Source organism: Streptomyces cavernicola (assembly GCF_029968035.1).
Lineage (GTDB): Bacteria > Actinomycetota > Actinomycetes > Streptomycetales > Streptomycetaceae > Streptomyces > Streptomyces cavernicola.
The window spans coordinates 1-113,193 of record NZ_JASCIQ010000022.1 but is presented as its reverse complement, the minus strand read 5'-3'; the positions used below and the strand labels follow the sequence as shown (position 1 = coordinate 113,193).

Genomic DNA, 113,193 nt, shown 5'->3' with positions numbered 1-113,193 from the left:
GGAGACGCTAACCCCGCCCGCGCGGGGCTGCGCGGCCTCGCCGCCCCCACCCTTGCCGCGGGCGTACCCCACGGCCGTACACTGGGCCGGTGAAATGCTGGCACTCTGCTGTGCTGAGTGCCAGACAGATGAGACAGGCAGTGAAGCGGGCGACCGCGGACGAGTGCAGGGAGGTGTGCGCGCATGCTGAGTGAACGCAGACTTGAGGTGCTGCGCGCCATCGTCCAGGACTACGTCGGCACCGAGGAGCCCGTCGGCTCCAAGGCGCTCACCGAGCGGCACCGCCTCGGCGTCTCCCCGGCCACCGTGCGCAACGACATGGCGGCCCTGGAGGAAGAGGGCTTCATCGCCCAGCCGCACACCAGCGCCGGGCGCATCCCCACCGACAAGGGGTACCGCCTCTTCGTCGACAAGCTCGCGGGCGTCAAGCCGCTCTCCGGCGCCGAGCGCCGCGCCATCCAGAACTTCCTCGACGGCGCCGTCGACCTCGACGACGTCGTGGGCCGTACGGTGCGGCTGCTCGCGCAGCTGACCCGGCAGGTCGCCGTCGTGCAGTACCCGTCGCTCACCCGGTCCACGGTGCGCCACGTCGAGTTGCTCTCGCTCGCGCCCGCGCGGCTGATGCTCGTCGTGATCACCGACACCGGCCGGGTCGAGCAGCGGCACGTGGACTGCCCGGCGCCGTTCGGCGAGACCGCGCTCGCGGATCTGCGGGCCCGGCTCAACAGCAGGGTCGCGGGACGTCGCTTCTCGGACGTGCCGCAGCTGGTGCAGGACCTTCCCGAGTCCTTCGAGACGGACGACCGCGGCACCGTCTCGACGGTCCTCGCGACCCTCCTCGAAACGCTCGTGGAGGAGACCGAGGAGCGGCTGATGATCGGCGGCACCGCCAATCTCACCCGCTTCGGACATGATTTCCCGCTCGTGATCCGGCCGGTGCTCGAAGCACTCGAGGAGCAGGTCGTGCTCCTCAAGCTGCTCGGCGAGGCCAAGGATTCGGGCATGACCGTACGCATCGGGCACGAGAACGCCCACGAGGGCCTCAACTCCACGTCCGTGGTGTCGGTCGGCTACGGTTCGGGCGGCGAAGCAGTCGCCAAACTCGGCGTGGTCGGACCGACCCGCATGGACTACCCCGGAACGATGGGAGCAGTACGCGCAGTGGCACGTTACGTCGGACAGATCCTGGCGGAGTCGTAAGTGGCCACGGACTACTACGCCACTCTTGGCGTGCGCCGCGACGCTTCCCAGGACGAGATCAAGAAGGCCTTCCGGAGGCTGGCGAGGGAACTTCACCCCGATGTGAACCCCGACCCGAAGACCCAGGAGCGGTTCAAGGAGATCAACGCCGCTTACGAGGTGCTCTCCGACCCGCAGAAGAAGCAGGTCTACGACCTCGGCGGCGACCCCCTGTCGCAGAGCGGCGGAGGCGGCGCGGGCGGCTTCGGCCAAGGCGGGTTCGGGAACTTCTCGGACATCATGGACGCGTTCTTCGGTACGGCGTCCCAGCGCGGACCCCGTTCGCGTACGCGCCGTGGCCAGGACGCCATGATCCGGCTCGAGATCGAGCTGGACGAGGCGGCCTTCGGCACGACGAAGGACATCCAGGTCGACACGGCCGTCGTCTGTACGACGTGCTCCGGCGAGGGCGCCGCACCCGGCACCTCGGCGCAGACCTGCGACATGTGCCGCGGCCGCGGTGAGGTCTCGCAGGTCACCCGGTCCTTCCTCGGCCAGGTCATGACCTCGCGCCCCTGCCCGCAGTGCCAGGGCTTCGGCACCGTCGTCCCGACCCCGTGCCCGGAGTGCGCGGGCGACGGCCGGATCCGCTCCCGTCGCACCCTGACGGTGAAGATCCCGGCCGGTGTGGACAACGGCACCCGCATCCAGCTCGCGGGCGAGGGCGAGGTCGGCCCCGGCGGCGGCCCCGCCGGCGACCTCTACGTAGAGATCCACGAGCTGCCGCACCCGGTGTTCCAGCGGCGCGGGGACGACCTGCACTGCACGGTCACCATCCCGATGACGGCGGCGGCGCTCGGCACGAAGGTGCCGTTGGAGACGCTCGACGGCATGGAGGAGGTCGACATCAGGCCCGGCACCCAGTCCGGCCAGTCGATCCCGCTGCACGGCCGCGGCATCACGCACCTGCGCGGCGGCGGCCGCGGTGACCTCATCGTGCACGTCGAGGTCACCACGCCCACCAAGCTCGACCCGGAGCAGGAGCGGATCCTGCGGGAGCTCGCCAAGGCTCGCGGCGAGGAGCGGCCCACGGGGCAGTTCCAGCCGGGGCAGCAGGGGCTGTTCCATCGGTTGAAGGATGCGTTCAACGGGCGTTGAGAGAGGCACCGGCGCCGGGGGCTGAGCAGGGCTTGTCGTTCAGCGCACTCGGCGCCGGGGCGCTGTGCCCACCCGTTCCGCCCCAGCGGAACAGCTGCCCACAGCGAGGCGGGGCTCCGTTTCAGCGGGCGACCGGGACGTGAAAGCATGCGCTCATGTCCACCGCACTGACCGATCTCAGCCCGTACCCGATCGTGCAGGCCCCCATGGCCGGTGGCGCGTCCTGCCCCGCTCTGGCCGCGGCCGTGTCCGAAGCCGGCGGCCTCGGATTCCTGGCCGCCGGGTACAAGACCGCCGACGGCATGTACCAGGAGATCAAGCAGCTGCGCGGGCTGACCGACCGGCCCTTCGGCGTCAACCTGTTCATGCCGCAGCCCGACTGCGCCGACCAGAGCGCCGTCGCCGTCTACGCCCACCAGCTCGCGGGCGAGTCCGCCTGGTACGACGCCCCCCTCGGCGACCCGGACTCCGGGCGTGACGACGGCTACGAGGCGAAGCTGGCCGTCCTCTTCGACGACCCCGTCCCCGTCGTCTCCTTCACCTTCGGCTGCCCCACGCGCGATGTGCTCGACGCGTTCTCGCGGGTCGGCACCACCACCGTCGTCACCGTCACCAGCGCCGAGGAGGCGCAGACCGCGCAGTGGTCGGGTGCGGACGCGGTGTGCGTGCAGGGCATCGAGGCCGGCGGCCACCAGGGCACGCACCGCGACGACCCGGAGCGGGACGGCAGTGGCGTCGGACTGCTCGCGCTGATCGCCCAGGTGCGCGAGACCGTGCAGCTGCCGATCATCGCGGCCGGCGGTCTGATGCGCGGCAGCCAGATCGCGGCGGTGCTCGCGGCCGGCGCGGACGCGGCGCAGCTCGGCACGGCGTTCCTGGTCTGCCCCGAGTCGGGCGCGAACCCGCTGCACAAGCAGGCCATGACCAACCCCCTGTTCGTACGCACCGAACTCACCCGCGCGTTCTCCGGCCGCCCCGCCCGTGGCCTCGTCAACCGCTTCATGCGTGAGCACGGCCGGTACGCGCCCGCCGCGTACCCCCAGGTCCACTACCTCACGGGCGGCATCCGCAAGGCCGCGGCCAAGGCCGGGGACGCGCAGGCCATGAGCCTGTGGGCGGGCCAGGGCCACCGGCTGAGCCGTGGCCTGCCGGCCGGTCAGCTGGTCGAGGTGCTCGCGGCCGAGCTGGACACGGCGCGGACCGCGCTCACGCGGCGGGGCGACGCGCGATGACCGCGCCGGTCTTCGTCGTGGACGAAGTCCCCTCCGGCGGCGGCGAGTTCCTGCTCGACGGGCCCGAGGGCCGGCACGCGGTATCCGTACGGCGGCTGCGCGCGGGGGAGCAGGTGGTCCTCACGGACGGGCGCGGGCGCGGGGCGTCCGGTGTGGTGCTCGCGGCGGAGGGCAAGGACCGGCTGACGGTCGAGCTGACCGGGTCGCTCACGGACCCCGAGCCCGCGCCGCGGATCACCGTCGTGCAGGCCCTGCCCAAGGGCGACCGGGGCGAGCTGGCCGTGGAGACGATGACGGAGACCGGGGTCGACGCGATCGTGCCGTGGGCGGCGTCCCGCTGCATCACGCAGTGGCGCGGGGAGCGGGGGCTGAAGTCGCTCGGCAAGTGGCGGGCGACGGCGCGCGAGGCGGGCAAGCAGGCGCGGCGGCTGCGGTTCCCCGAGGTTTCCGAGCTGGCCTCCACGAAGGAGGTGGCGGCGCTGCTTTCCGGGGCGGCGTTTGCGGCCGTTCTGCATGAGGAGGGCAGTTTGCCGTTGGCCTCGGCGGAGCTTCCCTCGAGCGGGGACGTTGTTCTGGTCGTCGGGCCTGAAGGGGGCGTGTCGCCCGAGGAGTTGGCCGCCTTCGCGGCGGCCGGGGCGCAGCCGTACCGGCTCGGGCCTTCCGTGCTTCGTACGTCCACTGCGGGGACGGCTGCGGGGGCGTTGCTGCTGGGGCGGAGCGGGCGCTGGGGCTAGGGGGAGACGCCCCCTAGGGCTTATTCCTTCCCCTCCCCGCCCCTTCCCGAAAGCTTGCAGCAGCTTCGGGGCTGCGCCCCGGACCCCGCTGTCTTTCGGCTGCCCCGCCGTCGTGGCTGGTCGCGCAGTTCCCCGCGCCCCTGAAAAACCAGCCCCTCCGGCGTTTGAGGGTGTGGGGGATCAGGCCTCGGTCCCAGCGACCGCCTCGTACACCGGCCAGCCGTCTGTCTCACCGGTGCCCGGGAGCAGGCCGGCGGCGTGGGCTGCGTCGATCAGCTTGCGTACCGTGCCCGGTTCCCGCAGGTTCAGCGGTCGGCCCCCGGTCGTCGAGACGTAGCCCGTGGCCATGTGGGCCTCCCCCACGAACCGGCCCTCGCCCTCCTGGAACATCAGGCGGAGCGGGACCTTGGAGCCCTCCGCGTACAGGCTGAGGACCTCCGCGCAGGGGCCCGTACGGGAGTGGTGGTGGCGGACCGTCCAGAGGTGGGTCGCTTCCTCGGTGGTCAGCCGGCGGAGGCGGTGGTTGTTGGTCATCGGGTCACCGTAGGGCGGCAAGTGGGCCTCGTGCACCGGGATTTGGACACGGGCGCGCGCCTCGGCCAAGTGATCCAAAGCCGTCACCTCCCCGGCTCGGCCTGCATAGGCTGGCGGGGTGACGCAGCCTTCCTACCTCCGGTTCCCGCACATTCAGGGCGACTTGGTCGCCTTCATCGCTGAGGACGACGTCTGGGTCGCTCCGCTCGACGGCGGTCGCGCCTGGCGGGTCAGCGCCGACAACATGCCGGTCGACCATCCCTGCATCTCGCCCGACGGGGCCCTGGTCGCCTGGACCTCCACCCGGGACGGCGCGCCCGAGGTGCATGTCGCGCCGGTCGACGGCGGACCCGCCAAACGCCTGACGCACTGGGGGAGTTGGAAGACCTCCGTGCGCGGCTGGACCCCGGACGGCCAGGTCCTCGCGGTCACCACCGAGGGCCAGGCCTCGCTGCGCCGCAGCTGGGCCCGCGCCGTCCCGCTCGACGGCGGACCCGCGCCGGTGCTGCCGTACGGGCCGGTCGGCGACCTCGCCTTCGGGCCCGACGGCCAGGTGCTGCTGCAGACCGTGACGATGGGCCGCGAGGCCGCGTACTGGAAGCGGTACCGGGGCGGCACGGCCGGGAAGCTGTGGATCGATCGAGCCGAAGGCGGGACGGCCGGGGAGTTCGTTCGCGTACACGAAGAGCTCGACGGGAACATCGAGTACGCGATGTGGGTGGGGATTGGGGACTCCCCTGCTCGAGCGGAGCCGAGAGCTTGGGGAAGGATCGCTTTCCTGTCCGATCACGAGGGGGTCGGGGCCGTCTACTCGTCCCTGCCGGACGGGAGCGATCTGCGGCGGCACACGCCGCTCGGCGCCGAAGGAAGCGGCTTCTACGCCCGGCACGCCGCCACCGACGGACGTCGCGTCGTCTATACGTCGGCCGGTGAACTCTGGCTCCTCGACAGCCTGGACGACCCCGCTGCCGCCGAGCCGCGCCGGCTCGACATCAGCCTCGGCGGGCAGCGCACCGACCTGCAGCCGCACCCCGTACGGCCCGAGCGGCACCTCGGGCCGGCCGTCCCCGACCACACCGGGCGCGGCAGCGCCGTCTCCGTGCGCGGCGCCGTGCACTGGGTGACCCACCGCGACGGCCCCGCCCGCACCCTCACCGCCGAACCCGGCGTACGCGCCCGGCTGCCCCGCACCTTCCGCGTGGAGGGCGAGGAGCACGTGGTGTGGGTGACGGACGCGGAGGGCGACGACGCCCTGGAGTTCTCGCCCGCCACCGGCGTCGCGCCCGGAGGGTCCGTACGCCGGGTCGCCGCAGGGCAGTTGGGGCGGGTGCTCGCGCTCGCCATGGCGCCCGACGGCAGCCGGGCCGCCGTCGCCTCGCACGACGGGCGGATCCTGCTCGTCGAGCGCGCCTCCGGCGAGGTCAGGGAGGTCGACCGCAGCGAGCACGGCGAAGCCTCCGGCCTCGTCTTCTCGCCCGACTCCGGCTGGCTCGCCTGGTCCCACCCCGGCCCCGCGCCGCTCTGCCAGATCAAGCTCGCCAACACCGCCGACCTCGCCGTCTCCGAGGCGACCCCGCTGCGCTTCCGCGACTACGCGCCCGCGTTCACCCTCGACGGCCGGCACCTCGCGTTCCTCTCCGAGCGCTCCTTCGACCCGGTCTACGACGTGCACGTCTTCGACCTGGCCTTCGTCGGCGCCTGCCGCCCGCACCTCATCACGCTGTCCGCGACGACGCCCTCGCCGTTCGGGCCGCAGCGGCACGGCCGGCCCTTCGAGAGCGCCGAGAAGTCCGGCGAGGTCCAGGGCGGCGACGACGCCCCCACCACCCGTATCGACCTCGAAGGCCTCGCCGACCGGATCGTGCCCTTCCCCGTCGAGGCCGCCCGCTACTCCACGCTGCGCGCCGCCAAGGACGGCCTGCTCTGGCTGCGCCACCCGGTCAGCGGCGCCCTCGGCGCGAACCGGGCGGGCCTCGACGACCCGGGCCCGCAGACCGCGCTCGAACGGTACGACCTGGCCCAGCGCCGGATCGAGGAACTCAGCTCCGACGCCGACCAGTTCAGCGTCAGTGGCGACGGCAAGCGCGTCCTGCTGCGCAGCGGCGACCAGCTGAAGGTCGTCCCCAGCGACCGGCGCGCCCCCTCCGACGACGACGGCGACAGCCACATCACCGTCGACCTGTCCCGCATCCGCCAGACCGTCGACCCGGTCGCCGAGTGGCGGCAGATGTTCGACGAGGCCGGCCGCCTCATGCGCGACCACTTCTGGCGCGCGGACATGGGCGGCGTCGACTGGGACGCCGTCCGCGACCGGTACCGGCCCGTCGTCGACCGCCTCGCCACCCACGACGACCTCGTCGACCTGATCTACGAACTCAACGGCGAGCTCGGCACCTCGCACGCCTACGTCAGCGGACCCGGCGGGTACGGCGGCTCCGACACCCGGCAGGGCCTGCTCGGCGCGGACATCTCCCGGCACGAGGACGGCAGTTGGCGCGTCGACCGCGTCCTCGCCTCCGAGACCTCCGACCCGCACGCCCGCTCGCCGCTCGCCGCGCCCGGCGTCGCGGTGCGTCCCGGGGACGCGCTGCTCGCGGTCGACGGCCGGCCCGTCGACCCGGTCACCGGGCCCGGACCGCTGCTCGTGGGCGCCGCGGGCCGGCCCGTCGAGCTGACCGTCTCGCCGTCCGGCGGCGGCGATCCGCGGCACGCCGTGGTCGTGCCGATCGACGACGAGGAGCCGCTGCGGTACCACGCGTGGGTCGCCGACCGGCGGGCGTACGTGCACGAGCTCTCCGACGGCCGCCTCGGCTACCTGCACGTGCCCGACATGCAGGCGCCCGGCTGGGCTCAGATCCACCGCGACCTGCGGGTGGAGGTGGCCAAGGAGGGACTGATCGTCGACGTACGGGAGAACCGCGGCGGCCACACCTCGCAGCTCGTCGTGGAGAAGCTCGCCCGGCGCATCGTGGGCTGGGACCTGCCGCGCGGGGAGGCCGCCACCAGCTACCCGCTGGACGCGCCGCGCGGCCCGGTCGTCGCCGTCGCCAACGAGTTCTCCGGCTCCGACGGCGACATCGTCAACGCGGCGATCAAGGCGCTCGGCATCGGGCCCGTGGTGGGTACGCGGACGTGGGGCGGCGTCATCGGCATCGACAGCCGCTACCGGCTGGTCGACGGGACGCTCGTCACGCAGCCCAAGTACGCGATCTGGCTCGAGGGTTACGGGTGGGACGTGGAGAACCACGGCGTCGATCCGGACGTCGAGGTCGTGATGGCGCCGCAGGACTATGCGGGTGGGCGGGATCCGCAGTTGGGGGAGGCCGTGCGGATGGCGCTGGCCGCGCTGTCGGAGAACCCGGCGAAGGTTCCCCCGGAGCTGCCGCCCCTCTAAACCCCGAGGCCTCCGCCCCGGCCCCCGCTCCCCGAGGCCTCCGCCCCGGCCCCCGCTCCCCGGGGGCTGTCGCCCCCGGACCCCGGCTCGTCTTTCGGCTGCCGCGCCGCTGTGGCTGGTCGCGCAGTTCCCCGCGCCCCTATTTCGGGGCTCCGCCCCGGACCCCTCCCCCAAGCTCTCGGCTGCGCTCGAGCAGGGGGACCCCCATCTCAAACGCCGGAGGGGCTGAATTTGCGGGCTGGGGGCGGGATTTAGCCCCGGCAGGGGCTGGCTTTCAGGGGCGCGGGGAACTGCGCGACCGGCCACGACGGCGCGGCAGTCGAAAGGTTGCCGGGGCCCGGGGCTGCGCCCCGGTTCGGGAAGGGGCGGGGTGGGGAAAAGATGGCCGGATACCATGCCGTACGTACACGATCGAACGGACCGAGGAGGCCCGCCCCATGGCCGGTGAGGCACAAGCAGACTGCCTGTTCTGCAAAATCATCGCTGGGGAGGTGCCCGCGACCGTCGTACGCGAGACCGACACCACGTACGCCTTCCGCGACATCAACCCCCAGGCCCCGACTCACGTCCTGGTCATCCCCAAGGTCCACTACGCGGACGCCGCCACCCTCGCCGCCGCCGAACCGCAGATCACCGCCGACCTGCTGCGCGAGGCCGGAGAGGTCGCCGCGGAGGAAAAGCTGGAGAGCTACCGCCTGGTGTTCAACACCGGCAGCGGCGCAGGCCAGACCGTGTTCCACGCGCACGCCCACATCCTCGGCGGCCGCGGCATGCAGTGGCCCCCCGGGTAGGCGACCGACCAGACAGCCGAAGAAGCCGAAGAACCGGTAACTCACCTTGTCCGTACGTGAATTCGTCGTCCTCGGCACCGCCAGCCAGGTGCCGACGCGGCACCGCAACCACAACGGCTACCTGCTGCGCTGGGACGGCCAGGGCATTCTCTTCGACCCCGGCGAGGGCACCCAGCGGCAGATGCTGCGCGCCGGTGTCGCCGCGCACGACATCGACCGGATCTGCGTCACGCACTTCCACGGCGACCACTCACTCGGCCTCGCCGGAGTGATCCAGCGCATCAACCTCGACCGCGTGCCGCACGCGGTCACCGCCCACTACCCGCGCTCCGGCCAGCATTTCTTCGAGCGGCTCCGGTACGCCACCGCGTACCGCGAGACCGTGCAGCTCACCGAAGCCCCGGTCGCCGCCGACGGCGTGCTCGCCGCCACGCCCGCGTACACGCTCGAAGCGCGCAGGCTCTCGCACCCCGTCGAGTCCTTCGGCTACCGGCTCGTCGAGCCCGACGGGCGGCGGATGGTGCCCGAACTCCTCGCCGAGCGCGGCATCGCGGGCCCGGACGTGGGCCGGCTGCAACGCGAGGGCGAGCTGCGCGGCGTGCGCCTCGACGACGTCAGCGAGGTGCGGTACGGGCAGCGGTTCGCGTTCGTCATGGACACCCGCCTCTGCGACGGCGTGCACGCGCTCGCCGAGGGCTGCGACCTGCTCGTCATCGAGTCGACCTTCCTCGACGAGGACGAGCAACTCGCCCGCGACCACGGCCACTTGACGTCCGGCGAGGCAGGCGCGGTGGCCCGCGACGCCGGGGTGCGGCACCTCGTCCTCACACACTTCTCCCAGCGGTACGCCGACCCGCAGGAGTTCGCCCGGCAGGCCCGCGCCGCCGGGTTCACGGGGGAACTGACCGTGGCGGCCGACCTGTCGACCGTCCCCGTGCCCAAGCGGCGCACCTGAACCGTCTCGCGAAAGTACGTACGCCCATGCACTCCACGCTCCTCCCCAAGGCCGAACTCCACCTGCACATCGAAGGCACCCTCGAACCCGAGCTGGCCTTCGCGCTCGCCGCCCGCAACGGCGTCGAACTCCCTTACGCGGACACCGAGGAGCTGCGCCGCGCGTACCTCTTCGAGGACCTGCAGTCCTTCCTCGACCTGTACTACGGCCTGATGGCCGTCCTGCACACCGAGGCCGACTTCGAGGAACTCGCCGACGCCTATCTGGCGCGCGCCGCCGAACAGGGCGTACGGCACGCGGAGATCTTCTTCGACCCGCAGGCGCACACCGCGCGCGGCGTCGACATCGGCACGGTGATCGAGGGCCTCGGCCGCGCGCTCGACCGCAGCCAGGAGCGGTACGGCGTCTCCACCCGCCTCATCATGTGCTTCCTGCGCGACGAGTCCGCCGAGTCGGCCCTCGCGACCCTTGACGCCGCGAAGCCGTATCTGCACCGGATCACCGGCGTCGGCCTCGACTCGGCGGAGGTCGGCCACCCGCCGGCGAAGTTCCGCGAGGTGTACGAGGCCGCTGCCGCGCTCGGCCTGCGCCGGGTCGCGCACGCGGGGGAGGAGGGGCCCGCGGCGTACATCACGGAGGCCCTGGACGTCCTCGGCGTCGAGCGGATCGACCACGGGCTGCGGTGCATGGAGGACGCCTCGCTGGTCGAGCGCCTGGTGCGGGACCGGATCCCGCTGACCCTGTGCCCGCTGTCCAATGTGCGGCTGCGGGCGGTCGACGTGCTCGAGTCCCACCCGCTGCCGCAGATGATGGCGGCGGGGTTGCTGTGCACGGTCAACTCCGATGATCCGTCGTACTTCGGGGGGTACGTGGGGGACACGTTCCACGCGGTCCACGAGGCGCTCGCCCTCGACCACGGTCAGCTCCGCGAACTGGCCCGGAACTCCTTCCTCGCCTCCTTCCTGGAGGACGACGAGGCGCTGCGCGAGCGGTACTTGGCGGAAGTCGCGGCGTACGAGTTCGACTGATTCCTCCCCACCCCGCCCCTTCCCGAAAGCCTGCGGCGCTGGTTGCGCAGTTCCCCGCGCCCCTGAAGAACGGGGCTCCGCCCCGCCAAAACCAGCCCCTCCGGCGTTTGAGGAGCGGGGTCCGGGGCGGAGCACCGAAGCTGTCCGCAGGACTTTCGGGAAGGGGCGGGGTGGGGAAGGATCAAGCGTCGGCCGACGCCGCCGCCAGGATTCGGCTCGCCACCGCAGGGGAGTCCACCAGCGGGTGCAGGGCGAGAGCCCTGAGTGCTGCCTCGCGGTCCTTGAAGAGGGCGGCCTCCACCGTGGCCCGTTCCACCGCCTTCAGCTGCAGCATGAGCCCCAACTCCGCCTCCCCGAGCGGAGCGCACGGCAGCGGGCGGGCCCCCCGCGCATCCACCTCGCACACCGTCTCCACGATCGCGTCGTCCGGCAGCGCAGGCACCGTACCGGCGTTCCTGACGTTCAGAATCAGCCGCGCACCCTCGCCGGAGGCGATCGCCCGCATCAGGGTGAGCGCGACCCGGTCGTAGCCGCCGCCGTCCAGGTCGCAGGAGTCGCGCTGCCAGCCGCCGGTCGCCGCGCGGCTGTCCGCCATGTACGTCTCCTCGCGCTCCAGGCGCGTCGCCTCCCACAACTCGTGGGCGCGGTCCGGGTGTTCGGCCGCGCGGGCGAAGAACTCGCCCTGCTGGTGGTCGAGGAACTCGCCGCGTGTCTCCTCGGCGGTGCGCACCGCGTCGAGGGTCTCGCGGCGGAAGTAGTAGTAGTGCAGGTACTCGTTGGGGAGCGCGCCGAGCGCCCGCAGCCACTCCGTACCGAAGAGCTTGCCCTCCTCGAAGGAGGCGAGGGCCGTGGCGTCCGCGAGCAGCCCGGGGAGCAGGTCGCGGCCGTCCGGGGCCGTCAACGACCGCAGCCAGCCGAGGTGGTTGAGGCCCACGTAGTCGTACGACACCGTGTCCGGGTCGGCGCCCGCGGCGCGCGCCGCGCGGCGTACCAGGCCGACGGGGGAGTCGCAGATGCCGATGACGCGGTCGCCGAGGACGGAGGCCATGGCCTCGGTCACCGTGCCCGCGGGGTTGGTGAAGTTGATGACCCACGCGTCGGGGGCCACCGCCGCCACCCGCTCCGCGATGTGCAGGGCCACGGGCACCGTGCGAAGCCCGTACAGGACGCCGCCCGCGCCGACCGTCTCCTGCCCGAGCACGCCCTCCGCCAGCGGCACCCGCTCGTCGTGGACGCGGCCCGCGGTGCCGCCGACGCGGATCGCGGAGAACACGAAGTCCGCGCCGCGCAGCGCGTCGTCGAGCCCCTCGGCGACCCGCACGCGCGGGCCCGCGGGCAGTCCCGCGAGGACCGAGCGGATCACGCCGAGCCGCACCGGATCCGTGTCGTACAGGGTGAGTTCCGTGATCTCGCTGCCCACCAGGGCGCCGTACACGAGTGGCACCCGGAATCCGCCGCCACCGAGAATCGTCAGCCTCATGCGGCGGAAGCTACCTCATGCGCCCGCGCCGCTGTGCCGCTGTGCCGCTGTACCTCGACCCGACAGAGTCACCGCGCGTGCACCGGCGTTCCGGTCCCGTCGGGCGGCGGTGATGCACACTGGCCTGACCTGCACGCACCATGTACGGGGAGCGCGCGAAGGACGCGGGAGCGCACGGTGAGTCTCGACGAACAGACGGTGAACGGCGGTCGCGAGGACGGCAGTCGCGAGGACGGCGGTCGCAAGGACGGCGCCCGGCTCGACCACAGGGCCTGCCTCGACCCGCTCGCGGCGGTGCGCAGGCCGGGCGACCCGGCGTGCGACGTGTTCCTCACCGGCACCGTCTTCCTCGACATCATCTTCACCGGCCTCGACTCGGCGCCCGTGCGCGGCACCGAGTCCTGGGCCAGGGGCATGGGCTCCAGCCCCGGCGGCGTCGCCAACATGGCCACCGCCCTGTCCCGCCTCGGCCTGCGCACCTCGCTCGCCGCGGCCTTCGGCGACGACCACTACGGCGAGTACTGCTGGGACGCCCTGGAGAAGGGCGAGGGCATCGACCTCGCGCCGTCGCGCACCGTGCCCGGCTGGCACTCCCCGGTGACCGTGTCCCTCGCGTACGAGGGCGAGCGGACGATGATCTCGCACGGGCACGAGGCGCCACCGCCGCAGGAGCCCGCCCCGGAGACGCCGCCACGCGCGCGTGCCGCCGTCGCATCCCTGGCGCCGGGCGCGAGTGAGGAGTGGGTCGCGAAGGCGGCGGCGCGCGGCACCCGGGTCTTCGCGGACGTCGGCTGGGACGAGACCGGCCGCTGGGACCTGGCCGCCCTGCCCGACCTGCGGCACTGCGAGGCGTTCCTGCCGAACGCCGAGGAGGCCATGCGCTACACGGGCACGTCCTGCCCGCGCGCCGCCGCCCGCGCGCTCACCGAGCACGTGCCGGTCGCCGTCGTCACCCTCGGTGCCGAGGGCGCGTACGCGGTGGACGGGCGCACGGGCGAGACCGCCGAGGTGCCCGCGATCGAGGTGGAGGCGCTCGACCCGACCGGTGCGGGCGACGTGTTCGTGGCGGGCTTCGTCACCGGCACCCTGGCCGGCTGGCCGCTCGCCGACCGGCTCGCCTTCGCCGGGCTCACGGCGGCCCTGTCGGTGCAGGAGTTCGGCGGCTCCCTCTCGGCCCCCGGCTGGGTCGAGGTGTCGGCGTGGTGGCGGCATGTGCAGTCGTACGACGACCAGGAGCCTGCGGCGCTCAGGCGGTACGCGTTCCTCGACGGGATGCTGCCCGAGGTGGTCCGGCCGTGGCCGCTGCGGCGTGCGGTGCCGACGATCGGGTTCGGGGCGCGGTAGACGACCGGGTTCGCGGCGCGTCGGCGGGCGTTCGCCGCGTCCGCCGGGGAACGGGCGGTCGAAAAACTTCTCGGTGTTGTCGGTGCACGGACGTACTCTTGTAGCACCAGAAGCAGTCGCGCGGCGTCAGCCCCGCATCGAGGAGGACGAGCAGGCCACAGAGCCGGCCCATGACTCAGACACCGACAGCTCAGACCCCCGCGCAGGGGCAGGCACGAGCCCACTTCTCCGTACCGGCGAAGCACCCGATGGTGACCGTTCTGGGTTCGGGAGACGCCCTCCTGCGCGTGATCGAGAAGGCATTCCCGGCGGCCGACATCCACGTCCGGGGCAACGAGATCAGCGCCGTGGGCGACAGCGCCGAAGTCGCCCTGATCCAGCGCCTGTTCGACGAGATGATGCTGGTGCTCCGCACCGGACAGCCGATGACGGAGGACGCAGTGGAACGCTCGATCGCCATGCTCAGGGCGGGCGAGAACGGCGAAGGGCCGGAGGAGACCCCGGCCGAGGTGCTCACGCAGAACATCCTCTCGTCGCGCGGCCGCACGATCCGCCCCAAGACGCTCAACCAGAAGCGGTACGTCGACGCGATCGACAAGCACACGATCGTGTTCGGCATCGGCCCCGCCGGCACCGGCAAGACGTACCTGGCGATGGCCAAGGCCGTGCAGGCGCTGCAGTCGAAGCAGGTCAACCGCATCATCCTGACCCGCCCCGCCGTCGAGGCCGGTGAGCGCCTCGGCTTCCTGCCCGGCACGCTCTACGAGAAGATCGACCCGTATCTCCGCCCGCTCTACGACGCGCTGCACGACATGCTCGACCCCGACTCCATCCCGCGCCTCATGGCGGCCGGGACGATCGAGGTCGCGCCGCTCGCGTACATGCGCGGACGCACGCTCAACGACGCGTTCATCATTCTCGACGAGGCGCAGAACACCAGCCCCGAGCAGATGAAGATGTTCCTTACCCGGCTCGGCTTCGACTCGAAGATCGTCATCACCGGTGACGTCACGCAGGTCGACCTGCCCGGCGGCACCAAGTCCGGTCTCCGCCAGGTCCAGGACATCCTGGACGGCGTCGACGACGTCCACTTCTCCCGTCTCACGTCGCACGACGTCGTCCGGCACAAGTTGGTGGGCCGTATCGTCGACGCGTACGAGAAGTACGACAGCGAGAACGGCACGGAGAACGGGACGAACAAGCCGCCCCGTCGCCGCCACGGGAAGTAGCGAGAAAACAGGCACATGTCGATCGACGTCAACAACGAGTCCGGCACCGAGGTCGACGAGCAGGCGATCCTCGACATCGCCCGCTACGCGCTCGCGCGGATGCGCATCCACCCGCTCTCCGAACTCTCGGTGATCGTCGTGGACACCGAGGCGATGGAGCAGCTGCACATCCAGTGGATGGACCTGCATGGTCCGACGGACGTCATGTCCTTCCCGATGGACGAGCTGCGCCCGCCGGGCCGGGACGACGAGGCCGCGGAGCCCCCGCAGGGACTCCTCGGCGACATCGTGCTCTGCCCCGAGGTCGCCAAGCGGCAGGGCGAGGAGGCCGAGACGGGGCACTCCATGGACGAGGAGCTGCAGCTCCTCACCGTCCACGGCGTGCTCCACCTCCTCGGGTACGACCACGAGGAGCCGGACGAGAAGGCCGAGATGTTCGGCCTGCAGTCCGCGATCGTCGACGGCTGGCGCGCGGAGAAGGGCCTCACAGGTCCCTCCCCGGCGCCCACCGTGTCGTGAGCGCCTCACTGGTCCTCGGCGCCGTCCTGCTGGTCGTCGTCGCGTGGCTCGCCTCCTGCGCGGAGGCGGGCCTCGCGCGTATGTCCAGCTTCCGTGCCGAGGAGGCCGTGCGCTCCGGGCGGCGCGGCAGCGCCAAGCTCGCCCAGGTCACGGCGGACCCGACGCGCTATCTGAACGTCGCGCTGCTCGTCCGCGTGGCCTGCGAGATGGCCGCCGCGGCCCTCGTCACGTACGCCTGCCTGCAGGAGTTCACCGAGACGTGGGAGGCGCTCGCCGTCGCCATCGGCGTGATGGTGCTCGTCTCGTACGTAGCGGTGGGCGTCTCGCCGCGCACGATCGGCCGCCAGCACCCGCTCAACACGGCGACGGCCGCGGCGTACGTCCTGCTGCCGCTCGCCCGGATCATGGGCCCGATCCCGCCGCTCCTGATCCTCCTCGGCAACGCGCTCACGCCCGGAAAGGGCTTCAGGCGCGGCCCGTTCGCCTCCGAGGCGGAGCTGCGCGCGATGGTCGACCTGGCCGAGAAGGAGTCCCTGATCGAGGACGAGGAGCGCCGCATGGTGCACTCCGTCTTCGAGCTCGGCGACACCCTCGTACGCGAGGTGATGGTGCCGCGCACGGACCTGATCGTGATCGAGCGGTTCAAGACGATCCGGCAGGCCCTCACGCTCGCCCTGCGCTCTGGTTTCTCGCGCATCCCGGTCACCGGGGAGAGCGAGGACGACGTCGTCGGGATCGTGTACCTGAAGGACCTCGCGCGCAAGACGCACATCAGCAGGGACGCCGAGTCGGAGCTGGTGTCCACGGCGATGCGGCCCGCGTCGTTCGTGCCCGACACCAAGAACGCCGGTGACCTGCTGCGCGAGATGCAGCAGGAGCGCAACCACGTCGCGGTCGTCATCGACGAGTACGGCGGCACGGCCGGCATCGTCACGATCGAGGACATCCTGGAGGAGATCGTCGGCGAGATCACCGACGAGTACGACCGGGAGCTCCCGCCCGTCGAACCCCTCGGCGAGGACACCTACCGGGTCACGGCCCGGCTCGACATCGGCGACCTCGGCGAGCTGTACGGCATCGAGGAGTTCGACGACGAGGACGTGGAGACGGTCGGCGGGCTGCTCGCGAAGGCGCTCGGGCGCGTGCCGATCGCGGGGGCGACGACGGTGGTGGAGCTGCCGGACGGGCGCGGACTGCGGCTCACCGCGGAGGCCGCGGCGGGGCGGCGGAACCGGATCGCGACGGTCCTTGTGGAGCCTTCGGCTCCGTCGGGCGAGGTGGAGTGAGGTGGAGTGAGGTGGAGTGAGCCAGTGACTCCGGCTGAACTCCGGGCGTTCTGCCTGTCGTTCAACGCGGCGACGGAGGAGTTTCCGTTTCCGCGCAATCCTGAGCTGTCCACGTTCAAGGTGCTCGGGAAGATCTTCGCGTTCAGCGCGCTGGAGGAGCGGCCGTTGAAAGTCGCGCTCAAGGCTGAGCCGGAGATCGCGGTGCGGTTGCGGGAGGAGTATCCCGGGGTGATCGTGCCGGGGTACCACCTGAACAAGCGGCACTGGAACACCGTGACGGTGGGCGAGTTGTCCGCTCGCGCGGTGCGGGAGCTGGTGGAGGATTCGTACGACCTGGTGGTGGCGGGGTTGCCGAAGGCGGAGCGCTTGCGGCTCGACCGGGGTTAGGTCTCATTTCCGGCTGCGGCACCGTCGTGGCTGGTCGCGCAGTTCCCCGCGCCCCTTTCGGGGCTCGTATGCTCACTGCATGAGCGAAAATGCCCTCGGTCCCGAGGACCGCAAGATCGTCACCCTCGCCCGCTCCGCCCGTGCCCGCAACGGAGTGCCGGAGGGCGCGGCCGTACGGGACGAGACGGGCCGTACGTACGTCGCCGGCAGCGTCGCCCTCGACTCGCTGCAGCTGAGCGCGCTGCGCACCGCCGTCGCCATGGCCGTGGCCAGCGGCGCCAAGTCGCTCGAAGCGGCGGCCGTCGTCAGCGAGGCCGGGGCCGTCTCCGACGAGGACCGCGCCGCTGTGCGGGACCTGGGCGGCGCCGAGACGCCGGTGCTCCTGGCCGGGCTCGACGGCGAGGTCGTCGCCACGGTCAGCGCGGGCTGAAGCAGGCTGCAGCAGGCTGAAAACGTACGCACACGGAGGGCGGCCGGTTTCCGGCCGCCCTCCGCCGCGTTCTCGCCAAAGCTGAACAGTTTTCCCAAGTCGCTTAAGAATCAATGGACTTGGCCTTGCCTTCACCGGTCTCTCGCGCCTCAATGGACCCAGCTCTTCGACGGTCCGTCAGTAAGCGCGCGCACAGCACCTGACCAGCTCACCCCCACGAGCTCCCCACGAACGGGAAGGTGAACGATGAAGCGCAGCAGCAACCGCAGCACGAGCAGAGCCCTCGGCGTCGCACTCGCCACGGGCTCCCTGGCCCTCGCCGGGTTCGTCCTGGCGCCCGGCGCCGCCGCCGTCGCCCCCGGCACCGCCACCTCCAAGGCCGACTGCGGCATCTACGGCGGCGGTTCGGTCACCCTGACCGCCACCCAGAGCGGGACCAGCGCCACCATCACCGTCACCTCGTCGGAGATCACCACGCCGATCGCCGTCGAGGCCAACTCCGTCCAGTCGACGCTCACCCTCACCAAGGCGGGCGGCGGCACGACGACGTTCAGCGGCAAGAGCAACCCGGCCATGGAGGCCGGCGGCGGGGTCGACTCCGGGCCCCTCACCGGCACCGTCGCCTCCGGCGACTCCCTCGACCACCCGGGCTCGCTCAAGCTCGTGGTCTCGGGCATCACCGTGACCTGCAACTCCACCGAGGGACTCGCACCCGGACCGTTCGTCTTCGACTGACCGGAGACAGCTGAAGGTAGCGGGCGGACTTCCCCCGCCGGCCGGGTCGTGAGGCCCGGTCGGCGTCCGTTCCCGCATCGGGGACAATGGTCGCCATGAGTGCACCTTCCCCGGCCGAGTCCGAGCCCCAGGCCACCGACCACCGCGCAGGCTTCGCCTGCTTCGTCGGACGGCCGAACGCGGGCAAGTCGACCCTGACCAACGCCCTCGTCGGTACGAAGGTCGCCATCACCTCCAACCGTCCGCAGACCACTCGGCACACGGTCCGCGGCATCGTGCACCGCCCCGACGCCCAGCTGATCCTGGTCGACACCCCCGGCCTGCACAAGCCGCGCACCCTGCTCGGCGAGCGGCTCAACGACGTGGTGCGGACCACCTGGGCCGAGGTCGACGTGATCGGCTTCTGCCTGCCGGCCAACGAGAAGCTGGGCCCCGGCGACCGTTTCATCGCCAAGGAACTCGCGTCGATCAAGAAGACGCCGAAGATCGCCATCGTGACCAAGACCGACCTGGTCGACTCCAAGCAGCTCGCCGAGCAGCTCATCGCGATCGACCAGCTCGGCAAGGAGCTCGGCATCGAGTGGGCCGAGATCGTGCCGGTCTCCGCGGTGGGTGAGAAGCAGGTCGACCTGCTCGCCGAGCTGATCACGCCGCTGCTCCCGAAGAGCCCGCCGCTCTACCCGGAGGGCGACCTCACGGACGAGCCGGAGCAGGTCATGGTCGCCGAGCTGATCCGTGAGGCCGCGCTCGAAGGAGTACGGGACGAGCTGCCGCACTCCATCGCCGTGGTCGTCGAGGAGATGCTGCCCCGCGAGGACCGCCCGGCGGACAAGCCGCTGCTCGACATCCACGCGTTCGTCTACATCGAGCGGCCCAGCCAGAAGGGGATCATCATCGGCCCCAAGGGCAAGCGGCTGAAGGAGGTCGGCATGAAGTCCCGCAAGCACATCGAGGCGCTGCTCGGCACGCCGGTCTTCCTCGACCTGCACGTCAAGGTCGCCAAGGACTGGCAGCGCGACCCCAAGCAGCTCAGGAAGCTCGGGTTCTGAGGTCGACCGCTCCTTGCCCGGCAACGGGGCTCGCTCGATCGCCCTCCGGGCTCGTCCTCAATCGCCGGACGGGCTGAGTTGGGCCCGCAGTCTCAATCGCCGGACGGGCTGAATTTCTGGTCCCGCAGTGCCTGGCGCAGCCATGCGTACGACGCCTTCGGGGTGCGCTCAAGCGTGTCGTAGTCCACGTGCACCAGGCCGAAGCGCCGGCGGTAGCCCTCGGCCCACTCGAAGTTGTCGAGCAGCGACCAGACGAAGTAGCCGCGTACGTCGACGCCCGCCGCCAACGCCCGGTGCAGGGCGCGCAGATGGCCGTCCAGGAAGGCGATGCGCTCCTGGTCGTCCAGTCCCTCGTACGAGCAGCCGTTCTCGGTGATCAGCAGGGGCGGGAGCCGGTCGCCGTAGCGGGCGCGGAAGTCCAGGAGGAGTTCGGCGAAGGCATCCGGGACCACCGGCCAGCCGAAGTCGGTGCGCGGGAAGCCCTCGATCTCCCTCGGCGCGAAGGGGAGTTCGGGCGGGAAGGGCACGCCGGAGAACTCCCCGGGGCCGGTGCCGGGCGCGCCCACCATGGTCGGCTGGTAGTAGTTCACGCCGTACCGGTCGAGGGGCGCGGAGATCACCTTCAGGTCCGCGTCCAGGCCGGGGGAGTCGAGGAGCTCGGCGATGCCGTCGGGGTAGCGGCCGAGCAGCAGCGGGTCGGCGAAGAGCCGGTTGAGGAGCAGGTCGTAGAAGTCGGCGGCCTCGCGGTCGGCGGGCTCGTCGGAGGCGGCCCAGGTGGGGCCGTGCGAGTTGGCGATGCCGATGTCGGCGGCGCCGGCCGCGCGCAGCGCCTGCACGGCGAGGCCGTGGGCGAGCAGCTGGTGGTGGGCGACGGGCAGCGCGTCGAAGAGCATCCGGTGTCCGGGGGCGTGCTCGCCGAGCGCGTGTCCGAGCAGGGTGTGCTCGGCGGGTTCGTTGAGGGTGATCCAGGTCGGCACCCGGTCCCCGATCCGCTCCGCCACGACGGCCGCGTACTGTGCGAACCGCTCGGCCATGTCGCGCCGCCGCCAGCCGCCCGCCTCCTCCAGGACGAGCGGGGTGTCCCAGTGGAACAGGGTCGGCACGGGGCGCACGCCCGCGGCGCACAGCTCGTCGACGAGCCGGTCGTAGAAGTCCAGGCCGCGCTCGCTGACCTGGCCCGCGCCGGTGGGCTGCACCCGGGGCCAGGAGACGGAGAAGCGGTACGCGCCGACGCCGAGGTCGCGGATCAGGGCGACGTCCTCGCGGTAGCGGTGGTAGTGGTCGCAGGCCACGTCGGCGGTCGAGCCGTCCTTCACGCGTCCCGGCGTGGCCGAGAAGGAGTCCCACACGGAGCGGCCGCGCAGGTCTACGGCGCCTTCGATCTGGTGGGCGGAGGTCGAGACGCCCCAGAGGAAGTCCTCGGGGAAGCGGGGGAGTGCGGTGCCGGGGCCGTTGCTGCTCGGGCCGGTGTGCGTGCCGGTGCTCGCGCTGACTGCCATGCGCGGGATCATGCGTACCCGCGAGTACGGTGTCAACGGGTAGAGGCGGGTGGGTTGTTGGATCTCTCCACCCGCCTCCCCCGTACGGGTCCGGCAGCGGCGACTAGGAGCCTTCCTTGAGCACCCGGGAGATCAGCTTGCGCTGGTCGTCCGTGAGCCGCGGGTCGGAGCAGTGGACGGTGTGGCCGTCGACGGTGATCTGGTAGCAGAACCCGTCCGGCACCCCCACCGGAGGGGTGTCCCTGCCCTCGGCCACGGCGTGCTCGGCCAGGGCCCGCCAGTCCTCGGCGTCGGGCAGGTCGGACGTGTCGATCGTGGCGTTCCGCTCGATGCCGCCGAAGCCGCCGGTGCGCTTGACGTGAATACGCATGGTCCCTGTCTACTCCCTCGGAGCCGGTCCGGAAACCGGAGTCAGGCGGTCGGCACGCCGACCTGGGACCAGGCCTTGAGGACCGCCTCGTGCTCGTCGCCCTCGCCGTAGAGCTCCGCGGTCTTGTCGACCGTGGCCTTGGCGAAGTCGGCGAAGGTGCAGTCGGTGGCGAGGTCGCCGCCGGTCAGCACGTCGTACCAGATCTGCCCGGCGCGCTCCCAGGCGTTGCCGCCGAGGCGGGTGGCGAGCAGGTAGAAGGCGCGGTTGGGGATGCCGGAGTTGATGTGCACGCCGCCGTTGTCCTGCTCGGTGTCGACGTAGTCGTCCATGTGGCCGGGCTGCGGGTCCTTGCCGAGGACGTCGTCGTCGTACGCCGTGCCGGGTTCCTTCATGGAGCGCAGGGCCACGCCCTGGACGTTCTCGTGCAGCAGGCCCGCGCCGATCAGCCAGTCGGCCTGGTCGGCGGTCTGGCCGAGCGTGTACTGCTTGACCAGCGAGCCGAAGACGTCGGAGACGGACTCGTTGAGCGCGCCGGACTGGCCGGAGTACGTGAGGTTCGCGGTGTACTGCGTGACGCCGTGGGTGAGCTCGTGGGCCATGACGTCGACCGGGATCGTGAAGTCGAGGAAGACCTCGCCGTCGCCGTCCCCGAACACCATCTGGTTGCCGTCCCAGAAGGCGTTTCCGTAGTTCTGGTCGTAGTGGACGGTCGCGATCAGCGGGAGGCCGTTGCCGTCGATGGAGTTGCGCTTGAAGCTCTTCAAGAACAGCTCGAACGTCGCGCCGAGCCCTGCGTAGGCGCGGTTGACGGTGGCGTCCTGGCCCGGCTCCTCGCCCTCCGAGCGGACCTTCGTGCCGGGCAGTTCCGTGCCGTTCTCGGCGTCGTGGATCGTGCGGTTCGGCTTCTCTTCGGCGGTCCCGGCGATGGTGGGGCGGGTGGTGCCGGCGGCCGTGGTCAGACGCCTGGCGCGGTTCGCCTCGTCCTGGACGAGGGTGCGGCGGGCCGCTCCGGCGACGGCCTGGTTCTCGGCCTGCGAGAGCCGGTCGAGGAGGTGCGGCGGGACGATGGTGCAGAAGACGGGCTCGTGGCCCGAACGCGTGATGTCCATGCCTCCCACCGTGGCATTGAGTGATCGTCCTGTCACCACCCGCTAGCAGGATTGGCGAATTCGAGGTAATCGTCACGTTCGAGCCGTTACCTCACCTCGGTCCCGCATACTGATACGGGTCGACGCACACCGGCCGGGCTCGGCTACTCTCCCTCACATCATGCGTTTCGGGCTGCTTCTCCTTAGCTGCCGCGGCGAGGGCCTGTAGTCGTAGGCCGACCCCCTCCCCGCGGAGTCTGGTGGTGCACGAACGACCGTCGGCCGTCCCCCGCGGACCCCACGAGGAGCCCTACGCAATGCCGAACTTCCAGCAGCCCTCCGCCATGCCGATCCACAAGTACAGCGGCTACGACGCGGTGGACATCGCGGACCGCACCTGGCCGAACAAGCGGATCACCGAGGCCCCCCGCTGGCTCTCCACGGACCTGCGCGACGGCAACCAGGCCCTGATCGACCCGATGTCGCCCGAGCGCAAGCGCCGGATGTTCGACCAGCTGGTCAAGATGGGCTACAAGGAGATCGAGGTCGGCTTCCCCGCCTCCGGCCAGACCGACTTCGACTTCGTACGTTCGATCATCGAAGAGCCAGGCGCCATCCCGGACGACGTGACGATCTCCGTCCTGACCCAGGCCCGCGAGGACCTGATCGAGCGCACGGTGGAGTCCCTGAAGGGCGCCAAGCGCGCCACGGTCCACCTGTACAACGCCACCGCGCCGGTCTTCCGCCGCGTCGTCTTCCGCGGCTCCAAGGAGCAGATCAAGCAGATCGCCGTCGACGGCACCCGCCTGGTGATGGAGTACGCGGAGAAGCTGCTGGGCCCGGAGACCACCTTCGGCTACCAGTACAGCCCCGAGATCTTCACGGACACCGAGCTGGACTTCGCCCTGGAGGTCTGCGAGGCCGTCATGGACGTCTACCAGCCGGGTCCGGGCCGCGAGATCATCCTCAACCTGCCCGCCACGGTGGAGCGTTCGACCCCGTCCACGCACGCCGACCGCTTCGAGTGGATGGGCCGCAACCTGTCCCGCCGTGAGCACGTCGTCCTGTCGGTCCACCCGCACAACGACCGCGGCACCGCCGTCGCCGCCGCCGAGCTGGCCGTGATGGCCGGCGCCGACCGCGTCGAGGGCTGCCTGTTCGGCCAGGGCGAGCGCACCGGCAACGTCGACCTGGTCACCCTGGGCATGAACCTGTTCTCGCAGGGCGTCGACCCGCAGATCGACTTCTCCGACATCGACGAGATCCGTCGCACGTGGGAGTACTGCAACCAGATGGAGGTCCACCCGCGCCACCCGTACGTGGGCGACCTGGTCTACACGTCCTTCTCCGGCTCCCACCAGGACGCCATCAAGAAGGGCTTCGACGCGATGGAGGCCGACGCCAAGACCAAGGGCGTCACCGTCGACGACATCGAGTGGGCCGTCCCGTACCTGCCGATCGACCCGAAGGACGTCGGCCGCTCCTACGAGGCCGTGATCCGCGTCAACTCGCAGTCCGGCAAGGGCGGCATCGCGTACGTCCTGAAGAACGACCACAAGCTGGACCTGCCGCGCCGTATGCAGGTCGAGTTCTCCAAGGTCATCCAGGCCAAGACCGACGCCGAGGGCGGCGAGGTCACGCCGAAGGACATCTGGAACGTCTTCCAGGACGAGTACCTGCCCAACGAGACCGACGCCGCGGCCCGTTGGGGACGCATCCAGCTGCGTTCCGGCCAGACCACGACCGACAACGACGGTGTGGACACCCTGACCGTCGACGCGGTCGTGGACGGCCAGGAGACCGCCCTGACCGGCACCGGCAACGGCCCGATCTCGGCCTTCTTCAGCGCCCTGCAGGGCATCGGCATCGACGTACGCCTGCTGGACTACCAGGAGCACACGATGAGCGAGGGCGCCTCCGCGCAGGCCGCCTCGTACATCGAGTGCGCCATCGACGACAAGGTCATGTGGGGCATCGGCATCGACGCCAACACCACGCGCGCCTCCCTGAAGGCGGTCATCTCCGCCGTCAACCGCGCGGGCCGCTAAAGGATTTACGGGCCCAGGTCGTTTCCTTCGGGTTAGGCCGGATCTGGTCGGCGGTGACTGCTGGTCGAGTTGAGCGGGGTCTGGTGCGTGCAGCTGCAAGGCGGAGGAGGGCGTCAACGCGGAGCGTTGGCAACCGACGACAACGCCGCAGATGTGCGTGCCAGGGCCCGCGCCCCCGGCAGGATCCGAAGGAGACGGCCTAGGCGTCCGGGCCCCGTCCATCTGTCCGATGGGCGGGGCCTTTTCCGTTCCGTGCGTGTTCGCCCCCGACCGGTCTTGGCCATGTGCGGTGCAAGGTGCTGACGGCACAACACCGGTGTGGCTAACATCACGTCAATACGGCGACGTTGCCGGAGTGTTACGGAGGTGCGGCGTGCTGCCAGGCCCGGGACGACGTGTCGGTGAACCACGTATCTGGGGGATCCGCACCGCGTGGACCACCGTCGGCGACGGGGAGTTCTTCTGCCCCGGCTGCGGCGGCGACCGCAACTACCGGCGGCGCACCGGCCGTCGGCGCTTCATCGTGCTCGGCCTCCCGTTGCTCGCCCGCGGCGCGGCCGGGCCCGTCGTGGAGTGCATGTCCTGCGCGCGGCACTTCGGCACGGACTGCCTGGACCATCCGACCACCGTGCGATTCTCGGCCATGCTCAGGGACGCCGTGCACACCGTCGCCCTCGCCGTCCTCACCGCGGGCGGCACCGCATCGCGCACGGCGCTCGACATCGCTGTCGGAGCGGTGCGCTCCGCCGGGTACGTCGACTGCACCGGCGACCAGTTGAGCACCCTCGTCGCCGCCCTCGCCGCGGACACCGGCCGCGTCACCACCGGCGACAGCCCCGTGGACGACGCGGGCGTCACCCTCGCCATAGAGCTCCACGAGGCCCTCGACCCGCTCGCCCCCCACCTCGCCCTCGCGGGGCGCGAGTCCATCCTCCTCCAGGCCGCCCACATCGCCCTCGCGGACGGCCCGTACACGCCCGCGGAGCGGGAGGTGCTCGTGGCGGTGGGGGGTGCGCTGACGATCTGCCCCGACGGGGTGGCCCAGGTACTGGAGTCGGCTCGTACGGCTTCGTAGTACGGCTTCGTAGTACGGCTTCGTAGTGCGGCTTCGTAGTACGGCGGCGGTAGGGCTGCGGCATACCGACTCGGTGAAGGGCGTGAAAACCTCCTGTCGGCGGGGTGGTGGCACGGCAACCTTGATCCCGTGAGTCGACTTCCGCAGCACATTCGACGGCGCCGGGCGCGCCTGCTCCTCTTCGGCCTGCTGAGCCTGGCCTCGCTGGCCCTCGCCTGGTGGCTGCTGCGGCTCGACGGGGACCAGGCGTTCGACCAACTCGTCGGCCTGGCAGGCCTGTTGACGGCCCTCGTCGCCCTGGCCGTGTCGCTGGCCCAGTTGCTGCCGCCGCAACCCGAACCCCGCGACCCCGAGGCCCTCGCGGACGACCTGGCCGCCACCGTGCGTGCGCAGTGGCGGGAAGAGGTGCGGGCGCGGGAGTTGCGCAGCCCCCGGGTGATTCCGCTGAGTTGGGCCGCCACCGCCCGCCCGGTCGCCGAGGCGCCGGAGGCCCTTGCCGGTCCGCAGGTCGGCGGGCGGGTGCTGCGGCTCGCCCTCGACGGGCGGCTCGACGGGTCCTTCGACGACGCGGCGGCCCGGCTGGCCGACGGCTACCGGGGGATCCCCAGCGGCCGCCTGGTCGTCCTCGGCGAGCCCGGCGCGGGCAAGACGGTCCTCGCCGTGATGCTCACCCTCGGCCTGCTCGCCGGCAGCCGTGAACAGCGGCAGCCCGTACCGGTCCTGCTGCCCGTCTCCACCTGGGACCCGGTCAGCGAGTCCTTCAACGACTGGGCGGTACGCACGCTGGCCACCGCCTACTACGGCGGTCAGCCGGAGCTGCCCCGGCGGCTCCTCGACGAACGGATGCTGCTGCCCGTGCTCGACGGGCTCGACGAGATGCCCGAGGCCAGTCGCCGCAGCGCGGTCCGCGCCCTCAACTCGGCCCTCGGGGACGGCCTCGGCGTGGTCCTGACCTGCCGGTCCGCCGAGTACCAGGACGTCATCGAGGGCGGCTCGCCCGTGCTGCGGCGCGCCCCCGTCGTCGAGGTCGCGCCGGTGGCCGCGGCGGACGCCATCGCGTATCTGGACGAGGTGAGCTGGCCGGAGGGCGTCGACTGGCAGCCCGTCCATGACGCGCTGCGCGACCGCCCCGGCAGCCCGGCCGCCGTGGCCCTCTCGACCCCGTTGGCCCTGTCCCTGGCCCGCACGGTCTACCTGCACCGGACGGCCGGGCCCGCCGAACTCCTCGACCTGGACAGCCCGCACGCGGTCGAGGATCACCTGGTCGATCACGTCGTCACTGCTGCGTATGCGGCTGGGCCCGCGGCGGGCGAGCGGGGGGAGTGGTGGGGGCGGGCCGAGGAGGCCGAGCGGTATCTGACGTTCCTGGCGACGTATCTGCACCAGCACGGGGAGCGGGACCTGTCGTGGTGGCAGATGAGCCGACGGCTGCTGTCCAGCTGGGCGGGGATCATCGTGGGGCTGGTGGTGGGGGTGCTCGGCATGATCGGCGTCTCGCTGACCTTGCCGCTCGTGGACGAGGACGACGGGAGCCCACTGGACTTGGCGGTGCTACTGGGCGTCGTTGCCGCGGTTCTGACGATGCTGACCTGGTACGCGGTACCGGACCGGGCACCGAGCGCGCTCTCCTTCGCCCTGCGCGGCTCCCTCGACCGGCTGCGCCAGGGAGTTCGTACGGGTGTCACGCTCACCGGCATCCTGGCGATGACGGTCCTCGGCTCTTCCCTCGTGGTCACCACCCTCACCGACTCGTGGGACACCAATGCTGCCTACCTGTACGTCGGGAACCTCGCGAGCGCTGCGGGGATCGCCGCCGCGATCAGCCTGGCGTTCGCCGTGCACTTCTGGATCGCCGCCTCCACCGAGGTGTCCAGCGGCTCCGGACCCCTCGATCTACTGCGGCGGGACCGTACGGCGTCCCTGGTCGGAGCCCTGGTCTTCGGGGTCGTTCTCGGGGTGACGGCCGTTCCGCTGCTGATCCTCGGGCGGACCGGCGGGGAGGTGCTGTTCGCCGCGCTCACGGGCTGGGAGCACGAGCCTCCGCCGCTCGACCTGCTCGCCAGGGCCGCTGACGGCACCAACGTCTTCGAGGAAGCACCCCTGGCCTTGGCGACGACCCTGCTGCCCGCGCTGGTCTGCACCGTCCTCGTGCTCGTGACCCGGGCCTGGCTGCGGTTCCGGCTGGTCCATGCGGTGCTCGCCGTACGCGGCCAACTGCCGTGGCGGCTCAGCGGATTCCTCGTCGAGGCGCGGGACCGGCAGCTGCTCCGCCAGTCCGCGGGCGCCTACCAGTTCCGCCATGTCCGGCTGCAGGAGCGGCTCGCCAACCGGAAGTTGGCCGAGGACCGGACTCCGCGGCCCCGCGCGGAGGTGACGCGGCGCCGCCGCACCCGTGCCGCTCTCGCCGCCGCGGTGCTGCTGGTCTGTTTTCTCCTCGTACGCGCGACGTTGCCGCCGGACACCTCGCACGCCGCGATGGCCACGGGCGATGTCGACGCCATGGTCTTCAGTCCGCCCGAGCACCACACGCTCCTGACCCTGAGGAACGGCACGTTGCGGAGCTGGGACACCCTTACGGGAGCGGAGACCTGGAGTGCCCGCCTCCCGGGCGTGGACTCGATGTCCTCCGATGTCCAGCTGGTGGCGCGGCGGGATGCCGCGCTGCTCGTCGGCATCGTGCGATCGGCGGGCGAGATGGGCCGCGAATCGTTCGTGGTGCCCTGGAAGGGGAAGCCGCGCCCGGACTCCTCCTTCCAGGAACCGGTCCGGAAGCTGGAGAGGGGTACCCGCTTCGGTCCTGGGGGCGTGCTCTTGGGCGCCGGCGGCAGGTACATGATCGCCGGCATGGTCGTGGTGGACGGGCGCACCGGGAACACGAGGGGGATCCCCGAAGACTGGCCGAGCACCTACGGGTGGTGGTGGGGCCTGAGCGACGACGGCACCCTCCTCGTCATGCTCGACGACACGGGCGAGCTGTCGGTGCTCGACGTGCGGAAAAAGCGGCTGGTGTGCACGGCGGAGGGAGTGAGGCCCTGGGCCATGAACGCCGACGGCACCCAGTTCGCCACCGCCAGGGGCGGCAACGTCAGAACCCTTGACGCGCGCTGCCGGGCGACCGGCGAGCAGGTCACCGTGCCCTCGGCCGTCGACACCCTCGCCCTCGACGAGAGCGGCCGCCGCCTCGCCGTGACCGCCGACGGCATCACCCGCCTCTACGACCTCCCCGCCCCCGGCGTCGAGGCCGCCAACTCCCGCTAGCCGCAGGGGTATTGCCCCGGCCCGCGCAGCCCAGTACCGTCACCGGACGGTGAGACATCCTACGTTCTACGTCCGTTACGCGCGCAGGGAGTGCTCATGGCCGGATTGCGTACCAGTCGACTGCTCGCTCTCGTCCTCACCTTCGCCGCCGCCGCCAGCGCGCACGCTCCCGCTGTCGCCGGGCCCGCGCGCGGGTGCGAGGTGTCCGTGCCGTACCGGGCCGGGGAGGACGGGTACGACACGTTCCGGATCCCGGCCGCGCTGCGCACCCCGGGCGGGACCCTGCTCGCCTTCGCCGAGGGGCGGGTCGGGGGCGCGGGGGACAGCGGGAACATCGACGTCGTCGTGAAGCGGTCCACGGACGGGGGCTGTACGTGGGGTCCGCTGAGCGTGGTCGCCGCCGGGGAAGGGGACACGCGGGGCAACCCGGCGCCCGTCGTCGACCCGCGGACCGGGCGGGTCGTACTGCTGACCTCGTACAACAGCGGGCAGGTGACCGAGGCGCAGATCATGCGCGGGGAGGCCACCGCCGAGCAGAGCCGGCGGGTGTTCGTGCAGACCAGCGGGGACGACGGGCGGACCTTCTCGCGGCCCAGGGACATCACGGCCGACGTGAAGCCCGCGCACTGGCGCTGGTACGCGACCGGCCCAGGGCACGCCGTCGCGCTGACGCGCGGGCCGCACGCGGGGCGGCTCGTCGTGCCGTCCAACCACTCGTCGGCGCCGCCCGCCGGCTCGGCCGACACCGGGCAGGAGCCCAAGTACTACGGCGCGCACGCGATCTACAGCGACGACGGGGGCCGCAGCTGGCAGCTGGGCTTCGTGGACGACGCGTACGAGGGCGTGGACAACGCGAACGAGTCGATCGCGGCCGAACTCCCGGACGGGAGGCTGTACTTCAACGCCCGGGATCAGCACGGGGTGAGCGTGGGGAACCGGCTCGATTCCTTTTCCAGTGACGGTGGGGAGTCCCTGGACCGGCCGTACCAGGTGCAGCCGACGCTGAACGATGTGCCTGTGGTGCAGGCGAGTGTGCTTCAACTCGCCGGGCAGCGTGGTGGGTTGCTGTTCTCCGGTCCTTCCGTGCCGACCGCTCGGCAGGCGATGGCGCTGTGGCGCAGCGACGACGCGGGGCGGACCTTCCGGAAGGTCCTGACCGTCTCCGAGCTTCGGGCGGCTTACTCGGATCTGGTGCGGGTGGATGGGGGGAGGGTGGGGTTGCTGTACGAGACGGGGGATGCGGGGACGTATGAGCGGGTGGAGTTCCGGCGGTACTCGGTGGCGGAGCTCGGGGGTTGATTTTTCCCCTACCCGCCCCTTCCCGAAAGTCCTGCCGGACGGGCCTCCTCAATCGCCGGAGGGGCTCAAATTGAGCCCCTCCGGCGATTGAGGAGCGGGGGTCCGGGGGCTGGCCCCCGAAGCGCCGCAGGCTTTCGGGAAGGGGCGGGGCGGGGAGAAAGCGGCTCTACAGCAGGCCCGCCGCAGCCAAGCGCTTGCCGACGACGCCCACCTCCTCCGGGGACAACTGCACCTGCGGCTCCGCCGTGGTCGGGCAGGCGATGACGCCCCGCAGGTGCAGTGCCGCCTTGAACGCGCCGAGCGCCGAGGACGAGCCGCCCATCCGCGCGGGGTCGCCCGCGCCGGTCATCCTGAACAGGGCGCACAGGCGCTCCTGTTCGGCGCGGGCCCCCTCCCAGTCCCCGGCGCGGCAGGCCGCGTACAGGCGTACGTACCCGTCCGGGTCCACATTGCCGAGGCCGGGGACGACTCCGTCCGCGCCCATCGCCAGGGCCGAGTCGACGGTCAGCTCGGCGCCCGTGAGCAGGCTGAAGCCCGTCACGTCCGGGCGGGCGCGGGCGCCCAGGAGCAGTTCGCGGAAGCCGCCCTCGTCGCCGCTGGAGTCCTTGACCCCGGCGAGGACGCCCTCGGCGGCCAGGTCCAGGAGAAGGTCTCCGGGGAGTTTCGTGTGCACCGAGACCGGCAGGTCGTACGCGAAGACCGGGACGGGGGAGGCGGCGGCGAGCGCGCGGAAGTGCGTGGCGATCTCCGCCGGGTGCGTGCGTGTGTAGAAGGGCGCCGTGACGACCACCGCGTCCGCGCCGGCCGCCGTCACGGCCGCCACGTGGTCCCGTACGCGCGGCGTCGTCATGTCGATCGCCCCGGCGAGGACCGGGAGTTGACCGGCCACGTGGGCGGTCACCGTCTCCACGACCGTACGGCGGTGGCGGTCCGGGAGGTACGCGGCCTCGGAGGTCGAGCCGAGGACGAACAGGCCGTGCACGCCGGCGTCCACCAGGTGGTCCACGAGCCGGACGAGGGAGCCGACGTCCACCTCGTGATCCGGTGTCAGAGGCGTGCAGACAGGGGGAACGACACCGGTCAGCGAGGTCGGAAGAGTCATCAACCCTCCAGGGTCACGGCCGTGGCGGCGGCCTGGGCGACGAGTTCGTGGTTCGACTGGCCGTCGTCCACGGGGTGGTGGCAGCGGAAGCGGTGGCCGCGGCCCGCGGTGGGCCCGGACTGCTCGAAGTCCGGCATGCGCGCCGCGCACTCCACGTCCGCCTTCCAGCAGCGGGTGCGGAACGGGCAGCCGCTGGGCGGCCGGGTCGCGGACGGCACCGGCCCGACGAGCGGGATCGGGTCGATCGGGTCGAGCAGGCCGGGCGTCGCCGAGAACAGGGCGCGGGTGTACGGGTGGCGGGAGCGGGTGAGGACCTCGTCGGCGGGGGACTCCTCGACGATCCGGCCCAGGTACATGGTGATGACGCGGTCACTCATCCGCCGCACCGTCTGGATGTCGTGCGACACGAAGACCAGGGCGAGGCCGAGGCGTTCCTTCAGGTCGAGGAGGAGGTTGAGGATCTGGGCGCGGACCGAGACGTCCAGGGCGCTGGTCGGTTCGTCGGCGACGACGAGGCGGGGGTTCAGGGCGAGGGCGCGGGCGATCGCGACGCGTTGGCGCTGGCCGCCGGAGAGCTGGCCCGGCAGTCCCTCGGCGAGCACCTCGGGCAGGCCGACCAGGGACATCAACTCCCGTACGCGGTCCTCGCGTTCGGCCGGTGTGCCGCGGCGGTGGACGTCGAGGGGGTCGCGCAGGATGCGGCGTACGGTGAGGCGGCGGTTCAGGGCGGTCGACGGGTCCTGGAAGATCATGCCGGCGCCGGTGCCGACCGCTGCGCGGCGCTCGGCGGGGGGCATCGTCCAGAGGTTCCTGCCGCCGAACTCGACGGTGCCGGTGGTGGGTTGCTGCACGCCGACCAAGACCTTGGCGAGGGTGCTTTTGCCGCAGCCGGACTCGCCCACGACGCCGACTGTCTCGCCGGGGGCGATGGTCAGGTCCGCGGCGGTCAGGGCGTGCACGCGGTCGCGGGAGAGGAGTCCTCCGGTGCGGGTGCGGTGGTGTACGTGGGTGTTCTTGAGTTGGACCAGTGCGTCCGTCATGTCCGTCCTTTCATTCCCCAGCCCCGCCCCTTCCCGGCTGTGCCTGATATGCGGCTGCCGCCGCGTGGCTGCAGTCGGCGGTCGTTCGTCTGCTGCGCCGTCGTGGCTAATCGCGCAGTTCCCCGCGCCCCTTAAAAACCCGCCCCACCCCGCTAAATCCAGCCCCTCCGGCGTTTGAGGAGCGGGGGTCCGGGGGCTGGCCCCCGAAGCTGCCGCAGGCTTTCGGGAAGGGGCGGGTAGGGGAGAAGAAACGCCGTACGCCGGTCGCTCACCGCACCGCCTCGTTCCCCCGCTGCTCCGGCGCGCGCAGCGCGATCGCCGGGTGGTGGCAGGCCACCGAGTGGGTGCGGGGGGACCCCGCGAGTGCCGGAGCCGTCGTACGGCAGACAGGCGCCGCCAACGGGCACCGGTCCGCGAACCTGCACCCCGCGGGGAAGTCCGCCGGCGACGGCACCACGCCCCTGATCTGCGTGAGCCGCTGCGCCGCGGACTCCAGGGAGAGGACGGACCCGAGCAGGCCGCGCGTGTAGTGGTGGGCGGGGGCCGCCACCAGGTCGGCGGTGACGCCGGTCTCCACGATCTGGCCGCCGTACATCACCACCACCCGGTCCGTGACGTCCGCGACGAGCGCCAGGTCGTGCGAGACCAGGATCAGGGCGAAGCCCAGCTCGGCGCGGAGCCGCAGGAGGAGTTCGATGACCTGGGCCTGGACCGTCACGTCCAGGGCCGTCGTCGGTTCGTCGGCGACGATCAGCTTGGGGTTGCGGGAGAGGGCCATGGCGATCAGGACGCGCTGGCGCTGGCCGCCGGAGAGTTCGTGCGGGTAGCTGCGCAGGGTGCGGTCCGGGTCGAGGCCGACGAGTTCGAGGAGTTCGACGGCGGACCGGGCCCCGCCCCGCCGTACCACCTGCTTCAGCTGGGCGCGGATCGTCATCGAGGGGTTCAGGGAGGACAGCGCGTCCTGGTAGACCATCGCCATGTCGTGGCCGAGCAGGCGGCGGCGGGAGCGGGGCGGCAGGCCGGTCAACTGCTGGCCGTCGAACGTCACTTGGCCCCGTACCCGCGCCCCCTTCGGCTGCAGCCCCATCACGGTGAGCGCGGTGAGGGACTTGCCGCAGCCGGACTCGCCGACCAGACCGAGGACCTCCCCGGGGCGTACGTCGAAGCTGATGCCGTCGACGATGTCCGTACCGCCGTGCCGGGCGTCGAAGCCGATCGCCAGGTCTCTGACTTCGAGGACCGGGGGTCCGGCGGGGAGCGGGCGGGCGCGGGAGCGGAGGCGGGCGGCGGCTTCGGTGAGGCCGGGGAGTTCGAGGACCTTGCCGGTGCCGGGCTCGGACGACTCCAGCTTGTCCCGCACAGCGGTGCGTCGGGACGGTACGTCGCGGGCCGCCGGGGCCGCCCAGGCGTCCGACACTCCCTCGGAGAGGACGTTCAGGGCGAGCACGGTGACGAGCATCAGGAGGCCCGGGAAGACGGTGGCCCACCAGCCGCCGGTGAGCACCATGTTCTTGCCGTCGGCGATGACGCTGCCCCAGGACGGGTCGGGCGGCGAGACGCCCGCGCCGATGAACGACAGCGACGCCTCGTAGACGATGGCCTCGGCGACCTGCACGGTGGCGAACACCAGGATCGGCGCGGCGCAGTTGACGGCCACGTGCTTGAGGACGATGTGCGGGGTGCGGGCGCCGATGACGCGTTCCGCCGTCACGTAGTCCTCGCCGTACTGGTCCATGACGTTGGCGCGTACGACGCGGGCGAACGGCGGGGTGTAGAGGAACGCGATCGCGCCGATCAGGACCGGGATGCTGCCGCCGAACACCGCGATCAGGACGGCCGCGAGGGCGATGCCGGGGAACGCCATGACGATGTCGAGGCAGCGCATCATGAACTCGTCCACCGACTTGCGGGAGGTCGCCGCGACCGCCCCGAGGACCGCGCCCGCGACGAGCCCGAGGAGGGTCGCGCCGAGGCCGATGACGAGGGAGAGCCGCGCCCCGTACATCAGCCGGCTGAGGATGTCCCGGCCGAGGCTGTCCTGGCCCATCCAGTGCGTGCCGGACGGGCTGCCGGTGCCGTCGGCCATCGCCGCCTGGTCGAGCGGGTCGTGCGGGGCGAGCAGCGGGGCGAGGGCCGCCACGAGGACGACGAGGGCGATGACGCCGACCGCGACCCGGGACAGGACCGGCAGCCGGCGGAAGCCGCGCAGCCGCACACCGGGCCGGGACAGCGTCTCCGCCAACTGCTTGCGGCTCCTCATGAGGCGCTCACCGCCGGGGAGTTGCTGGACGCAGACGTCATGAGGCGCTCCTCAACCGGGGGTTGACCAGGAGGTACAGGATGTCGATCGCCAGGTTCACGACGACGAAGCCGACGGCCGTCGTGATGACCACGCCCTGCACGACGGCCGGGTCGCCGTTCTTCACAGCCGTGATCATCAGGTTGCCCATGCCGGGCAGGGCGAAGATCGTCTCGATGACGACCGCGCCGCCGAGCAGGTAGCCGACGCGCAGGCCGAGCACCGTCAGCGGGTTGATCAGGGCGTTGCGCAGGACGTTCCGGCCGACCACGACGACCGGCGGGAGCCCGCTGCCGATCGCCGTGCGCACGTAGTCCTTGTCGAGCTCCTCGACCACCGCGGTCCGTACGATCCGGGTGAGCTGGGCCGCGACCGGCAGGGACAGGGCGAACGCGGGCAGCGTCATGGTCCGCAGCCAGCCGGTGAACGAGTCGGCCGGGTTGACGTACCCGCTGGTCGGGAACCAGCCCGCGCCCACCGCCAGGTACTGGATCATAAGGAGCGCCAGCCAGAAGCCGGGCGCCGCGACGCCGGTCAGGGAGAGCACCCGGATCAGCTGGTCCGGGAGCCGGTCGCGGTGGATGGCCGCGGTGACGCCGAGGACCAGGGCGATCACCACCGCGATGCCGAGCCCCAGGAACGTGAGCTGCATGGTGAGCGGCAGGGCGGTGCCGACCTGGTCGAGCACCGGCGCCCGGGTGAGGACGCTGATGCCCATGTCGCCCTGGAGCAGCTCGCCCACGAACGCCACGTACCGCACCGGCAGCGGGTCGAGCAGGCCGTTCTCCTCCCGGAACTGGTGCAGTTGCTCCGGGGTGGGGTTGGTGCCCTGGTAGAACGCGGCGGCCGGGTCGATGTCCGAGAACCGCATGACGAGGAAGACGAACAGGACGATGCCCAGCATCAGCGGGACGAGCAGGGCGATGCGGCGGGCCAGGATCCGGGCGATCTGCACCATGGGCTCACGCCCCCGCGGATCGGGTCAGAACCATGTGAACTCCAGCTCCCCGACGGCTACTTGGTGGGCTTCAGCGGCTACTTGGCGGGCTTCGCCTGCAACAGGTTGATCCCCGGGTACGGCTGGGCGCGGACCCCGGTGAGCTTGTCCGGGTCCCAGGCCGTCACGAGCTCGTTGTGGACGACCGGGTAGATCACCGCGTTCTCCGCGACGAGGTCGATGTACTCCTGGACCATCTGCTTCTTCTTCTCGGCGTCGGCCTCGCGGGTGGCCTGGTCCATCAGCTTGAAGAGCTTCTTGGCCTCGGAGTTCTTGGCCCAGCGGGCGTACTGCATCCAGAGGTTCGCGGGCCCGTAGTTGTAGTGCATGATCAGGTCGGCCTCGACGCCGAACTGGTTCGGGTTGGAGGCGGCCGCGACGACCTGGAAGTCCTTCTTCTGGTCGAGCTTGGTGAAGAGGGCAGCGGTCTCCTGCGGTTCCAGGGTGGTCTCGACGCCGATCTTGCGCCAGGACTCCTCGATGGTCGGCAGGCAGTCGACGATCCAACTGACGTTCACGGCCATCAACTTGATCTTGAGGTTGCTCACGCCGGCGTCCTTGAGCAGCTGCCGGGCCTTGTCCGGGTCGTAGCCGTAGACCGTCTTCGCCGCGCGGTAGGACGGGTTGCCCTCGTCCAGGAACGAGGTGGACGCCTTGCCGTGCCCCTTGAGCGCGGCCGAGATCATCTTCTCCCGGTCGATGGCGTAGTGCAGGGCCTGCCGGACGCGGACGTCGTCGAACGGCTTGTGGCCGGTGTTGAACATCAGGAACAGGTTGTTCATGCCCGCCCCGCCCTCGACCTTCAGGCCGTCCTTCTCCAGCTGGGCGATGTTGGCGTACGGGACGTTGTCCGCGATCTGCGCGCCCGCGCCCGCGCCGGAGATCTTGGCGACGCGGGGTGCGGCGTCCACGATCGTCAGCCAGTTCATCTTCGCGAACGTCGCCTTGCGCGGCCCGTTGTAGTCGGCGAACGCCTCAAGGACGGAGTTGGACTTGGCGTGGTGCGCGGTCAGCCTGTACGGGCCCGAGCCGACGGCGAGACCGGTGATCGCCTTCTCCCAGGCGCCCGGCTTGGAGAACACGTGCTTCGGCATGATCTTGGCGAGGGTGAGCCGCGCGGCGCCGTCCGGGAACGGGAACTTGAGGACCAGCTCCACCGTCTGCTCGTCGACCTTCTTCACCTCCTTCAGCCAGGACAGGAAGAAGCCCTGCGCGAGGGTCACGGTGTCCGGGTCGAGGATGCGGTCGAAGGTGAAGACCACGTCGTCGGCGGTGACCGGCTTGCCGTCGTGCCACTTCGCGCCGGAGCGGAGCGTGAACTTCCAGGTGGTGGACTGCAGATCGGACGGGATCTCGGTGGCGAGCGCCGGGTAGGGCTCGCGGCTGATCGGGTCGGTGTCGAGGAGGCCTTCGTAGATGTGGTGGTTGGCCGCCATGGAGAACGCGGACGCGGTCTGCGTCGGGTCCCAGCTGCCGTCGTTGCCGTAGCCGATGACGGCGGTCAGCGTGGAGAGGCCGCCCTTGCCGTCGCCCCCGCCGTCGGTCGTCGACTCGGGGCCGCCCGAGCAGGCGGAGAGGGTCGTGGTGATGGCGGCGGCCGCGCCGATGGCGCCGGAGTACTTGAGGAAGGACCGGCGGTGCAGCGCCCGTCCTGCGGTCGAGGTCGCGTCGCTCACGGTGTCTCCAAGTCCCGGGGGAGAGTGGGCCGTTGAGAGATCCCACGTCCTACGTCTAAGAGGTAGCGCGACCATAAGAGCGCCGCCGTGGGCGGTCAAGAGAGTGCGCAAGGATCGGCACCGGAGCCGCGCGGGACGAGTTTGCTCCCGACGTGGGACGTGGGACGTCCTTCGGTCGTACGCTGTGCCGCATGTCCGAGGAGCCAAGGAACGCGAGGCCGGCAGCTGCCCGGGACCGGCGCGTGGGCGCCCAGATCCGGAGTGACGTCATGCAGTTGATCCTCGACCGCAGACTTCCCCCCGGCGCCCCGCTGCCCACCGAGGCGGAGCTGATGGAGAGCCTCGGGGTGAGCAGAAACTCGGTCCGCGAGGCGTTGAAGGCGCTGCAGGCCCTGGACATCGTCGAGATCAGACACGGCTACGGCACCTACGTCGGCCAGGCCTCGCTCACCCCGCTCGTCGACGGGCTCACCTTCCGCACCCTGGCCCATGTCACCGACGACCACGCGGCGCTCACCGAGATCCTGCAGGTGCGCGAGGTCCTGGAGAACGGCCTGATCAGTCGGGTCGCGAGGGGAATATCGGAGGCCGAACTGGCCCGCCTGGAGTCCATAGTCGGCCGCATGGAAGCGGCCGCACGCGCGGGCGAGGCCTTCCCCGATCTCGACCGCGAGTTCCACGAGACGCTCTACGGGACCCTCGGCAACGCGCTCGTGCCGCAGCTCCTCGCGGCGTTCTGGAACGTCTTCCACCGGGTGGCGAAGGTCCGCGGCTGGACCCGCGACCCCGCACCCGAGGTCACCGCAGGCCGCCACCGCGCCATCCTCACGGCGCTGCGCGAGCGCGACGTCGAGGGCGCGCAGCGAGCCATGGCGGACCATTTCCGGGGTATCGAAGCCAGGTCGGCACAAGCGACACGGGGGGTCAACTGATGTACGGACAGGGCACGTTCGAGGACGGACAGCGGCAGCCGGCGGTCGGCACGGCCAGGCTCGCCCACTTCTACGACAGGCTCGACTCGATCGCGTACGGCGGCGACTACAACCCCGAGCAGTGGGGCCCCGAGACGCACGCCGAGGACGCCGAGCTGATGCGGGCGGCGGGCGTCAACCTCACGACCGTCGGCATCTTCTCCTGGGCGAAATCCGAACCCGCCCCCGGCGCCTACGACTTCGGCTGGCTGGACGCACACCTGGACCGCCTCGCGGACGCCGGCGTCGCCGTCTGCCTCGCCACGATGACGGCCTCGCCGCCGCCGTGGCTGGCCCGCCTGCACCCCGAGACGCTCCCCGTCATGGCCGACGGCACCCGCCTGCACCCCGGCTCGCGCCAGCACTGGTGCCCGTCGAGCCCGGTCTTTAGGCAGTACGCGGTGCGCCTCGTCGAACAGCTCGCGAAGCGGTACGCGGACCATCCGGCGCTCGCCCTGTGGCACATCGGCAACGAGTTCGGCTGCCACATCTCCCGGCACTGCCACTGCGAGGTGTCCACGGCCGCGTTCCGCCGCTGGCTGCGCGCCCGCTACGGCACGCTCGACGCGCTCAACTCGGCCTGGTCCACGGACTTCTGGTCCCAGCGGTACGGCGACTGGGAGGAGATCCACACCCCGCGCACGGCCCCCTCCTTCCGCAACCCGACCCAGCGCCTCGACTACCTCCGCTTCTCCTCGGACGAGCTCCTGGACTGCTACCGCGCGGAGAAGGCCGTCCTGGACGCGGTGACCCCCGGGATCCCGGTGACGACGAACTTCGTCCCGCTCGCGCCGACCCTCGACCTGTTCAAGTGGGCCAGGGAGATGGACGTCGTCTCGTACGACTCGTATCCGGACCCGCACGACCCGGACTCGGTGCACGAGGCGGCGTTCGGCTACGACGTGATGCGCGGCCTGCGCGACGGGCAGCCGTGGCTGCTCATGGAGCACGCGCCGGGCGCGGTCAACTGGCGTACGCGCAACGGCCGCAAGCCGCGCGGCCGGATGCGCCTGGACAGCTGGCAGGCCGTGGCGCACGGCGCGGACTCGGCGCTGTTCTTCCAGTGGCGGCAGTCCCGCGGCGGCGCGGAGAAGTTCCACTCGGCGATGGTCCCGCACGGCGGCCGGGAGACCCGGATGTTCCGCGAGGTGACGGAGCTCGGCACCGAACTCGCCGACCACCCGGCCCTGTTGGGCTCGGTCCCGGAGCGGGCGGAGTCGGCGCTCCTCCTCGACTGGCCCAACTGGTGGGCCCTGGAGCAGGACGCCCACCCCAGCGCCGACGCCGCCATGCTGGACGCCGCCCACGCGCACCACCGGCCGCTGTACGACGCGTCGGTGCCGTGCGACGTGGTCCCCGTGGACCGCGACTGGTCGCCGTACAAGCTGCTCCTGGTCCCCAACCTCTACTCGGTCACGCAGGAGACGGCGGACCGCCTGAGCGCATACGTGGCGGCGGGCGGCACGCTCCTGATGTCCTACTTCTCCGGCATCACGGACGAGTACGACCGGGTCCACCTCGGCGGCTACCCCGGCCCGTTCCGCGAGCTCCTCGGCCTGAGCGTCGAGGAGTTCGACCCGCTGCCGGAGGGCGGCACGCTGCGGTTCGGCGGGGGCGGCGAGGGCACGCTGTGGTCGGAGGAGCTGACCCTGGAGGGCGCGGCCCCGATACTGACGTACGCCGACGGCCGCCCCGCCGTCACCCGCAACGCCCACGGGGCGGGCCACGCCTGGTACTTGGGCACCCGCCCGGACCCGGTGACGATGCGTGCCGTCCTGGACCGCGCCCGCCTCGACGCGGGCGTCCGCGCACCGGAGGTCCCGCTCGGCGTGCAGGTACGCACCCGGATCACCTCGGACGGCCGCCGCGTCCGCATCCGCCTGGACCACCGGGAGGGCACGGTGACGGTCGGCTGACGGTGGCGGTCACGTGGTCATGCGGCTCACGTGCCTATGTGCCTACGTCACGGTGGCGGTCGCGAGCACATCCCCGACGACCAGGAGCACGACCCCGCCGACGATCAGCGCGAGCGCCCGCCGGGTCCGCCCGCGCCGGGCCAGCCAGGCCGCCCCCGCACACCCGGCGGCGGCCACGGCGCACGCCAGGGCCCACGCCCCGAACGGCACCCCGCGCGCCACCCGCAGCCACACCACGCCGGGCCCGAGCAACGCGATCACCACCCCGGCCACAGCCACCCAACGCCGAGCACCCCGCGCCCGCGCCATCCGCTCCAACACCTCAGCCCCGTAAGGCTGTTCACCCCGTTCAGCCATGATTCTTGAGGGTAGCGGGAAGGGCGGGTGCGGTGGGTTGAAGATTCAGCCCCGGCTCGGCGAATTCAGCGGGCAGGGGAAGAGATCAGCCTGTGAGACCCGGCCTGCCCTGCGGCCTTGTCGAGTCCCGTTCCCTGTGGCCTTGTCCAGGCCCGTCCATGGCGCCAGGCCCGTCCATGGCGGCGACACGGCTGAGATCCCGCTGGCGGGCGCCCGTACCGCCCAACCAGACTGAGGGTCATGGAATCCATCGTGCCTGTCAGCAACGGGGAACTCTGGGCGGACGATTCGGGAGGGCACGGGCTGCCGCTGATCCTGCTCCACCCGGGCGTCGGCGACTCGACGATATGGGACCCCGTCCTCCCGGCGCTCACCGCGCGGTACCGGGTGATCCGCTACGACTCCCGGGGCTTCGGCCGCTCGCCCGCGCCCACCACCGGGTATTCCCCGGTCGAAGACCTCGCCGCGGTCCTCGACCACTTCGCGCTGGCCCGTGCGGTGCTGGTGGGCTCCAGCATGGGCGGCACCACCTCGATCAGCCTGGCTCTGGACAGCCCGGACCGGGTGGCGGGCCTCGCGCTCTTCGTGGCCGGAGTCACCGGGTACGACGGCCTGACACCGTCCGGGTTCTACGAAGAGGCGGAGAAGCTGGCCACGGCCGACGACATGGAGGGCATCGTCCGGCTCGGGCTGGGCGTCTGGGGGCGGGCCGGCGGCGGCACCCCCGAGGCCGATCCGGCTGCTGCCGCCCAGCTCCGGGGCGTACTGCCCGCCTGGTTCAGCAACGTCGGCCACCAGGAGCCCGACGCCCCGGCCTTCGACCGGCTCGGGGAGATCGCCGCGCCCACGCTGCTGGCGCTGGGGGAGCTGGACCAGCCAGAGGTGGTGCGCTGCAACGAGGAGATGGCGGACCGGATCCCCCGCTGCCGCCTGGTCCGGCTGGCCGCCTCCGACCACTTCCCGACGCTGCGCGAGCCGGAGACCGTCGTCCAGCTGATCGAGGAGCTGTACGCCGACGCGCGATGAGCACTGCCGACGGCTCCCTGCCACGAAGCCTCAACAGCCTGGTGGAGCGCGAGCGCGGCGACGTCGGGAGGTGTTCGTAGACTCGTTCCCCATGAGTTCCCCCTACGGCCCCGCCCCCACCGCCACCGTCGTGAACCTGGGCTCGCCCCGCCCCCGGATACCCGGCACCGCCTACATCCTGCTCGGCGCAGCGGCCCTCCTCGTCGGAGGGCCTGCGCTCGGGGGAGCGTGGGGTGTCGCCCTGTTCGTGCTGGGGGTGATCGCAGGGTTCGGCGGGGCCGGAATGTTCCGTGCCGAACTGGCGGACCGCCGCGCCCCCGACCCGCTCCTCAGCTTCGACGAGGCCGGCGTCTGGCTGCAGAACCGCCACGGCGCGGGCCACATCCCGTGGAACTCCCTCGCCGCCGTCGGCTTCCACTGGGCCCCCGGCAAGGGCGACGCCCGTACGTACACCCTGGAGCTGTGCCCGGCAGGGGAGATCGACCGCGACCACCCGGCGCTGTGGACCATGGTCCGGGACGACGAGCCGCTCCGCCCCGGCCTGCCCCGGCTGCGCTACCGCATCGGCGCGAACGGCGACCGCCTCGCACCCATGCGGCACGCCGTCGGCACGTACGCCCCGCACCTGTACTTCGGCGAGACGGAACGCGAGCGCGGCTACGGCAAGTTGCCCGACCTGCGCGGCCACCGCGAGCGCACCAGCGCGCCACCCGGGCCTGCTGGGAACGGTTCCGCGTGAACCCCGCCCCGACCCCGGTGGGGATACCCCCCGGGCGTCCATGACGGTGCAGGCCAGGTCTCTACACTGCGTGGCCATGCCAAATTCTTATGCACACGGTCCAGCACCCTCAGCGTCGGTCATCAAGATCGGCGGCGAGGCCATGGGCCAGGCCGCCAAGGGTGCCGCCGGCTGCTCCATCTTCGCTGTGCTCTTCATCGGCGGCGGACTTGCGGCGGTCCTCGGCCTCAACGGCGAGCCCCACAACGGGGGTTACGGGGCCATCGCGGTCGGACTGATCGCGGTGATCCTCGCGGTGCTGTTCCTCAAGGGCGGCTGGGACGGACGCAAGGCCTTCCTCGCAGTCGACCACGTCGGCCTGTGGGTCAAGAATCCCGCCGGCGGCAAGGTCGTCCCGTGGGACACCCTCGCCGGGGTCGGCCTGTACTGGAGCAACTCGAACAAGAAGGGTGTCGGTACGGAGTACTCGCTGGAGCTCTGCCCCGACGGCCCGATCGACCGTGACCACCCGGTCCTGTGGAACCTGGTCCGCGACGAGGAACCCCTGCACCCCAACCTGCCGCGCCTGCGCTACCGCATCCCGATCGGCAAGAAGAACCAGCCTCTCCTTGTCGCGGCGGTACGGCAGAACGCCGACCACCTGTGGTTCGGCGAGGTCCAACGCCAGCCGAACCACATCGGCTTCCCCGACGTCCAGGGCCACAAGGAGCGCACGCAGAGCTCCCGCTAGCTAGCCCTTGACCGCCTCGATGAACCCCGTCCAGCTGCGGGCGGGGATCATCAGTACGGGACTGCCGTCCCCGCTGAACTTGCTGTCGCGTACGGGGACGATGCCGGGGACGTTGTTCGCGACCTCGACGCAGTCCCCGCCGTGCTGGTCGCTGTAACTGCTCTTGTGCCAGTGAGCGCCGCTCAGGTCGTACTCGCGCATCGTCTGTAGTCCTCCGCCGCCGACTCGATCAGTGCCAGGGACGCCTCCGGTGGCAGTCCGACAGCCCTGAGCAGATCGTAGTCCTCCCGTACGTGCTTCACTACGGCTGGATCATCGAGAAGAGTTCCTGAACGGACGCCTTCCGTATAGACAGTTGGCGGTGCGTCCTCGAACTCCAGGAGCTTCACCATCTTGCCCATGAACGGATAGGACCCGGCCGAGAACGGCACCACCTGCACGAGGATCTTGTGCTCGCGCACCATGCGCGTGATGTGGTCCAACTGGTCGGCCATCACTGCGGGATTGCCTACCACGACCCGAAGCACGGACTCGTGCATCACCGTCCAATACAGCGGCCTAGTAGCGTCCTTGAGGATCAAGCCGCGGTCGCTGCGGAAACGGACCTTTTCCTCCAGGAACTCGTCCGTCGCCAGCGGGTTGCCCGTCCGCATGAGGGCGCGTGCGTACGCAGTCGTCTGGAGCAGGCCAGGGACGATCGCGGGCTCGAAGTCGCAGATCTTCGTGGCCAGCCGCTCCAGATCCGCGACGTGCTCGAAGTAGGAGGCGAACCCCTGCTCCCTGATCAACTTCCGCCACGTCCGCTCGAAAAAGCCCCCGGTTTGTAGCACGTCGTCAATCCGCTGCGCCACATCCAACTGCGGCTTACGGAAAGCCTGCTCGAACTGGCCGATGTATCCGCCGGATACGAACACCCGATGCCCGAGCTCCGCCTGCGTCAGTCCCGCGTCCTCGCGCCGCCGCTTCAGCTCCTCCCCGAAGTACTCCCACGCCGCATTCCGTCGCGTACTGGCCACGGCTCAACCTCCCAGCTCTGCGCGGTAGTTGTAGGGGTCCGCGCCCTTACGAACTGTAGCCACGCGACCCCAAGCTGTACGCATGAACAGCGAAATGGAAAATGAGAAAGGTCGGCACGCTCTCGAATGCCTGAGGGAAGCCGACGAAGCCGTACTTGAATTGCGTACCGCATTCGCCAGGCTCGGCATCGCATTGCCTTCACTGCGGCTCGACCCGATCTCGTACGCGCGGGAGGCGCCCTGCCCCCTGGTGGAATTGGGACGCTGCAATGTGGAGACCGCGCAGCGGATCGCGGCGGCGCTGCCGAAGCCGGGGGAGTGGGGCTGACCCACCGGCCCCGGCCCGTATCCCCGTACGAGACAATGGGCGCATGAGCCTTTTCCGTGACGATGGGATCGTCCTGCGCACCCAGAAACTGGGCGAGGCCGACCGCATCATCACGCTGCTCACCCGCGGGCACGGGCGCGTGCGGGCCGTGGCGCGAGGCGTGCGCCGGACGAAGTCCAAGTTCGGTGCGCGGCTCGAACCCTTCTCGCACGTGGACGTCCAGTTCTTCGCGCGCGGCAGCGAACTGATCGGCCGCGGGCTCCCGTTGTGCACGCAGAGTGAGACCATCGCCGCTTACGGTGGCGGGATCGTGACGGACTACTCCCGGTACACCGCCGGCACGGCGATGCTGGAGACCGCCGAGCGGTTCACGGATCACGAGGGTGAGCCGGCGGTGCAGCAGTACCTGCTGCTCGTCGGCGGCCTGCGGACGCTCGCGCGCGGGGAGCACGCCCCGCATCTGGTGCTCGACGCGTTTCTGCTGCGCTCGCTCGCCGTCAACGGCTATGCGCCGAGCTTCGTGAACTGTGCGAAGTGCGGCATGCCCGGCCCGAACCGGTTCTTCTCGGTCGCCGCGGGAGGAGTGGTCTGCGCCGAGTGCCGGGTGCCGGGAAGCGTCGTACCCTCCTCGGAGGCCATCGGCCTGCTCGGCGCCCTGCTGACCGGTGACTGGGCGACGGCGGACGCCTGCGAGGCGCGGCACGTCCGGGAGGGCAGCGGGCTCGTATCGGCGTATCTGCACTGGCACTTGGAGCGCGGACTGCGCTCGCTGCGGTACGTCGAGAAGACCTAGGAAGAGTCCAGGAAGTTGCAGGGGAGCGAGTAACCAACATGGCACGACGCGGGATTCTGGGCGGTCGGTCGCGGCGCGAGTACAAGGTGCCCGAGCCGCACCCGTCGGGGGCGCGGCCGCCGAAGCTCCCCGGAGAGCTGGTGCCGAACCATGTGGCGGTCGTCATGGACGGCAACGGCCGCTGGGCGAAGGACCGGGGGCTGCCGCGCACCGAGGGCCACAAGATCGGCGCGGAGCGCGTGCTCGACGTGCTGCAGGGCGCGATCGAGATGGGCGTCGGTGCGATCTCCCTCTACGCCTTCTCCACCGAGAACTGGAAGCGCTCGCCGGACGAGGTGCGCTTCCTGATGAACTTCAACCGGGACTTCATCCGCAAGACGCGTGACCAGCTCGACGAGCTCGGGGTGCGGGTCCGGTGGGTCGGCCGGATGCCGAAGCTGTGGAAGTCGGTCGCCAAGGAGCTGGAGATCTCCCAGGAGCAGACCAAGGACAACGACAAGCTGACGCTGTACTTCTGCATGAACTACGGCGGCCGCGCGGAGATCGCGGACGCGGCGCAGGCGATCGCGGAGGACGTGAAGGCGGGGCGGCTCGACCCGTCGAAGGTCGGCGAGAAGACGTTCGCGAAGTACCTGTACTACCCGGACATGCCGGACGTCGACCTGTTCCTGCGGCCCAGCGGCGAGCAGCGCACGTCCAACTACCTGCTCTGGCAGAGCGCTTACGCGGAGATGGTCTTCCAGGACGTCCTGTGGCCGGACTTCGACCGCCGCGACCTGTGGCGGGCCTGCGTCGAGTACGCCCAGCGCGACCGCCGCTTCGGCGGGGCCGTCCCGAACGAGGAGCTGGAGCGGATGGAGCGCGAGATGCAGGGGCGTCCTGCTGAGGCCTGATCCGGAGCCGAAGAGGCTGTCAGCACCCCGGCGCTCGCCCCTCGCAGGCTGCACCGGGGTGCTGCTGCTCGTCCTCGGCCTGTTCCTGACGGTCTTCAGCCTGGGCTTCACGGTCGAGATGGAGTCGTTCCCCGGCCTGCGGGACAACGTCGCGCCGATCGCGGTCGTCGTGGTGCTGATCGGCGGGCTGTGCGGGCTTGCGGGGGCGATGCTCTGTGCCCGCAGCACCCCGCGTACGGCCGCGGTGCTCGGGCTCTGCCTGCTGGCGGCGGTGGGCTGGCGGACGTACGCCCTCGCCCCGATGCTCCCGTGCTGGTCCCACGAAAGCGTTGCCCGCAACGAGGACGGTTCGTACACCTGCTACGACCGATGAAGTCCGACGATCTCAGCCCGTCCGGCGTTTGAGGACGAGCGCGTTCAGCGCGATACGGGGTCCGGGGCGGAGCCCCCGAAGCTCCGCAGGATTTCGGGAAGGGGCGGGGCGGGGAGCAAAAGCCGTGACGGCGCGACCGCCGACCGCACGCCCCCACCCCGCGCCCGAACGGCTACTTCCCCGCCGCCGCGCACTCCGCACACGTGCCGAAGATCTCCACCGTGTGGGCCACGTTCACGTACCCGTGCTCGGAGGCGATGGACTCCGCCCACTTCTCGACCGCCGGGCCCTCGACCTCGACGGCCTTGCCGCACACCCGGCACACCAGGTGGTGGTGGTGCTCGCCGGTCGAGCAGCGGCGGTACACCGACTCGCCGTCGCCGGTGCGCAGCACGTCGACCTCGCCGGCGTCGGCGAGGGACTGCAGGGTGCGGTACACCGTGGTCAGGCCGACCGAATCGCCCTTGTGCTTGAGCATGTCGTGGAGCTCCTGGGCGCTGCGGAACTCGTCCACCTCGTCCAGGGCAGCCGCCACGGCTGCTCGCTGCCGGGTCGACCGGCCGCGTACGGGCGCTGTCACTGGGACCTCCTCACGTCGCTGCCGGGCCATTGTGCCAGGTCGGTCCGGCACGTAAGGCATGCCTTACGCGGTGCCTCACGCGGGCGTCGTCGCGGAGCGAGCCGCTCCGGCCGGGTAAGGGCCGGAACAGGGCTCAGACCTTGACATTCTCCTCCGCCTGCCGAGCAGACGGAAGCGTGCACTCCATGGAATCCAGGGCGTCCACGGCGTCCGGGGAGCCCGAGGCCTCCGCCGCCTCAGCGGCGGCCTTGCTCCGCGCCCGCCTGCGCGCGAGCGGCGCCGCGAGCAGGGCCAGTACGAGGAAGACGGCGACGGCGAGCAGCACGATCGCGGCGCCCGACGGGGCGTCCACGTAGTACGTCGCGGCCGTGCCGGTCAGGGAGACCGTGACGCCGATGGTCATGGCGAGCGCGAGCGTCGTGACGAAGCCGCGCGTGACGCGCTGCGCCGCCGCGACCGGGATCGCCATCATCGCGCTGACGAGCAGCAGGCCGACGATCCGCATGGCGACCGTCACCGTCACTGCGGCGGTGACCGCGATGAGCAGGTTGAGCAGCCGCACCGGCAGGCCCGTGACCCGCGCGAACTCCTCGTCCTGGCAGACCGCGAACAGCTGCCGCCGCAGGCCGATGGTGATCGCGACGACGAACGCGGCGAGGATGCAGATGGCCGTCACGTCCTCGGGCGCGACCGTGGTGATCGAGCCGAAGAGGTACGTGTTGAAGCTGGCCGTCGAGTTGCCGGGGGCGAGGTTGATGATCATGACGCCGCCGGCCATGCCGCCGTAGAAGAGCATCGCGAGGGCCACGTCGCCGCTGGTGCGGCCGCGGGAGCGGACGATCTCCATGCCGACGGCGCCGAGGATCGCGACGAGCGTGGCCATCCACACCGGGCTGGTGTTCATCAGGAAGCCGAGCGCGACACCGGTCATCGCGACGTGCCCGATGCCGTCGCCCATGATCGCCTGGCGCCGCTGCACCAGATACGTGCCGATCGCGGGCGCGGTGAGGCCGACCGCGGTGGCCGCGATCAGCGCCCGCTGCATGAAGTCGTAGTTCAGGATCTCCAGCATCAGCTCAGCAGCCCCGTCCGGATCGGCTCGGCCCCTGGGCCGTCGTGTGGGTGTACGTGGTCGTGGCCTGGCTGGGGGTACCCCCTGCTCGAACGAAGTTGAGAGCTTGGGGGAGTGCTGGCCGCGGCCTTCGGGGGCGGGCCGTCGTGCGTGACGCAGCCGTCGCGGAGCACCACGGCACGGTCGATCAGCGGCTCCAGGGGCCCGAGTTCGTGCAGCACGAGCAGCACGGTGACGCCGTCGGCGACCTGTTCGCGCAGGGCGCCCGCGAGCACCTCCTGGTTGGCGAGGTCGACGCCGGCCATCGGCTCGTCCATGATCAGCAGCTCGGGTTCGGCGGCCAGCGCGCGGGCGATCAGGACGCGCTGCTGCTGCCCGCCGGACAGGGCGTTCACGGAGTCCTTGATCCGGTCCGCCATGCCGACGAGTTCGAGGGCGCGCTGCACGGCGGCCTTGTCCCCGCGACCGGGCAGCCCCAGCTTCGTACGGGCGAGACGGCCCGAGGAGACCACCTCGCGGACCGTCGCCGGGACGCCGGACGCGGCGGTGGTGCGCTGCGGCACGTACCCGATCCGGGACCACTTGCGGAAGCGCTTCAGGTCGGTGCCGAACAATTGCAACGAGCCGCCGCTCAGCGGGACTTGGCCGACCGCCGCGCGTACGGCGGTGGACTTGCCGGAGCCGTTGGCGCCGAGCAGGGCGACGACCTCGCCACGGCGCACGGTGAGGTCGACGCCGCGCAGGACGGGGCGCGAACCGAGGGTGGCCCTCGCGCCCGTCAGGGATATGACGGGCTCGCGAGCCTCGGGTTCCTCGTGGTCCATGTCGGCCTCCGTCTCTGCTGCCGCTGCCGCTGTAAGCGAGGTCACTTCGCGCCGAGCGCCTTCTCGAGGGCGGTCAGGTTGGCGTGCATGACCTCGATGTAGTCAGCGCCCTTCGACTTGTCCGTGATTCCCTCCAGCGGGTCCAGGACGTCCGTCTTCAGGCCGGCGTCCGCGGCGAGGGTCTTCGCGGTCTTGTCGCTGGCGAGGGTCTCGAAGAAGATCGTGGAGACCTTCTCCTCCTTGGCGACCTGCTGGAGCTCCTTCATGCGCGCGGGGCTCGGCTCGGCCTTCGGGTCGAGGCCGCTGACGCCCTCCTGGTCCAGGCCGTACCGCTCGGCGAGGTAGCCGAAGGCGCTGTGCGCGGTGATGAAGGTCTTGGTGTCGGTGTTCTTCAGGCCGTCCTCGAAGTCCTTGTCCAGGGCTTCGAGCTTCTTCACCAGGGCCGCGGTGTTCTTCTTGTAGTCCGCGGCGTGGTCCGGGTCGGCCTTCTGCAGGGCCTTGCCGACGCCCTTCGCGGCCTCGGCGTACTTCACCGGGTCGAGCCAGAAGTGCGGGTCGGTGGCCTCGCCGGCTTCCTCTTCGGCGTGCTCGCCGTGCCCTTCCTCGTGACCGTGCTCGTCCTCGTGGCCGCCGTGGTCGTGGCCGTCGCCCGCGGAGTGCACGTCGAGATCGGTGAGGGAGGCGGCGTCCACCTTCTTCTTGACGGAGGACTGCTCGACGGCCTCGTCGACGGCGGGCTGCAGGCCACCGAGGTAGAGGACCATGTCGGACTCGCCGAGCTCGGCGATCTGCCGGGGCTTGAGCTCCAGGTCGTGCGGCTCGACGCCCGGCTTCGTCAGGGCGTTCACGCTGACGTACTCGCCGCCGATCTCCTCGGCCAGGAACTGCATCGGGTAGAACGACGCCACCACGCTCAGTCCGTCGCCGTCCTTGCCGTCGGCGGCGTTCGAGCTGCCGCAGGCGGAGAGGGTCAGTAGGCCGAGAGCTGCGGCTCCGGCGGCGACGGGGGCGGCTATTCGGGAGCGCGAGCGGGAGCGTCGTACGTTCATGACACTCATTTTCATCAAAGATGGAAACGGTTGTCAACAAAGGTCAGGCTGGTGCATAGCAGGTACAGAGAGGGACCGATTTGGTCAGAGGCCGGGCCACGCCGGTAACCTGAATCAATTCGCCCACCCGTCACCCGGCCGCCGCCCCTCATCGAGGCGCTGCGCGCCGCCCCACCTGTCCGTCCGTACTGAAGAGAGCACCGTGGCCGCCGACAAGATCGACACCATCGTCAGCCTGAGCAAGCGCCGTGGCTTCGTCTACCCCTGTAGTGAGATCTACGGTGGCCAGCGTGCCGCCTGGGACTACGGGCCGCTGGGCGTCGAGCTCAAGGAGAACCTCAAGCGTCAGTGGTGGCGCTACATGGTCACGTCCCGCGAGGACGTCGTCGGTATCGACTCGTCCGTGATCCTGGCGTCCGAGGTCTGGCAGGCCTCCGGCCACGTCGCCACGTTCACCGACCCGCTCACCGAGTGCACCTCCTGCCACAAGCGCTTCCGCGCGGACCACCTGGAGGAGGCGTTCGAGGCCAAGCACGGCCGCCTGCCCGAGTCGCTCGCCGAGGTCAACTGCCCGAACTGCGGCAACAAGGGCCAGTTCACCGAGCCCAAGCAGTTCTCCGGCCTGCTCTCCACGCACCTCGGCCCGACCCAGGACTCCGGCTCGGTCGCGTACCTGCGCCCCGAGACCGCCCAGGGTATCTTCACCAACTTCGCCCAGGTCCAGCAGACCTCGCGCCGCAAGCCGCCGTTCGGCATCGCGCAGATGGGCAAGTCCTTCCGGAACGAGATCACTCCGGGCAACTTCATCTTCCGCACCCGTGAGTTCGAGCAGATGGAGATGGAGTTCTTCGTCAAGCCGGGTGAGGACGAGAAGTGGCAGGAGTACTGGATGGAGCAGCGCTGGAACTGGTACACGGGCCTGGGTCTCCGCGAGGAGAACATGCGCTGGTACGAGCACCCGGCGGAGAAGCTCTCCCACTACTCCAAGCGCACCGCTGACATCGAGTACCGCTTCTCCTTCGGCGGCTCCGAGTGGGGCGAGCTGGAAGGCGTCGCCAACCGCACGGACTACGACCTGTCGGCGCACGCCGAGGCCTCCGGCAAGGACCTCTCGTACTTCGACCAGGAGGCCGGCGAGCGCTGGACTCCGTACGTCATCGAGCCCGCGGCCGGCGTCGGCCGCGCCATGCTGGCCTTCATGCTCGACGCGTACGCCGAGGACGAGGCGCCCAACGCCAAGGGCAAGCTGGAGAAGCGCGTCGTGATGCGCCTCGACCCGCGCCTGTCGCCGGTCAAGGTCGCCGTGCTGCCGCTGTCCCGCAACCCGGAGCTGTCGCCGAAGGCCAAGGGCCTGGCGTCCGCGCTGCGGCAGAACTGGAACATCGACTTCGACGACGCCGGCGCGATCGGCAAGCGCTACCGCCGCCAGGACGAGATCGGCACGCCGTTCTGCGTCACCGTCGACTTCGACACCCTCGACGACAACGCGGTGACGGTGCGCGAGCGCGACACCATGAAGCAGGAGCGCGTCTCCCTCGACCAGATCGAGGGCTACCTCGCGGCCCGCCTCATCGGCTGCTGAGCGCGGCTCACATCTGACCGAAGGCGCCGGCCCCGTACGTACGCGTACGGGGCCGGCGCCTTCGGCGTTCTTCCCGGCCGTCGTTCGTCCGCCGCGCCGTCGTGGCTGGTCGCGCAGTTCACCGCGCCCCCAAAGGGGCTGGAAATCCAGCCCCTCCGGCGTTTGAGGAGCGGGGGTCCGGGGGCTGGCCCCCGAAGCCGTCCGCAGGACTTTCGGGAAGGGGCGGGTAGGGGAAAAGATCAGGCGCGACCTAGCCCTGCCGAAGCCCGCGCAGCAACAGCACGGCGACCTCGGCGAACTGCTCCTCGACGCCGTCGGCACCCCACTCACCCGCGTGCCGCGGATCGTGGAACGGGGCCGTCGCGACGAACACCGCGCGTGCGGTCACCGCCGGATCCCCCGTCACGAACTCGCCCGCCCGCGCGCCCTGTTCAACGATCGAGGTGAGCTGTCCGACCAGCTCCTCGACGTGCCGGTCGACCAGACCACCCAGCTCGCCGGCCGGCGCCGCGTACTCCGCGAACCGCTCCGGCTCCGCACCCGCCTCCCGGCGCTGCGCCGCGAACAGCTCCGACAGCCAGCGCCGCAGCTTCGCCGAGGCGTCCCCCGGACCCTCGGCCGTCTGCGCCAGCCGCTCCGCGGTCCGGTCGAGCCGGCGCTGCACTTCCTCGGTGGCTGCCATGGGGCGACGGTACCCGCCGCGGCCTCGGCGCACGGAAAACCAGGTGCGCACCGGACCGGGCCCCGGCTACCTTCGCGGCATGTACTTCCAGCTTCCGCTCTACGAGTGAGCGCGCGCGGGCCCCGATCCCGCCACCCAGGACACCTGACCTTCACCGTGAACGGGAGTACGCATGGCCAAGAGCCGTAACAACCTGCTCGGCGTCGGCGGGCAGCGCAAGAAGCTGTCCCGCGGCGACGCCCAGGGCGCAGCGACCGACAGCGCCGCCGACCGCAGGACCGCCGCCGAGCGGAAGCAGGACTTGCTGGCCAAGATGCGCGAGCGCGCCCAGAGCAAGCCGGACAGCAAGCAGCAGAAGAAGTAGCAGTCCCGACGTGCGTCGAGGCCCGCGATTCCCCCGGAGTCGCGGGCCTCCACGTATCAACACCCCTGCTGCAGTTGTCAGTTCACCTCAGCGCGTGGCGGGTTCCGGCTGCTGCGCGTGCTCAAGGCGGCGCGCGGTGCGTACGACCGTACGGCGCGCCCAGCGCCCGCTGGTGAGTGCCCCCACCGCGAGTACGCAGAGACCGCAGCCGGCGATGATCCACCAGGCGGGCCGGCTCGCCGCCACGAATCCGTCCGTGCCGGGCCCGGTGAGCCCCGACGCGAGGACCGCGCCGATCACCGCGACGCCGAGCGTGCCGCCGATCTGCCGGCTGGTGGAGGCGACGGCGGCCGCGACCCCGGCCTGCTCGCGCGGCATCCCGGCGACCGCGGTGTTGGTGATGGGCGCGTTGACGAAGCCGAAGCCCAGCCCGAAGAGGACATAGCCGAGGGTGAGCGTGCCGGTGCCGGCCTCCGCGTCGAAGGCCGCGAAGAGCACGCCGCTCGCGCTCATCGCCACTCCGGCGACGAGCAGCGAGAGCCGTGGTCCGCGGCTGCCGACGAGCCGCCCGGACAGCGGCGCGCACAGGAACGTCAGGGCCGCCATGGGCAGCATCCACAGGCCCGCGTGCAGCGCGTCGAGCCCGCGTACGTCCTGCAGATAGAGCGTCGAGAGGAACAGGAAGCCGGAGAGCGCGGCGAAGGCGCAGACCGCGATCACCGTGGCGCCGCTGAACGGCGCGCTGTGGAAGAACCGCAGGTCGATGAGGGGTTCGGCGCGCCTGGGCTCGTACAGGAGCAGTCCGATCAGGGCGGCCGCGGCGAGCCCGGCGAGCAGCAGGGTGCGCGGCGAGGTCAGGCCGACGGCGGGCGCCTCGATGATCGCGTACGTGAGCGAGCCGAGCAGCGTCATGACGAGGAGCTGGCCGACGGGGTCGGGGCGGCGGGGCTTCGGGGCGCGGGACTCGGGGACGTACCGGATGGTCAGGAGGAGGGCCGCGAGGCCGACCGGCAGGTTGATCCAGAAGATCGAGCGCCAGCCGACCGAGTCCACGAGGAGGCCGCCGACCAGCGGTCCCGCGGCCATGGATATGCCGACGACGGCGCCCCAGACGCCGATCGCGCGGGCCCGCTCGCGGGGCTCGGTGAAGGTGTTGGTGATGATCGACATCGCCACCGGGTTGAGCATCGAACCGCCCATGGCCTGCACCGCGCGGAAGGCGATCAGCGACTCCAGGTTCGGCGCGAGCGAGCACAGCACCGAGCCGAGCGTGAAGAGGACGAGCCCGGCCTTGAAGACCCTGCGGCGCCCGATCCGGTCGGCGGTGGAGCCCGCGAGCATCAGGAGCGAGGCGAGGACCAGCGTGTACGCGTCGATGGTCCACTGCATGCCCGCGACGTCCGCGTGCAGGTCCTCGCGCACGGCGGGCAGGGCGACGTTCAGGACGGTGTTGTCGATGCTGACGATCAGCAGGCTCATGCAGCAGATCGCGAGGATCAGCAGCCGTCGGCGGTGGGTCGGCTCGGGCATGAATTCCATGGTACGTCCACTAGTACGGCTAACTAACGAGTATCCACAGGCGGACCTGGCCGCGGTGGCGGTACGCGACAATGGGAGGCATGACCACGCTCGCCCAGGGCTCCGCGCCGCAGCCCGCCACCGCCCTCGCCGTCGGACCGCACAAAGTGCAGCCGCCGGTGGTGCTCGCCCCCATGGCGGGTATCACGAACGCCCCGTTCCGCACGTTGTGCCGTGAGTTCAGCGGCGGCAAGGGCCTGTTCGTGAGCGAGATGATCACGACGCGCGCGCTGGTCGAGCGCAACGAGAAGACGATGCAGCTGATCCACTTCGACGAGACGGAGAAGCCCCGCTCGATCCAGCTGTACGGCGTCGACCCGGCCACCGTCGGCAAGGCCGTCCGCATGATCGCGGAGGAGGACCTGGCCGACCACATCGACCTCAACTTCGGCTGCCCCGTGCCGAAGGTGACGCGCAAGGGCGGCGGCTCGGCCCTGCCGTACAAGCGGCCGCTGCTGCGCGCGATCCTGCGCGAGGCCGTGACCGGCGCCGGGGACCTCCCGGTCACGATGAAGATGCGCAAGGGCATCGACGACGACCACATCACGTTCCTCGACGCCGGCCGGATAGCCGTCGAGGAGGGCGTCACGGCCATCGCCCTGCACGGCAGAACGGCCGCCCAGCACTACGGCGGCACGGCCGACTGGGACGCCATCGCCCGCCTCAAGGAGCACGTCCCGGAGATCCCGGTCCTCGGCAACGGCGACATCTGGTCGGCGGACGACGCCCTGCGCATGGTCCGCGAGACGGGGTGCGACGGCGTGGTGGTGGGCCGTGGCTGCCTGGGCCGGCCGTGGCTCTTCGCCGACCTGGTCGCGGCTTTCGAGGGGCGATCGGAGCGGATGCAGCCCACGCTTCGGGTCGTCGCGGACGCGATGGTGCGGCACGCCACCTTGCTCGGGGAGTGGTACGGAAATGAAGGGGCGGCCCGAAGGGGCACCGTTGAGGGTGGTGGCGGGAGACGGGAGGGCGAGTCGCGCGGCGTCATCGACTTCCGCAAGCACGTCGCCTGGTACCTGAAGGGCTTCGCGGTCGGCTCCGAGATGCGCAAGCGCCTGGCGATCACCTCGTCCCTGGCCGAACTGCGCGCGGGGCTCGACGAGTTGGACCTCGACCAGGACTGGCCCACGGGCGCGGACGGCCCGCGCGGCCGCACCTCCGGCAACAACCGGGTGGTCCTCCCGGACGGCTGGCTCAAGGACCCGTACGACTGCGCGGGCGTCAGCGAGGACGCGGAGCTGGACACCTCCGGGGGCTGAGGCGCCGGGCGCGGGGGTCCCGCTGCCTACGAGCCGGGGCGCGGGCCCTCGATCACCGGAGTCAGCCCGTCGAGCAGCGCCTTGAGGCCGAACTCGAAGAGGGCGTCGAGGCGTAGGTCGTAGCCGTCCGCGAAGGAGCCGACGACCTTCGTGAAGTGCGGGAAGCGGCCGGAGCGCGTGAGCTCGTCGAGGACGTGCGCGCGGCTGTCCATCCACTGGTCGTCCGACTGTCCGGTGGCCGCCTCGGCGTGCGCCTCCAGCTCCAGATGCACGGCAAGCCCGTGCACATGGCTGTAGAGCAGCACATGGACGTCGAACAGGGCGACCGGGTCGAGCCCGTGCCCGTCGAGCGCGCCCAGCATCCACTCCCCGTGGACCAGCAGATTCGGTACGAGGAGCGGGCGGGTGAGGGAGCCGATCTGGGCTAGCCACGGATGCTTCTGGTACAGCCGCCACAGTTTCCGGGCGCCCATCTCGATCCGGGGACGCCAGCCCTCGGGGGCGTCCGCCGGGTAGCTCTCCTCGCCGAACGCGGCGTCGGCCATGTGCAGGACGAGCTCGTCCTTGCTCGGCACGTACCGGTAGATCGACATCGCCGCGACGCCGAGCCGGGCGGCCACGCCGCGCATGGAACAGGCCTGCAGCCCTTCGGCATCGGCGATCTCGACGGCTGCGCGGACGATCCGGTCGAGGCCCAACTCCGGTTCGGGGGAAGGGGGTTGGGCCGGGGTGGGCGCTGCGGCCGGGCGTGCGGGTACGGGTCCGGGGCCGGGTCCGGTTGAGGTTCCGGTGGCGAGTTCGGCTTCGGCTTCGGCTTCGGCTGCGGTTCCGGTTCCGGCTCCGGCTCCGGCGACGACCGTCCCGACCCGGGGCCGTGCCTCGACCAGTCCCTCCAGGCGCAGCGTCGTCAGCACCTTCGTCGCGGTCGCGAGCGCGACGCCCCACTCCGCGGAGATCTGCCGGGTCGAGGGAACCCGGTCACCCGGGGCGAGTTCACCGTCCGCGATACGCCGCCCGATCTCGGCGGCGATCCGCAGATAGGGAGGATCGCCCGCTGACCCCGCTGATCTCCCTGATCCCACTGCACCCGCTCCCCGTGTGGCCTTGGTCACGTCCGTCCACCCCTCTCGCCTGTACTAGTGCAGAGGCTAGCAGCGGCGGTGTCGGAACGGGTGGCTTCTGCCCTAGTACAGCTCCAGGAAAGGGCAGTTGAGGGCGGCGGGAGCGAGTCCTAACTTGAGGTGCGTACGCCGTACACACCCCACCCCAGGAGCCCCCATGCGAACCGTTCTCGTCTCCGGCGGCGGCATCGCCGGACCCGTTCTCGCGCACTGGCTGCGCCACCACGGCTTCGCGCCGACCGTCGTCGAGCGCGCCCCGAGCCCGCGCGCCGGCGGCCAGGCCGTGGACATCCGCGGCGTCGCCCTGCAGGTCGTGGAGCGCATGGGCCTGTCGGAACAGCTCGACCGGGTCCGGACCCGGATGCGCGGCATGTCGCTTCTCGACCCCGAGGGCAAGGAGATCCACCGCTCCACCGAGGTGGCCTTCAGCAGCGGCCGGCTCGACAGCGCCGACATCGAGGTGCTCCGCGACGACCTGGTGCGGATCGTCCACGAGCGCACGCGCGAGGACGTCGAGTACCTCTTCGGCGACAGCGTCGCCGCCCTCCACGAGGACGAGGCCGGGGTGCACGTCGACTTCGTGCACGGCGTGCCGCGCACCTTCGACCTCGTCGTGGCCGCCGACGGCCTGCACTCCACCGTGCGCCGCCTCGCGTTCGGGCCCGAGGAGCAGTTCGTCCGCCACCTCGGCTCCTACGTCTCCGTGTTCAGCGCGGACAACTTCCTCGACCTGGACGACTGGCAGGTGTGGCTGCGGGACGGCGACATCGGCTTCGGCGTGATGTCCGTACGCGACAACAAGGAGCTCAGGGTCGCCTTCGGCTTCGAGTCCGACCCGCTGGCCGCCGAGGAGCGGTCGGGGGAGGCGCTGCGGGAGCGCGTCGCGGACCGGCTCGCCGCGCTGCCCTGGCGGGAGGGCGCGCGCCTGGCCGAGGCGGCCCGCACGGCGCCCGACTTCTACTGCGACGCCATGGCCCAGATCCAGCTGGACCGCTGGTCGCGCGGCCGGGTGGTGCTCCTCGGCGACGCCGGCTACTGCCCGTCCCCGCTCTCGGGGCAGGGCACGAGCCTCGCGCTCGTCGGCGCGCACGAGCTGGCGGCATGCCTCGCGAAGTCGGGCGACGATCACCAAGAGGCGTACGGCTCATATGAGCGGCGGATGCGGCCCTTCGTCGCCCTCAATCAGGCCCTGGCCACCGAGAACAGCGGCGGGCCCGCCTCGCCGGAGTCGGTCGAGTACGCAAGGAATGCGTACGAACTGGACGCCTGAGCTGCGCGAGGATGTCTCTCGGGGCGTCCGGATCGTGGAAAACGAGCCTCGCGTGGGGCGTGATTCTCGCCACCCTTGATAGGCCTGGCGCTCAGATGAGCGGATCTTGCTCGTTTGCACCTCTCCAACGCTGGCACTCAGTGCCATGAGATTTGCATTCAAGAGTTGAACACAAATGAGGGAGAACCCCGCTCATCTGAGCGCCAAATCGGGATCTACGGGGGTAGTGCACTTCGCGCCCTGAACACTAGCTCGCGCGCGACATGACCAGGTCATTACTTTTGATCTGCTGGCGGACGGGTGGTTGCGGCCGCATGACGTCTGAGTGGACGTACCCAGATGCCTTCGATCTGGGTATGTTCCTGGCCGTCAGGGCAGCCGCACCGAGGAGACAGGCCCGTGTCGGATCACGTAGAACGCCAGAAGTTCGTTTACGACTTCACCGAGGGCAACAGGGACCTCAAGGACCTGCTCGGTGGCAAGGGTGCCAACCTGGCCGAGATGACCAACCTCGGTCTGCCGGTGCCCCCCGGGTTCACGATCACCACCGAAGCCTGCAAGGAGTACCTCGCCAACGGTGAGGAGCCCGCCGCGCTTCGGGACGAGGTGACCGCCCACCTCGACGCGCTCGAGAAGCAGATGGGCAAGAAGCTCGGTCAGGGCAACGACCCGCTGCTGGTCTCCGTGCGTTCGGGCGCGAAATTCTCCATGCCCGGAATGATGGACACCGTCCTCAACATCGGGCTCTCCGACAAGTCCGTGCAGGGCCTCGCCAAGCAGGCCGGCGACGACCGCTTCGCGTGGGACTCGTACCGCCGTCTGATCCAGATGTTCGGCAAGACCGTGCTCGGCGTCGAGGGCGACCTCTTCGAGGACGCGCTCGAGGCCGCCAAGGCCGCCAAGAAGGTCACCGTCGACACGGACCTGGAGGCGGCGGACCTCAAGAAGCTCGTCACCAAGTTCAAGAAGATCGTCAAGACAGAGGCCGGCCGGGACTTCCCGCAGGACCCGCGCGAGCAGATGGACCTCGCCATCGAGGCGGTCTTCAACTCGTGGAACACGGACCGCGCGAAGCTGTACCGCCGCCAGGAGCGCATCCCCGGCGACCTCGGCACCGCCGTCAACGTCTGCTCGATGGTCTTCGGCAACCTCGGCCCCGACTCGGGCACCGGTGTCGCCTTCACCCGTGACCCGGCCTCCGGCCACCAGGGTGTGTACGGCGACTACCTGCAGAACGCGCAGGGCGAGGACGTCGTCGCGGGTATCCGCAACACCGTGCCGCTCGCCGAGCTGGAGCAGATCGACAAGAAGTCGTACGACCAGCTCATGGAGATCATGAACACGCTGGAGACCCACTACAAGGATCTCTGCGACATCGAGTTCACCATCGAGCGCGGCCAGCTGTGGATGCTGCAGACCCGTGTCGGCAAGCGCACCGCGGGCGCCGCCTTCCGCATCGCGACGCAGCTCGTCGACCAGGGCCTGATCGACGAGGCCGAGGCGCTGCAGCGCGTCAACGGCGCGCAGCTCGCGCAGCTGATGTTCCCCCGCTTCGACGAGGACGCCAAGGTCGAGAAGATCGGCCGCGGCATCGCCGCCTCGCCGGGTGCCGCGGTCGGCAAGGCCGTCTTCGACTCGTACACGGCCGTCAAGTGGTCGCGCTCCGGCGAGAAGGTCATCCTCATCCGCCGTGAGACCAACCCCGACGACCTCGACGGCATGATCGCCGCCGAGGGCATCCTGACCTCGCGCGGCGGCAAGACCTCGCACGCGGCCGTCGTCGCCCGCGGCATGGGCAAGACCTGTGTCTGCGGCGCCGAGGACCTCGAGGTCGACACCAAGCGCCGCCGGATGACCGTCGGCGAGACCGTCGTCGAAGAGGGCGACGTCGTCTCCATCGACGGCTCCACCGGCAAGGTGTACCTCGGTGAGGTGCCCGTCGTGCCGTCCCCGGTCGTCGAGTACTTCGAGGGCCGGATGCACGCCGGCGCCGACGAGGCCGACGAGCTGGTCGCCGCCGTGCACCGCATCATGTCCTTCGCCGACGGCAAGCGCCGCCTGCGGGTCCGCGCCAACGCCGACAACGCCGAGGACGCGCTGCGCGCCCGCCGCTTCGGCGCCCAGGGCATCGGCCTCTGCCGTACCGAGCACATGTTCCTCGGCGAGCGCCGCGAGATGGTCGAGAAGCTGATCCTCGCCGACACCGAGGAAGAGCGTGAGGCCGCGCTCAAGGACCTGCTTCCGCTGCAGAAGAAGGACTTCGTCGAGCTGTTCGAGGCGATGGACGGACTGCCCGTCACCGTCCGCCTCCTCGACCCGCCGCTGCACGAGTTCCTGCCCGACATCACCGAGCTGTCGGTGCGCGTAGCGCTCGCCGAGTCCCGCAAGGACTCGAACGAGAACGACCTGCGGCTCCTCCAGGCCGTGCACCGTCTGCACGAGCAGAACCCGATGCTGGGTCTGCGCGGTGTCCGCCTCGGTCTCGTCATCCCCGGCCTGTTCACCATGCAGGTACGGGCCATCGCCGAGGCCGCCGCGGAGCGCAAGAACGCCAAGGGCGACCCGCGCGCCGAGATCATGATTCCGCTCGTCGGCACCGTCCAGGAGCTGGAGATCGTCCGCGAGGACGCCGAGAAGGTCATCGCGGAGGTGCAGGAGCAGACCGGCGTCGAGCTGAAGCTGGCGCTCGGCACGATGATCGAGCTGCCGCGTGCGGCGCTCACCGCCGGGCAGATCGCCGAGGCCGCGGAGTTCTTCTCCTTCGGCACGAACGACCTCACGCAGACCGTGTGGGGCTTCTCCCGGGACGACGTGGAGGCCTCGTTCTTCACCGCGTACCTGGAGAAGGGCATCTTCGGTGTCTCGCCGTTCGAGACCATCGACAAGGACGGCGTCGGCTCGCTCGTCCGCAACGCCGTCAAGGCCGGCCGGGAGACCCGCCCCGACCTGAAGCTCGGCGTCTGCGGTGAGCACGGCGGTGACCCGGAGTCGGTGCACTTCTTCCACGAGGTGGGGCTCGACTACGTCTCCTGCTCGCCGTTCCGGATTCCGGTGGCGCGGCTTGAGGCCGGGCGGGCCGCTGCCGAGTCGAAGGGCAGCGACAGCCGCTGAGACCAGGGCCCTTTCCGGGCCCCGCTGAACCCCGGGACCGGGGTCGTGTCACCCGACCCTCAACACCGATCCGACTCCGGTCCCGGTTCGCGAAGAGGAGGGGCGCCCTTGTGCGGGGGCGCCCCTCGTCGCGTTTCCTCCCGGGGCTTCGCCCCGGCCCCGGCCGTCTTTCGGCTGCCGCGCCGTCGTGGCCGGTCGCGCAGTTCCCCGCGCCCCTGAAGACCAGCCCCTCCGGAGCTGACGGGCCGCGAAGTTCAGCCCCGGCCCGCAAAATTCAGCCCCTCCGGCGTTTGAGGAGCGGGGTCCGGGGCGGAGCCCCGTGGCGGGGGACTGGGGGCGCAGCCCCCGTAGCTGTCTGCAGGACTTTCGGGAAGGGGCGGGGAGGGGACAAGCCAGGGTTACGCGCGGAACGGGCCGGTCACCTCGTACGTGATGCCGCCCGAGGACGAGCCCGTCGTGCCGCGCTGGGACGAGAAGTAGAGGCGGGTGCCGTCGGGGGAGAAGGCAGGGCCCGTGATCTCCGAGCCGGTCTGGCCGGTGATGCGGAGGAACGGGGCCACCACGTCGTCCGGCGTGATGATGCAGATCTCCATGTTCCCGCCGTCCTCGGCGATGAACAGGTCCCCGGACGACGATCCCGTGACGTTGTCGACGCCGGTCAGCGGCGCGGCGCCGTTGGTGACGAGGCTGTCGTCGTAGGCGAGTTCGTACGTGCCGGCCGTCAGGTTGAGCTGCCAGACCCGGTTGTCGCCCTTGGTGGTGAACCAGACGTTGTCGCCCGCGTAGTGGCAGCCCTCACCGCCGTTGAAGATCTTCGCGCCCGAGACCTGGTCCCGGGTGTAGGTGGGGGAGCCGTCCGGGTCCGGGACGTTCGCCCAGCCGAAGGAGCCGGACGTGCCGGTGCCGGCGGTGAGGACCTGCAGGGTGCCGGCGGACAGGTCGCCCCAGGTGGTCGGGACGAACCGGTAGAAGCAGCCGTCCGACTCGTCCTCGGTCAGGTAGACGACCTTGCGCACCGGGTCGGCGGCGGCCGCCTCGTGCTTGAACAGGCCCATCGCGTCCCGGCGTACCGCGGGCTTCGCGCCCCACGGGTCGGTCTCGTAGACGTAACCGCGGCTGACCTCCTCGCAGGACAGCCAGGTGTTCCACGGGGTCGCGCCGCCCGCGCAGTTGTTGCGGGTGTTGGACAGGATGCGGTGGGCGCCGGTGATGGCGCCGGAGGAGTCGAACCGGAGGGCGCCCGCGCCGCCCCCGGTGCTCACCTCCGAGTTGGAGACGTAGATCCAGCCCGTGCCGTCGGCGAAGCAGGCGCCGCCGTCGGGAGCGTTGTGCCACGTGTACGAGGTGCCGCTGACGGCCTGGCCCGACCGGGCGACGACTCTGCTGGTGAAACCGCTGGGCAGCTGGAGGCCGTTGGCGTCGGCCGAGCCGAGTGCTCCGTACGGGCCGGGGCCGTTCTGCGCCGGGGCGGCGTAGGCCGCGCCGCGCATGAGGGTGCCGCCGAAGGCGGCGGCCGAGGTGCCGATGACCGCTCCGCGCAGGAAGGTTCGACGTTCCACAGTTCACTCCGGGTGGGTGAAGTCCGCCCCGTGCCGCCGAGGTGCGGCCACAGGGTCGCGCGCTTGTGGAACGTAGGCCTCCACAGCGCCGTCCGAATTGACGGTGCATGGCCGAGAGGGGGCGGGCGCATGACGCTCACTCACTGATCCCCGTGCGCTCCACCCCCGCCACGATCCACCGCTGGAACACCAGGAACGCCACGAGCAGCGGCACGATCGAGACCGCCGCCGCCACGAACAGCTCGTGCAGCCGCACCACTTGGGCGTTCGTGTACGAGGAGAGCGCCACCTGGACCGTCCACGCCCCCTGGTCCTGCCCGATGACGAGCGGCCACAGGAAGGAGTTCCAGGCGCCGATGAACACGATCGTCCCGACCGCCGCGAACACCGGACGCGTGTTGGGCACGACGATGCGCCAGTACGTACGCCAGTACCCGAGCCCGTCCACCCGCGCCGCGTCCTCCAACTCCCGTGGAAAACCGAGGAAGTACTGGCGGAAGACGAAGCAGGCGAAGGCCGAGAAGAGAGTCGGGACGATCAGGCCGCGGAGTGTGGAGACCCAGCCGAGGGTCGACACGAGCACGAAGCTCGGCACGAACGTCACGGCCGCCGGGACCATCAGGGTGCCGAGGATGGCGTAGAAGACCTTGTTCGCGTGCCGGTACGGGATGCGGGCCAGGCCGTACCCGGCGAGCGAGGCAAGGAGCAGGGTGCCGAGGGTCGTCGCGACCGCGATCAGCGCGGAGTTGAGCAGCGAGCGGGAGAACGGCACGCTCGGGTCGGAGAACAGCTCCGTGACGTTGGACCAGCGCAGCTCGGCCGGGAGGAACGACCAGTCGGGGGAGGTGATCTCCTGCTCGGAGGCGAGGCCGTTGCGCACGAGGAGGTAGAAGGGGATCAGGAAGAGCGCCGCCAGGGCGATGAGCAGCGCCAGGCGCAGGGCGCGGCCCACCCGCACCGAGGCGTCGGCCCGCACCCCGTGAGGGTTCCGCACCCCGTGAGGGTTCCCGTGCATCACGCCTCCCTCCTGCCGAGGCCGAACCAGCGGGCCTGGCCGATCGTCACCACCGCGATGATCACGGCGAGGATCACCGCTCCCGCGCTGCCCATGCCGAGGTTCTGCCCCTGGCCGAGGGCCGTGTAGTAGAGGTAGACCAACGGCGGTCTGGCGTACGGCGGGTAGCCGCGGGAGTCGGCGAGCAGGTTGTAGAACTCGTCGAAGGCCTGGAAGGCGTTGATGACGAGGAGCAGCGCGACCGCGACGGACGTGGCGCGCAGCTGCGGGAAGGTGATGTGCCGGAACACCTGCCAGCCCGGCTTGGCCCCGTCCACCGCGGCTGCCTCGTACAACTGCGGGTTGATGCGCTGCAGTCCGGCCAGGAACAGGATCATGAAGAACCCGGCCTGGAGCCAGAGCCGCACGGTGACGATCGCCAGCCAGTACCAGGGCGGGTCCGTGGTGGAGAGCCAGGCGACGGAGTCGGCGTCCACGTAGCCGAGGAGTGTGTTGGCGAGGCCGAAGCGGACGCCGTTGAAGATCGACATCTTCCAGATCAGGGCCGCCACGACGTAACTGCACGCCGCCGGAAGGAAGAAGACCGACCGGAAGAACGCCTGCGCGCGCCGCAGCCGGTTCACCATCAGCGCGAGCGCGAGCGAGAGGCCGAAGGTCGTGGGCACGATGAAGAGGGAGAACACCACGAAGGTGAGCAGGCTGTCGGTGAACGCCCCGTCCGCCAGCATGTCCGCGTAGTTGCCGAAGCCCACGAAGTCCCGCGCGGGGTCGGGCGTGACGGTGTTGTGCGCGTCGAAGAAGCTGAGGTACACGCTCCAGAGCAGCGGGATGTACGTGAACACGCCGAGGCCGAGCGCGAAGGGGCCGACGAACACCCAGAACCAGAGCGCGCGGTGCCGGCGCGCCGGTAACTCCCTTGTGTGCGCGGCTACTTTGGAACGTGCGGTCGCGGCGGTGCGTGCCGTCGCTTCGGTGCGTGCGGTCACTTCGCCACCCGTTCGAGCTCGGCCCGCACCTTCCGCACCACCGACTTCAGCTCCTTGTCCGGGTCGGCGCCGTCCTTGATGATGCGGCTCAGGCCGTCCTGGTACACGGTCTGGTTGCGCGGCGTCCACAGCAGCGGCTGTGCGGGGAAGCCGCTCTCCGTGGCGAAGCGCACCGCGTCGGCCGCCGCGCCCTTCTTCAGCTTCTCGGCCTTCTTCGCTAGGGAGATCCGGGCCGGGATGTGGAAGCCGTACGAGAGCGCGAAGTCCTCCTGGTACGCAGTCTGTTGGACCCAGAGCCACTTCACGTACGCCTTGGCCGCGTCCTTGTCGCGGGCCCTGGCGCTGACCGCCGCGCCGTACGCCCCGACCGGGACGGACGGGCTGCCCGCGCCGTCCTTCGGGAACGGCAGCACGCCGAAGTCGTCGCCTAGCTCCTTCTGCACGGCGGGCAGCGCCCACAGACCCGACCACTGCATGGCGGTCAGGCCCTGCAGGAACGCGGCCGGGTCCGACCAGTCGGAGGGCGCGCCGAGCAGCAGGGACTTGTCGGCGTACAGCTGGTGGATCTTGCCGAGGGTGCGGGCGGCGATCGGGTCGTCGAAGCCGACCTCGCCGTCGTCGGTGACCAGCTCAAGTCCCGCCGCCTGCAGGGGAGTTCCGCCGAGGGCGCCCACGCCGGCGTCGTTGCCGAGGAAGAGGCCCTTGACGTCGCGGGTGGTCAACTTCGCGGCCGCGTCGACCAGTTCGTCGAGGGTGCGAGGCGGGTCCACCTTGGCGTCCGCGAGCAGACTCTTCCGGTAGTAGAGCAGCTGCATGTCGATGACCTGCGGGATGCCGTAGACGCGGCCCTCGTGGGTCTTGGGTGTGAGGACGGCCGGGTTGTAGTCGTCCTTGACGTCCTCGATCAGCTCGGTGAGGTCCAGGACCTGCTTGCCGCGGATCTGGTCCAGGTTGGGCCCGTTGGCCTCGAAGACGTCGGGGCCGGACTCGGTGAGCAGCGCGGCCGCGGTCTGCCGGTCGTAGTCGCCGGGCCGCCACTGCACGGTGACGTCGGCCTTGTCGTACGCCTTCGCGTACCGCCGCACCGCCTGCTCGGTGCCGGGTTCGCCGTACTGGTGGTACCAGTGCGAGAGTGCCGGGCCGCCGCTGCTTCCGCTCCCGCCGCGGCCGGTGTTGGAGCCGCACGCGGAGAGCAGGCCTGCGGCCGCGGTCGCGGTGGAGCCGGTCAGCAGGCGCCGTCGGCTGATCGTCATGTGCGTTCCCCCTGGGTGTCTGGGTCGGACTGGCCCGTGGTGCGTTCGCTCGGCCCAACGATCAACCATGCAGGGCGATTACAACAACGGGATTGCACGCCTGTGTACGAGCCCACGGGCGAGCCGAGGGCTGCGCGCGGGTTCATGCGCGTACACGCATGAGTTCGTGCGCGGGCTCAGGCGAGGGCGGTGACTATCAGGGTGAAGGCGGCGACGATGACGGCGACGCGGCCGTAGTGCCAGCGGTCCCAGCGGGTCATCTGCTGCTTCCAGTCGGCGGGGCGGTTCTCGGGCGTCCATGTCTTGACCCGGTTGTTGATCGGGACGAGCACCAGGACCGACATGAGCACGCTGACGATCAGCAGCGCGCCGGCGGCGAAGAGCAGCCCGGCGCCGTCGCCGTGCCGTACGGCTATGGCCCAGACCGCGACGAGGGCGAGCGACGTGAGGTACCAGAACGGCATCACCGCGCCGCCCATCCTGCCCCCGTGGGCGCGAGCGAGTTGGGCGCTGTCCTCCGGGAGGGCGTTGAGGATCGGGTTGATGAAGAAGGGGACGGCGAACTCCACCCCCACCATCAGGCCGACGATCACGGTGGTGACGATCTCAAGCACGTCGAGCATGACGACTCCCTCGCTTCTAGCGTTGCTAGCCGATGAGGCAACGCTAGCGCTGCTATCGCTCGGTTGTCTAGCGGTGCTAGGGTCGAATCATGTCGGTACAGGAACGCAAGGAGCGCGAACGGGCGGGGCGCGAGCGCCTCATCGTGGAGACGGCCCGCGAACTCGCCGAGCAGCAGGGCTGGGACGCGGTCACCACCCGTCGGCTCGCCGAGCGCATCGAGTACAGCCAGCCCGTCCTCTACAGCCACTTCCGCGGCAAGCGCGAGATCATCGGCGCCGTCGCCCTCGAAGGCGCCACCGCGCTGGCCAGGGCGCTGCGGGCCGCGACCGCCGACGCGGACGGCCCGAGCGCCCGGGTCGCCACGCTCGCCCACGCCTACCTCGACTTCGCCGAGCGCCACCCGGCGGTCTACGACGCCATGTTCCAGCTCGACGGCGGCCTGGCGTTCGCGCACGAGGACACCCCGGAGCCCCTGAAGGACGGTTTCGCCGCACTCCTCGAGACCCTCAGCGAGGTCGCGGGGGAGGGCGTCGACCCGGGGCTGTTCACCGAGGTTTTCTGGGCGGCCCTGCACGGTATGGCGACGCTGACCAGAGCGGGACGGCTGCCGCCGACGGAGGCCGAGCGCAGGCTGGAGCTGCTGGTGAACCGGCTCGCCGTGGTCTGACACCCGGCCCCGGCGACCGCCGGCCGGCAGGCCCCGGCCAGGCGCCCGGCGGCGTCGGCCGGCAGGCGCTGGTCAGGATTCGAGCAGCGTCTTGAGGGCCGCCAGCCGCTCGCGCCAGAACTCCTTGTACGCCGCGACCGCGTCCGCGTCGTCCAGCTTGTGGTGCCCGAGGCCGACGGTCGTCTTCGCCGGGCCCTTGGCCGTCAGGTAGAGGGAGATGCGGCTCGACCCGTCGTCCCAGTCCGCCGTGAGTGACTTGCCCGGCCGGTGCGTGCGGATCGTGAGGTCCGCGTCGGGGAGCCAGCGGTGGCGCACGGACTCGTCGACGAACGCCTCGGTGATCCGCTCGGCGGGCACGTCGATCGTCCTGCTGCCGCTCGTCTCCCAGGCGCCCGTGCTGGACTGGCCGACCTCGCGCAGGCCGCGCTCCTGCTCGTACCCGACGGTGATCGACTGCGCGTGCCAGCCGTTGACGCCGTGCTCCTCGCGCAGGTGCCGGGCGATCTCGGTGTGCCCCCGCTCCCCGGCGCCCCAGTGGTCGAGCACGGCGAACCAGCCGAGCCAGTCCTTCCCGGTGGACTCGGCGAGGGCGGCGGCGGAGAGCTTCTCGGTGATCTTCTTTCCCGTATCGCTCATGGTGCCGACGCTACTCGCGCGCGGGCGGGCCTGCGCGGGACCTAGTGCCCCTGGTCGATCCGGTCCTGTTCCGGGCATCCTGGATGGCATGAACCCCACGAAGCCGGACGTCGCAGGGCGGGCCGATCTCGACCTGCTCCTGCGGCGCTTCTACACCGCCGCGTTCGCGGACCCGCTGATCGGGCCGTTCTTCACGCGGATCGCGGGCATGGACCTGGAGGCCCACCTGCCGCGCATAGCCGACTTCTGGGAGCGGGCCCTGTTCCGCACGGCCGAGTACGGCGGCGACGCCTTTGCCCCGCATGCCGCCCTGCACGCCGTGGAGCCGCTCACCGCCGAGCACTTCGGGCGCTGGGTGCAGCTGTGGCACGCCACGGTGGACGGCTTGCACGCCGGGCCGAACGCGGACCGCGCCAAGGCGCAGGGCGAGCGGATCGCGCTCGCGCTGCTGCGCAGGCTCGCCGGCGAGGACACCTCCGGCGGGCGGCTCGGCTTCGTGCCGCTGGCGGCGGTGGAGCTGCGCTCGGCGGCGTAGGCGTGCCTCACGGTGGCCGGGGTTCGTGCCTCTTGTGCTCCGTGCCGCGCAGCGTGGTCGGGGGTGCCGGCGTTCGATCGACGGGCTGCTTCACCAGGGGTCGTAGGCGGTGACGAGGTACGCGTACCGGGCTGCGGCGAGGAGCAGCAGGAGTGCCGGGGGTGCGAACCAACGTCGGGTCAGCCAGTGCATCGCCACCGGCAGGACCGTGAGCGCGAGGGCCGGGACCGTGATGCCGACGGCGAACAGGGCCCCGACTCCGGCTCCGTCCAAGGCCTCACGGTCGTGCGGGCCGTCGGGAGTCATGCCGTAGGCGAGCGCCAGGCAGGCCGCGGCGGCGAGGTGGAGCAAGGTCAGGACCAGGGCGCTCAGCGCGGACGCGGGGGTCCGTCTCTGCTGCATCGGTCACCTCGGCGGCGGGGGAGTGGAATTAGTGAATCCGCTCTGGGTGCGGGGGATTTGGCGCCCGGCGGCGTTGTCAGTGCTCGGTGTCAGTATGGCCGTATGAGTGAGTTGACGGCCGGAGATCGTGAAGTGCTGGCGGACGCGGGCCAGTTGCTCGATGACGAGCGGGACATGGTGCGATGGGGGATCGACCAGGCGGACGCGCGGGGCGGGTTGCGTGCCCTGCAGGCGGAGACGGGGACGCCCGCCGGGGTCGGCCTTGAGGTCTTCCAGCAGGCGGAGGCGATGTTCGGCGGGGCGGAGGTGCCGCGGGCCGAGTTCGCGGCCTGGCTGCACTTCGCCGCGAAGGTCCTCGGCCACGAGGAGTACGCGGAGCAGCTCGCCGCCGCCGAGCCCGCCATGCCGTGGCGCGCGCTGTGGACCTGGTGGCGGCCGGTCGGCGCGCGCCTGGCGCACCCGAATCTGAGCTATGCCTCGGTGAAGCGGTACGAGCAAGAGGGGCGCCAACTCCTGCACGCGTCGGGCAGGTTCGAGGACACCTGGCTTGACCTGGAGACCGGCAGAAGACGGCCCGCGCCGGATCCGGAGGGCCCGCAGCCCGTGGAGATCCCCCGGGTGCGGGCGGACGAGGACGCGTATCTGCGGACGTACGAGCTGTCCGCCCCGGACAGCTTCGGGTACGCCCACCCGCTGCCCGGCCCGGACGGGCGCGTCCGGTACTTGGTGGACGACCCGCACGGGATCGCTCTGCTCGACACCGACCCCGCGGTGCTCGCCGCCTGGCCGCGCGGCCGCATGGACCACGACTCGGCCGAGGCCGGCTCGCCGGGCTGCGCCTTCGTGTGGGCGCGCTCGCTGCCGGACGTCGACGAGCAGCCGCTGACCACAGAGCGGCTGGTGGACTCCTTCGGGCCGTCCGTGGAGGTGGCGTTGATCCCCGAGGACAAGCTGCCCGCCGCCCTCGAACACCCGGGCAGTCGCGCCCACTTGACCGGCATCGGATTCCCGGTCTCCTGGCAGTGCGGCTTCGCCTCGGTCGACCTGCTGCCGCCCGACGAGATGGCCCCGCCCGCCGAAGACGAGCTGCCGGACGTGGAGATACCGGACGGCGTCGAGCCCGCCGACCTCCTCGCGCTCGCCACGAGCGAGTTCGGCCGGATATACGTCCACCGCCGCGACGGCTCCGTGCACATCGCCGCCTCCGCCGACGACCTGGGCGCACCGCACGACGTCCTCGTCCGCCTCGCCGACGACCTGGACCACTTCGTCCGCTGCCTGGAGGCGGCCTACTTGGAGATGAGCAGGGCCTGGCATCCGTACCCGGACGAGAGCGGCAGCTCCGGCGACATCTGCATCGCGCCCGGTCTGGAATTTCTGGAGCTGCACTCCCCGGAGTTCGAGATATGGCGCTGCCTGCTGGCCGGGGTGACGGAGCTGAACGAGGACGGGTACTGAGCACAGCCCACGAGCGAGCACCTCTGACCTTTTATTGACCAGTCGTTCCAGTAATGGCTAGGGTCACCGCATGGCACGCACCAAGGAGTTCGATCCCGATGCGGCGCTCGACGCCGCCCTGGAGTTGTTCTGGCGGCGAGGGTACGAGGCGACCTCGATGGCCGATCTCGTCGCGCAGCTCGGGATCGGCCGGGCCAGCCTCTATGCGACCTTCGGCAGTAAGCGCGAGCTGTACCTGAAGGCGATGGACCGGTACGCGCAGTCCCGGGACCCCCGGCTGCTCGCCGATTTGTCGCAGCCGGGGCCGGTGCTGCCCGCCGTGCGTGCGCTCGTACGCCGCTTCGCCGCCGAGGCTGCCGACGATCAACTCCGGCTCGCCGGCTGCCTGGTGACCAACACCGCCGCCGAGCTGGCCCCGCACGACCCGGCCGCCGCGCGACGCGTCGAGGTCAGCTGGGACCGGGTCGAGACCCCGCTGCACGCCGCGCTCGTCCGCGCCCAGGCGCAGGGCGAACTGCCGGAGGGGCGTGACCCGTTGGCGCTCGCGCGGATGCTGCTCGTGCTGCTGCAGGGGCTGCGGGTGGTCGGCAAGGCGTCGCAGGATCCGGCGCGGGTGCGGGATGCGGCGGAGCAGGCGTTGCTGTTGTTGGAGTGACGCTTCCCTCCGGGGGTCGGTCGGGCCCCCTTTTTTTGCGCTCATATTGAAACGGTCGGTCAAGAAAGAACGAAACGAGGAGTTCGCATGACCCGCTTCACCGGCAAGTCCGTTCTCGTCACCGGCGGCGGCAGTGGTCTCGGCCGCGCCATCGCGCTCGCCTTCGCCGCCGAGGGCGCGTACGTCGCCGTGGCCGGGCGCGGGGAGGGCCCGCTGAAGGAGACCGTGCAGCTGATCGAGGAGCGCGGCGGCACCGCGTTCGCTGTGACCGCCGACGTGACCAGGGTCGACGAGATCGAGGCCGCCGTGCGCGCCGTCGTCGACCGGTTCGGCTCGCTCGACGTGGCCGTGAACAACGCCGGTGTGCTGCGCGCCGGTTCGCCCCTCGCGGACCTCTCCGAGGAGGACTGGCGCACGCAGCTCGACATCAACGTGACCGGCATGTTCCTCGCCCTGCGCGCCGAGATCGGGCAGATGCGCGGCCAGGGCTCGGGCGGTGCGATCGTCAACGTCGCCTCCAACATCGGCCCGCACCGCCGCATCCCCGGCGCCGCCGCCTACGCCGCGACCAAAGCCGCTGTCTGGGCGCTCACGCACGGCGCGGCCCTGGACCACATCGGCGACGGAGTCCGCATCAACGCCGTCAGCCCCGGCGCCTCGGACGCCCCCATGTCGCTGCTGCCCGGCGAGAGCGAGGCCGAGCGCGCCGAGCGGATGAAGGGCGGGAACCCGCTCGGCCGGGTCGCGTCCGGGGACGAGGTGGCGGCCGCCGTGCTGTATCTGGCCTCCGACGCCGCCGGTTCGGTCGTCGGCACGGACCTCGTCGTGGACGGAGGCGACGCCGCCTGAGTCGGGCGGGGAGGGCGGCGACGTACGCTGGAACGTCCTGACCTCTCCGGAAGGACGCCCCCATGCCGGGCTGGAATGCGAGCGACATCCCCGACCAGAGCGGCCGCACGGCCGTCGTGACCGGGGCGAACAGCGGCATCGGCTATGTCACGGCGCGTGAGCTGGCCCGGCGCGGGGCGCGCGTCGTGCTCGCCTGCCGCAGCGAGTCGCGGGGGGCCGGGGCAGCTTCCCGGATCGCCGCCGAAGTCCCGGGCGTGGACGTCGAGTTCGCGCCGCTCGACCTAGACGATCTGAAGTCCGTACGGGAGTTCGCGGCCTCCCATGCGCCCGCGCGCATCGATCTGCTGATCAACAACGCGGGCGTCATGGCCCTGCCGTACGCGCGGACCGCCGACGGGTTCGAGACGCAGTTCGGGGTGAACCACCTCGGCCACTTCGCCCTGACCGGGCTGCTGCTGCCCCGCATCGAGAACGTCGACGGCGCGCGCGTCGTGACCGTATCCAGCGGGCTGCACGCGCTCGCCAACATCGACATCGGCGACCTCAACAGCGAGCGCCGCTACCGGCGTTGGGTCGCGTACGGCCGCTCCAAGACCGCCAACCTGCTGTTCACGCACGAGCTCGCCCGCCGGCTCGCCGCGCGCGGGTCGGGTGTCGTGGCCGCCGCCGCGCATCCCGGGTACGCGAGCACCAACCTTCAGGCGGCAGGCCCGCAGTTGGAGGGGCGGCGGTTCGTAGAGCGCGCGGTCGGCCTCGCGAACCGGGTCGTGGCCCAGTCGGCGGAGGCGGGCGCGCTGCCCACGCTGTACGCGGCCACGGCCCCCGCCGTCCGCCCCGACTCCTTCACCGGCCCCCGCCTCCAGGGCTGGCGCGGCGCCCCCGCGAAGTCGTGGCGAGCCCCGTGGACCCTCAACGACATTGCGGGGGAACGGCTTTGGGTGGCTTCGGAGCAGCTTACGGGTGTGCGGTACGGGTCTCTGTGACGAAAGCCGTCCAGCTTTCCGCCGGGAAGATCAGTACGGGGCCGTCGGTCTGCTTGCTGTCCCGTACGGGGACGATGGCGGGTACGTTGCGCGCGACCTCGACGCATTCGCCGCCCGAGGCGTTGCTGTAACTGCTCTTCTGCCAGCGGGCGTTGCTCAGGTCGTACGTACGCATCGTCTGTGGTCCTCCGCCGCCGAAGCGATCAGTTCGAGGGACGCCTCCGGCGACAGCGCGGCGACCCTGAGCAGATCGTATGTCCGTTGGGCACGCTTCACCACGGCCGGTTCGTCGATCAAAGTTCCTGAGAACTCAGTTTCCGTGTAGGCGACTGGCGGGGCGTCGTCGAACTCCATGAGCCGGAACATTCCGTTCATCGAGGCGTGGGCGCCTTTTGCGTACGGGATGATCGTGACCAGCACGGTCCGCTCGCGGATGCGCGCCACTATCCGGTCCAGCTGGTCGGCCATCGTGCTCGGGCCGCCCACCGGAGTGCGCAGCACGTGCTCGTGCAGGATCACCCAGAACTCGGGGCGGGTGGCATCGGCGAGGATCTGTGCTCGCTCCATCCGCGCGTCGATGGTGTCCTGCATCTGCTCCTCGGTGGCGAAGGGGTCGTCCTCCGTCATGAGTGCGCGGTTGTAGGCCTCGGTCTGCAGCAACCCCGGCACCACCAGCGGAGCAAAGTCGCAGATCTTGGTTGCCGTCCGCTCCAGCTCCGCGACTTCCTCGAAGTAAGAGGCGAACCGCCGCTCACGGATCAGCTTGTGCCACGTCCGCTCGAAGAATCCGCCCGTCCGTAACACCTCGTCGATGCGGATCGCCACATCCAACTGCGGTTTGCGGAAGGCCTGTTCGAACTGGCCGATGTAGCCGCCGGACACGAAGACCCGGTCGCCGAGCTGGGTCTGCGTGAGACCCGCCTCCTCCCGGCGGCGTTTCAGCTCTTCCCCGAAGTACTCCCACGCGGCTTTCCTGCGAGTGTTCGCCACCGCTCAACCTCCCTGTTAGGCGGGCGCGTTGCTGCTGAGCCTAACCACGGAGGGTGAGCGGTGGCGCGCTCACCGTGAAATTCTCATAAAGCAAGGCTCATGTAGCGACGCGCACCGCGTAAGCCCGTACCGAGACGCCCTCGTCGTCCAGGCACCGCCCCGTCGTCAGGTCGAAGCGCTGCTTCAGGAGCGGGGACGCCACGAACGCCGAGCCGTCGGACGAACCCATCAGGCCGCGGGAGAGGACCGCCGCGCCGGTGAACGGGTCCCGGTTGTCGATCGCGTACCAGCGGCCCGTGCGGTCCTGGAAGACCGCCGCCTGGCTGCCGTCGGGGAGCAGGACGGCCACGCCGCGACCGGGGGTGATCCGGGCCGGGTCGTCGCAGACCGGCAGCCAGTCGCCGTCCACGTACAGCTGGACGTATGCAGTGGTCGTCTCAACAGCGAGGATCGTCATCGGGTCGCGGTTCCTTCCAGGGGGCGGGCGGTCAGGTTGAGGAGGGGGAGGTCCGGCTTGATCTGGTCGCGTTCCGGTACGAACTGCACCGTCGGGTCCGGGACTTCGGGTGCGTTGACGAACGACACGAAGCGGGCCAGGCGCTCCGGGTCGTCGAGCGTGGACGCCCACTCGTCGCGGTAGCCGGCGACGTGCGCGGACATCAGCTGCTCCAGGTCGGCGCAGATGCCCAGGGAGTCTTCGACGACCACGTCCCGTACGTGGTCGAGGCCGCCCTCGATCCGCTCCAGCCAGGTCGACGTGCGCTCCAGGCGGTCGGCCGTGCGGATGTAGAACATCAGGAAGCGGTCGATCAGGCGGATGAGCTGGTCGTCGTCCAGGTCCTGGGCGAGCAGGTCCGCGTGGCGCGGGGTCGCGCCGCCGTTGCCGCCGACGTACAGGTTCCAGCCGTTGGACGTGGCGATCACGCCGAAGTCCTTGGACTGGGCCTCCGCGCACTCGCGGGCGCAGCCGGAGACGGCCGACTTCAGCTTGTGCGGGGAGCGCAGGCCGCGGTAGCGCAGCTCCAGGTCGATGGCCATGCGGACGCTGTCCTGCACGCCGTAGCGGCACCAGGTCGAGCCGACACAGGACTTGACCGTACGGAGGGATTTTCCGTACGCGTGGCCGGACTCGAAGCCCGCGTGCACCAACTTGGCCCAGATGAGCGGGAGTTGTTCGACCCGCGCGCCGAACATGTCGATGCGCTGGCCGCCGGTGATCTTCGTGTAGAGGCCGAAGTCGCGGGCGACCTCGCCGATCACGATGAGTTTCTCCGGGGTGATCTCGCCGCCGGGGATGCGCGGCACGATCGAGTACGAGCCGTTCTTCTGCAGGTTGGCGAGGAAGTGGTCGTTGGTGTCCTGGAGGGCCGCCTGCTCGCCGTCGAGGACGTAGCCGTCCGCGCCGAGGGTGGGGGCGAGGGACGCGATGATCGAGCCGACGGTCGGCTTGCAGATCTCGCAGCCGTCGCCGCCGCGCGCCTCCTCGCGGCCGTGCGCGTCCAGGAGTTCCTGGTACGAGGTGAGGCGCAGGGCGAGGACGATCTCGTACAGCTCCTGGCGGGTCTGGGCGAAGCAGCCGCACAGGCCCTTGTCGACCTCGACGCCGCCCGCCTCCAGCTCCGCCGTGACGAGCTGGCCGAGGACCTTCACGCAACTGCCGCAGCCCGTACCGGCCTTGGTGCACTTCTTGACCTCCGGCACGCTCGTGCAGGAGTGCTCGGTGACCGCGCCGCGGATGGCGCCCTTGGTGACGTTGTGGCAGGAGCAGATGACGGCCTCGTCGGGGAGCGCCGCCGGGCCGAGGGAGACGGGCGCGCCCGCGCCGGCCGGGAGGACCAGCTGCTCCGGCGAGATGGGCGGCACGCTGCCGGTGAGCGGGCGGAGCGTGCCGTACGCCTCCGCGTCGCCGACGAGGACGCCGCCGAGGAGTTCGCCGCCCGCGCCGATGACCAGCTTCTTGTACGTGCCGGAGCGGGAGTCCGCGTACACCACGTCGAGGCAGCCCTCGGTGGTGCCGTGCGCGTCGCCGAACGACGCCACGTCGACGCCGAGGAGCTTCAGCTTGGTGGACATGTCGGCGCCCGTGAAGCCGCTGTTCTCTTCTTCCGCGATGGCGGCCGCGGCGACCTGCGCCATCTCGTAGCCGGGCGCGACCAGGCCGTAGACCCGGCCGTCGGAGGCGAGCGCGCACTCGCCGATGGCGAAGATCCGCGGGTCGCTGGTGCGGCACTGCTCGTCGACCGCGATGCCGCCGCGCTCGCCGACGGTGAGGCCGCAGTCGCGGGCGAGCTGGTCGCGGGGGCGGACTCCGGCGCTGAACACGACCATGTCCGTGGCCAGTTCGGAGCCGTCCGACAGGCGCATGGCGGTCACGGAGCCGTCCTCGCCGGTGACGATCTCCTGCGTGCCCGTGCCGGTGTGCACGGTCAGGCCCATGTCGGTGATCGTGCGGTGCAGGGCCGCGCCGCCGCCCTCGTCGACCTGCACCGGCATGAGGCGCGGCGCGAACTCGACGATGTGGGTGGAGAGTCCGAGGCCCTTGAGCGCGCCCGCCGCCTCCAGGCCGAGCAGACCGCCGCCGACGACGGCTCCGGTCGTGGCGTTCTTCGCGTACTCCTCGATCGCGAGCAGGTCCTCGATCGTGCGGTAGACGAAGCAGCCCGCCGCGTCCTTGCCCGGCACCGGCGGCACGAACGGGTACGAGCCGGTGGCCAGGACGAGGGTGTCGTACGCGACGGTCAGACCCGAGCGGGCCGTGACGACGCCGCGCTCACGGTCGATCGTCTCCGCCGGGTCGCCGAGGTGCAGCTCGATGCCGTACTTCGCGAGGAACTCCTCGTCCGACAGGGACAGTTCGGCGGGCGTGCGGCCGGCGAAGTACGAGGTCAGCTGCACCCGGTCGTAGGCGGGGCGGGGCTCCTCGCACAGGACGACCACCCGGTCGCGGCCGGCGACGCCGTGCTCGGCCAGGGCCTCCAGGAACCGCTGGCCGACCATGCCGTGGCCGACGAGCACGATCGTGCGGGGGGTTGTGGACATCAGGAGCCTCCGTCAGGTCCGTCGGGGGTGAGCAGATGGAGCAGGGGGGCCTGGGGCAGCGGCTCGGCCGCCTCCCAGGCGCGGGCGAGCGCGCCGACGGTGCCGAGCTCGCCGAGAAGTACGCCGCCGACCAGACGGTCGTCGCGGACGACGACCTGGCGGTAGGTGCCGCGGGTGGCGTCGGCGAGGCGGACCACGTCGTCGCCGGGCAGCGGGTCGGACTCGCCGAACGTGGCGAGGTCCAGGGGGCCGGTGCCGGTGCCGTTGCTGTTTGTGGCCGGCCCGGTGACGTTCAGGGTGAGGCGGGTGAGGGCGCGGGTGCCGGTGTAGACGTTCCCGTCGTCCTTGAGGATCAACTCGGCCAGCGCGTCGGCCTGTTCGATGGCCGGGGCGGCGAGCCCGTACACCCGGCCGTCGTGCTCGGCGCAGTCGCCGATGGCGTGGATGTGCGGGTCGCTGGTGCGCAGCTCGTCGTCGACGACGACGCCGCGCCGCACATCGAGCCCGGCCTGCTGCGCGAGGCCCACGCGGGGGCGCACGCCGCAGGCGAGGACGACGAGGTCGGCGTCGAGCGCGTAGCCGTCGGCGAGCGTGACGCCCGTGACGGCGCCGCCCTCGGTGGTGAGGGCGCGCACCCGGCACTCGGTGTGCACCTCCACGCCCAGGTTCCCGGTGAGGTGCTGCCGCACCAAGTCGCTTGCTGTGGCGTCGAGTTGGCGTTCCATGAGCCGCTCGCCCTGCTGGGCCAGGACCACCTGCGCGCCGCGCTCGGCGAGCGCGCGGGCCGCGGACACGCCGAGCAGCCCGCCGCCGATGACGACGGCCCGGCTGCCCTCGCGTACGGCCTTCGAGAGGGCGAGGCAGTCGTCCATGGTGCGGAACGCGTGCACGCCGTCGGGCAGGCCCGGCCGGTCCTCGGTGAACAGCCCGCGCAGCGGGGGCAGGACCGGGTTCGAGCCGGTCGCGAGGACCAGCTTGTCGTACGCGATCCGGCCGCCGCCCGCGACGTGCACGAACCGGTCCTCCCGGTCGATCCGCTCCACCCGGCCCCGGCGCACCGGCGCGGGCGAAGGCAGCGCGATCACCTCCGGCCCGTACCGCCCGGCGAGCACTTCGGCGAGCAGCACACGGTTGTACGGGGCGTGCTGCTCGTCGCCGAGGAGGGTGACAACGGGAGGCGTACGGTGCGTCCCGCCTGCGGCCGAGGCCTGGGCGAGCTGCTGCGCGAGCCGCACGCCCGCCGTGCCCGCGCCGATCACCACGATCTGTGAACCCATGCAGAGCAGCGTGCGGGGCCGGTGTTACCCGTCCGCATCCCTTCTGTTTCCCGTACGGAACGCGTCCCTCAACCGGGCGGGGGAGGGAGTGTGAGGGTCCCTTGCGGGTGGCTGGGGGTGGCTGTGAGGGGTGGGCCTTAATCCTCGTTGAGGGGGTTCTCAAGGGAACCTTAAGGATCGGCGGCAGGGGTCTGACCTGGTGTTTTCGTACGTTCCCAGGACCTAGGTTCGAGGGCGTGAGAGCTTCCGCCCCCGCTGCCGCCGCTGCCGCCGTGCCCGAACCGGTCCGGCCGATCCGGGTCGACCCCCGGGTGCTGCGGACGACCCTGACCGCCGGCGCGGCACTGGTCACCGCGCTCTGGGCGGCGCAGGCCCACTACTCCGCGAGGCTCGACGCCCTCTTCGCCACCGGAGCCCACCTCACCGGCCTCCTCGCCGCCTACGGAGTGCTGGTCATGCTCTTCCTGATGGCCCGCGTCCCCGCGGTGGAGCACGGCGTCGGCGCCGACCGCCTCGCCCGCCGGCACGCGCTCGGCGGCCGCTGGGTGCTGACCCTCTGCGCCGCCCACACCCTGCTCGCCCTCTGCGGGTACGCGGCCCACACCGGCGACGACCTCCTCAGCGCCGCCGCCGACCTGCTCGGCTACCCCGCCCTCGCGGCCGCCGCGCTCGGCACCGCCCTGCTCGGCGCCGTCGGCGTCAGCTCGGCCCGCGCGCTGCGCCGCCGCGTCCCGCACGAGACGTGGCGTGCCCTGCACCTGCTCACGTACGTCGGCGCGGGGCTCGCCTTCGCGCACCAGCTCGCCGGGCCCGACCTCGCGGGCAGCGTCCTCGCCGGCTGGCTCTGGTCCCTGCTGCACGCCACGGTCGCCGTGCTGCTCGTCTGGTACCGGCTCGTCGTCCCCGTACGCCAGGCCCTGCGGCACAGCCTGCGCGTACGGGAGGTGACGGTGGAGGGGCCCGACGTGGTCTCCGTCGTCATGCAGGGCATAGGCCTCGACGAACTCCGCGCGGAACCCGGGCAGTTCCTCCGCTGGCGGTTCCTGCAGCGCAGGCTCTGGCACACGGCCCTGCCCTTCTCGCTGTCCGCGCCGGTCCGCGACGACCGGGTACGGATCACCGTCAAGGCCGTCGGCGCGCACACCCGCCGGGTGCGCCGCCTTCGCCCCGGCACGCGCGTCCTCGCCACCGGCCCGTTCGGCGCCCTGACCGCGCACCGCCGCAGCCGGCGCAAGGTGCTGCTGCTCGCGGGCGGCGTCGGCATCACGCCCATGCGGGCCCTCTTCGAGACCCTGCCCTGCGCGCCCGGCGACCTGACGCTCCTCTATCGCGCGTCCAGCGCCGAACAGCTCGCCCTGCGCGCCGAGTTGGAGTCCATCGCCGCCGCCCGCGGGGCCTGCCTGCACTTCCTGCTCGGCCCCTCCGACGCCTCCTTCGACCCCCTCGCCCCGCAGGCCCTGCGCAACCTCGTGCCCGAACTCGCCGCGCACGACGTGTACTTGTGCGGCCCGCCCGGGATGGCCCGCGCCGCGACGACGGCGCTCGTACGGGCGGGGGTGCCCGCGGAACGTATACACGCCGAGAACTTCACGTACTGAGCTTTGGAGGGGCGTACGCCCATGGCCCGTCACCGCAAGCCCGTGCCCGTACGGGCAGTCACCCGCCAGGCCCGCCGGAACCTCGCCGTCGGCCTCGCCGCCGCGAGCGCGCTCGCCGCGACGCTGCTCACGGCCACCGTCGACCCTTCGGCCCCGCCCGCGCCGGACCGCCTCCCGGCGACGAGTTCCCGGTCGGAACCCCAGGCGGCCCCCTGACCCCTCACCCCGGGCCAGGGCTCCCGGAGGCCCTCCGGCTACTGTCGCGATCATGCCCGACATATCCCTGACCACGGTCGTGGTCCTCTGCCTCGCCGCGGCCGCTGCGGGCTGGATCGACGCGGTGGTGGGCGGCGGCGGACTGCTGCTGCTCCCCGCGCTCCTCATCGGCGTACCGCAGGTGCACCCCAGCTACGTGTACGGCACCAACAAGGCCGTCGCGATCGTCGGCACCTCCGCCGCGGCCGTCACGTACGCCAGGAAAGCCCCGGTCGAGGTCGGCACCGCCGTGAAGATCGGCCTCGCGGCGCTCGCCGGGTCGATGGGCGGGGCGTTCTTCGCCGCCGGGATCAGCGCCGACGTGCTGCGGCCCATGATCATGGTGGTGCTGCTCGGCGTGCTCGCCTTCGTGATGCTGCGCCCGGCCTTCGGCAGCGGCGCGGTCGCGGGCCCGCCGACCAGGCAGCGGGTGCTCGCCGCGATCGGCCTCGCGGGCCTCGGCATCGGCTTCTACGACGGCCTGTTCGGGCCCGGCACCGGCACGTTCCTGGTGATCGCGCTCACCGCGGTCCTGCACATGGACCTCGTGCACGCCTCCGCCACCGCGAAGATCGTCAACGTCTGCACCAACCTGGGCGCCCTCGCGATGTTCAGCTACCAGGGCACCGTGATGTGGCAACTGGCCGCCGGAATGGCCGTGTTCAACCTCGTCGGCGGCACGGTCGGCGCGCGCATGGCGCTGAAGAAGGGCAGCGGGTTCGTGCGCGGCGTACTTGTGGTCGTCGTGGTCACGCTGGTGGGGAAGCTGGCGTACGACCAGTGGCTGGGCTGAGTTCTCCCAGGGCGGCCTACGCCCGGGTGCCCGTCAGGTGGGCGAAGACCACGACGTTGCCGAGGTAGCCCGACTTCTTCGAGTAGCCGCCGCCGCAGGTGATCACCCGCAGCTCGGGGCGCGGTGCGGCCCCGTACACCTTGTCGTCGGGGAAGTGCCGGCTGTCGTAGACCTCCACCGCGTCGACCGTGAACACCGCCGTACGGCCGTCGTCCCGGTCCACCTCGACGGTCTGGCCCTTGCGCAGCGCGCCGAGCGCGTAGAACACGGCGGGGCCCTCGGCGTTGTCGACATGCCCGGCCACGACGGAGGTGCCGCGCTCGCCGGGCGTGGTGCCCGCCTCGTACCAGCCGGCCAGATTGTTCTTCTCCGCGGGCGGTACGTCGAGGCTGCCCTCGCGCGTCAGGCGCAGGCCCATCAGCGGGGCGTCGACGCTGAGGGACGGGATGCGTATGCGGGTGGGCGGCGCCGGGGGCAGTGCGGGGGCCGCGTCGGTGGCGCGCGGCGCCGGGCCCGCGGGGGCGTCGGCGGACTCGGCGGCGGACGGCTGCGGCGGGGTGTGCGTGGCGCCGTTCTCAAGGAGCCACACGCCTGAGCAGAGGGCCAGGACGGAGACCGCGGCTATCGCGGCGCGCAGCGAACGGTGGGTTCGGTGGGTCTTGTGGGTCCCATGGGTCCCGTGGGGGCGCCGGGGGTGGTCGGGCTGGTCGGGCTGGTGGGGTCGGCGGGGGTGGTTCTCGTCGGTGGTGCGGGCGTGCGGCATGGTGAGCCCCTCGGGTCGTACGTGCCCCGCGTCCCCCTCCGAGCCGCGTGCGGAGTCGGACTCGAAGGGGGCGGGGGCGGCGGTACCGGTGGACAGCGGAGGTTGTCCGGTCAGATCCCGTCGCCACTCGCCCGGCGATGCAGGAGCCAGGTACCGCCCGCGGCGGCGACGGCCAGGGCCGCCACGCCCGCCGCGGTCTGCACAGGGTCGGGCCCGAGCGCGCCGCCGACCCCCGTCTTCACATGTCCCTTCGGGTTCACCGGCCCCGACGGCTCGGTCAGGCTCACCATCAGGTCGCCCGAGATCTCCTTGCCGTCGGCGCATCGCGCCCGGATCGCGTACGTGCCGGGCGACGCGGACGACGGCACCGAGAACCGGCCGACGACGACCTCGTCGTGCGTACCGACCGCGAGCTTGAACATGCCCGCCCCGACCGCGCTGGCGTCACCGCTGGCGTGGGACCGGACGCCGCAGGCGAGGGTGTGCACCGTGACCTTCGCGCCGGGCGTGACGGTGGAGGGATACAGGTCGAGGCTGGTGTCGGGCCGATCGCCTTCCGTGACGGCCTGTGCCGCCGGGCCTGCCCCTGGGATGCCCGCTGCCCCTGGGGTCCCTGGGGTCCCTGGGGTCCCTGGGGTCCCTGGGGCCTTTGGGGTCTCTGGGGTGAGTGCGTGTGCGGGACCCGCGGTGAGGCACGCGGAGGCGGCGACGACGAGCGCGGCTGCGGTCAGCGGGCGGCGGGTGGCGGTGCGCATCTCAGTCCTCCGAGAGAGCGCGGCCCGCAGCACCCCCATGTGCCGCTGAGTCGGTCGCGCCCTTGGTACGAGGCTCGTCGCACTCGTCCCGGCACGCCTGCCGATGACCGGGCCGACGGCCCGCCCCGAGCCCTGGCCCGCCTTGCCGGCCGCGACGTTCCAGCAGGTCATGGGGGTGCGGTGGAGTGCGGTGGCGGAGTGCTCGAAGTCCGGGCGCAGGGCTGTGAACGGGTGATGCGGAGGGACCGCTTGACCTCAACAAAGGTTGAGCTATCAGAGTGTTCCTCATGACTTCCGCAACGAACTCTGCGACTTCCGCTGCTACTGCTACTGCTACTGCTACTGCTACCGCTACTGCTGGTGCCGCCGCTGATGCCACTGCCCCGCTGCGGGTGGCCGTGATCCTCGGCTCCGACCGGCACGGCCGCTTCGGCCCCGTCATCGGCGACTGGCTGCTCTCCCGCGTGCGCACCCGCGAGGACCTGGTCGTCGACGTCGTCGACGTCGCCGAGGCCGAGCTGCCCACCGCCTTCTCGCCGCACCCCGAACCCGACGTGCGGGACCGGCTCGCGCGGGTCGCCGCGCAGATCGACGCCGCCGACGCCTTCATCGTCGTCACACCCGAGTACAACCACTCCTTCCCGGCCGGCCTCAAGAACCTGATCGACCGGCACCGCGCCGAATGGCAGGCCAAGCCGGTCGCCTTCGTCTCGTACGGCGGGATCTCCGGCGGCCTGCGCGCGGTCGAGCAACTGCGCCAGGTCTTCGCCGAGTTGCACACCGTCACCGTCCGGGACACCGTCTCCTTCCACAGCGCGCAGGCCCACTTCGACGACGAGGGCAACCACCTGGACCCGGCGGGCCCCGACGCCGCCGCCAAGGTCCTGCTCGACCAGCTGACCTGGTGGGCACGGGCCCTCCGGGACGCCAAGGCGGTGCGACCGTACGGGAGTTGAGGTTCTCGCCGTCGCCCATCGCCCATCGCCCATCGCCGTCGACGGTGGGCCGCACCGGCGCGCACGGGCGGGTCTCCGGGACACTGTTACGTGGACGCGTACGACCGCAACGGAGGCCCGCCCATGGCCCAACACCCCGACATCCCCGTCGACACCGTGCTCACGGTGCTGACCACGACCGACTCCGCCGACAAGGCGCAGTCCCTCGCCGAAGGCGCGATCGCGGCCCGGCACGCCGCCTGCGCCCAGGTGTCCGGGCCCGTCACGTCCGTCTACCGCTGGGAGGGCGCCGTCACCACCGACCAGGAGTGGCAGGTGCTGTTCAAGACCACCGCCGACGGCTACCCCGCCCTGGAGCGGTGGATCACCGAGGCGCACGACTACGACACCCCGGAGATCATCGCCACCCCCGTGGTGCGCGGCAGCGCCGACTACCTGCGCTGGGTCCGCGCGGAGACCGCCAAGTGACCGACCCGTCCACGCCCTCCGGCCCGCTGCCGTTCTTCGTCTACGGCACGCTGCGCCCCGGCGAGTACAACCACGACCGGCATCTGCGCGGCCGGGTCGAGGCGGAGACCCCCGCCCTCCTCCCGGACGCCGCCCTGCACGAGGGGCCCGGCTACCCGTACCTGGTCGAGCAGCCGGGCGCGGGCCCGGTCCACGGCGAACTCCTCACCGCCCGCCCCGAGTCGTACGCCGCCGTCCTCGCCGACCTCGACCGCCTGGAGGACTACCGCCCCGGCGACCCGCACAACGACTACGAGCGCATCGCCCGCGACGTACACCTCCCGGACGGCACCACCCGCCGTGCCTGGGTCTATGTCGCAGCCCCCGCCGTACGCGCCCGCCTCCAGGCCCGCGCCGCCCGGCTGATCCCGGGCGGGGACTGGCGGGCAGATGACCGGCGGGCCGGGGAGGGGTGGCCCGGGGAGGGGCGTTAGGCCGCTTCCGCCGGGGCCGTCCGCTCCAGGCGGACCGCGCACACCTTGAACTCCGGCATCCGCGACACCGGGTCGAGCGCCGGGTGCGTGAGCGTGTTGGCCCGGCCCTCGCCCGCCCAGTGGAACGGCATGAACACCGTGTCCGGCCGGATCGACCGGGTCACCTTGGCCGGTGCGACCGCCGTGCCGCGCCGCGACACCACCGTCACCTCCTCGCCGTCCGCCACCCCGATCCGCTCGGCGAGCTGCGGGTGCAGCTCCACGAACGGTCCCGGCGCGGCGGCGTTCAGCTCCGCCACGCGCCGGGTCTGCGTACCCGACTGGTACTGCGCCACCACCCGGCCCGTGGTCAGCAGCACCGGGTACTCGGCGTCCGGCTCCTCCGCTGCCGCCCGGTGCGTCACCGGCACGAACCTGGCCCGCCCGTCCTCCGTGGCGAACCGGTCCAGGAACAGCCGCGGCGTGCCCGGATGAGCTGAGGTCGAGGCGAACTCCACTCGCCCGCCCGCCAGTTCGGCCGCCGAGTTGCCCAGACGCTCGGCCGACGGTTCGCCCGCCAGTTCGGCCGCCGGGTCGTCCGGCGCGGCGTCCAGGGCTGAGTCCTCCCCGTCTCCGCCCCCGTCCCCGCTCGCCGCCTCCGCAGGGCACGGCCAGAACACCCCGTCCTCCTCCGCGAGCCGCCGGTACGTGATCCCCGAGTAGTCGGCGGGGCCGCCCGCCGAGGCCCGGCGGAGCTCCTCGAAGACCTCCTCCGGGTCCGTGGGGAAGCCCTTCTCCACGCCGAGCCGCGCCGCGAGCTCGTGCAGCACGAACAGGTCGGTGCGCACCCCGGCCGGCGGCGTGATCGCCCGCCGCCGCAGCAGCACCCGCCCCTCCAGGTTCGTCGTCGTACCGGTCTCCTCCGCCCACTGCGTCACCGGCAGCACCACGTCCGCCAACTCGGCCGTCTCCGAGAGCACCACGTCCGCCACGGCCAGGAAGTCCAGCGAGCGCAGCCGCCCCTCGATGTGCGCCGCACGCGGCGCCGACACCACCGGGTTCGAGCCCATGAGCAGCAGCGACTTCACGTCCCCGCCGAGCGCGTCGAGCAGTTCGTACGCGCTGCGCCCCGGCCCCGGCAGCGACTCCGGGTCGACGCCCCACACCCCCGCCACATGCGCCCGCGCCGCCGGGTCGGTCAGCTTGCGGTAGCCCGGCAACTGGTCGGCCTTCTGCCCGTGTTCGCGTCCCCCCTGCCCGTTTCCCTGTCCCGTGAGGCAGCCGTACCCGGAGAGCGGCCTGCCCGCCCGGCCCGTCGCCAGCACCAGGTTGATCCACGCGCCCACCGTGTCCGTGCCCTTGGACTGCTGCTCCGGACCGCGCGCGGTGAGCACCATCGCGTGCTCCGGCGCGCAGAACAGCCTTACCGCCTCCCGCAGTTCGGGCACCGACACCCCGGTGATCCGCTCCACCAGCTCCGGCCAGTGCGCCATCGCCCCGGCCCGCGCCTCCTCCCACCCGCTCGTCCGCTCCCCGATGAACGCCTCGTCCGTACGCCCCTCCGCCACCACAAGGTGCAGCAGGCCGAGCGCGAGCGCCAGGTCCGTGCCGGGACGCGGCGCCAGGTGCAGGTCGGCCTGCTCCGCCGTGCGCGTGCGGCGCGGGTCGACCACGATCAACCTGCCGCCGTTCTCCCGCAGTTCCGTCAGGTACCGCAGCGCGGGCGGCATGGTCTCGGCGAGGTTCGAACCGACCAGGATCACGCAGCCCGTACGCGGAATGTCCTCCAGCGGGAACGGCAGCCCCCGGTCGAGCCCGAACGCCCGCTGGTGCGCGGCCGCCGCCGACGACATGCAGAACCGGCCGTTGTAGTCGATCTGCGACGTGCCGAGCACGACCCGCGCGAACTTTCCCAATCCGTACGCCTTCTCGTTGGTCAGCCCGCCCCCGCCGAACACCCCGACCGCATCCGGCCCGTGCTCCGCGCGCGTACGCGAGAGGCCCTCCGCGATCCGGTCGAGCGCCTCCTCCCAGGTGGCCGGTTCGAGCTTGCCGGTGGCGTGGGTCCGGATCAGCGGCTCGGTCAGACGCACCCGGGAGGACAGCACCTCGGTCGCCGTACGGCCCTTGCCGCACAGCGCGCCCCGGTTCACCGGGAACGCCCGCTCGACCACGGCCAAACCCCCGTCCCGCCCGGGATCCGGTGCAAGGCCCATCCCGCATTGCAGCGCGCAGTACGGGCAGTGCGTGGGGGTGGGCGATGCCGTGGTCTTGTGCATGCGCTCCAGCGTGGGTCCGGCTTGTTACGGAGCACTGTGCCGCCGCGTTACATGCCAGGTACGGGCACCTCAGCGCTCCCCTCGGCCGACGGTGAGGAGCCGGCCGGCGCCACCGCGTCCGTGGCTGGCCCGGCTGCCGCGTCCGGCTGTCCGCCCTCAGCGGTCCGAGGCCAGCGCCCGCGTGATCCCGGGCTCGCGCGGGCCCAGGAAGTGCGGATCCGGTTCGAAGAACGCGTCGGCCGCGGCCTTGCCGGAGGCGAGCAGCTCTCTGACGCCGCCGTAGTACCAGGTCGCGTCGTGCGGCTCGGCGACGCCCACGCCGTACGACTCCACGCCCGCGTCCTGGCAGAGCGCCACCGCTCTGCGTATGTGGAAGCCCTGGCTGATCAGCACCGCGCGGTCCACGCCGAAGATCTCTCTGGCGCGCACGCACGAGTCCCAGGTGTCGAAGCCCGCGTAGTCACTGACGATGCGCCGGTCCGGGACGCCGCGCGCCGTCAGGTATCTGCGCATCGCGTCCGGCTCGTCGTACTCCTCCCGGCTGTTGTCCCCGGTGACCAGGACCACCTCGACGCTTCCCGCGCGGTACAGCTCCGCCGCCGCGTCGAGGCGATGCGCCAGGTACGGCGAGGGCTCGCCGCCCCACAGGCCCGCCCCGAACACCACCGCGACCTGCGCGCGCACCTCGCCGGGAGCGCGCACCCGGTCCGCCGCCACGGCGTGCATCCACGTCGCCGGAAGCAGCGCGAGGACGCAGCCGAGCATCACCGCCTGCACCACGCGCCGCCACTCGCGCCGGCCGCGCGGCCACCGCATCCACTTCCGCCGACGCAGCAACCCCGCCCAACCCGGCTGCTGCGGCCCGCCCGCGCCGTTCGCCCCGTCGCCCCGCATGTTTCCCCCGATCCCCCGATCCCTTGATGCCCCGGCACCCGCTCCCGGTTCCCCGGTTCCCCGATTCCCCGATTCCCCGATTCCCCCGTGGCCCGGCGGTGCTCAGCCCGCCGATCGACCACTGCCGACAAGTGTGCGACGAGCCACTGACAATCGCCGCACGGCCCCCGTGAGCCGGGAGACATCGACCGTCACCGCCACGCAATCACCGCGCAACGTGGGCACGCCAGCCTTGACGCATGACGCCGACCCACACGCCCGGCGAACACCCCGGGACCCCGACGGACGCCCTGGACCCCCTGGCCAGCACGGCCCAGCTCATCGACCGCATCACGAGCGACGCCGGCCACCGCCTCAGCCACATCCGCCGCCCCGGCCTCGGCGGCGGCCGCCCGCCCGTCCTCGTCGTCGTGGCGCACGGAAGCCGTGACCCGCGCACGCTCGACACCGTGCGCTCCCTGCTCGACTCGGTGCGCGCACGGCGGCCCGAACTGCCCGTCCACCTCGGCCACATCGAGCTGAACGAGCCGCTGCTCCCGGACACCCTGGCCCGCCTCGCCCCCGGCCGAGCCGTCCTCGTACCGCTGCTGCTCGGCCGCGGGTACCACGTCAAGCACGACCTGCCCGCTGCGGCCGCCGCGGCCCCGCACCTCGACGCCCGCGTCGCCGCGCCGCTCGGTCCGCACCCGCTGCTCGTCGACGCGCTGTACGACCGGCTCGTCGAGGCGGGCTTCCCGGCCGGGGCGCGGCGGCGGGACACGGCTGTCGTGCTCGCCTCCGCGGGGTCCCGCGATCCCGAGGGCCGCGCCGACACCCGCGGCGTCGCGGCCGCGCTTGCCGAACGGCTCGGCGTCCCCGTCGTCCCCGCCTATGCCTCGGCCGCCGCGCCGACCGTGCCCGTCGCGTTGCGTGCGCTCGCCGCCCGGGGGCGGGACCGGGTCGCTGTCGCCTCGTACTTCACCGCGCCGGGGCGGTTCGCCGCGCAGTGCGCGGCGGTGGCGCCCGGCGTCGCCTCCGCGCCCTTGGGTACGCACCCGGCGATGGCGAAGCTGCTGCTTCACCGGTACGAGCAGACGCTGCCCGCGTTCGCGACGTCCCCCTCGGGTGGGCTCCAACTCACCTCTGCCTGAGGGGAATTCGGGCACCGTGGGCTTTTCCCCGCCCCGCCCCTTCCCGAAAGTCCTCGCGGACGGCCACGGGGGCCGCGCCCCCGAACCCCCGCCCTCTCGGGGCTCCGCCCCATACCCCGGCCGTCGTTCGGCTGCCGCTGCTGTCGTGGCTGGTCGCGCAGTTCCTCGCGCCCCTGAAGAACCAGCCCCTGCGGCGTTTGAGGAGCGGGGTCCTGGGAGCCGCGCCCCTGAACCCCGCGTTCTCGGGGCTCTGCCCCGTGTCCCGGCTGTCGTTCGGGTGCCGCGCCGTTGTGGCTGGTCGCGCAGTTCCTCGCGCCCCTGTCGGGGCACTCATCTCAGCCCCAGCCCGCACAATCCAGCCCTCCCGGCGTTTGAGGAGCCGGGGTCCGGGGGCTGGCCCCCGAAACGGGGTCCGGGGCGGAGCCCCGAAGCGGGGGCCAGGGGCGGCAGCCCCGAGCGGGGCCGGGGCGGCAGCCCCGGGCAGGGAGCCGGGGGCGCAGCCCCCGAGCGGAGTCCGGAGGCGGCAGCCCCGGGCACGAGGGGCGGGGCGGGGGCGCAGCCCGAGTGGGTCCAGGGGGGGGGCAGCCCCGGGCAGGTGGGGAGCCGGGGCGCGCAGCCCCCGAGCGGGGTCCAGGGGCGGAGCCCCGGGCAAGGGGGGGGGCGTAGCCCCGAGTGGGGCCAGGGGTGGTAGCCCCGGGCAGCTGGGGTCGGGGGTGCCGACCCCGTGGCCGTCCGCCAGGAATTCGGGAAGGGGCGGGGAGGGGAGCAAAACAGGCACCTACAGCTACCGTCAGTGCATGCCCCGCACGTATGACGACCCAGACACCGAACGCTGGGCGCCCGAGCCCGACAAGCGGCCCGGTCGGACCGCCTTCCAGCGCGATCGCGCGCGCGTGCTGCACTCCTCCGCGCTGCGCAGACTCGCCGGCAAGACGCAGGTCGTCACCCCCGGCACCAGGGGGCACGCCTGGGACGCCAGCCCCCGTACCCGCCTCACGCACTCCCTGGAGTGCGCCCAGGTGGGCCGCGAACTGGGCGCCGCGCTCGGCTGCGACCCGGACCTGGTCGAGACGGCCTGCCTCTCGCACGACCTGGGGCACCCGCCCTTCGGGCACAACGGCGAGCAGGCCCTCAACGAATGCGCGGCGGACTGCGGCGGATTCGAGGGGAACGCCCACTCCCTGCGCCTGCTCACCCGCCTCGAACCCAAGCGCTTCGTGGACGACGCGAACACCGGCCGCCCCGTCAGCGTCGGCCTGAACCTCACACGCGCGGCGCTGGACGCCGCCACCAAGTACCCCTGGCCGCGCGGCGCCCACCCCACCGACCCGGCCTCCGCGAAATTCGGCGTCTACGACGACGACCGCCCCGTCTTCGAGTGGATCCGCAAGGGCGCTCCGCCCCACCGCACCTGCTTCGAGGCGCAGGTCATGGACTGGTCGGACGACGTCGCGTACTCGGTGCACGACGTCGAGGACGGCCTGCACGCCGGTCACATCGACCCCAACTGTCTGCACGCCGAGCCCGAACGGCAGGAGATCTACGCCGTCGCCCTCGGCCGGTACGTACCGGAGGGCACCGATCCGGCCGAGCTGGCCGCCGCCCTCGACCGCCTCCTCGACCAGGAGTGGTGGCCGCACGGGTACGACGGGACGGCGGTCGCCCAGGCCCGTCTGAAGGACGCCACCAGCCAGCTGATCGGCCGCTTCTGCCTCGCCGCGGAAGGCGCCACGCGCGCGAGGCACGGCAGCGGCCCCTTGACGAGGTACGCGGCGGAGCTTGTCGTACCGAACGAAACCCGCCATGAATGCGCCGTCCTCAAAGCGGTCGCCGACCGGTACGTGATGCAGCGCGACGAGCAGGAGCGGCTCCGTGCCGACCAGCGCATCGTCATCGCGGAACTCGCCGAAGCCCTCACCGCGCGTGCGCCCGAAGGGCTCGATCCGCAGTTCCGGGCCCTGTTCGACGCGGCGCAGGACGACACCGCGCGGAAGCGGGTCGTCATCGACCAGATCGCGGCGCTCACCGACGCCTCCGCGCGGACCCTGCACGCGCGCCTCACCGGTGGCCGAACCTGAACCGGTCCGATCCGCCCACCTGATGTGATCGAGCCACACAGGGGTGACACTGAGGGGACGGCCCCTTCCCCCACTACGCTCCGTGCGGGACGCTCGAGATGGCGGCCACGCTGCGTGCGGGACGCCCGCAAGTGGCGGCAAGGTTGTGAGGAGGCATCAAGTGGTCGACGCGGATCAGACGTTCGTCATCGTCGGAGGCGGACTTGCCGGGGCCAAGGCGGCCGAAACCCTTCGGGCGGAGGGCTTCACCGGCCGGGTCATTCTCATCAGTGACGAACGTGAGCACCCGTACGAACGCCCCCCGCTGTCCAAGGGCTTCCTGCTCGGCAAGGAGGAACGCGACAGCGTCTTCGTGCACGAGCCCGCGTGGTATGCGCAGCACGACGTCGAACTGCACCTCGGGCTGCCCGCAGTCGCGGTCGACAGCGCCGAGAAGGCGGTCCGCCTCGGCGACGGCAGCGTCGTGCGCTACGACAAGCTGCTCCTCGCCACCGGCTCCGAGCCGCGCCGCCTCGACATCCCCGGCACCGACCTCGCGGGCGTGCACCACCTGCGCCGCATCGCGCACGCCGAGCGCCTCAAGGGCGTCCTCGCCGCGCTCGGCCGGGACAACGGCCACCTGGTGATCGCGGGCGCCGGCTGGATCGGCCTGGAGGTCGCCGCCGCCGCGCGGGAGTACGGCGCGGAGGTCACCGTCGTGGAGCCCGAGGGGACGCCGCTGCACTCCGTGCTCGGCCCGGAGATCGGGCGGCTCTTCGCCGACATGCACCAGGAGCACGGGGTCCGCTTCCACTTCGGCGCCCGGCTCACCGAGATCACCGGCCAGGACGGCATGGTCCTCGCCGCCCGCACCGACGACGGCGACGAGCACCCGGCGCACGACGTCCTCGCCGCCATCGGCGCCGCCCCGCGCACCGCCCTCGCCGAGTCCGCGGGCCTGGAGCTCGCCGACCGGGCGCACGGCGGCGGCATCGCGGTCGACGCGAGCCTGCGCACCTCCGACCCGGACATCTTCGCGGCGGGCGACGCGGCCGCCGCCGAGCACCCGCTCTTCGAGACCCGGCTGCGCGTCGAGCACTGGGCCAACGCCCTCAACGGCGGCCCGGCCGCCGCACGCGCGATGCTCGGCAGGCCCGTCACGTACGACCGGGTGCCGTACTTCTTCTCCGACCAGTACGACGTGGGCCTGGAGTACTCCGGCTGGGCGCCGCCCGGGTCGTACGACCAGGTGCTGATCCGCGGGGACGCCACGAAGCGGGAGTTCATCGCCTTCTGGCTGTCCGAGGGGCGGATCCTCGCGGGCATGAACGTGAACGTCTGGGACGTGACGGAGACCATCCAGACCATGATCAGGGCCGGCGTCCGCCCCGACCCGGAGCGTCTCGCGGACCCGACCGTTCCGCTGGACTCTCTTCTCTGACGGTCGCGCGACGAGAGACGGGGTCGGACGGGAGTGTCAGTCCGGCCCCGTAGAATTCACGCGTGGCAGGACGGATCAATGACGAGGACGTGAAGGCGGTACGGGACGCGGTCCCGATCGACGCCGTCGTGTCCGAGTACCTCCAGCTGCGCAACGCCGGCGGCGGCAACCTCAAGGGCCTCTGCCCCTTCCACGACGAGAAGTCACCGTCCTTCCAGGTCAGCCCGAGCAAGGGTCTCTTCCACTGCTTCGGCTGCCAGGAAGGCGGCGACACGATCGCCTTCGTGATGAAGATCGACCACCTCTCCTTCTCGGAGACGGTCGAGCGCCTCGCCGCCCAGGCGGGCATCACGCTGCGGTACGAAGAGGGCGGGTACAACCCCTCCCACCAGCGCGGCGAGCGCATCCGCCTGGTCGAGGCGCACAAGATCGCCGCGCAGTACTACGTGGAACAGCTGGGCGGCGCCGAAGCCGAGATCGGCCGCAGGTTCCTCGCCGAGCGCGGCTTCGACCAGGCCGCGGCGGCGCACTTCGGCGTCGGCTACAGCCCGGCGGGCTGGGACCACCTCACCCGCTATCTGCGCGGCAAGGGCTTCACCGACAAGGAGCTCACCCTCTCCGGCCTCTCCCAGGAAGGCCGCCGCGGCCCCATCGACCGCTTCCGCGGCCGCCTGATGTGGCCGATCCGGGACATCTCCGGCGAGGTCGTCGGCTTCGGCGCCCGCAAGCTCCGCGACGACGACAACGGCCCGAAGTACCTCAACACCCCCGAGACCCCGATCTACAAGAAGGGCCAGGTCCTCTACGGCGTCGACCTCGCCAAGAAGGACATCGCCAAGTCCTCCCGCGCGGTCGTCGTCGAGGGGTACACGGACGTGATGGCCTGCCACCTCGCCGGCGTCACCACCGCCATCGCGACCTGTGGCACGGCCTTCGGCGGCGACCACATCAAGATCCTCCGCAGGCTGCTGATGGACAACGGCTCGGCCCGAGTGATCTTCACCTTCGACGGCGACGCCGCAGGCCAGAAGGCCGCCCTCCGCGCCTTCGAGGACGACCAGAAGTTCGCCGCGGAGACGTACATCGCGATCGCCCCCGACGGCATGGACCCCTGCGAGCTCCGCCTCGCCAAGGGCGACGAGGCGGTCGCCGACCTCGTCGAACCCCGCACCCCTCTCTTCGAGTTCGCCCTCCGTCAGATCGTGAACCGGTACGACCTGGAGACCCCCGCGGGCCGCGCCGCCGCCCTGGACGAGGCCGCGCCCATCGTGGCCCGCATCAAGAACAGCGGCGCGCAGCACGAAGTGGCCGTCGAGCTCGCCGGCATGCTCGGCATCCTCGACACCCAGTTCGTGGTCAAGCGCGTGGCCCAGCTGGCCCGTTGGGCCCGGGACCGCGGCGGCCGCGGCCCCGCACAGCAGCCCCCGCAACAGCACCCCGCGCAGGCGTACGCGCAGAGCGCACCGCAGCCCGGCTCCGGCGGCCCCGCGCTCAACCTCCGCAGCCCCGCCCACCGCACCGAGCGCGAGCTGCTCAAACTCGCCCTGCAGCACCCGCAGTTGGTCTCCCCGCACTTCGACGCGTACGGCGCGGACGAGTTCACCGCCCCGCCCTACGCCGCGGTGCGCGAGACCATCGCGTACGCGGGCGGCGCCGAGCAGGGCGTCCAGGACCCCTCGGGCTACCTCGCGCGCGTGCGGGACGCGGCGCCCGACGACATGGTGCGCGCCATGGTCACCGAGCTGGCCGTGGAAGCGATCATGCGGCGCACGGTCGACGAGGTGTACGGCGGCGAGCAGCTGGTCCAGGTCCGCCTGCGCGCCGTCGACCGCCGCGTCCGTGACCTGCAGGGCAGCTTCGCCCGCCTCGGCCCGCACGCCGACCCGGAGCAACTCACTGCGGCCCAGAACGAGTTGTGGGTCCTGCAGCAGTACGGCAGAGCCCTGCGCGAGGGCGGCGCCGACGCGCTGTGACGGCACGCCGTGACGGCGGCCCGGACCAACGCCCGTGCGCACAGCTGAAGTTGACTCCTGAGTAACCGTCCGGTCACGGACCGGACTCAAAAAGTGGCCGCACGACTCTCCTCGCGGAGATGTGTCGTACCCCACACTGGGGGCGGTGCCTGAGGTTTCGGAGCGCGGCCGGCCCACCGGGCGTGGGCCCGACGAGCCCGCGGATCCGTTCATCGATTACGGGACGGACGGCGGCGCGGCCGCCGGCACTGGCCTGGACGTACCGCTGCCGCGCACCCCCGACGCGGCGGCGATCACCCTGGAGGTCGCCCCCGTGCAGACCCAGACCCAGACGTTGACGCAACCGACCCCCGGCGCCGCCGACGTCCCGGCCGAGGCTGCCGAGGCCACGGCAGGGGAAGCGGCCCCGACCGTGCCGCCGCAGAGCCGGGTCGCCCACCACCCGGAGGCGGACGCCGCGCCCCCGGACCCCTCCGACCTCGCCGATCCCACGGAACGGTCCGAACCGCCCGAACCGCCCGAACGGCCCGAACCGCCCGAGCCCCGCCCCGTACGCCCGGAGACCAGCGGTCCCTCGGCCGACCTGTTCCGCCAGTACCTGCGCGAGATCGGCCGCATACCGCTGCTCACCGCCGCCGAGGAGGTCGAGCTCGCGCGGCGCGTCGAGGCCGGGCTCTTCGCCGAGGAGAAGCTCACCAACAGCACCGACCTGGACAGCCGACTCGCCCTGGACCTGGACAAGTTGGTCGTCATGGGCCGGATGGCCAAGCGCCGCCTGATCGAGGCCAACCTGCGCCTGGTCGTCTCCGTCGCCAAGCGCTACGTGGGCCGCGGCCTGACCATGCTCGACCTCGTCCAGGAGGGGAACCTCGGCCTGATCAGGGCGGTCGAGAAGTTCGACTACGCGCGCGGCTACAAGTTCTCGACGTACGCGACCTGGTGGATCCGCCAGGCCATGTCCCGGGCCCTCGCCGACCAGGCCCGGACGATCCGCGTACCCGTGCACGTCGTCGAGCTGATCAACCGCGTGGTCCGCGTCCAGCGCCGCATGCTGCAGGAGCGGGGCTACGAACCCACCCCCGAAGAGGTCGCCGCCCACCTCGAACTGCCGCCCGAGCGCGTCGGCGAAGTCCTGCGCCTCGCCCAGGAGCCCGTCTCCCTGCACGCCCCCGTGGGCGAGGAGGACGACGTGGCCCTGGGCGACCTCATCGAGGACGGCGACGCCGCGAGCCCCGTGGAGTCCGCGGCGTTCCTGCTGCTCCGCCAGCACCTGGAGGCGGTCCTGTCCACGCTCGGCGAGCGGGAGCGCAAGGTGGTGCAGCTGCGGTACGGCCTTGTGGACGGGCGGCCGCGCACGCTGGAGGAGATCGGCCGCATCTTCGGCGTGACCCGCGAACGCATCCGCCAGATCGAGTCCAAGACCCTCAACCGCCTACGCGAGCACGCCTTCGCGGACCAGCTGCGGGGGTACTTGGACTGAGCCCCAGTTACGGGAAGGGGCGGGTAGGGAAAAAGCCCGCCCCCGCCCCCGCCCCGCACCCCCTAATCCACCTCAGCCACCGCCTCCGCGAACTGCGCCTTGTACAGCCGCGCATAAGCCCCGTCCGCCGCCAACAGCGCCTCGTGCGCGCCCTGTTCGACGATCGACCCGTCCTCCATCACGAGAATCGTGTCCGCATCGCGGATCGTCGAGAGCCGATGCGCGATCACGAACGACGTACGCCCGTGCGCGAGCCGCGCCATCGCCTTCTGGATGAGCACCTCCGTACGGGTGTCCACCGAGCTGGTCGCCTCGTCGAGGACGAGGATCACCGGGTCGGAGAGGAACGCCCGCGCGATCGTGATCAGCTGCTTCTCGCCGGCGCTGACGCCGGAGCCCTCGTCGTCGAGGACCGTGTCGTACCCCTCGGGCAGCGTGCGGATGAACCGGTCGGCGTGCGCGGCCCGCGCCGCCTCCTCGATCTCGGCCCGCGACACCTCCTTCGGGGCGCCGTACGCGATGTTCTCCGCGATCGTCCCGCCGAACAGCCACGTGTCCTGCAGCACCATGCCGATCCCGGACCGCAGCTCGTCCCGCGACATCCTCGCCGCGTCGACCCCGTCGAGCGTGATCCGCCCGCCCGTGACCTCGTAGAACCGCATGAGCAGGTTGACCAGGGTGGTCTTGCCCGCGCCTGTCGGGCCGACGATGGCGACCGTGTGGCCCGGCTCGACCGTCAGGGACAGGTCCTCGATCAGCGGCTTGTCCTCCTCGTACCGGAAGGACACGTTCTCCAACGCGACCTCGCCGCGCGAGCGCGAAGGACGCTCGCCGGGGACCGGGTCGGTCTCCTGCTCGTCCGCGTCGAGGAGTTCGAAGATCCGCTCGGCGGACGCGACGCCGGACTGCACCAGGTTCGCCATCGACGCGACCTGGGTCAGCGGCATCGAGAACTGCCGCGAGTACTGGATGAACGCCTGCACGTCGCCGATCGACAGCGTGCCCGAGGCGACCCGAAGGCCGCCGACCACGGCGACGAGTACATAGTTCAGGTTGGAGATGAAGAACATCAGCGGCTGCATGATCCCGCTGTTGAACTGCGCCTTGAAACTCGCCTCGTACAACGCGTCGTTGTGTTCCGCGAACAGCTTCGCCGACTCGTCCTGCCGGCCGAAGACCTTCACCAGGGCGTGCCCGGTGTACATCTCCTCGACGTGCGCGTTGACCTTGCCCGTGGACCGCCACTGCTGCACGAACTGCGGCTGCGAACGCTTGCCGACCCTCGTCGCGACGAAGAACGACAGCGGCACCGTGATCAGCGCGACGAGCGCGAGCAGCGGCGAGATCCAGAACATCATCACGAGCACGCCGACGATCGTGAGAGCTGAGTTCGCCAGCTGCCCCATGGTCTGCTGGAGCGTCTGGCCGATGTTGTCGATGTCGTTGGTGGCGCGGCTGAGCACCTCGCCGCGCTGCCGCTTGTCGAAGTACGACAGGGGCAGCCGCGACAGCTTCGCCTGCATGTCCTCGCGCATCCGGAACACGGTCAGGTTGACCGCCCGGTTCACCAGGCGCGTCGCCACCGCCATGAGCAGCCCCGCGACGAGGAACACGCCGAGCGCGAGCAGCAGCACCTCGCCGACGGCCGCGAAGTCGATGCCCTCGCCCGGGGTGAAGTCCGTGCCCGAGAGCATGTCGGCGACACCGTTGTCACCGCGCTCGCGCATCGAGTCGAGCACCTGCTCCTTGGTGGCGCCCTCGGGCATGTCCCGCCCGACGATCCCCGCGAAGATCAGGTCGGTGGCCTTGCCGAGGATCTTCGGCCCGACCACGGACAGCGCGACGCTGAAGAGGACCGCGACGAGCATCCCGTACATCGTCACGCGCCGCGGTTTGAACTGGGCGAGCAGGCGCTTGCCCGAGCCCTTGAAATCCAGGGAACGCTGATCGGGGCCGCCCCCGGCCATCATCCGCCCGCCAGGCCCGGCCATCAGGCTGCCTCCGCTTCCGTGAGCTGGGAGAGCACGATCTCCCGGTAGGTCTCGTTGTCGGCCATCAGCTCGTGATGGCGTCCGGCGCCGACGACCCGGCCCTCGTCGAGAACCACGATCCGGTCGGCCTCGCGGATGGTCGACACCCGCTGGGCGACGATCACCACGGTCGCCTCGGCGGTCTCCCGGCCGAGCGCGGTGCGCAGCGCGGCGTCGGTCGCGTAGTCGAGCGCCGAGAACGAGTCGTCGAAGAGGTAGATCTCCGGCCGCTGTACGAGCGTCCGCGCGATCGCGAGCCGCTGCCGCTGCCCACCGGAGACGTTCGTCCCGCCCTGCGCGACGGGGGAGTCGAGCCCGTTCTCCAGCTTCTCCACGAAGCCCTTGGCCTGCGCCACTTCGAGCGCGTGCCACAACTCCTCGTCGGTGGCGTCCGGATTCCCGTACCGCAGATTCGTCGCGACGGTCCCGGAGAACAGATACGGCTTCTGCGGTACGAGCCCCACGGTCCGCGCGAGCAGCGCCGGATCGAGCTGCCGTACGTCCACGCCGTCCACGAGGACCTCGCCCTCGGTGGCGTCGAAGAGCCGCGGCACGAGCCCGAGCAGGGTCGACTTCCCGCTGCCCGTCGACCCGATGACGGCCGTGGTCTCGCCGGGCTGCGCCACCAGGTCGATGGCCTTGAGCACCGGCTCCTCGGCACCCGGGTAGGCGAAGCCGGCTCCCCGCACCTCCAGGTGCCCGTGCCGCTTCAACTCCCGTACGGGATCGGCCGGGGGCACCACGCTCGACGCGGTGTCGAGGACCTCCTCGATGCGCTCGGCGCACACCTCGGCACGAGGCACCATCATGAACATGAAGGTGGCCATCATCACGGACATGACGATCTGCATCAGATAGGCGAGGAACGCGGTCAGCGCACCGATCTCCATGCCGCCGCTGTCGATCCGCTGCGCACCGAACCAGACCACCGCGATCGACGACACGTTCACCACGGTCATCACGATCGGGAACATCAGCGCGAGCAGCCGGCCCGTGCCGAGCGACACCTCGGTCAGCTCGGTGTTGGCCCCCTTGAACCGCTCCTTCTCGTACGCGTCCCGCACGAACGCCCTGATCACACGGTTTCCGGTGATCTGCTCGCGTAGAACGCGGTTCACGGTGTCGAGCCGCTCCTGCATGGTGCGGAACAGCGGCCGCAGCTTCTTCACGATCAGGCTGACCGCGATGCCGAGCACCGGCACGACGGCGATGAGCACCGAGGACAGCGGAACGTCGAGGCTGAGCGCCATCACGATGCCGCCGACGCACATGATCGGCGCGGACACCATCAGCGTGAACGCCATCAGGACCAGCATCTGCACCTGCTGGACGTCGTTGGTCGTCCGCGTGATCAGGGACGGCGCCCCGAACTGCCCGACCTCACGCGCCGAGAACGACTGCACCCGGTCGAAGATCGCGCCACGCACGTCCCGCCCGAGCGCGGCCGCCGTACGCGCGCCGTAGTACACGGCGCCGATGTTGCAGACCACCTGCACCACCGTGACCCCGATCATCAGGGCGCCGAAGGTGAGGATGTAGCCCGTGTCCCCGCGCACGACACCGCGGTCGATGATGTCGGCGTTGAGGGTGGGCAGGTAGAGAGTGGCGCAGGTCTGCAGAAACTGCAGCAGCACCAGAATGCCTATGGAGTTCTTGTACGGAGCGAGATGGCTCCGTAGGAGTCGTATGAGCACGCGATACCCATCGCAGTAGCCGGAGAGAGCGTTTCAGAGGGTCGCCCCCATCCTCCGGCACTCCACCGGCCGGGGCTCAACCGATTTACGAAACGGCCGAGCCCCGCCCCAGTGGGCCGCTAGGGCCTGTCGTTTGGATCTTGCCGGGGTCGCGGGGTGTGGCACGCGCATCTGCGGCGTTGTCGTCGGTTGCCATGGCTCCGCCATGTCGCCCTCCTCCGCCTTGCAGCTGCACGCACCACACCCCGCTCGGCTCGACCGATCGTCACCGTCGACCAGATCCGGCCTGATCCAAACGACAGGCCCTAGCTCTGGAATGCCCCGGGATGCGTCTGCTCCCGCACCGCCACGTACTGCTGCCGCACGGCCTGCCCGACGGCGTACTCCTCGCCCGGTTCGAAGGCCTGCGCGGACGCGCCCTGCCAGACCGGCGGCAGCTGCGGGTCGAGCGTGCCCTGCGACACCCCGAGCGCCCACGCCGCCTGCCGTGCCGCGCCGAGCGCCGCGTAGTCCGCCGCCTGCGGCACGACGACCTGAGCCCCGAGCAGCATCGGCGCCGCCGCCTGCACCGCCGGAAGCTCGGCGGCCGGCCCGAGCAGAAACACCCGCCGCACCTCCACACCCCGGTTGCGCAGCACGTCGAGGGCGTCGGCGAGCGAGCACAGCATGCCCTCGAACGCGGCCCGCGCGAGGTGCTCCGGCTTCATCGACTCCCGCCGAAGACCGCTCAACGTACCTGCGGTGTGCGGCAGTTGAGGCGTGCGCTCACCTTCCAGATACGGCAGCAGCACAAGGCCGTGCGCACCCGGCGTCGACTTCATCGCGAGCTGCGACAGCCCCTCCAGATCTGTGCCGAGCAACTCCGCCGTCCCGCGCAGCGCCCGTACGGCATTGGACGTGTGCACCACCGGCAGGTGCATCCCGGTCGCGTCCGCGAGCGAGGTGATCATCCCGTGCGGATCGGCGAGCGCCTCGTGGTGCACGGCCATCACGGACCCGGACGCCCCGAGCGACACCACGGCGTCCCCGACCCCGATGCCGAGCCCGAACGCGGCGGCCATCGTCTCGCCCGTGCCGGCCGAGATGAGCAGCCCCTCCGGCGTCGTCCCCGCGGCCTCGGACGGCCCGAGCACCTCCGGCAGCACCGTCTGCTGCCCGAGCGCCAACTCCACCAGATCAGGACGGTACGAGGCGTTCGCCGCCGACCAGTAGCCCGTACCGGAAGCGCCGCCGCGGTCCGCGGTACGCCGGGCCGGCCGGCCGAGCAGCTGCCACACCAACCAGTCGTGCGCCTGCAGCACCATCGCGGTGCGCTGCGCCGCCTCGGGCTCGGTCCGCGCCAGCCAGCGCAGCTTCGTCACGGGCTGCGGCGCCTGCGGTACGACGCCCACGGCCTCGGCCCAGGCCTGCCGCCCGCCGAGCGCGTCGATCAGATCGACGGCGGCGACCTGCGCCCGCTTGTCCCCGCCGACCATCGCGGGCCGTACGGTGCCGCCCTGCGCGTCCAGCGGGACGACCGCGTTCTGCTGTGCCGACACGCCGATGGCCTGCACGCCTTCGAGGAGCCCGCCCCCGGCGGCCTCACCCAGCGAAAGCAGCCAGGCCTGCGGATCGACGTCCGACGGCCTGCCCTCCAACGGATGCGGGGCGTACCCCTGCCTGATCACGGCACCGGTGTCGGTGTCGCAGACGACGATGCGTGTGGACTCCGAAGAGCTGTCCAGTCCGGCGACTATCCCCATGGAGCAAGATTTTGCCCTACGGCACGCGCGCTCCGGGGCGCTGGGGCGATGGGGCTCGGCGCGCTAGGTGTTGCTGGTGCCCCAGTCGTCCTCGTCGCCCTGGCTCTTCTCGCGCAGCGAACGCACCCGGCCGGCCACCGAGTCCGGGACCCGGTCGCCCACCTTCTCGCTCACCGAGGCGAAGGCCTTGCCCGCGAACTGGCGGCCGCTCTGGCCGGCCGACTCCACCGTGTTGCGCACGGCCGGGTTCTGTGCGACCTGGCGGGCCGATTTCTTCAACTGCTCGTAACGCTCGCGTCCTGCCCGCGTGCCGAGCACGTAGCCCAGGGCCAGTCCGGCGACGAACGTGAGCTTGTACCGCATGGCGGCCACCCTTTCCTTACGCCTGACGTCCGGTGCAGGGCGCGTCCCCCGGTACCGATTGGCGGAGCACCCCCCTGCTTGCGCTAATGTATGTGTCGCAGCGAACGCGCGCCGCCCGGGAATCCCCAGGCAGGTGACGTCGTTGCAGCAGGACAATCCCCTGTAGCTCAATTGGCAGAGCAGCCGGCTGTTAACCGGCAGGTTACTGGTTCGAGTCCAGTCGGGGGAGCTCGGTCTCCTGTAGCTCAATTGGCAGAGCAGCCGGCTGTTAACCGGCAGGTTACTGGTTCGAGTCCAGTCGGGAGAGCTCAACGAAAAGGACCCCCTCGGGGGTCCTTTTTCGTGTGCGGCGCAACCGTGTGCCCACCAGCGCAGTCCTCATGGTCGTGCAGAGCTGACCATCGGACGCAGGAGATCGTATGAGCGGCTATGCTGCGGCAGACGGCGCGTACATGTGTACGCGACACGCCGCTTTGGGGCGGTAGCTCAGCCGGTTAGAGCAGCGGACTCATAATCCGTCGGCCGTGGGTTCGAGTCCCACCCGCCCCACCAAGCGGCACCCTGCCTGACCTGCGGAAACGTTTCTCCGTACGTGTCGGGCCCGTTTTTTTTGCCACACATCTGCCACACATGCCGCCCGTACGATGCCTGTCATGGCGAGCGTCAAGACCTACCGGCGGCGCTTCGGGCCGACGTGGCTGAGACCCTCGACGTGTCCGACTCGACGGTGGCGGCATGGGTGGTCGGCCCGAACGTGCCCGACCAGGAGACCCTTCCCGCCCTCGCGCGAGCGCTCGGCCGGGACCTGGGTGCCTCTTTCCCCGCCCGGGGCTCCCGGATCTCATGGATCTTCGCTGCGACGTGGGTGTCTGTACCAGTACCAGATGGCGGAGGTCATCGGCACGAAGAGCGCTGGTCCCGTACGGGGTGCGGAGAAGGGCGACCGGCCGCTGAAGGAGAAGTACCTCCCGGCGCTGGCCGAGGCGTACGGCGTGACCGTGGACGAGCTGAAGCGTGCAAGACCGGTCCCTCGCCAAGGCGCGCGGCGAGGCGGAGCCGGCCGGCGAGGAGCAACCCAGCACTCTCGCAGAGGAGATCACGTTCCTGCTGAACAGCTCATACCCCGGGCAACAGCCCTCAGGAGACACGGAGATCGCTGACGGCGTCAACCGTCATGCCGGCTCCCAGGTATCACGGCCAACGGCGTGGAGGCGCTGAGGATCGGCGAGGAAGAGGAAGCCCCGCCGGTCGTCCGGCAGGGCCTCGCGGACTTCTTCGGAGTCTCCGCTGTACTTCGAACCGTCCGACGCTGTGGCGCGGCAGGTCTACGAGGGGCTGCGCCTCATGTCGGCCGCGAAGAAGGGGAAGGTCGGCCGCATCCGGGCCCGCGGCCTGGATGCGGAGGGCCTGCCCCCAGGTGTCCTGTCGATCTTGAACGACCTTGCGACGGAGTTGGATCAGGCTGACCCGGAGACGAACGACGAGGGCTCGTTCTCCGGCAACACAGGGTCGTTTTGGTGCCCCGCACTGGTCGCCGAACAGGGGCCAGGTCGTGATCACTGATGCTGCCTAAAGGCTTGTCCCGTAACTGATGGGTCTGGTGAGGACAAGGGCGAATGCGGTGTGCTGCCCGTTGGGCCTACCCGGCGAGGGCGAGGTTGTGCAGGCGCGCGATGTCGAGGATGGCGTCGTGGACGCCGTCGCTTTTGAGCGGGCGGTCGCGCGCAATCCGGGGGCAAAGCGCGCCGGGCCGGATACTCAAACCGATCTTTGCGGGACAGTCCTTAGTCGTGGTCTTGGTTGGGGGGTAAGTGACTGAGGCACGGCACCGCGGAGGGGAGCTCAGTTGGGGCCTATTAGGAGGTGCAGCAGCGTGACGACGCCGACGCCGACGAGGAGGGCGGTGCCGAATGCGGGGTGTGTGAGCGCCATGTACGTTGCGCCGGCGCCAGACAGCAGCAGGACTGCAGTACGGACGTCTAGACGGCTATAAATGAGCGCTCCTTGCGGCTCGGGTCCGGAACGTCGGCCTTCGCGCGGATGAGCGGCTCCCAGCTGATCACCACGATGCGTTCGTAGTCCGCTCTGGCTGCGTCGGGCGGGAGTTCGTGGTGGAGGGCGTCCGTGGCCTCAGTGCGCATGACAGCGAAGTTGCCGTCGCTCAGCTCGAAGGGGCCAGGGCAGGTCTGGCCCGTTACGCTGCCGCGTTCGTGGGGGGCTGTGTCGATGCGACGCACGATCTTCAAGTGGGATCCCGGTCCTTTACGGAAGTAGTGGTGAGACGGGGTAGAAGCTCTAAATGTTTGTGCCAGTCGCGCGGGGCACAAACTAGCGCGCCACGAACGCTCCAGATGCTCAAGAAGCGGCTCGATAGTCCCCCAACTGGCCTTGTGTCACCGGCAGTTCACCGACAACCCACCACTCCTCGGTCTCCGCGTCGTCGAGTTCGCGAATGAGTTCGTCGACCATGCGGCCGCTCCCCGCCTCCTGCGGCATGACCGGGTGGCTGGCCCGGTGTGGCCTGGTGGCTTCCCAGTAGCCGCGGAAGAACTTGTTCTGGCACATCACTCTCAGGTGCCCGTGCAGCTCCACCAGGCTGATGTAGCCGACTCGATGGGCGTGTAGGGCGTTGATGTAGAGCGCGTTCGCGAACAGGTACTGGCGCCTGGATGCATGCGAATGTCCTGACAACTGGTGCCGTTTCCCATGTGTGCCCCGCGTGCGGCGCTAACGATCTTTCACATGCTTTCCGGGGGCCTCGGGCCGTGGCTTCTGTGCCTCTGGGGAGCGTTGAGGGGCGTACTCGGGGGCGCATTTATCCTGGCTGGGACTCCCGGTCGGTACTCCTGGGCCGGGACCCTCTGCACGGTCGCGGAGGGTGGCCGCCGTCCGTCGTCCGTCGGCATGCGGTTGGAGTGGGCCACGCACGTCAGTTGGCGTGCCGGGGGAGGGCCTTCCGCGCTGTTCGGGAAAGCGTCGGCGGCGTGCGGATGGCGTGCTCAGGGGCGGTGCGTAGCCCGGGAACGCTGATGGGCCGGTTGAACTGCTGAGGGGCGTTTGGGGTCGGGCGCTGCGCCCCCCCTCACCGGCTTGTCCACTCTCGGCCCAGCGCAGACCGAGTGTCACGTCCCCAGCTGCTGGCTGCCCCGCTCGGTGCATGGGGCCGTCCGGCGGCCAGTACAGCCTGCACGGACTGCAAGGCACCCAGGTCGGCGAGTGGATCGCCGTCGATCAGAAGGAGATCCGCGCGGTATCCGGGAGCAATTCGGCCCGTGGTCTCGGCCAGCCCCAGCGCGGCTGCTGCCTGGGAGGTCGCCATGTCGAGGATCGTGCTGTTCGGCAGCCCGAGGTGGGCGTAGAAGCCGAGCGCGGCCACCAGGCCGTCGAAGCCCGCGCGTTGGACTCCGGCATCGGTGCCGGCGATGAGCGGCACACCTGCCGCAGCCATCTGCCGGACCAGGTCGAACATCGCCGCGGCCCGTTCCTCGCCGAAGAACTTCGGCAGCATGGCCCAGTGCGGGCTGACGACCGGGCAGACGGAGAGGGACCGGTCGACGATCTGCTTCAGGATGTCCTGCCGGAGATCAAGGCCCGTGGCCGTCATCCAGGTGCAGTGCTCGATGGTGTCCACGCCGGCTTCCACAGCCGTTGCGATGCCGTCCGCACCGTGTGCGTGTGCCGCCACGGGCACACCTGCCTTGTGGGCTTCGTCCACTAGCGCTGCGAGTTCTTCGGCCGAGAACTGGCTCTCGAAGCTCTTCGGCCCGTCCTTCGTCAGCCCGCCTCCCGTGACCATGGCCTTGATGACTCCGGCCCCGGCCGCGACGTTGCGACGTACGAGCTCACGTACCTGCGCTTCACCGGAGACCTCGCCGCCGAGGAAGTGGCAGTGGCCGCCGACGGTGGTCAACGGGGTACCGGCGGAGACGATCCGAGGTCCCGGCGTACGGCCGTCCGCGATCTCGGAGTCCAGGCGGAGGGCGAGGCCGTTCCGGTCGCCGAGGTCGCGGACGGTGGTGACGCCCGTGTGCACGAGCTGTTCCGCACGGGCGCGCATGTCCTGGAGCAGGACCTCATCCGTCGAGGCCTCGAGTGTCGCGACCGGGTCGGCTCCGCCGTCGAAGCAGAGGTGCACGTGGGCGTCGATCAGGCCCGGCAGGATCGTCCCGGACGTGTCGGTACGGGGAACGTCGGCGGGGGCCTGGTCCTCGATCTGGTCGCGCGGACCGACCGCGACGATCGACTCGCCGTCGATGAGGACCGCTCCGTTCTCCAGGTAGGTCCCCGAGCCGACCAGCACGCGGGCGCCGGTGATCAGCATTTCGTCTCCTCGCTTGTCGAAGGTCATGCGGCGGTGCGGAGCGCGTCGGACACCGCGATCAGCTGTCGTACGTCTGCTTCCCGATCGCCGCCGTCTCCCATCGCCAGCGGAACCGCCTGGCGAGGTGCCGGGACTCCCTGCCCGATCAGGGCGGAAGCTCGGCGCAGCCGGACTGCGAGCTCTCGCGGGTCGACTTCGCGGAGAGGGAGGCCGTCCTCTTCGTCGGCCAGGTGCGGGCTGATGTCGATGAGGCAGTCCCGGCACTCCACGATCCTGCGGTGGCACCGCCGGTGCACCCCGCGGGCGCGCATCCGGTCCCAGAGGGTTGACGACGCCGGTGGCAGCACGTGCTTCGGGTACGCCTCAGTCAGCAGCTCCCACAGCGGAGCCAGCCGACGGTGAGCACACCGGTGCCGCAGCCACAGGCGTACGGCCGAAGTCCTGGCCCTGGCACCGGAGTACGTGACTCCCGCGACGAAGAGCAGGATGGAGACCACGAGGAGGAAAGCCACAGCCGTCATGACCAGATCCGGCACGCTCGCGCCGGTCGCCCGGATTCCGACGATGACCGCGCGGATCGCGCAGGCCACAGCCACGGCACCGAGGGCGACGGCGGTCATCCACAGACCTGTGGAGTGCGGGCGCCGGGACATGCGGGCGTACCTGCGGGTCCAGTGGCCGGCGACGGCCAGGGCGTACATCAGGTACAGGCCCGCTCCGATGTAGAAGAAGGCGATCTGCGGGACCGTCATGTCCTCGCTGCTGAAGGAGCCGGCGAAGACGTCATGCGGTACGGACTCGGCGGCCACGGTCAGCGCCACGGCTGCCAGGGCCACGACGACTCCCTCGCGCCGGACGCGCCGACGGGCGTCCGGTCCATCAGCCGAGTACAGGTAGAAGGACATCAGGAAGTAAACGGTCACGAGGAGCAGCAGGTTCTGAAGCAACTTCGCTGTTCCGTGCCCGGCCACGGTGTCGATGCCGGAGGAACCGCCGGGCATGGCCAGCGGGTAGGACAGGGCGGCGCTGAGAAGGCAGAGGGCCACCGATCGCAGAGGCGCGTCGTCGGGGGAGCGGCGCCACTGGTAGACCTTCCAGAGGACGGCCGCGTCGAGGACGAGGAGAAGAACTTTCACTGCTAGAGCCACCCTCGCCGGTCACCCAGTGCGGCCTCCACTCGACGCAGCGAGGGGTCCTTCGAGAGCGGCGCCGCGTCGTTCAGCAGCGGTGACCATTCGAGGATGATCGTCGCTGCCAGCTCGACGACGCACTCGTTTCCGTCCTCGTACGAGCAGCGCTGAGCGACCCGCTTGATCGCGTCCGGGGTGACGGTGGGAAGATCATGCGCCCACCCTTCGACGAAGCCCCCGGCTTGGTCCGGGTTGTCAACGCCGGGCATTGCGGCCTGGGCTTGGTTCGCCGCCTCGTTCTCGGCGACCAGGATGTGCCCCACCTCGTGCAACACGGTGTGATCTTGATGCAGGCGAGTCGTCTCCTGCTGGTAGAGGATCACGTCCCTGTTCTCGTACTCGACCCAGAGACCTGACGGTCCCGGCGTCGGCAGAGGTGCCGGCCGGAGGTACAGCGGACGTCCACGCCGCTTCCCCCGGGCGCGGCACAGCTCTTCGATGTCCAGCGGGGGATCGATCCCCAGATCCTGCAACTCCCGACGAAGGAGACGATGCAGATCCCGCTCGACGGTCCGGTGCGCGGCCGCACGCCAACGCCCGAGCCGTCGGCGTCCCGCGCCGCCCTGTGCAGGAATCTTGGGTTCATCCCCGCGACCAAATTTCCCTGGCCACATGAGTCATGCCCTCTACCGGCGGTGATAGTCGCCCGCCGGGCGCACCGCGCCCGTGTAAGCAGACCGTGGCCGAAGGCGGCCACAAGGTTTCCTCTCCCGGAGCTGGGCTGCTGCGCAGCTCACTCGACGCTTGTTCGTTCGAGTTGTCGGCTTCGCAGATTTCCTCCAGGTCGCGAAGTAGGTGCTGTGCCTCTGTGTGAATTCGTGTGCACAGCTTGCGTACGCGACTGTAGATCCTAAGCGACGAGACGGTGACTGCCACGAACAGCGTTACTGAGATGCTGAGGGTCGGGGCGGCGAGGTTCTTTCCCTTGATCTGGCCTGCAAGAACTCCAATGAAGCCAATCATGCACAGCCAGTTGAAGGCGACACGCAGTGAGGTCGCGCGAGAAATTCGAAGCCGCAGATTTGCAAGTCCAAAGTCCTCAGGCTCGTAGCTCGGGCTGAATGCCGTGTAGAGAAGCCAGGCCAAAATGAGTGGCAGGCCCCATGCGCCTGGACCCTCCCTAGAGGCCACGGGTATCTGAGTGGCTGCCCCCACGCATAGTAGGAGCGGATACGCGAATCCGGCGGACGCACTTCGGCGGAGCTTGGTCTTTTGGCTGCGGGAATCCCAGAAGGGCTCCAGTAACTTTGCGCCGACGAGGCTGACGAGCAGAGTGATTCCGACTATGAGCCACCACCAGTTCCCCGCCTTGGGCGAGAAGGCGAGCTGAAACCCAAAGAAGCTGGGGGGATGAGTGACACTCCCAGCAGTGTGCGTCGCCGGCTCGGAATGCGATCAATCCTGGCGTTTAGTTGTTCCTCAAGTCGTGTAAGCCATGCTGGCCTTGCGGTCACGTAAGAGCCTAGATCCTCGGCTTGGTGGAACGTATCGTCCGCAGGACGCTGCAGGGCGAGCTCTTGGTTGCGTCGGGTGAAAGGGGCGAGCGGCTAGGGTGAGTGCCGGGCGTGGGGCAACCGCCTGGAGGGGTACGTGGGCCTGCGCCAACTAGTGATCGACGCGTGGTCGTGGCTGAACTACAAGCCGGTGATGGCCAACGTGGGCTGTCGGGGTGACCGAGTGTTCCGGGAGTTGGTGAGAACCTGGGTGCCGCCGCAGGAGTTGCGGCGGCTGGCCGCGTACAGGGTGCTCGCGTCGTACGACAACAACCAGGCCGGGCAGCTCGCAGCGTCCGGCGGTGACGAAGTCGCGGTGGAGCGACGGGAGTTGGGCGACGCGGCGAACCTGGTGGACACCGCGCTCGGATACCTGCTTGGCACCGAGCAGAAGGTCACGATCCAGGGCGCGGAGAATGCCGACGAGGAGGCCCCGCCTCCGGGCGCGGTCGAGGCGGCCGCGGCGCAGCAGCAGTTGCGGGAGTGGGCGGACAAGGAGCTGCTGGCCCTTCGGGTGCAGCAGGCGGAGCGGTCGGCGGTGCTCCTCGGTGACGGTGTGATGGTGCTGGCGTGGAGCCCGGAGAAGCAGCGGCCGACGCTGCGCGTCTACGACCCGGGGTTCTTCTTCCCGCAGTGGGGCGACGAGGACGAGGACTTCCCGCAACGGGTGCACCTGGCCTGGGAGTTGCCGGAGGACGAGGACGCTGGGCTGAAGTCCCGCGTGCGGCGTGTGACCTACGAGCTGGGGCCGATCGTCGAAGACGTCGAGACCGAGGCTGGCGGGCGGCCGTACCCGTGGGAGCCGGGGCGGACCTCCAACGTGACGTGCTACCTGACGGAGGCGGAGTGGCTGCTGGAGGACTTGAAGAAGGGCGAGACTCTGGACCAGCTGCCGATGGACACGGCGAGCTTCCGGGTACGGCCGGACGGAACCGAGCTGGACCGCCTGGACTTGATGATCGACTTCTTGCCGGTCGTGCACCTCGCCAACACGATCCCCGACGGCGGCGAGCACTGGGGCCGGTCTCTGCTCGCCCGCGTCCTGCAGGCGCTCGACGAACTCGCCGCGACTGACTCGGACGCTTCGGCGGCCTCGGCAACGACGGGCACACCCATCATCGGGCTCTCCGGTGCCCGCCTGTCCGTTGACCGTGCAACGGGCAGGCCGCAGGAACTCCAGGTGAAAGCGGGGGCGGTGTGGCAGCTCGGCGAGACCGGCCGTATGGACGCTCTGGACACTTCACCGCAGCTGGCCGAGCTCCGAGCCAGGGTCGATCACCTGCTGGAGAGGATCGCGTCGAACAGCCGGGTGACCGCGGCCGGGCTCGGCACCCTGAACGCCGCAGAGGTCCCCTCGGGGTACGCACTGAAACTGGCGCTTGGACCACTGGATGCGCTGATCGGGATGATGCGGCTCGCGCGGGAACACAAGTACCGGCTGCTGTTCAAGTTCGTGTAGCGGCTCTACCAAGCCGGCCGCGCGTAGGGATGGACTGCGGGGGACACGTTGCCGGCGCGCCTGGTGTGGGCGCCGCACACGCCGACGGACCGTGCCGCGGTCCTGGACGAGGTCGTCACGGCGTACGGGGCCGGTGTTCTGTCGCTGGAGACGGCCGTGGCGATGCTTCTCGAGGCCGGGTACCCGATCAAGGATGCGTCGCAGGAGGTGGCGCGTATCCGAGCGAAGGCAGAGCAGGAGGCTGCGGAGCGCATGGCGGAGGCTGTTGCTCTGCAGGGAGAGGGAGAGGGAGAGGGAGAGGGAGAGGGAGAGGGCGATGGGGCGATCTCTGAAGGGGCGCTGGCCTAGCGAGCCGAATCTGCTCGTCTCTGCGTAGGAGAGGGGATGAAGTTCCGTGCACGGAGTGCTCAACACGTGTGTCGTGGGTGATCTTTGCTTCCGTGCCCTGCCAGCGTTCTCCGGACAGAGAACCGGATCACGGGGAGCGCGCATGCGAAGTCGAACTGCCGTCGCCACCACGGCCGCCGCCGTCGTCTTGGTGGCGACTGGCCCGCCGGCTGAAGCCAGTTTGCACCAGACGAAGCCCAGTTCGTGGAGCTGTGACTTCGACGATGAGTGCACCAGGAACACGCGCAGCGGTCCTGGTGCCGCAGCGGTCCGGTACTGGTTCCTCGGTGACTTCTCCGACACCCTCATCCGGACGGGCAACGCCAGGTTCGGGTTCAAGCACATCCAGGCCGGTGGTAGCACGAAGAACAAGGCGAATCACCCCACAGACGCGGCGGCCGTCAAGCTCTGGGACAAGGCGCTCAACAACTTCGCCAGGGGAAGCAAGGGGAGAAGTACAAGGGCGGCTGGATTCACACGTACAAGTACAAGCGCGGTTCGAAGGCGCGCACGATGTGCGTCGCAACCGACAGTCAGAACTACCACTACGACCACAAGAACTACGGGCACAAGGGCATCATCACGGCCTACTGGGTTCCCGGCCACGTAGGTTGGAAGGGGTGCCAGAAGGGGTGATGCATGTATGAACGAAAGTGCAGGAGGAGGGCCAACTCCTCACTGGGCCGAAGGAGACATGGTCACTCCGCTCGTGCCGACGGATCATCCGGAGGACGTTGTTGGGGAGGTCGTCATGATCACTGCGAACGGTGGCGTGATGGTCAAGTTCCCCCTTGCCGGCGCCGAGGTGTATTCCCCGGAGGAGCTGACGCGCGCAGTCGAGGGAACGGGCGGCGAGTAGGTTGCGGTAACTAACCGTGATGTCAAGGTAGTTGGTGGGCGGAAGTGCTCGGCGTGGCCGCCCGCAGACCTGGGTGGCTAGACTGGCTGGCAGCGCGGGGGCGCTCTGGAGGAGATGTATGGTCCGGCCCCTGCCTCCTCGCCGTCCCGTCGGCCACCGCCGTGACGGGCGGCCGATCTATCCGATCCTCGGTGCCTCCCCGGAGGACGAGACGATCGCCCAGCTCGATGACGCCCCGGACGACGGCGGGCAACAGCAGCAGGTCACGGTCACACAGGACCGGCTGGGCAAGATGCTCACCAGGGAGAAGGCCCAGGGCGAACGGGCGGCAATCAAGCGCCTGCTGTCCACGCTCGGGTTCGACACCCCGAAGGCACTGTCGGAGTTCGTGTCCGCGCAGCGGGAGGCCGAGCAGGCCGCGCTGTCGGAGGTGGAGCGCCGGGAACAAGCCGCTCAGGAGCGGGAGTTGCAAGTCGCCCGCCGGGAGGAGCTAGCTGCCGAGCGGGAACGGGCCGCGCTTTGCCGGGCCCCGCTCGTGGCGCTCGGCGCGGAAGGCGATGACCTGGTGGACGCGGAGCGTCTGCTCACCGTGGAGGACGACGACGCGGACGAGGCGCAGATCGAGTCGGCGGCGGAGTCCCTTCGGGCGCGGCGTCCGGAGCTGTTCGGCGAGATCCGGATGGCTGTGCCGGCGGCGCCTGCGGGTGCACCGGCCGGACGCGGGCCCACTCGTACGACTCCGGTGTCGAAGCCGGGTTCGGCTGGGCTGGAGATGGCCAAGCGTCGTGGCCTGCTCCCTGAGCCCAGCGAGTCCGCTGTCCAGTAGCGCCAGGCCCAGAGTTTGGGGGACCACGCCCCCTCAATTTCGTGGACGGCATCGCCTCTGGGGGCGGTGTGCCGAGGCGCCGTTCGCTCCGGGGCAGACGCGGGTTCCGGCCGCGCTGCTGTGGCACGGCGCGGTGAAGGCGTCGAGGGTGCCGGGCGGTATCGACGTGTCCGAGCTTGTGTGGCACCCGCGTGCTGCGCAGATCCGTTTCGTCTGAGCGGCGGTCTGAGCTGTGACGATTCAGGATCTACTCAAGGACGTCTCGGTCATGGACCTGACGGCGTTCGCCAGGGCCATTCCGTCCCCGAAGGACTTCCTTCTCACCCAGTCCATCTTCCCGAACGTGGAGATGAGGGAGGTGAAGTGGCGTACGAAGGACTCCGGTCGGTACGTCAATGTCGCGAAGTACCGGGCGTTCAACGCCTCGGTGCCATTCGCGACGCGTGAGGCGTGCAGACGTCTCGTGAGGGTGCGCTGCCCGCGCTGGGCCAGAAGCTCGTCGTTTCCGAGCAGGAGCAGATCCTGCTGGAGGCTTCGCACGGTAGTGATCAAGACCGGCTGATCGAGCTGCTGTATGACGACGTGGAGCGCCACGTCGAGGCGATCCGGTCCCGGCTGGAGCTGTCTGCGGGCGATGTGCTCGCGGACGGCCGTTTCACGCTGGAACAGGAAAGCGGGCTGACGCTGGAGGTGGACTGGAACGTTCCCGCCGCGAACATGCCGGTCGCCTCACGGCCGTGGTCGGACCCGGCCTCCGATCCGATCGCGGACGAGCTGCGGTGGATTCAGCACCTGGACGACATCGGTGCGCCCGAGCCGGAGTTGGTGATCACGAGCCGGAAGGCGTTCAGTTACCTCGCGGCCGACAACGCCTACAGGGCGGCCTACTACGGCAGCGCCAACCCGTCGACCACGCCCACGGCGACGCTCACCCCGCAGCAGATCAACGTGGTGCGCGGCAACTACTCGCTGCCGCCGATCCAGTTCTACAAGGCGCAGGTGCGGGTTGACGGCAAGCCCCGCAAGGTCCTGGCGGAGGACCTGTGGATTCTGGTGCCGCCGGAGCGGGAGAAGTGGGCGCAGACCCTGTCGGGGTGACCGCGGAGGCCCTGGTGCTCTCTCGCGGCACGAACCCGGAGATCATCCGCGAGGACGTGCCGGGCCTGATCATCACGCGTGGTGTGCAGGATGACCCGGTTCAGATCTGGACCAAGGGCCCTGCGGTCGGCATGCCGGTCATGCACACCCCGGACGCGCACATCGTGGCGAAGGTCCTGTGATGGCGGGGCGAGTGCGGCTGAAGGCCGCGGTGTACGTGCAAGACCCAGCCACACGCGAGGAGTTGATCCTGCTCCCCGGCGAGTGCCCGGAGCCGGAGATCGTTGCGCTGATCACGCACCCGGATGCGTGGGACGTTCCGCCAGAGGCATCGCCGGGATTCGAGCCCGGGGCGGATCCCGGCCGCGAGGAGCCCGTGATCCAGGACGTCGACGTCCCGGAGGCGACGGCCAAGAAGCCGGCATCGCGGCGGAACCGCACAGCGTCGGCATGAGCCCGAGGCACCCACCATCTTCTGCTCACTTTGAAGGAGTTCCCCTGTGTCTGACATCTCGACGGACTGACCGCGAAGAAGGACCCGCGCCTGGACATCGCCGATCTCTACGCGTTCCGCGGCGCCACCGGGACAGTGCTCGTGCTGACCACCAACCCCAGCGGCGGCGAAGGGGGAGGCGGGGTTTCACCACGAGGCCCACTAAG

The 113,193-nt window shown here is 71.0% G+C and carries 106 protein-coding genes, 3 tRNA genes and 1 pseudogene; 64 read left to right on the top strand and 46 right to left on the bottom strand.

Features of this window, described 5'->3' with window-relative positions; all coding sequences use genetic code 11:
- Nucleotides 1-183: 183 nt before the first annotated feature.
- The 4 genes from hrcA to QIS96_RS21500 all read left to right on the top strand — a co-directional run bounded on the left by hrcA (nt 184) and on the right by QIS96_RS21500 (nt 4,303).
- The gene (gene hrcA / locus QIS96_RS21515; RefSeq protein WP_282544306.1) at nt 184-1,200 is read left to right on the top strand and encodes a heat-inducible transcriptional repressor HrcA; all 1,017 of its coding nucleotides are present in this window, start codon (nt 184-186) and stop codon (nt 1,198-1,200) included.
- Nucleotides 1,201-2,337: a molecular chaperone DnaJ gene (gene dnaJ, locus QIS96_RS21510; RefSeq protein WP_282544305.1), complete on the top strand. Its 1,137-nt coding sequence runs from the start codon at nt 1,201-1,203 to the stop codon at nt 2,335-2,337.
- A 155-nt stretch (nt 2,338-2,492) separates the two neighbouring features.
- Entirely contained in the window at nt 2,493-3,569 is a 1,077-nt protein-coding gene (locus QIS96_RS21505; RefSeq protein WP_282544304.1) for a nitronate monooxygenase, read from the top strand.
- Nucleotides 3,566-4,303, top strand: a complete 738-nt coding sequence (locus QIS96_RS21500; RefSeq protein WP_282544303.1) for a 16S rRNA (uracil(1498)-N(3))-methyltransferase — start codon at nt 3,566-3,568, stop codon at nt 4,301-4,303. The genes QIS96_RS21505 and QIS96_RS21500 overlap by 4 nt, the downstream gene beginning before the upstream one ends.
- A 180-nt stretch (nt 4,304-4,483) precedes the next feature.
- Here QIS96_RS21500 and QIS96_RS21495 read toward each other — a convergent pair whose 3' ends face one another.
- Complete coding sequence (locus QIS96_RS21495; RefSeq protein WP_282544302.1) at nt 4,484-4,837, bottom strand: hypothetical protein; 354 nt, start codon at nt 4,835-4,837, stop codon at nt 4,484-4,486.
- Nucleotides 4,838-4,955: 118 nt separating this feature from the next.
- Between QIS96_RS21495 and QIS96_RS21490 the strand changes: the two genes are divergently transcribed.
- From QIS96_RS21490 to QIS96_RS21475, 4 genes are all read left to right on the top strand, one after another.
- A complete protein-coding gene (locus QIS96_RS21490; RefSeq protein WP_282544301.1) occupies nt 4,956-8,231 on the top strand; it encodes a S41 family peptidase in 3,276 nt (1,091 codons plus the stop codon).
- 437 nt (nt 8,232-8,668) lie between these two features.
- Nucleotides 8,669-9,022, top strand: a complete 354-nt coding sequence (locus QIS96_RS21485) for a histidine triad nucleotide-binding protein (protein ID WP_282544300.1) — start codon at nt 8,669-8,671, stop codon at nt 9,020-9,022.
- A 46-nt stretch (nt 9,023-9,068) separates the two neighbouring features.
- Entirely contained in the window at nt 9,069-9,977 is a 909-nt protein-coding gene (locus QIS96_RS21480) for a ribonuclease Z (RefSeq protein ID WP_282544299.1), read from the top strand.
- A gap of 26 nt (nt 9,978-10,003) precedes the next feature.
- Complete coding sequence (locus tag QIS96_RS21475) at nt 10,004-11,005, top strand: adenosine deaminase (protein WP_282544298.1); 1,002 nt, start codon at nt 10,004-10,006, stop codon at nt 11,003-11,005.
- Between the two features lie 181 nt (nt 11,006-11,186).
- Here QIS96_RS21475 and QIS96_RS21470 read toward each other — a convergent pair whose 3' ends face one another.
- On the bottom strand, nt 11,187-12,485 hold the full coding sequence (locus QIS96_RS21470) for a family 4 glycosyl hydrolase (protein WP_282544297.1): 1,299 nt from the start codon (nt 12,483-12,485) through the stop codon (nt 11,187-11,189).
- A gap of 294 nt (nt 12,486-12,779) precedes the next feature.
- On the opposite strand from QIS96_RS21470, the gene QIS96_RS21465 reads away from it, so the two are divergent.
- The 8 genes from QIS96_RS21465 to era all read left to right on the top strand — a co-directional run bounded on the left by QIS96_RS21465 (nt 12,780) and on the right by era (nt 19,464).
- On the top strand, nt 12,780-13,829 hold the full coding sequence (locus tag QIS96_RS21465; RefSeq protein ID WP_282544333.1) for a carbohydrate kinase family protein: 1,050 nt from the start codon (nt 12,780-12,782) through the stop codon (nt 13,827-13,829).
- 170 nt (nt 13,830-13,999) lie between these two features.
- Entirely contained in the window at nt 14,000-15,058 is a 1,059-nt protein-coding gene (locus QIS96_RS21460) for a PhoH family protein (RefSeq protein ID WP_282544296.1), read from the top strand.
- 15 nt (nt 15,059-15,073) lie between these two features.
- On the top strand, nt 15,074-15,577 hold the full coding sequence (gene ybeY / locus QIS96_RS21455) for an rRNA maturation RNase YbeY (RefSeq protein WP_282544295.1): 504 nt from the start codon (nt 15,074-15,076) through the stop codon (nt 15,575-15,577).
- Complete coding sequence (locus QIS96_RS21450; RefSeq protein WP_282544294.1) at nt 15,574-16,863, top strand: hemolysin family protein; 1,290 nt, start codon at nt 15,574-15,576, stop codon at nt 16,861-16,863. The genes ybeY and QIS96_RS21450 overlap by 4 nt, the downstream gene beginning before the upstream one ends.
- A gap of 24 nt (nt 16,864-16,887) precedes the next feature.
- Complete coding sequence (locus QIS96_RS21445; RefSeq protein ID WP_282544293.1) at nt 16,888-17,250, top strand: MmcQ/YjbR family DNA-binding protein; 363 nt, start codon at nt 16,888-16,890, stop codon at nt 17,248-17,250.
- 79 nt (nt 17,251-17,329) lie between these two features.
- Nucleotides 17,330-17,680 (top strand): cytidine deaminase, encoded by a 351-nt coding sequence (locus QIS96_RS21440; protein WP_282544292.1) that lies wholly within the window; start codon nt 17,330-17,332, stop codon nt 17,678-17,680.
- A 246-nt stretch (nt 17,681-17,926) separates the two neighbouring features.
- Nucleotides 17,927-18,415 (top strand): hypothetical protein, encoded by a 489-nt coding sequence (locus QIS96_RS21435; protein ID WP_282544291.1) that lies wholly within the window; start codon nt 17,927-17,929, stop codon nt 18,413-18,415.
- A gap of 86 nt (nt 18,416-18,501) precedes the next feature.
- A complete protein-coding gene (gene era, locus QIS96_RS21430) occupies nt 18,502-19,464 on the top strand; it encodes a GTPase Era (protein WP_282544290.1) in 963 nt (320 codons plus the stop codon).
- Between the two features lie 92 nt (nt 19,465-19,556).
- On the opposite strand, the gene QIS96_RS21425 is transcribed toward era, so the two are convergent.
- The 3 genes from QIS96_RS21425 to QIS96_RS21415 all read right to left on the bottom strand — a co-directional run bounded on the left by QIS96_RS21425 (nt 19,557) and on the right by QIS96_RS21415 (nt 22,442).
- Nucleotides 19,557-20,963, bottom strand: coding sequence for a GH1 family beta-glucosidase (locus QIS96_RS21425; RefSeq protein ID WP_282544289.1), 1,407 nt, complete (start codon nt 20,961-20,963; stop codon nt 19,557-19,559).
- Nucleotides 20,964-21,066: 103 nt separating this feature from the next.
- Nucleotides 21,067-21,333 carry a protealysin inhibitor emfourin gene (locus tag QIS96_RS21420; protein WP_282544288.1) on the bottom strand — a complete coding sequence of 89 codons (267 nt, stop codon included), beginning with the start codon at nt 21,331-21,333 and terminating at the stop codon, nt 21,067-21,069.
- A gap of 41 nt (nt 21,334-21,374) precedes the next feature.
- On the bottom strand, nt 21,375-22,442 hold the full coding sequence (locus QIS96_RS21415) for a M4 family metallopeptidase (RefSeq protein WP_282544287.1): 1,068 nt from the start codon (nt 22,440-22,442) through the stop codon (nt 21,375-21,377).
- Between the two features lie 296 nt (nt 22,443-22,738).
- On the opposite strand from QIS96_RS21415, the gene leuA reads away from it, so the two are divergent.
- The 4 genes from leuA (at nt 22,739) to QIS96_RS21395 (ending at nt 30,101) form a co-directional block, all read left to right on the top strand.
- Nucleotides 22,739-24,469, top strand: coding sequence for a 2-isopropylmalate synthase (leuA, locus tag QIS96_RS21410; protein WP_282544286.1), 1,731 nt, complete (start codon nt 22,739-22,741; stop codon nt 24,467-24,469).
- 373 nt (nt 24,470-24,842) lie between these two features.
- On the top strand, nt 24,843-25,544 hold the full coding sequence (locus QIS96_RS21405) for a tellurite resistance TerB family protein (protein ID WP_282544285.1): 702 nt from the start codon (nt 24,843-24,845) through the stop codon (nt 25,542-25,544).
- Nucleotides 25,545-25,673: 129 nt separating this feature from the next.
- On the top strand, nt 25,674-28,802 hold the full coding sequence (locus QIS96_RS21400) for an NACHT domain-containing protein (protein ID WP_282544284.1): 3,129 nt from the start codon (nt 25,674-25,676) through the stop codon (nt 28,800-28,802).
- A 96-nt stretch (nt 28,803-28,898) separates the two neighbouring features.
- Entirely contained in the window at nt 28,899-30,101 is a 1,203-nt protein-coding gene (locus QIS96_RS21395; protein ID WP_282544283.1) for a sialidase family protein, read from the top strand.
- 166 nt (nt 30,102-30,267) lie between these two features.
- Here the strand turns inward: QIS96_RS21395 and QIS96_RS21390 are convergent, their stop codons facing one another.
- From QIS96_RS21390 to QIS96_RS21370, 5 genes are all read right to left on the bottom strand, one after another.
- Nucleotides 30,268-31,203, bottom strand: a complete 936-nt coding sequence (locus QIS96_RS21390; protein WP_282544282.1) for a dihydrodipicolinate synthase family protein — start codon at nt 31,201-31,203, stop codon at nt 30,268-30,270.
- Nucleotides 31,203-32,243, bottom strand: coding sequence for an oligopeptide/dipeptide ABC transporter ATP-binding protein (locus QIS96_RS21385; RefSeq protein WP_282544281.1), 1,041 nt, complete (start codon nt 32,241-32,243; stop codon nt 31,203-31,205). The genes QIS96_RS21390 and QIS96_RS21385 overlap by 1 nt, the downstream gene beginning before the upstream one ends.
- A gap of 268 nt (nt 32,244-32,511) precedes the next feature.
- A complete protein-coding gene (locus tag QIS96_RS21380; protein WP_282544280.1) occupies nt 32,512-34,503 on the bottom strand; it encodes a dipeptide/oligopeptide/nickel ABC transporter permease/ATP-binding protein in 1,992 nt (663 codons plus the stop codon).
- A gap of 37 nt (nt 34,504-34,540) precedes the next feature.
- Nucleotides 34,541-35,500, bottom strand: a complete 960-nt coding sequence (locus QIS96_RS21375; protein WP_282544279.1) for an ABC transporter permease — start codon at nt 35,498-35,500, stop codon at nt 34,541-34,543.
- 77 nt (nt 35,501-35,577) lie between these two features.
- Nucleotides 35,578-37,215 (bottom strand): ABC transporter substrate-binding protein, encoded by a 1,638-nt coding sequence (locus tag QIS96_RS21370; protein ID WP_282544278.1) that lies wholly within the window; start codon nt 37,213-37,215, stop codon nt 35,578-35,580.
- Between the two features lie 191 nt (nt 37,216-37,406).
- Here QIS96_RS21370 and QIS96_RS21365 point away from each other — a divergent pair, with 191 nt between their 5' ends.
- Together QIS96_RS21365 and QIS96_RS21360 are read left to right on the top strand one after the other, a co-directional pair.
- The gene (locus tag QIS96_RS21365; RefSeq protein WP_282544277.1) at nt 37,407-38,147 is read left to right on the top strand and encodes a FadR/GntR family transcriptional regulator; all 741 of its coding nucleotides are present in this window, start codon (nt 37,407-37,409) and stop codon (nt 38,145-38,147) included.
- Nucleotides 38,147-40,102: a beta-galactosidase gene (locus tag QIS96_RS21360; RefSeq protein WP_282544276.1), complete on the top strand. Its 1,956-nt coding sequence runs from the start codon at nt 38,147-38,149 to the stop codon at nt 40,100-40,102. The genes QIS96_RS21365 and QIS96_RS21360 overlap by 1 nt, the downstream gene beginning before the upstream one ends.
- A gap of 42 nt (nt 40,103-40,144) precedes the next feature.
- Here the strand turns inward: QIS96_RS21360 and QIS96_RS21355 are convergent, their stop codons facing one another.
- Complete coding sequence (locus QIS96_RS21355) at nt 40,145-40,459, bottom strand: hypothetical protein (RefSeq protein ID WP_282544275.1); 315 nt, start codon at nt 40,457-40,459, stop codon at nt 40,145-40,147.
- A gap of 240 nt (nt 40,460-40,699) precedes the next feature.
- Between QIS96_RS21355 and QIS96_RS21350 the strand changes: the two genes are divergently transcribed.
- From QIS96_RS21350 to QIS96_RS21340, 3 genes are all read left to right on the top strand, one after another.
- The gene (locus QIS96_RS21350; RefSeq protein ID WP_282544274.1) at nt 40,700-41,485 is read left to right on the top strand and encodes an alpha/beta fold hydrolase; all 786 of its coding nucleotides are present in this window, start codon (nt 40,700-40,702) and stop codon (nt 41,483-41,485) included.
- Between the two features lie 91 nt (nt 41,486-41,576).
- Entirely contained in the window at nt 41,577-42,224 is a 648-nt protein-coding gene (locus QIS96_RS21345; RefSeq protein ID WP_282544273.1) for a hypothetical protein, read from the top strand.
- 76 nt (nt 42,225-42,300) lie between these two features.
- Entirely contained in the window at nt 42,301-42,954 is a 654-nt protein-coding gene (locus QIS96_RS21340; protein WP_282544272.1) for a hypothetical protein, read from the top strand.
- Here QIS96_RS21340 and QIS96_RS21335 read toward each other — a convergent pair whose 3' ends face one another.
- Together QIS96_RS21335 and QIS96_RS21330 are read right to left on the bottom strand one after the other, a co-directional pair.
- Complete coding sequence (locus QIS96_RS21335; protein ID WP_282544271.1) at nt 42,955-43,155, bottom strand: DUF397 domain-containing protein; 201 nt, start codon at nt 43,153-43,155, stop codon at nt 42,955-42,957.
- Nucleotides 43,137-43,970 carry a helix-turn-helix domain-containing protein gene (locus tag QIS96_RS21330; RefSeq protein WP_282544270.1) on the bottom strand — a complete coding sequence of 278 codons (834 nt, stop codon included), beginning with the start codon at nt 43,968-43,970 and terminating at the stop codon, nt 43,137-43,139. Before QIS96_RS21330 ends, QIS96_RS21335 begins: the two co-directional genes overlap by 19 nt.
- 82 nt (nt 43,971-44,052) lie before the next feature.
- Here QIS96_RS21330 and QIS96_RS21325 point away from each other — a divergent pair, with 82 nt between their 5' ends.
- Genes QIS96_RS21325 through QIS96_RS21310 form a run of 4 tightly spaced genes read left to right on the top strand, consistent with a single transcriptional unit; the run spans nt 44,053 to nt 46,357 of the window.
- A complete protein-coding gene (locus tag QIS96_RS21325) occupies nt 44,053-44,298 on the top strand; it encodes a hypothetical protein (protein ID WP_282544269.1) in 246 nt (81 codons plus the stop codon).
- Between the two features lie 43 nt (nt 44,299-44,341).
- Nucleotides 44,342-45,091: a DNA repair protein RecO gene (recO, locus tag QIS96_RS21320; RefSeq protein WP_282544268.1), complete on the top strand. Its 750-nt coding sequence runs from the start codon at nt 44,342-44,344 to the stop codon at nt 45,089-45,091.
- Nucleotides 45,092-45,129: 38 nt separating this feature from the next.
- Nucleotides 45,130-45,984, top strand: a complete 855-nt coding sequence (locus QIS96_RS21315) for an isoprenyl transferase (protein WP_282544267.1) — start codon at nt 45,130-45,132, stop codon at nt 45,982-45,984.
- Nucleotides 45,985-46,042: 58 nt separating this feature from the next.
- Nucleotides 46,043-46,357, top strand: a complete 315-nt coding sequence (locus tag QIS96_RS21310) for a hypothetical protein (RefSeq protein WP_282544266.1) — start codon at nt 46,043-46,045, stop codon at nt 46,355-46,357.
- Nucleotides 46,358-46,529: 172 nt separating this feature from the next.
- On the opposite strand, the gene QIS96_RS21305 is transcribed toward QIS96_RS21310, so the two are convergent.
- The 4 genes from QIS96_RS21305 to QIS96_RS21290 form a co-directional block, all read right to left on the bottom strand.
- Nucleotides 46,530-46,937 (bottom strand): Fur family transcriptional regulator, encoded by a 408-nt coding sequence (locus QIS96_RS21305; protein WP_282544265.1) that lies wholly within the window; start codon nt 46,935-46,937, stop codon nt 46,530-46,532.
- Nucleotides 46,938-47,070: 133 nt separating this feature from the next.
- Nucleotides 47,071-48,006 carry a metal ABC transporter permease gene (locus tag QIS96_RS21300; protein ID WP_282544332.1) on the bottom strand — a complete coding sequence of 312 codons (936 nt, stop codon included), beginning with the start codon at nt 48,004-48,006 and terminating at the stop codon, nt 47,071-47,073.
- A gap of 2 nt (nt 48,007-48,008) precedes the next feature.
- A complete protein-coding gene (locus QIS96_RS21295) occupies nt 48,009-48,833 on the bottom strand; it encodes a metal ABC transporter ATP-binding protein (RefSeq protein WP_282544264.1) in 825 nt (274 codons plus the stop codon).
- 41 nt (nt 48,834-48,874) lie between these two features.
- Nucleotides 48,875-49,882, bottom strand: coding sequence for a metal ABC transporter substrate-binding protein (locus QIS96_RS21290; RefSeq protein WP_282544263.1), 1,008 nt, complete (start codon nt 49,880-49,882; stop codon nt 48,875-48,877).
- Between the two features lie 202 nt (nt 49,883-50,084).
- Between QIS96_RS21290 and QIS96_RS21285 the strand changes: the two genes are divergently transcribed.
- Nucleotides 50,085-51,464, top strand: a complete 1,380-nt coding sequence (locus tag QIS96_RS21285) for a glycine--tRNA ligase (RefSeq protein ID WP_282544262.1) — start codon at nt 50,085-50,087, stop codon at nt 51,462-51,464.
- A gap of 250 nt (nt 51,465-51,714) precedes the next feature.
- Here QIS96_RS21285 and QIS96_RS21280 read toward each other — a convergent pair whose 3' ends face one another.
- The gene (locus tag QIS96_RS21280) at nt 51,715-52,146 is read right to left on the bottom strand and encodes a TetR/AcrR family transcriptional regulator (protein ID WP_282544261.1); all 432 of its coding nucleotides are present in this window, start codon (nt 52,144-52,146) and stop codon (nt 51,715-51,717) included.
- 172 nt (nt 52,147-52,318) lie between these two features.
- On the opposite strand from QIS96_RS21280, the gene QIS96_RS21275 reads away from it, so the two are divergent.
- The gene (locus QIS96_RS21275; RefSeq protein ID WP_282544260.1) at nt 52,319-52,510 is read left to right on the top strand and encodes a DUF6243 family protein; all 192 of its coding nucleotides are present in this window, start codon (nt 52,319-52,321) and stop codon (nt 52,508-52,510) included.
- Between the two features lie 87 nt (nt 52,511-52,597).
- Here QIS96_RS21275 and QIS96_RS21270 read toward each other — a convergent pair whose 3' ends face one another.
- Complete coding sequence (locus QIS96_RS21270) at nt 52,598-54,040, bottom strand: MFS transporter (protein ID WP_282544259.1); 1,443 nt, start codon at nt 54,038-54,040, stop codon at nt 52,598-52,600.
- A gap of 89 nt (nt 54,041-54,129) precedes the next feature.
- Here QIS96_RS21270 and dusB point away from each other — a divergent pair, with 89 nt between their 5' ends.
- Nucleotides 54,130-55,347, top strand: a complete 1,218-nt coding sequence (gene dusB / locus QIS96_RS21265) for a tRNA dihydrouridine synthase DusB (RefSeq protein WP_282544258.1) — start codon at nt 54,130-54,132, stop codon at nt 55,345-55,347.
- Nucleotides 55,348-55,373: 26 nt separating this feature from the next.
- Here dusB and QIS96_RS21260 read toward each other — a convergent pair whose 3' ends face one another.
- Entirely contained in the window at nt 55,374-56,429 is a 1,056-nt protein-coding gene (locus tag QIS96_RS21260) for a TetR/AcrR family transcriptional regulator C-terminal domain-containing protein (RefSeq protein WP_282544257.1), read from the bottom strand.
- Between the two features lie 196 nt (nt 56,430-56,625).
- Here QIS96_RS21260 and QIS96_RS21255 point away from each other — a divergent pair, with 196 nt between their 5' ends.
- Entirely contained in the window at nt 56,626-57,738 is a 1,113-nt protein-coding gene (locus QIS96_RS21255) for an FAD-dependent monooxygenase (RefSeq protein ID WP_282544256.1), read from the top strand.
- A gap of 399 nt (nt 57,739-58,137) precedes the next feature.
- Nucleotides 58,138-60,849, top strand: coding sequence for a pyruvate, phosphate dikinase (gene ppdK / locus QIS96_RS21250; RefSeq protein WP_282544255.1), 2,712 nt, complete (start codon nt 58,138-58,140; stop codon nt 60,847-60,849).
- Nucleotides 60,850-61,247: 398 nt separating this feature from the next.
- Here the strand turns inward: ppdK and QIS96_RS21245 are convergent, their stop codons facing one another.
- The 5 genes from QIS96_RS21245 to QIS96_RS21225 form a co-directional block, all read right to left on the bottom strand.
- Nucleotides 61,248-62,408, bottom strand: coding sequence for an alkaline phosphatase PhoX (locus QIS96_RS21245; RefSeq protein ID WP_282544254.1), 1,161 nt, complete (start codon nt 62,406-62,408; stop codon nt 61,248-61,250).
- A gap of 136 nt (nt 62,409-62,544) precedes the next feature.
- Nucleotides 62,545-63,423, bottom strand: coding sequence for a carbohydrate ABC transporter permease (locus QIS96_RS21240; RefSeq protein ID WP_282544253.1), 879 nt, complete (start codon nt 63,421-63,423; stop codon nt 62,545-62,547).
- Nucleotides 63,423-64,298 (bottom strand): carbohydrate ABC transporter permease, encoded by an 876-nt coding sequence (locus tag QIS96_RS21235; protein ID WP_282544331.1) that lies wholly within the window; start codon nt 64,296-64,298, stop codon nt 63,423-63,425. Before QIS96_RS21235 ends, QIS96_RS21240 begins: the two co-directional genes overlap by 1 nt.
- Nucleotides 64,299-64,405: 107 nt before the next feature.
- Complete coding sequence (locus QIS96_RS21230; RefSeq protein WP_282544252.1) at nt 64,406-65,662, bottom strand: ABC transporter substrate-binding protein; 1,257 nt, start codon at nt 65,660-65,662, stop codon at nt 64,406-64,408.
- 176 nt (nt 65,663-65,838) lie between these two features.
- Nucleotides 65,839-66,285 carry a DUF1772 domain-containing protein gene (locus QIS96_RS21225; protein WP_282544251.1) on the bottom strand — a complete coding sequence of 149 codons (447 nt, stop codon included), beginning with the start codon at nt 66,283-66,285 and terminating at the stop codon, nt 65,839-65,841.
- A gap of 89 nt (nt 66,286-66,374) precedes the next feature.
- On the opposite strand from QIS96_RS21225, the gene QIS96_RS21220 reads away from it, so the two are divergent.
- Nucleotides 66,375-66,953, top strand: coding sequence for a TetR/AcrR family transcriptional regulator (locus QIS96_RS21220; RefSeq protein ID WP_282544250.1), 579 nt, complete (start codon nt 66,375-66,377; stop codon nt 66,951-66,953).
- A gap of 72 nt (nt 66,954-67,025) precedes the next feature.
- On the opposite strand, the gene QIS96_RS21215 is transcribed toward QIS96_RS21220, so the two are convergent.
- Complete coding sequence (locus QIS96_RS21215) at nt 67,026-67,589, bottom strand: SRPBCC family protein (RefSeq protein ID WP_282544249.1); 564 nt, start codon at nt 67,587-67,589, stop codon at nt 67,026-67,028.
- A gap of 88 nt (nt 67,590-67,677) precedes the next feature.
- On the opposite strand from QIS96_RS21215, the gene QIS96_RS21210 reads away from it, so the two are divergent.
- Nucleotides 67,678-68,124 carry a group III truncated hemoglobin gene (locus QIS96_RS21210; RefSeq protein ID WP_282544248.1) on the top strand — a complete coding sequence of 149 codons (447 nt, stop codon included), beginning with the start codon at nt 67,678-67,680 and terminating at the stop codon, nt 68,122-68,124.
- A 90-nt stretch (nt 68,125-68,214) separates the two neighbouring features.
- On the opposite strand, the gene QIS96_RS21205 is transcribed toward QIS96_RS21210, so the two are convergent.
- Nucleotides 68,215-68,526 (bottom strand): hypothetical protein, encoded by a 312-nt coding sequence (locus tag QIS96_RS21205; protein WP_282544247.1) that lies wholly within the window; start codon nt 68,524-68,526, stop codon nt 68,215-68,217.
- Nucleotides 68,527-68,628: 102 nt separating this feature from the next.
- Between QIS96_RS21205 and QIS96_RS21200 the strand changes: the two genes are divergently transcribed.
- The 4 genes from QIS96_RS21200 (at nt 68,629) to QIS96_RS21185 (ending at nt 72,471) form a co-directional block, all read left to right on the top strand.
- Nucleotides 68,629-69,984, top strand: coding sequence for a hypothetical protein (locus tag QIS96_RS21200; RefSeq protein WP_282544246.1), 1,356 nt, complete (start codon nt 68,629-68,631; stop codon nt 69,982-69,984).
- A gap of 70 nt (nt 69,985-70,054) precedes the next feature.
- Nucleotides 70,055-70,639, top strand: a complete 585-nt coding sequence (locus QIS96_RS21195; RefSeq protein WP_282544245.1) for a TetR/AcrR family transcriptional regulator — start codon at nt 70,055-70,057, stop codon at nt 70,637-70,639.
- A gap of 87 nt (nt 70,640-70,726) precedes the next feature.
- Nucleotides 70,727-71,488 carry an SDR family NAD(P)-dependent oxidoreductase gene (locus tag QIS96_RS21190; RefSeq protein ID WP_282544244.1) on the top strand — a complete coding sequence of 254 codons (762 nt, stop codon included), beginning with the start codon at nt 70,727-70,729 and terminating at the stop codon, nt 71,486-71,488.
- 62 nt (nt 71,489-71,550) lie between these two features.
- The gene (locus QIS96_RS21185; protein WP_282544243.1) at nt 71,551-72,471 is read left to right on the top strand and encodes an oxidoreductase; all 921 of its coding nucleotides are present in this window, start codon (nt 71,551-71,553) and stop codon (nt 72,469-72,471) included.
- On the opposite strand, the gene QIS96_RS21180 is transcribed toward QIS96_RS21185, so the two are convergent.
- From QIS96_RS21180 to QIS96_RS21160, 5 genes are all read right to left on the bottom strand, one after another.
- Nucleotides 72,443-72,646, bottom strand: a complete 204-nt coding sequence (locus QIS96_RS21180; RefSeq protein ID WP_282544242.1) for a DUF397 domain-containing protein — start codon at nt 72,644-72,646, stop codon at nt 72,443-72,445. The genes QIS96_RS21185 and QIS96_RS21180 overlap by 29 nt on opposite strands.
- Nucleotides 72,628-73,461: a helix-turn-helix domain-containing protein gene (locus tag QIS96_RS21175; protein WP_282544241.1), complete on the bottom strand. Its 834-nt coding sequence runs from the start codon at nt 73,459-73,461 to the stop codon at nt 72,628-72,630. Before QIS96_RS21175 ends, QIS96_RS21180 begins: the two co-directional genes overlap by 19 nt.
- A 97-nt stretch (nt 73,462-73,558) precedes the next feature.
- Entirely contained in the window at nt 73,559-73,918 is a 360-nt protein-coding gene (nirD, locus tag QIS96_RS21170) for a nitrite reductase small subunit NirD (protein WP_282544240.1), read from the bottom strand.
- Entirely contained in the window at nt 73,915-76,500 is a 2,586-nt protein-coding gene (gene nirB / locus QIS96_RS21165) for a nitrite reductase large subunit NirB (RefSeq protein ID WP_282544239.1), read from the bottom strand. Before nirB ends, nirD begins: the two co-directional genes overlap by 4 nt.
- Complete coding sequence (locus tag QIS96_RS21160) at nt 76,500-77,777, bottom strand: NAD(P)/FAD-dependent oxidoreductase (protein WP_282544238.1); 1,278 nt, start codon at nt 77,775-77,777, stop codon at nt 76,500-76,502. The genes nirB and QIS96_RS21160 overlap by 1 nt, the downstream gene beginning before the upstream one ends.
- A gap of 236 nt (nt 77,778-78,013) precedes the next feature.
- On the opposite strand from QIS96_RS21160, the gene QIS96_RS21155 reads away from it, so the two are divergent.
- Genes QIS96_RS21155 through QIS96_RS21145 form a run of 3 tightly spaced genes read left to right on the top strand, consistent with a single transcriptional unit; the run spans nt 78,014 to nt 80,423 of the window.
- A complete protein-coding gene (locus QIS96_RS21155) occupies nt 78,014-79,375 on the top strand; it encodes a ferredoxin reductase family protein (protein WP_282544237.1) in 1,362 nt (453 codons plus the stop codon).
- 21 nt (nt 79,376-79,396) lie between these two features.
- A complete protein-coding gene (locus QIS96_RS21150; protein ID WP_282544236.1) occupies nt 79,397-79,591 on the top strand; it encodes a hypothetical protein in 195 nt (64 codons plus the stop codon).
- A gap of 52 nt (nt 79,592-79,643) precedes the next feature.
- Complete coding sequence (locus QIS96_RS21145) at nt 79,644-80,423, top strand: sulfite exporter TauE/SafE family protein (RefSeq protein WP_282544235.1); 780 nt, start codon at nt 79,644-79,646, stop codon at nt 80,421-80,423.
- A 16-nt stretch (nt 80,424-80,439) separates the two neighbouring features.
- Here QIS96_RS21145 and QIS96_RS21140 read toward each other — a convergent pair whose 3' ends face one another.
- Both QIS96_RS21140 and QIS96_RS21135 read right to left on the bottom strand, forming a co-directional pair.
- Nucleotides 80,440-81,186 (bottom strand): class F sortase, encoded by a 747-nt coding sequence (locus QIS96_RS21140; RefSeq protein WP_282544234.1) that lies wholly within the window; start codon nt 81,184-81,186, stop codon nt 80,440-80,442.
- Between the two features lie 110 nt (nt 81,187-81,296).
- Nucleotides 81,297-81,941 (bottom strand): hypothetical protein, encoded by a 645-nt coding sequence (locus QIS96_RS21135; RefSeq protein ID WP_282544233.1) that lies wholly within the window; start codon nt 81,939-81,941, stop codon nt 81,297-81,299.
- Between the two features lie 287 nt (nt 81,942-82,228).
- Here QIS96_RS21135 and QIS96_RS21130 point away from each other — a divergent pair, with 287 nt between their 5' ends.
- From QIS96_RS21130 to QIS96_RS21120, 3 genes are all read left to right on the top strand, one after another.
- A complete protein-coding gene (locus tag QIS96_RS21130; RefSeq protein ID WP_282544232.1) occupies nt 82,229-82,897 on the top strand; it encodes an NADPH-dependent FMN reductase in 669 nt (222 codons plus the stop codon).
- Nucleotides 82,898-83,020: 123 nt separating this feature from the next.
- Entirely contained in the window at nt 83,021-83,365 is a 345-nt protein-coding gene (cutA, locus tag QIS96_RS21125) for a divalent-cation tolerance protein CutA (protein WP_282544231.1), read from the top strand.
- Nucleotides 83,362-83,838, top strand: a complete 477-nt coding sequence (locus QIS96_RS21120) for a gamma-glutamylcyclotransferase family protein (RefSeq protein ID WP_282544230.1) — start codon at nt 83,362-83,364, stop codon at nt 83,836-83,838. The genes cutA and QIS96_RS21120 overlap by 4 nt, the downstream gene beginning before the upstream one ends.
- On the opposite strand, the gene QIS96_RS21115 is transcribed toward QIS96_RS21120, so the two are convergent.
- Nucleotides 83,835-86,096: a molybdopterin oxidoreductase family protein gene (locus QIS96_RS21115; RefSeq protein ID WP_282544229.1), complete on the bottom strand. Its 2,262-nt coding sequence runs from the start codon at nt 86,094-86,096 to the stop codon at nt 83,835-83,837. The genes QIS96_RS21120 and QIS96_RS21115 overlap by 4 nt on opposite strands.
- Before the next feature lie 156 nt (nt 86,097-86,252).
- On the bottom strand, nt 86,253-86,912 hold the full coding sequence (locus QIS96_RS21110) for a SanA/YdcF family protein (RefSeq protein WP_282544330.1): 660 nt from the start codon (nt 86,910-86,912) through the stop codon (nt 86,253-86,255).
- A gap of 317 nt (nt 86,913-87,229) precedes the next feature.
- On the opposite strand from QIS96_RS21110, the gene QIS96_RS21105 reads away from it, so the two are divergent.
- The 5 genes from QIS96_RS21105 to QIS96_RS21085 all read left to right on the top strand — a co-directional run bounded on the left by QIS96_RS21105 (nt 87,230) and on the right by QIS96_RS21085 (nt 95,071).
- Nucleotides 87,230-88,120, top strand: coding sequence for a sirohydrochlorin chelatase (locus QIS96_RS21105; protein ID WP_282544228.1), 891 nt, complete (start codon nt 87,230-87,232; stop codon nt 88,118-88,120).
- A gap of 797 nt (nt 88,121-88,917) precedes the next feature.
- Entirely contained in the window at nt 88,918-90,198 is a 1,281-nt protein-coding gene (locus tag QIS96_RS21100) for a deoxyguanosinetriphosphate triphosphohydrolase (protein ID WP_282544227.1), read from the top strand.
- A gap of 160 nt (nt 90,199-90,358) precedes the next feature.
- Nucleotides 90,359-91,618, top strand: a complete 1,260-nt coding sequence (locus QIS96_RS21095; protein ID WP_282544226.1) for an NAD(P)/FAD-dependent oxidoreductase — start codon at nt 90,359-90,361, stop codon at nt 91,616-91,618.
- 62 nt (nt 91,619-91,680) lie between these two features.
- Nucleotides 91,681-93,591: a DNA primase gene (gene dnaG / locus QIS96_RS21090; protein ID WP_282544225.1), complete on the top strand. Its 1,911-nt coding sequence runs from the start codon at nt 91,681-91,683 to the stop codon at nt 93,589-93,591.
- 145 nt (nt 93,592-93,736) lie between these two features.
- The gene (locus tag QIS96_RS21085) at nt 93,737-95,071 is read left to right on the top strand and encodes an RNA polymerase sigma factor (RefSeq protein ID WP_282544224.1); all 1,335 of its coding nucleotides are present in this window, start codon (nt 93,737-93,739) and stop codon (nt 95,069-95,071) included.
- A gap of 62 nt (nt 95,072-95,133) precedes the next feature.
- Here QIS96_RS21085 and QIS96_RS21080 read toward each other — a convergent pair whose 3' ends face one another.
- The 4 genes from QIS96_RS21080 to QIS96_RS21065 all read right to left on the bottom strand — a co-directional run bounded on the left by QIS96_RS21080 (nt 95,134) and on the right by QIS96_RS21065 (nt 100,900).
- On the bottom strand, nt 95,134-97,062 hold the full coding sequence (locus QIS96_RS21080; RefSeq protein ID WP_282544223.1) for an ABC transporter ATP-binding protein: 1,929 nt from the start codon (nt 97,060-97,062) through the stop codon (nt 95,134-95,136).
- Entirely contained in the window at nt 97,062-98,795 is a 1,734-nt protein-coding gene (locus QIS96_RS21075; protein WP_282544222.1) for an ABC transporter ATP-binding protein, read from the bottom strand. The genes QIS96_RS21080 and QIS96_RS21075 overlap by 1 nt, the downstream gene beginning before the upstream one ends.
- A gap of 305 nt (nt 98,796-99,100) precedes the next feature.
- Entirely contained in the window at nt 99,101-100,537 is a 1,437-nt protein-coding gene (locus QIS96_RS21070; RefSeq protein WP_282544221.1) for an FGGY family carbohydrate kinase, read from the bottom strand.
- A gap of 63 nt (nt 100,538-100,600) precedes the next feature.
- Nucleotides 100,601-100,900 (bottom strand): YtxH domain-containing protein, encoded by a 300-nt coding sequence (locus QIS96_RS21065; protein WP_282544220.1) that lies wholly within the window; start codon nt 100,898-100,900, stop codon nt 100,601-100,603.
- A 156-nt stretch (nt 100,901-101,056) separates the two neighbouring features.
- Here QIS96_RS21065 and QIS96_RS21060 point away from each other — a divergent pair.
- The 5 genes from QIS96_RS21060 to QIS96_RS21040 all read left to right on the top strand — a co-directional run bounded on the left by QIS96_RS21060 (nt 101,057) and on the right by QIS96_RS21040 (nt 102,463).
- A tRNA-Asn gene (locus QIS96_RS21060) sits at nt 101,057-101,129 on the top strand.
- Nucleotides 101,130-101,134: 5 nt separating this feature from the next.
- A tRNA-Asn gene (locus tag QIS96_RS21055) sits at nt 101,135-101,207 on the top strand.
- Nucleotides 101,208-101,375: 168 nt separating this feature from the next.
- A tRNA-Ile gene (locus QIS96_RS21050) sits at nt 101,376-101,452 on the top strand.
- A 40-nt stretch (nt 101,453-101,492) separates the two neighbouring features.
- Nucleotides 101,493-102,011, top strand: coding sequence for a helix-turn-helix domain-containing protein (locus QIS96_RS21045; RefSeq protein ID WP_349017405.1), 519 nt, complete (start codon nt 101,493-101,495; stop codon nt 102,009-102,011).
- 200 nt (nt 102,012-102,211) lie between these two features.
- Nucleotides 102,212-102,463: a hypothetical protein gene (locus QIS96_RS21040; protein WP_282544219.1), complete on the top strand. Its 252-nt coding sequence runs from the start codon at nt 102,212-102,214 to the stop codon at nt 102,461-102,463.
- A gap of 76 nt (nt 102,464-102,539) precedes the next feature.
- Here QIS96_RS21040 and QIS96_RS21035 read toward each other — a convergent pair.
- The 6 genes and pseudogenes from QIS96_RS21035 to QIS96_RS21010 form a co-directional block, all read right to left on the bottom strand.
- Nucleotides 102,540-102,632: pseudogene (locus QIS96_RS21035) on the bottom strand (IS5/IS1182 family transposase); the annotation flags it as partial.
- Between the two features lie 247 nt (nt 102,633-102,879).
- Nucleotides 102,880-103,146, bottom strand: a complete 267-nt coding sequence (locus tag QIS96_RS21030; RefSeq protein ID WP_282544218.1) for a hypothetical protein — start codon at nt 103,144-103,146, stop codon at nt 102,880-102,882.
- Nucleotides 103,147-103,255: 109 nt separating this feature from the next.
- Nucleotides 103,256-103,591, bottom strand: coding sequence for a DUF6082 family protein (locus QIS96_RS21025; RefSeq protein WP_282544217.1), 336 nt, complete (start codon nt 103,589-103,591; stop codon nt 103,256-103,258).
- A gap of 391 nt (nt 103,592-103,982) precedes the next feature.
- Nucleotides 103,983-105,221, bottom strand: coding sequence for an amidohydrolase family protein (locus QIS96_RS21020; RefSeq protein ID WP_282544216.1), 1,239 nt, complete (start codon nt 105,219-105,221; stop codon nt 103,983-103,985).
- 23 nt (nt 105,222-105,244) lie between these two features.
- Nucleotides 105,245-106,357, bottom strand: a complete 1,113-nt coding sequence (locus QIS96_RS21015) for an MAB_1171c family putative transporter (RefSeq protein ID WP_282544215.1) — start codon at nt 106,355-106,357, stop codon at nt 105,245-105,247.
- Nucleotides 106,358-106,359: 2 nt separating this feature from the next.
- Entirely contained in the window at nt 106,360-106,734 is a 375-nt protein-coding gene (locus QIS96_RS21010; protein ID WP_282544214.1) for a hypothetical protein, read from the bottom strand.
- A 1,267-nt stretch (nt 106,735-108,001) separates the two neighbouring features.
- Between QIS96_RS21010 and QIS96_RS21005 the strand changes: the two genes are divergently transcribed.
- The 8 genes from QIS96_RS21005 (at nt 108,002) to QIS96_RS20970 (ending at nt 112,987) form a co-directional block, all read left to right on the top strand.
- Nucleotides 108,002-109,363 carry a hypothetical protein gene (locus QIS96_RS21005; protein ID WP_282544213.1) on the top strand — a complete coding sequence of 454 codons (1,362 nt, stop codon included), beginning with the start codon at nt 108,002-108,004 and terminating at the stop codon, nt 109,361-109,363.
- A gap of 156 nt (nt 109,364-109,519) precedes the next feature.
- Nucleotides 109,520-109,711 (top strand): hypothetical protein, encoded by a 192-nt coding sequence (locus QIS96_RS21000; RefSeq protein ID WP_282544212.1) that lies wholly within the window; start codon nt 109,520-109,522, stop codon nt 109,709-109,711.
- Between the two features lie 552 nt (nt 109,712-110,263).
- Nucleotides 110,264-110,386 (top strand): hypothetical protein, encoded by a 123-nt coding sequence (locus QIS96_RS20995; protein ID WP_282544211.1) that lies wholly within the window; start codon nt 110,264-110,266, stop codon nt 110,384-110,386.
- Between the two features lie 58 nt (nt 110,387-110,444).
- Nucleotides 110,445-110,609: a hypothetical protein gene (locus QIS96_RS20990; RefSeq protein WP_282544210.1), complete on the top strand. Its 165-nt coding sequence runs from the start codon at nt 110,445-110,447 to the stop codon at nt 110,607-110,609.
- A gap of 118 nt (nt 110,610-110,727) precedes the next feature.
- Nucleotides 110,728-111,435, top strand: coding sequence for a hypothetical protein (locus QIS96_RS20985; RefSeq protein WP_282544209.1), 708 nt, complete (start codon nt 110,728-110,730; stop codon nt 111,433-111,435).
- A gap of 450 nt (nt 111,436-111,885) precedes the next feature.
- Nucleotides 111,886-112,533 carry a major capsid protein gene (locus QIS96_RS20980; protein WP_282544208.1) on the top strand — a complete coding sequence of 216 codons (648 nt, stop codon included), beginning with the start codon at nt 111,886-111,888 and terminating at the stop codon, nt 112,531-112,533.
- Nucleotides 112,530-112,715, top strand: a complete 186-nt coding sequence (locus QIS96_RS20975) for a hypothetical protein (RefSeq protein ID WP_282544207.1) — start codon at nt 112,530-112,532, stop codon at nt 112,713-112,715. The genes QIS96_RS20980 and QIS96_RS20975 overlap by 4 nt, the downstream gene beginning before the upstream one ends.
- Before the next feature lie 11 nt (nt 112,716-112,726).
- Entirely contained in the window at nt 112,727-112,987 is a 261-nt protein-coding gene (locus tag QIS96_RS20970) for a hypothetical protein (RefSeq protein WP_282544206.1), read from the top strand.
- The last annotated feature ends 206 nt before the right edge of the window (nt 112,988-113,193 follow it).

Bases quoted from the DNA above. Each gene is read 5' to 3' on its own strand.
- hrcA (WP_282544306.1), top strand. From the start codon at position 184: ATGCTGAGTGAACGCAGACTTGAGGTGCTGCGCGCCATCGTCCAGGAC.
- QIS96_RS21505 (WP_282544304.1), top strand. From the start codon at position 2,493: ATGTCCACCGCACTGACCGATCTCAGCCCGTACCCGATCGTGCAGGCC.
- QIS96_RS21500 (WP_282544303.1), top strand. From the start codon at position 3,566: ATGACCGCGCCGGTCTTCGTCGTGGACGAAGTCCCCTCCGGCGGCGGC.
- QIS96_RS21495 (WP_282544302.1), bottom strand. From the start codon at position 4,837: ATGACCAACAACCACCGCCTCCGCCGGCTGACCACCGAGGAAGCGACC.
- QIS96_RS21485 (WP_282544300.1), top strand. From the start codon at position 8,669: ATGGCCGGTGAGGCACAAGCAGACTGCCTGTTCTGCAAAATCATCGCT.
- QIS96_RS21475 (WP_282544298.1), top strand. From the start codon at position 10,004: ATGCACTCCACGCTCCTCCCCAAGGCCGAACTCCACCTGCACATCGAA.
- QIS96_RS21470 (WP_282544297.1), bottom strand. From the start codon at position 12,485: ATGAGGCTGACGATTCTCGGTGGCGGCGGATTCCGGGTGCCACTCGTG.
- QIS96_RS21460 (WP_282544296.1), top strand. From the start codon at position 14,000: ATGACTCAGACACCGACAGCTCAGACCCCCGCGCAGGGGCAGGCACGA.
- ybeY (WP_282544295.1), top strand. From the start codon at position 15,074: ATGTCGATCGACGTCAACAACGAGTCCGGCACCGAGGTCGACGAGCAG.
- QIS96_RS21440 (WP_282544292.1), top strand. From the start codon at position 17,330: ATGAGCGAAAATGCCCTCGGTCCCGAGGACCGCAAGATCGTCACCCTC.
- QIS96_RS21435 (WP_282544291.1), top strand. From the start codon at position 17,927: ATGAAGCGCAGCAGCAACCGCAGCACGAGCAGAGCCCTCGGCGTCGCA.
- era (WP_282544290.1), top strand. From the start codon at position 18,502: ATGGTCGCCATGAGTGCACCTTCCCCGGCCGAGTCCGAGCCCCAGGCC.
- QIS96_RS21425 (WP_282544289.1), bottom strand. From the start codon at position 20,963: ATGGCAGTCAGCGCGAGCACCGGCACGCACACCGGCCCGAGCAGCAAC.
- QIS96_RS21420 (WP_282544288.1), bottom strand. From the start codon at position 21,333: ATGCGTATTCACGTCAAGCGCACCGGCGGCTTCGGCGGCATCGAGCGG.
- QIS96_RS21415 (WP_282544287.1), bottom strand. From the start codon at position 22,442: ATGGACATCACGCGTTCGGGCCACGAGCCCGTCTTCTGCACCATCGTC.
- leuA (WP_282544286.1), top strand. From the start codon at position 22,739: ATGCCGAACTTCCAGCAGCCCTCCGCCATGCCGATCCACAAGTACAGC.
- QIS96_RS21395 (WP_282544283.1), top strand. From the start codon at position 28,899: ATGGCCGGATTGCGTACCAGTCGACTGCTCGCTCTCGTCCTCACCTTC.
- QIS96_RS21390 (WP_282544282.1), bottom strand. From the start codon at position 31,203: ATGACTCTTCCGACCTCGCTGACCGGTGTCGTTCCCCCTGTCTGCACG.
- QIS96_RS21385 (WP_282544281.1), bottom strand. From the start codon at position 32,243: ATGACGGACGCACTGGTCCAACTCAAGAACACCCACGTACACCACCGC.
- QIS96_RS21380 (WP_282544280.1), bottom strand. From the start codon at position 34,503: ATGAGGAGCCGCAAGCAGTTGGCGGAGACGCTGTCCCGGCCCGGTGTG.
- QIS96_RS21375 (WP_282544279.1), bottom strand. From the start codon at position 35,500: ATGGTGCAGATCGCCCGGATCCTGGCCCGCCGCATCGCCCTGCTCGTC.
- QIS96_RS21365 (WP_282544277.1), top strand. From the start codon at position 37,407: ATGTCCGAGGAGCCAAGGAACGCGAGGCCGGCAGCTGCCCGGGACCGG.
- QIS96_RS21360 (WP_282544276.1), top strand. From the start codon at position 38,147: ATGTACGGACAGGGCACGTTCGAGGACGGACAGCGGCAGCCGGCGGTC.
- QIS96_RS21355 (WP_282544275.1), bottom strand. From the start codon at position 40,459: ATGGCTGAACGGGGTGAACAGCCTTACGGGGCTGAGGTGTTGGAGCGG.
- QIS96_RS21350 (WP_282544274.1), top strand. From the start codon at position 40,700: ATGGAATCCATCGTGCCTGTCAGCAACGGGGAACTCTGGGCGGACGAT.
- QIS96_RS21345 (WP_282544273.1), top strand. From the start codon at position 41,577: ATGAGTTCCCCCTACGGCCCCGCCCCCACCGCCACCGTCGTGAACCTG.
- QIS96_RS21340 (WP_282544272.1), top strand. From the start codon at position 42,301: ATGCCAAATTCTTATGCACACGGTCCAGCACCCTCAGCGTCGGTCATC.
- QIS96_RS21335 (WP_282544271.1), bottom strand. From the start codon at position 43,155: ATGCGCGAGTACGACCTGAGCGGCGCTCACTGGCACAAGAGCAGTTAC.
- QIS96_RS21325 (WP_282544269.1), top strand. From the start codon at position 44,053: ATGAACAGCGAAATGGAAAATGAGAAAGGTCGGCACGCTCTCGAATGC.
- recO (WP_282544268.1), top strand. From the start codon at position 44,342: ATGAGCCTTTTCCGTGACGATGGGATCGTCCTGCGCACCCAGAAACTG.
- QIS96_RS21315 (WP_282544267.1), top strand. From the start codon at position 45,130: ATGGCACGACGCGGGATTCTGGGCGGTCGGTCGCGGCGCGAGTACAAG.
- QIS96_RS21295 (WP_282544264.1), bottom strand. From the start codon at position 48,833: ATGGACCACGAGGAACCCGAGGCTCGCGAGCCCGTCATATCCCTGACG.
- QIS96_RS21290 (WP_282544263.1), bottom strand. From the start codon at position 49,882: ATGAACGTACGACGCTCCCGCTCGCGCTCCCGAATAGCCGCCCCCGTC.
- QIS96_RS21280 (WP_282544261.1), bottom strand. From the start codon at position 52,146: ATGGCAGCCACCGAGGAAGTGCAGCGCCGGCTCGACCGGACCGCGGAG.
- QIS96_RS21275 (WP_282544260.1), top strand. From the start codon at position 52,319: ATGGCCAAGAGCCGTAACAACCTGCTCGGCGTCGGCGGGCAGCGCAAG.
- QIS96_RS21270 (WP_282544259.1), bottom strand. From the start codon at position 54,040: ATGCCCGAGCCGACCCACCGCCGACGGCTGCTGATCCTCGCGATCTGC.
- dusB (WP_282544258.1), top strand. From the start codon at position 54,130: ATGACCACGCTCGCCCAGGGCTCCGCGCCGCAGCCCGCCACCGCCCTC.
- QIS96_RS21255 (WP_282544256.1), top strand. From the start codon at position 56,626: ATGCGAACCGTTCTCGTCTCCGGCGGCGGCATCGCCGGACCCGTTCTC.
- QIS96_RS21240 (WP_282544253.1), bottom strand. From the start codon at position 63,423: ATGCACGGGAACCCTCACGGGGTGCGGAACCCTCACGGGGTGCGGGCC.
- QIS96_RS21230 (WP_282544252.1), bottom strand. From the start codon at position 65,662: ATGACGATCAGCCGACGGCGCCTGCTGACCGGCTCCACCGCGACCGCG.
- QIS96_RS21225 (WP_282544251.1), bottom strand. From the start codon at position 66,285: ATGCTCGACGTGCTTGAGATCGTCACCACCGTGATCGTCGGCCTGATG.
- QIS96_RS21220 (WP_282544250.1), top strand. From the start codon at position 66,375: ATGTCGGTACAGGAACGCAAGGAGCGCGAACGGGCGGGGCGCGAGCGC.
- QIS96_RS21215 (WP_282544249.1), bottom strand. From the start codon at position 67,589: ATGAGCGATACGGGAAAGAAGATCACCGAGAAGCTCTCCGCCGCCGCC.
- QIS96_RS21210 (WP_282544248.1), top strand. From the start codon at position 67,678: ATGAACCCCACGAAGCCGGACGTCGCAGGGCGGGCCGATCTCGACCTG.
- QIS96_RS21205 (WP_282544247.1), bottom strand. From the start codon at position 68,526: ATGCAGCAGAGACGGACCCCCGCGTCCGCGCTGAGCGCCCTGGTCCTG.
- QIS96_RS21200 (WP_282544246.1), top strand. From the start codon at position 68,629: ATGAGTGAGTTGACGGCCGGAGATCGTGAAGTGCTGGCGGACGCGGGC.
- QIS96_RS21195 (WP_282544245.1), top strand. From the start codon at position 70,055: ATGGCACGCACCAAGGAGTTCGATCCCGATGCGGCGCTCGACGCCGCC.
- QIS96_RS21190 (WP_282544244.1), top strand. From the start codon at position 70,727: ATGACCCGCTTCACCGGCAAGTCCGTTCTCGTCACCGGCGGCGGCAGT.
- QIS96_RS21185 (WP_282544243.1), top strand. From the start codon at position 71,551: ATGCCGGGCTGGAATGCGAGCGACATCCCCGACCAGAGCGGCCGCACG.
- QIS96_RS21180 (WP_282544242.1), bottom strand. From the start codon at position 72,646: ATGCGTACGTACGACCTGAGCAACGCCCGCTGGCAGAAGAGCAGTTAC.
- nirD (WP_282544240.1), bottom strand. From the start codon at position 73,918: ATGACGATCCTCGCTGTTGAGACGACCACTGCATACGTCCAGCTGTAC.
- nirB (WP_282544239.1), bottom strand. From the start codon at position 76,500: ATGTCCACAACCCCCCGCACGATCGTGCTCGTCGGCCACGGCATGGTC.
- QIS96_RS21160 (WP_282544238.1), bottom strand. From the start codon at position 77,777: ATGGGTTCACAGATCGTGGTGATCGGCGCGGGCACGGCGGGCGTGCGG.
- QIS96_RS21150 (WP_282544236.1), top strand. From the start codon at position 79,397: ATGGCCCGTCACCGCAAGCCCGTGCCCGTACGGGCAGTCACCCGCCAG.
- QIS96_RS21145 (WP_282544235.1), top strand. From the start codon at position 79,644: ATGCCCGACATATCCCTGACCACGGTCGTGGTCCTCTGCCTCGCCGCG.
- QIS96_RS21140 (WP_282544234.1), bottom strand. From the start codon at position 81,186: ATGCCGCACGCCCGCACCACCGACGAGAACCACCCCCGCCGACCCCAC.
- QIS96_RS21135 (WP_282544233.1), bottom strand. From the start codon at position 81,941: ATGCGCACCGCCACCCGCCGCCCGCTGACCGCAGCCGCGCTCGTCGTC.
- QIS96_RS21130 (WP_282544232.1), top strand. From the start codon at position 82,229: ATGACTTCCGCAACGAACTCTGCGACTTCCGCTGCTACTGCTACTGCT.
- cutA (WP_282544231.1), top strand. From the start codon at position 83,021: ATGGCCCAACACCCCGACATCCCCGTCGACACCGTGCTCACGGTGCTG.
- QIS96_RS21115 (WP_282544229.1), bottom strand. From the start codon at position 86,096: ATGCACAAGACCACGGCATCGCCCACCCCCACGCACTGCCCGTACTGC.
- QIS96_RS21110 (WP_282544330.1), bottom strand. From the start codon at position 86,912: ATGCGGTGGCCGCGCGGCCGGCGCGAGTGGCGGCGCGTGGTGCAGGCG.
- QIS96_RS21105 (WP_282544228.1), top strand. From the start codon at position 87,230: ATGACGCCGACCCACACGCCCGGCGAACACCCCGGGACCCCGACGGAC.
- QIS96_RS21100 (WP_282544227.1), top strand. From the start codon at position 88,918: ATGCCCCGCACGTATGACGACCCAGACACCGAACGCTGGGCGCCCGAG.
- QIS96_RS21080 (WP_282544223.1), bottom strand. From the start codon at position 97,062: ATGGCCGGGCCTGGCGGGCGGATGATGGCCGGGGGCGGCCCCGATCAG.
- QIS96_RS21070 (WP_282544221.1), bottom strand. From the start codon at position 100,537: ATGGGGATAGTCGCCGGACTGGACAGCTCTTCGGAGTCCACACGCATC.
- QIS96_RS21065 (WP_282544220.1), bottom strand. From the start codon at position 100,900: ATGCGGTACAAGCTCACGTTCGTCGCCGGACTGGCCCTGGGCTACGTG.
- QIS96_RS21020 (WP_282544216.1), bottom strand. From the start codon at position 105,221: ATGCTGATCACCGGCGCCCGCGTGCTGGTCGGCTCGGGGACCTACCTG.
- QIS96_RS20995 (WP_282544211.1), top strand. From the start codon at position 110,264: ATGTGCGTCGCAACCGACAGTCAGAACTACCACTACGACCACAAGAAC.
- QIS96_RS20990 (WP_282544210.1), top strand. From the start codon at position 110,445: ATGGTCACTCCGCTCGTGCCGACGGATCATCCGGAGGACGTTGTTGGG.
- QIS96_RS20985 (WP_282544209.1), top strand. From the start codon at position 110,728: ATGGTCCGGCCCCTGCCTCCTCGCCGTCCCGTCGGCCACCGCCGTGAC.